Annotated in this window: 77 protein-coding genes, 1 tRNA gene, 1 pseudogene and 1 CRISPR repeat array; of the genes and pseudogenes, 31 read left to right on the top strand and 48 right to left on the bottom strand. The window is 64.0% G+C overall.

Annotated features, from left to right (window positions below):
- Positions 1-64: 64 nt before the first annotated feature.
- Positions 65-354: direct repeats of the CRISPR family, unit length 29 nt; unit sequence GTCTGAATTGCACCTATAGGTATTGAAAC.
- Positions 355-445: 91 nt separating this feature from the next.
- Together csm6 and AC1HIY_RS08325 are read left to right on the top strand one after the other, a co-directional pair.
- Complete coding sequence (gene csm6, locus AC1HIY_RS08330; RefSeq protein ID WP_479576262.1) at positions 446-1,651, top strand: CRISPR-associated ring nuclease Csm6; 1,206 nt, start codon at positions 446-448, stop codon at positions 1,649-1,651.
- Between the two features lie 578 nt (positions 1,652-2,229).
- Complete coding sequence (locus AC1HIY_RS08325; protein ID WP_479576261.1) at positions 2,230-3,384, top strand: universal stress protein; 1,155 nt, start codon at positions 2,230-2,232, stop codon at positions 3,382-3,384.
- A gap of 12 nt (positions 3,385-3,396) precedes the next feature.
- On the opposite strand, the gene hpt is transcribed toward AC1HIY_RS08325, so the two are convergent.
- From hpt to AC1HIY_RS08290, 7 genes are all read right to left on the bottom strand, one after another.
- Positions 3,397-3,963, bottom strand: coding sequence for a hypoxanthine phosphoribosyltransferase (gene hpt / locus AC1HIY_RS08320; protein ID WP_479576260.1), 567 nt, complete (start codon positions 3,961-3,963; stop codon positions 3,397-3,399).
- Positions 3,964-4,113: 150 nt separating this feature from the next.
- The gene (tilS, locus tag AC1HIY_RS08315; protein WP_479576259.1) at positions 4,114-5,508 is read right to left on the bottom strand and encodes a tRNA lysidine(34) synthetase TilS; all 1,395 of its coding nucleotides are present in this window, start codon (positions 5,506-5,508) and stop codon (positions 4,114-4,116) included.
- Between the two features lie 41 nt (positions 5,509-5,549).
- A complete protein-coding gene (mutL, locus tag AC1HIY_RS08310) occupies positions 5,550-7,451 on the bottom strand; it encodes a DNA mismatch repair endonuclease MutL (RefSeq protein ID WP_479576258.1) in 1,902 nt (633 codons plus the stop codon).
- A gap of 464 nt (positions 7,452-7,915) precedes the next feature.
- The gene (locus tag AC1HIY_RS08305) at positions 7,916-8,737 is read right to left on the bottom strand and encodes a phosphatidate cytidylyltransferase (RefSeq protein WP_479576257.1); all 822 of its coding nucleotides are present in this window, start codon (positions 8,735-8,737) and stop codon (positions 7,916-7,918) included.
- Positions 8,738-8,803: 66 nt separating this feature from the next.
- Complete coding sequence (locus tag AC1HIY_RS08300; RefSeq protein WP_479576256.1) at positions 8,804-9,184, bottom strand: putative signal transducing protein; 381 nt, start codon at positions 9,182-9,184, stop codon at positions 8,804-8,806.
- Positions 9,185-9,202: 18 nt separating this feature from the next.
- A complete protein-coding gene (locus AC1HIY_RS08295) occupies positions 9,203-10,222 on the bottom strand; it encodes a CPBP family glutamic-type intramembrane protease (RefSeq protein WP_479576255.1) in 1,020 nt (339 codons plus the stop codon).
- Between the two features lie 102 nt (positions 10,223-10,324).
- A complete protein-coding gene (locus AC1HIY_RS08290) occupies positions 10,325-11,116 on the bottom strand; it encodes a sigma factor (RefSeq protein WP_479576254.1) in 792 nt (263 codons plus the stop codon).
- Between the two features lie 207 nt (positions 11,117-11,323).
- Here AC1HIY_RS08290 and AC1HIY_RS08285 point away from each other — a divergent pair.
- Positions 11,324-11,397 (top strand) — tRNA-Arg (locus AC1HIY_RS08285).
- A gap of 502 nt (positions 11,398-11,899) precedes the next feature.
- Here the strand turns inward: AC1HIY_RS08285 and AC1HIY_RS08280 are convergent.
- From AC1HIY_RS08280 to porU, 8 genes are all read right to left on the bottom strand, one after another.
- Complete coding sequence (locus tag AC1HIY_RS08280; protein WP_479576253.1) at positions 11,900-13,243, bottom strand: dicarboxylate/amino acid:cation symporter; 1,344 nt, start codon at positions 13,241-13,243, stop codon at positions 11,900-11,902.
- Between the two features lie 87 nt (positions 13,244-13,330).
- Positions 13,331-14,188 carry a DUF92 domain-containing protein gene (locus AC1HIY_RS08275; protein ID WP_479576252.1) on the bottom strand — a complete coding sequence of 286 codons (858 nt, stop codon included), beginning with the start codon at positions 14,186-14,188 and terminating at the stop codon, positions 13,331-13,333.
- A 5-nt stretch (positions 14,189-14,193) separates the two neighbouring features.
- A complete protein-coding gene (locus AC1HIY_RS08270; RefSeq protein WP_479576251.1) occupies positions 14,194-15,213 on the bottom strand; it encodes a DUF5683 domain-containing protein in 1,020 nt (339 codons plus the stop codon).
- 65 nt (positions 15,214-15,278) lie between these two features.
- Complete coding sequence (locus AC1HIY_RS08265; RefSeq protein ID WP_479576250.1) at positions 15,279-15,941, bottom strand: TlpA family protein disulfide reductase; 663 nt, start codon at positions 15,939-15,941, stop codon at positions 15,279-15,281.
- 51 nt (positions 15,942-15,992) lie between these two features.
- Complete coding sequence (locus tag AC1HIY_RS08260; RefSeq protein WP_479576249.1) at positions 15,993-19,448, bottom strand: TolB family protein; 3,456 nt, start codon at positions 19,446-19,448, stop codon at positions 15,993-15,995.
- Between the two features lie 42 nt (positions 19,449-19,490).
- Positions 19,491-22,712 (bottom strand): hypothetical protein, encoded by a 3,222-nt coding sequence (locus tag AC1HIY_RS08255; protein WP_479576248.1) that lies wholly within the window; start codon positions 22,710-22,712, stop codon positions 19,491-19,493.
- 132 nt (positions 22,713-22,844) lie between these two features.
- The gene (porV, locus tag AC1HIY_RS08250) at positions 22,845-24,017 is read right to left on the bottom strand and encodes a type IX secretion system outer membrane channel protein PorV (RefSeq protein ID WP_479576247.1); all 1,173 of its coding nucleotides are present in this window, start codon (positions 24,015-24,017) and stop codon (positions 22,845-22,847) included.
- A 132-nt stretch (positions 24,018-24,149) separates the two neighbouring features.
- Entirely contained in the window at positions 24,150-28,166 is a 4,017-nt protein-coding gene (porU, locus tag AC1HIY_RS08245) for a type IX secretion system sortase PorU (RefSeq protein ID WP_479576246.1), read from the bottom strand.
- Positions 28,167-28,208: 42 nt separating this feature from the next.
- Here porU and AC1HIY_RS08240 point away from each other — a divergent pair, with 42 nt between their 5' ends.
- A complete protein-coding gene (locus tag AC1HIY_RS08240; protein ID WP_479576245.1) occupies positions 28,209-28,331 on the top strand; it encodes a hypothetical protein in 123 nt (40 codons plus the stop codon).
- Positions 28,332-28,473: 142 nt separating this feature from the next.
- Here AC1HIY_RS08240 and AC1HIY_RS08235 read toward each other — a convergent pair whose 3' ends face one another.
- The 4 genes from AC1HIY_RS08235 to AC1HIY_RS08220 form a co-directional block, all read right to left on the bottom strand.
- Positions 28,474-28,785 (bottom strand): hypothetical protein, encoded by a 312-nt coding sequence (locus tag AC1HIY_RS08235; RefSeq protein WP_479576244.1) that lies wholly within the window; start codon positions 28,783-28,785, stop codon positions 28,474-28,476.
- Positions 28,786-28,997: 212 nt separating this feature from the next.
- The gene (locus AC1HIY_RS08230) at positions 28,998-29,852 is read right to left on the bottom strand and encodes an MBL fold metallo-hydrolase (protein ID WP_479576243.1); all 855 of its coding nucleotides are present in this window, start codon (positions 29,850-29,852) and stop codon (positions 28,998-29,000) included.
- 67 nt (positions 29,853-29,919) lie between these two features.
- Positions 29,920-30,546, bottom strand: coding sequence for an LON peptidase substrate-binding domain-containing protein (locus AC1HIY_RS08225; RefSeq protein ID WP_479576242.1), 627 nt, complete (start codon positions 30,544-30,546; stop codon positions 29,920-29,922).
- 149 nt (positions 30,547-30,695) lie between these two features.
- On the bottom strand, positions 30,696-32,486 hold the full coding sequence (locus tag AC1HIY_RS08220; protein ID WP_479576241.1) for a sodium:solute symporter family protein: 1,791 nt from the start codon (positions 32,484-32,486) through the stop codon (positions 30,696-30,698).
- A gap of 143 nt (positions 32,487-32,629) precedes the next feature.
- On the opposite strand from AC1HIY_RS08220, the gene AC1HIY_RS08215 reads away from it, so the two are divergent.
- The gene (locus AC1HIY_RS08215; RefSeq protein ID WP_479576240.1) at positions 32,630-33,994 is read left to right on the top strand and encodes a hypothetical protein; all 1,365 of its coding nucleotides are present in this window, start codon (positions 32,630-32,632) and stop codon (positions 33,992-33,994) included.
- A gap of 111 nt (positions 33,995-34,105) precedes the next feature.
- On the opposite strand, the gene nadA is transcribed toward AC1HIY_RS08215, so the two are convergent.
- From nadA to AC1HIY_RS08195, 4 genes are all read right to left on the bottom strand, one after another.
- Positions 34,106-35,098, bottom strand: coding sequence for a quinolinate synthase NadA (nadA, locus tag AC1HIY_RS08210; protein WP_479576239.1), 993 nt, complete (start codon positions 35,096-35,098; stop codon positions 34,106-34,108).
- A 93-nt stretch (positions 35,099-35,191) separates the two neighbouring features.
- Positions 35,192-35,902, bottom strand: coding sequence for an ABC transporter ATP-binding protein (locus AC1HIY_RS08205; RefSeq protein ID WP_479576238.1), 711 nt, complete (start codon positions 35,900-35,902; stop codon positions 35,192-35,194).
- Between the two features lie 66 nt (positions 35,903-35,968).
- Complete coding sequence (locus AC1HIY_RS08200; RefSeq protein ID WP_479576237.1) at positions 35,969-37,357, bottom strand: sigma-54-dependent transcriptional regulator; 1,389 nt, start codon at positions 37,355-37,357, stop codon at positions 35,969-35,971.
- Between the two features lie 50 nt (positions 37,358-37,407).
- The gene (locus tag AC1HIY_RS08195) at positions 37,408-38,121 is read right to left on the bottom strand and encodes a tetratricopeptide repeat protein (protein WP_479576236.1); all 714 of its coding nucleotides are present in this window, start codon (positions 38,119-38,121) and stop codon (positions 37,408-37,410) included.
- Positions 38,122-38,493: 372 nt separating this feature from the next.
- On the opposite strand from AC1HIY_RS08195, the gene gap reads away from it, so the two are divergent.
- From gap to AC1HIY_RS08145, 10 genes are all read left to right on the top strand, one after another.
- Positions 38,494-39,510 (top strand): type I glyceraldehyde-3-phosphate dehydrogenase, encoded by a 1,017-nt coding sequence (gene gap / locus AC1HIY_RS08190; RefSeq protein WP_479576235.1) that lies wholly within the window; start codon positions 38,494-38,496, stop codon positions 39,508-39,510.
- 201 nt (positions 39,511-39,711) lie between these two features.
- Complete coding sequence (locus AC1HIY_RS08185; protein WP_479576234.1) at positions 39,712-40,908, top strand: phosphoglycerate kinase; 1,197 nt, start codon at positions 39,712-39,714, stop codon at positions 40,906-40,908.
- 38 nt (positions 40,909-40,946) lie between these two features.
- On the top strand, positions 40,947-41,993 hold the full coding sequence (locus tag AC1HIY_RS08180) for a mechanosensitive ion channel family protein (RefSeq protein WP_479576233.1): 1,047 nt from the start codon (positions 40,947-40,949) through the stop codon (positions 41,991-41,993).
- A 78-nt stretch (positions 41,994-42,071) separates the two neighbouring features.
- Positions 42,072-43,016 (top strand): ABC transporter ATP-binding protein, encoded by a 945-nt coding sequence (locus AC1HIY_RS08175; RefSeq protein WP_479576232.1) that lies wholly within the window; start codon positions 42,072-42,074, stop codon positions 43,014-43,016.
- Positions 43,017-43,052: 36 nt separating this feature from the next.
- Entirely contained in the window at positions 43,053-43,916 is an 864-nt protein-coding gene (locus AC1HIY_RS08170) for an ABC transporter permease (RefSeq protein WP_479576231.1), read from the top strand.
- A gap of 39 nt (positions 43,917-43,955) precedes the next feature.
- Positions 43,956-44,930, top strand: coding sequence for a hypothetical protein (locus AC1HIY_RS08165; protein WP_479576230.1), 975 nt, complete (start codon positions 43,956-43,958; stop codon positions 44,928-44,930).
- A gap of 152 nt (positions 44,931-45,082) precedes the next feature.
- Positions 45,083-45,970: a dimethylarginine dimethylaminohydrolase family protein gene (locus AC1HIY_RS08160; RefSeq protein ID WP_479576229.1), complete on the top strand. Its 888-nt coding sequence runs from the start codon at positions 45,083-45,085 to the stop codon at positions 45,968-45,970.
- 52 nt (positions 45,971-46,022) lie between these two features.
- A complete protein-coding gene (locus AC1HIY_RS08155) occupies positions 46,023-46,706 on the top strand; it encodes a TIGR04283 family arsenosugar biosynthesis glycosyltransferase (protein ID WP_479576228.1) in 684 nt (227 codons plus the stop codon).
- A 510-nt stretch (positions 46,707-47,216) separates the two neighbouring features.
- Positions 47,217-50,012 (top strand): TonB-dependent receptor, encoded by a 2,796-nt coding sequence (locus AC1HIY_RS08150; protein WP_479576227.1) that lies wholly within the window; start codon positions 47,217-47,219, stop codon positions 50,010-50,012.
- Between the two features lie 126 nt (positions 50,013-50,138).
- Positions 50,139-51,428, top strand: coding sequence for a pyridoxal phosphate-dependent aminotransferase (locus AC1HIY_RS08145; RefSeq protein ID WP_479576226.1), 1,290 nt, complete (start codon positions 50,139-50,141; stop codon positions 51,426-51,428).
- A 3-nt stretch (positions 51,429-51,431) separates the two neighbouring features.
- Here the strand turns inward: AC1HIY_RS08145 and guaB are convergent, their stop codons facing one another.
- From guaB to amaB, 19 genes are all read right to left on the bottom strand, one after another.
- Positions 51,432-52,943, bottom strand: coding sequence for an IMP dehydrogenase (gene guaB / locus AC1HIY_RS08140; RefSeq protein ID WP_479576225.1), 1,512 nt, complete (start codon positions 52,941-52,943; stop codon positions 51,432-51,434).
- A 70-nt stretch (positions 52,944-53,013) separates the two neighbouring features.
- A complete protein-coding gene (locus tag AC1HIY_RS08135) occupies positions 53,014-53,844 on the bottom strand; it encodes a pseudouridine synthase (RefSeq protein WP_479576224.1) in 831 nt (276 codons plus the stop codon).
- 41 nt (positions 53,845-53,885) lie between these two features.
- Positions 53,886-54,584, bottom strand: a complete 699-nt coding sequence (gene scpB, locus AC1HIY_RS08130; protein WP_479576223.1) for an SMC-Scp complex subunit ScpB — start codon at positions 54,582-54,584, stop codon at positions 53,886-53,888.
- A 13-nt stretch (positions 54,585-54,597) separates the two neighbouring features.
- Entirely contained in the window at positions 54,598-55,350 is a 753-nt protein-coding gene (locus AC1HIY_RS08125) for a segregation and condensation protein A (protein ID WP_479576222.1), read from the bottom strand.
- Between the two features lie 41 nt (positions 55,351-55,391).
- Entirely contained in the window at positions 55,392-56,324 is a 933-nt protein-coding gene (locus AC1HIY_RS08120) for an NAD-dependent epimerase/dehydratase family protein (protein ID WP_479576221.1), read from the bottom strand.
- A 52-nt stretch (positions 56,325-56,376) separates the two neighbouring features.
- Entirely contained in the window at positions 56,377-57,636 is a 1,260-nt protein-coding gene (locus AC1HIY_RS08115) for a M16 family metallopeptidase (RefSeq protein WP_479576220.1), read from the bottom strand.
- 151 nt (positions 57,637-57,787) lie between these two features.
- Complete coding sequence (pnp, locus tag AC1HIY_RS08110) at positions 57,788-60,064, bottom strand: polyribonucleotide nucleotidyltransferase (RefSeq protein ID WP_479576219.1); 2,277 nt, start codon at positions 60,062-60,064, stop codon at positions 57,788-57,790.
- Positions 60,065-60,321: 257 nt separating this feature from the next.
- On the bottom strand, positions 60,322-60,588 hold the full coding sequence (rpsO, locus tag AC1HIY_RS08105; RefSeq protein ID WP_479576218.1) for a 30S ribosomal protein S15: 267 nt from the start codon (positions 60,586-60,588) through the stop codon (positions 60,322-60,324).
- Between the two features lie 100 nt (positions 60,589-60,688).
- Positions 60,689-61,627 carry a bifunctional riboflavin kinase/FAD synthetase gene (locus tag AC1HIY_RS08100; RefSeq protein WP_479576217.1) on the bottom strand — a complete coding sequence of 313 codons (939 nt, stop codon included), beginning with the start codon at positions 61,625-61,627 and terminating at the stop codon, positions 60,689-60,691.
- 43 nt (positions 61,628-61,670) lie between these two features.
- Positions 61,671-62,375 (bottom strand): tRNA pseudouridine(55) synthase TruB, encoded by a 705-nt coding sequence (truB, locus tag AC1HIY_RS08095; RefSeq protein ID WP_479576216.1) that lies wholly within the window; start codon positions 62,373-62,375, stop codon positions 61,671-61,673.
- Between the two features lie 109 nt (positions 62,376-62,484).
- Positions 62,485-62,859: a 30S ribosome-binding factor RbfA gene (gene rbfA / locus AC1HIY_RS08090; RefSeq protein WP_479576215.1), complete on the bottom strand. Its 375-nt coding sequence runs from the start codon at positions 62,857-62,859 to the stop codon at positions 62,485-62,487.
- 68 nt (positions 62,860-62,927) lie between these two features.
- Positions 62,928-65,825 (bottom strand): translation initiation factor IF-2, encoded by a 2,898-nt coding sequence (gene infB / locus AC1HIY_RS08085; protein ID WP_479576214.1) that lies wholly within the window; start codon positions 65,823-65,825, stop codon positions 62,928-62,930.
- A 58-nt stretch (positions 65,826-65,883) separates the two neighbouring features.
- Entirely contained in the window at positions 65,884-67,155 is a 1,272-nt protein-coding gene (gene nusA, locus AC1HIY_RS08080) for a transcription termination factor NusA (protein ID WP_479576213.1), read from the bottom strand.
- A gap of 68 nt (positions 67,156-67,223) precedes the next feature.
- Positions 67,224-67,682, bottom strand: coding sequence for a ribosome maturation factor RimP (locus tag AC1HIY_RS08075; RefSeq protein ID WP_479576212.1), 459 nt, complete (start codon positions 67,680-67,682; stop codon positions 67,224-67,226).
- 259 nt (positions 67,683-67,941) lie between these two features.
- The gene (nadB, locus tag AC1HIY_RS08070) at positions 67,942-69,525 is read right to left on the bottom strand and encodes an L-aspartate oxidase (protein WP_479576211.1); all 1,584 of its coding nucleotides are present in this window, start codon (positions 69,523-69,525) and stop codon (positions 67,942-67,944) included.
- Positions 69,526-69,547: 22 nt separating this feature from the next.
- Positions 69,548-70,670 (bottom strand): peptide chain release factor 2 gene (gene prfB, locus AC1HIY_RS08065; RefSeq protein WP_479576210.1). Its coding sequence is split into 2 segments (ribosomal slippage): positions 69,548-70,603 and positions 70,605-70,670, totalling 1,122 coding nucleotides; the frame shifts between segments, so codons are not numbered across the junction.
- A gap of 78 nt (positions 70,671-70,748) precedes the next feature.
- Positions 70,749-71,090, bottom strand: a complete 342-nt coding sequence (locus AC1HIY_RS08060) for a hypothetical protein (RefSeq protein ID WP_479576209.1) — start codon at positions 71,088-71,090, stop codon at positions 70,749-70,751.
- A gap of 92 nt (positions 71,091-71,182) precedes the next feature.
- On the bottom strand, positions 71,183-72,397 hold the full coding sequence (locus AC1HIY_RS08055) for an aminotransferase class I/II-fold pyridoxal phosphate-dependent enzyme (protein WP_479576208.1): 1,215 nt from the start codon (positions 72,395-72,397) through the stop codon (positions 71,183-71,185).
- Positions 72,398-72,458: 61 nt separating this feature from the next.
- Positions 72,459-73,991, bottom strand: coding sequence for an L-piperidine-6-carboxylate dehydrogenase (gene amaB, locus AC1HIY_RS08050; protein WP_479576263.1), 1,533 nt, complete (start codon positions 73,989-73,991; stop codon positions 72,459-72,461).
- A 536-nt stretch (positions 73,992-74,527) separates the two neighbouring features.
- Between amaB and AC1HIY_RS08045 the strand changes: the two genes are divergently transcribed.
- The 6 genes from AC1HIY_RS08045 (at position 74,528) to AC1HIY_RS08020 (ending at position 82,104) form a co-directional block, all read left to right on the top strand.
- Positions 74,528-75,886 carry a S8 family serine peptidase gene (locus AC1HIY_RS08045; protein WP_479576207.1) on the top strand — a complete coding sequence of 453 codons (1,359 nt, stop codon included), beginning with the start codon at positions 74,528-74,530 and terminating at the stop codon, positions 75,884-75,886.
- Positions 75,887-76,246: 360 nt separating this feature from the next.
- Complete coding sequence (locus tag AC1HIY_RS08040) at positions 76,247-77,677, top strand: S8 family serine peptidase (protein WP_479576206.1); 1,431 nt, start codon at positions 76,247-76,249, stop codon at positions 77,675-77,677.
- A gap of 261 nt (positions 77,678-77,938) precedes the next feature.
- A complete protein-coding gene (locus AC1HIY_RS08035; RefSeq protein WP_479576205.1) occupies positions 77,939-78,895 on the top strand; it encodes an ATP-binding cassette domain-containing protein in 957 nt (318 codons plus the stop codon).
- A gap of 35 nt (positions 78,896-78,930) precedes the next feature.
- Complete coding sequence (locus AC1HIY_RS08030; RefSeq protein ID WP_479576204.1) at positions 78,931-79,638, top strand: ABC transporter permease; 708 nt, start codon at positions 78,931-78,933, stop codon at positions 79,636-79,638.
- A gap of 3 nt (positions 79,639-79,641) precedes the next feature.
- Positions 79,642-81,159: a GldG family protein gene (locus tag AC1HIY_RS08025; RefSeq protein WP_479576203.1), complete on the top strand. Its 1,518-nt coding sequence runs from the start codon at positions 79,642-79,644 to the stop codon at positions 81,157-81,159.
- Between the two features lie 42 nt (positions 81,160-81,201).
- Positions 81,202-82,104, top strand: a complete 903-nt coding sequence (locus AC1HIY_RS08020) for a DUF4340 domain-containing protein (protein ID WP_479576202.1) — start codon at positions 81,202-81,204, stop codon at positions 82,102-82,104.
- Positions 82,105-82,124: 20 nt separating this feature from the next.
- On the opposite strand, the gene AC1HIY_RS08015 is transcribed toward AC1HIY_RS08020, so the two are convergent.
- The 3 genes from AC1HIY_RS08015 to AC1HIY_RS08005 all read right to left on the bottom strand — a co-directional run bounded on the left by AC1HIY_RS08015 (position 82,125) and on the right by AC1HIY_RS08005 (position 85,847).
- Positions 82,125-83,855, bottom strand: a complete 1,731-nt coding sequence (locus tag AC1HIY_RS08015) for a Na/Pi cotransporter family protein (protein WP_479576201.1) — start codon at positions 83,853-83,855, stop codon at positions 82,125-82,127.
- A 38-nt stretch (positions 83,856-83,893) separates the two neighbouring features.
- Positions 83,894-84,709: a polyphosphate kinase 2 gene (gene ppk2 / locus AC1HIY_RS08010; RefSeq protein ID WP_479576200.1), complete on the bottom strand. Its 816-nt coding sequence runs from the start codon at positions 84,707-84,709 to the stop codon at positions 83,894-83,896.
- Between the two features lie 148 nt (positions 84,710-84,857).
- Positions 84,858-85,847, bottom strand: coding sequence for a helix-turn-helix domain-containing protein (locus AC1HIY_RS08005; RefSeq protein ID WP_479576199.1), 990 nt, complete (start codon positions 85,845-85,847; stop codon positions 84,858-84,860).
- Positions 85,848-86,090: 243 nt separating this feature from the next.
- Here AC1HIY_RS08005 and AC1HIY_RS08000 point away from each other — a divergent pair, with 243 nt between their 5' ends.
- The 9 genes from AC1HIY_RS08000 to AC1HIY_RS07960 all read left to right on the top strand — a co-directional run bounded on the left by AC1HIY_RS08000 (position 86,091) and on the right by AC1HIY_RS07960 (position 94,133).
- On the top strand, positions 86,091-87,128 hold the full coding sequence (locus tag AC1HIY_RS08000; RefSeq protein ID WP_479576198.1) for a porin: 1,038 nt from the start codon (positions 86,091-86,093) through the stop codon (positions 87,126-87,128).
- A gap of 33 nt (positions 87,129-87,161) precedes the next feature.
- Positions 87,162-87,818 carry a PhoU domain-containing protein gene (locus AC1HIY_RS07995; RefSeq protein WP_479576197.1) on the top strand — a complete coding sequence of 219 codons (657 nt, stop codon included), beginning with the start codon at positions 87,162-87,164 and terminating at the stop codon, positions 87,816-87,818.
- A 68-nt stretch (positions 87,819-87,886) separates the two neighbouring features.
- A complete protein-coding gene (locus AC1HIY_RS07990; protein ID WP_479576196.1) occupies positions 87,887-88,798 on the top strand; it encodes a phosphate ABC transporter substrate-binding protein in 912 nt (303 codons plus the stop codon).
- A 145-nt stretch (positions 88,799-88,943) separates the two neighbouring features.
- The gene (gene phoU / locus AC1HIY_RS07985) at positions 88,944-90,023 is read left to right on the top strand and encodes a phosphate signaling complex protein PhoU (protein WP_479576195.1); all 1,080 of its coding nucleotides are present in this window, start codon (positions 88,944-88,946) and stop codon (positions 90,021-90,023) included.
- 1 nt (position 90,024) lies between these two features.
- Complete coding sequence (gene pstC, locus AC1HIY_RS07980; protein ID WP_479576194.1) at positions 90,025-90,957, top strand: phosphate ABC transporter permease subunit PstC; 933 nt, start codon at positions 90,025-90,027, stop codon at positions 90,955-90,957.
- A 46-nt stretch (positions 90,958-91,003) separates the two neighbouring features.
- Positions 91,004-91,873, top strand: coding sequence for a phosphate ABC transporter permease PstA (gene pstA, locus AC1HIY_RS07975; RefSeq protein ID WP_479576193.1), 870 nt, complete (start codon positions 91,004-91,006; stop codon positions 91,871-91,873).
- On the top strand, positions 91,873-92,673 hold the full coding sequence (locus tag AC1HIY_RS07970) for a phosphate ABC transporter ATP-binding protein (protein ID WP_479576192.1): 801 nt from the start codon (positions 91,873-91,875) through the stop codon (positions 92,671-92,673). The genes pstA and AC1HIY_RS07970 overlap by 1 nt, the downstream gene beginning before the upstream one ends.
- Positions 92,674-92,693: 20 nt before the next feature.
- Positions 92,694-93,509, top strand: a complete 816-nt coding sequence (locus tag AC1HIY_RS07965; protein WP_479576191.1) for a phosphate ABC transporter ATP-binding protein — start codon at positions 92,694-92,696, stop codon at positions 93,507-93,509.
- A 147-nt stretch (positions 93,510-93,656) separates the two neighbouring features.
- Positions 93,657-94,133, top strand: coding sequence for a CYTH domain-containing protein (locus tag AC1HIY_RS07960; protein WP_479576190.1), 477 nt, complete (start codon positions 93,657-93,659; stop codon positions 94,131-94,133).
- A gap of 58 nt (positions 94,134-94,191) precedes the next feature.
- On the opposite strand, the gene AC1HIY_RS07955 is transcribed toward AC1HIY_RS07960, so the two are convergent.
- The 3 genes from AC1HIY_RS07955 to AC1HIY_RS07945 all read right to left on the bottom strand — a co-directional run bounded on the left by AC1HIY_RS07955 (position 94,192) and on the right by AC1HIY_RS07945 (position 97,302).
- Positions 94,192-94,545 (bottom strand): hypothetical protein, encoded by a 354-nt coding sequence (locus tag AC1HIY_RS07955; protein WP_479576189.1) that lies wholly within the window; start codon positions 94,543-94,545, stop codon positions 94,192-94,194.
- 184 nt (positions 94,546-94,729) lie between these two features.
- Positions 94,730-95,998 (bottom strand): 2,3-bisphosphoglycerate-independent phosphoglycerate mutase, encoded by a 1,269-nt coding sequence (apgM, locus tag AC1HIY_RS07950; RefSeq protein WP_479576188.1) that lies wholly within the window; start codon positions 95,996-95,998, stop codon positions 94,730-94,732.
- Positions 95,999-96,042: 44 nt separating this feature from the next.
- Entirely contained in the window at positions 96,043-97,302 is a 1,260-nt protein-coding gene (locus tag AC1HIY_RS07945; protein WP_479576187.1) for a hypothetical protein, read from the bottom strand.
- Between the two features lie 250 nt (positions 97,303-97,552).
- On the opposite strand from AC1HIY_RS07945, the pseudogene AC1HIY_RS07940 reads away from it, so the two are divergent.
- Positions 97,553-97,961 (top strand): annotated as a pseudogene (locus tag AC1HIY_RS07940) (bifunctional Delta(1)-pyrroline-2-carboxylate/Delta(1)-piperideine-2-carboxylate reductase); the annotation flags it as partial.

Genomic DNA, 97,961 nt, shown 5'->3' with positions numbered 1-97,961 from the left:
GAATTGCACCTATAGGTATTGAAACTTAACGTAAGAGAGAATAATGGACGTTTGTATAGTGAACGTCTGAATTGCACCTATAGGTATTGAAACTCCACGTACTTCACAGCTCGACCTGTTGGGCCGTTAGTCTGAATTGCACCTATAGGTATTGAAACATGATAACCTCCAAAAATTAAAGTGAATTCAGAGCAGTCTGAATTGCACCTATAGGTATTGAAACGTTCCGGGTGCCAATGCAATCGGTCGCTCTCCCGTGAAGTCTGAATTGCACCTCTAGGTATTGAAACCCTATGTAGACAATGCCAATCACATCGTCTGTAACGTCTGAATTGCACCTATAGGTATTGGAGGGAAAAGGAGGCGTTTTTTCGGGAGGTAGCGAAAAAGCAGGAGCCGGTGCGTATTTTGGCAAGGTTTCGTGCTGCTCCGTCCCTCCTCCGACATGTCGTCCACCTCACCGCAGGATTATCACCTCATCATCGTCATGGGCGCTTCGCCGGCGGTGCTCACCGAGACGGTGTGGTCTCTGGCGCGGCAGCATGATCCGCCCCTGCATCCCTCCGCCGTCGATGTGATCACCACAGAAGTCGGGCGGGCCGTCATGGAGGCCTGCTTGTTCGGTCGCGCGCGGCACCATCCGGTGGAGGGCATGCCGTTGCAGGCCGAAGACCGATGGCGCCCCTTCTGCGAGAGCGTGCTCGGGGGCCGTCGCCCACCGGTGCGCTTCCACGTCCCCACCCGCTCCGACGGCGCGCCCCTGCCCGACATCCGGCACGCAGAAGACGACGCCCGCTTCGCCGAACGCTGTTACCGCGTCGTGGGCGAACGCGTGGCGCAGGACCTGCCCGTCGTCGGCTCCATTGCCGGCGGTCGCAAAACGATGAGCGCCCACCTGATGAGCGCCTTCACGGTCCTGGCCCGCCCCACGGACCGCCTCGTCCACATCCTCGTTTCCCCTCCGGCTCTCGAACGCGATCCTGACTTCTTCTACCCCACCCCCACCCGTTCCGGCTTCGTGCGTCTCGATCGGGTGGATCTGCGCTTTCCCCGGCTGCGCCAGTTGCTGAAGGAGCGCTTCCCCGTCGCCGGAAAGCCGCCGGACCCGGAACGCATTCTGCGGATGATGACTCCGGCGCAGAGCCCCGAGCGCCGACCGGCCCGGGTGGTCTGCCGCCTCGGCAACCGGAGCGTCGGCGGTTGCCGGGTGGACCTCTACGACCCCGACGGTCAGCCGATGGCCGGGGTGCGCCTTTCTCCGGGAGAAGCCGCCACGCTTCTGACCCTGGCCGAAGCGATCGCGCAAGCCGAAGGCTCGGTCGCCAATACGAGGCTCACGGGCAATCCCCGTGTGGAATGCCTTCGAGCCTCCGTACGCCAACACACGGCCCGGTACAACTCCCTCGCGCCCTGGGAAACGACCGCCGACGTGAGCAAACACGTCAGTGCGCTTAACAAAAAACTCAGGCAAAACCCGCTCACGGCCCACTTCCTGACGATCCACGCCACACCCACCGCCGAGGCTACGTATTACGGTCGGCCCGTGGCGCTCCCTCCGATCGAGGTCGTGCCGCTCCTCTCCGGCGATGACGCGCTCCCCTGGCCCTTCGAGCACCTCCCTCGCCTTCCCTGTCCTCCCGACGCGCACTGACCCGCCGCATTCCCATCCTCGGCACGGCCGCCGGCTCGCATATTTATTTTCAAACGTCCGTATTTCTCGTCCGTCTTCCGGAACGGGCGCGTGACAAGTGGAGGGTTGCGCGGTAAAGCCGGAGACGATCCCTGCAGGTCCTGGAGATCCTCCCCTTATGAAGAGGAGGTGGCCCCGAAGGGGTCGGAGGGGTCAGAGGGGTACATTTTGTTTGCGTTTTCGTTCACTATCGACGCTTGCCGGGGTCTTGCACCCACCCGGTCCGGAAGATTTGTGCCTGTTGACGTGCGTCCTCCAGAACCATGAGCACATCTCCTTGTTAAACAAAAATGAGCGCCCGCATGGCGCGGGGTATTCCCCCACAAGTTCTCTTCAGAATTCCCCACGCTGCATGGGGCGGCTCCACTGTCTTTGTCCCCGAGACGATTCCGTATCCTCTTAGCATTGACACGCTCCTTGCTCATGCTCACCCCTTTCCGCCGACCTCGGCAACGCGACGGGAGCGCCCGCAACCCGCGGCGAGCGTCCCACCGGTGCGACTCCGGGTAAGGCGGCCGCCCAGACCCTCCATCCGTGCCATGCTGCTTCTCAAAAAGATTCTCGTTCCCACCGATCTCGACGACCCGACCGCGGTCCTTCGCGCGCTCGCGCTCGCGCGCCCGTACCGGGCCGAGGTCTTCGTGCTCCACCTCACGGACCATCCCGTGCATGCTCCCGAATGGGATCTCGAACGCTTCCGCCGTTGGCTCGGCGCGGGCGCCACGAAGTGCTCCTACCCCATCGACGCATGGATGGAGCACCTCCGCTTCGAAAGCCTGCCGCTGGGCGAGCAGAGCCCCGCTGAGGTCACGATCGAGTTCGCGGAGCGGTATCGGTTCGACCTCATCATGATGGGCACGCACGCGAGAAAGGGCCTTGCCCGGGTGCTCGGCGGGAGCGTCACCGAAGAGATCGTGCGACGCGCGCCGTGCCCGGTCCTCAGCTTTCACCTCGACGAACCGGTGGAAAAACGCCCCTGCAACCCCCGGCATCTGCTCGTCCCGACCGACCTTTCGGATTGCTCCCAACATGCCCTCATGCATGCGAAGGAACTCGCCGCCATGTTCGAGGGCCGGATCACCTTGCTCCACGTGGTCCATCACCGCAGCCTCATCCCCAACCTCGACGACCCGATCTACCAGCGTCTGGTCAAGGAAATGATGCGGCCCGGCTTCTTCGACGAACACCTGCGCGCGCTCGACGAGGCCGTGCCGGGACCGGACGTGGAGGTCTCCTACCGGATCGCGCACGGAAACGTGGCCGAGCGCATCGCTGCCTTCGCCGACGAAGAAGACGTGGACCTCATCGTCCTGGCGACCCACGGACTGACGGGCATCCGGCATTTCCTCATGGGCAGCGTCGCCGAAAAGGTGGTGCGCACGGCGAAGAAGCCGGTCTTCACGGTGAAGTCGTTCGGACGCTCGCTCGTCACGGCCACGCCGGCCTCGTTCAAACAGCCGGAGACGACCAGCATCTTCCACATGCTCCGCTATCCCCTCGAAGAGCTTCCCGGTGAGCAGCCGTCCGTTCCGAGCGTCCGCACTATGGAAGTGCCGCTCGCCTCGTTTGCCCCGCCGATCCTCTCGCGCACACCCGTTCCGGTGGAATCGGTGACCTCCACCGCCGAGCAACCTCCGACGCCCCGTCCCAAAGAACCGCCGGTGAACCGCCCGCCCGTCTCTCACGCCGGGTGATCCCTCCCGCGCTCAGTCTTCGTCGAGGATGTAGATCTCCGGCAAATTGCGCCCGAGCTGGCCGTAGTCGAGGCCGTAGCCGATGACGAAGAGGTTTTCGATGCGGAAGCCCACGTAGTCGAGTTCGACCTCCACGCGGGTGGCCTCGTACTTGTGCAGCAGCGTAGCCGTACGCACCGACGCAGGGTGATACTCCTGCATCTTCTCGATGATGAACTGCATCGAGAGGCCGGTATCGACGATGTCCTCGACGACGATGACGTGCCGCCCCTCGATCGGCGCGTCGATCTTTTTGAGCTCGTGCACGACGCCGCTCGAGATCTTCTGAGCGCCGTACGAGGAGAGCTTCAGAAAGTCGACCTCGCAGTCGATGTCGATGGCGCGCATGAGGTCGGCGAGGAAAATGAAAGCGCCGTTGAGCACGCCGATCAGAATCGGGCGTTTGCCTTCGTATGCACGGCTGATCTCGCGTCCGATCTCCTCGACCCTTCGTTGAATGGTTTCTTTGTCGAGATAGAGGCGGAAGCGCTCTCCCCGGCACATGACGGTTTTTTTCACGTCAGGAATGTTTAGAGACATAAAGAAACGCCCGGTATGGATGGTTTCAGGTGGATTACGACGTCCTCGGGGGTCGACATCCGGAATCCCGGGAAAACTACGCCACGTCGCCTTCGGATGGAAGCGCTCGTGCGTGGGCGACGGTTCTCTTCACCGGGAATGAACACGCCGTCACGCGGCATGCCCGTCCCGGGGAGAGAATTGCAGGCGAACGCACCGGGTGGAGCCGGGACGGAGGCGGACCTCGTCCGAGAGGCGAAGCCCGACCACCCACACGATCTTCTCCCGGTCGGCGAGCACGTAGACGCCGGACCGCTCGTGTGCCGGGATCTTCACGTCCGTGAGAAAGTCGCTCACTTTTTTGTGATGGCGCATGCCGAGGGGGCGGAAGCGATCGCCGGTGCGCCAGGGACGCGCGAGGAGCGGCGGCGCGATCCGGTCCGCATCGGCGTATTCGACGAGCGGCGCACCGGCTCCGGGCGAAGTCACACACGGGACTTCTTCGACGAGGAGCACGCCGCCGGGGAGCGACACGGGCGTGCCCGGCTCCACCGGCGCCTCCGCCCCGCCCTTGCCGCCGCCGTCCGGCACGAAGGCGAGTCCCTCCCGCTCGCGCCACACGCTCCCCTGATCGAACGTCACGCGGCGGCCCGTCTGCGCGCCGAGGAGCCGCTCGACGGTCTCCGCCGTCGTCTCGCTCACGGGCGCGCCGGGGAGCCACCGGCGGAGCGCTTCGAGGATCAACCGGCGACGCCATACGGTCGGCTGCGCTTCGAGCGCCCCGGCGGAGAGCATCCCCCCGCCGCCCGGCAGCTCCTCCGCGCTCGTTGCGAAGCGACGCGTCAGCTCCGGGCGGATCGTGTCCGCCACGTACGCGCGCACGAGCGCCGCCGAACGCGCGATGTTATCCACGGCGGCCGGACCGAAGTGCTCGACGATGTGCGGGAGGATGGCTTCCCGGATCGCGCCGCGCCGGTACCGGAAGCCCGCGTTCGAGGCATCCTCCCGCCATGCGAGCCCTTCCGCAGCCGCGAACGCCTCGATCTCGGACCGCCGGACGTCGAGGAACGGGCGCACGAGCGTGATCGCGCTCCCGCGTGTGAGCGGTCGCCGGACCGGCATGCCCGCGAGCCCCTCCACCCCGCTGCCCCGGAAGAGGTGGAGCAACACCGTCTCCGCCTGATCGTCGTGGTGGTGGGCGACGGCGACGTGCGAGAGGCCCTCGGCGACGGCGAGACGCTCGAAGAAAGCGTATCGGAGGTCCCGCGCCGCGGCCTGCATCGACTGCCCGTGTGCGCGCGCGTGGGCCTTCGTGGCCGGGCGGTCGACGTGCAGCGGAACGCCGAGACGCCGGCAGAGCGCGCGCACGAGCGCCTCGTCCGCCTCCGACGCCGCGCCCCGGAGCCCGTAGTTCACGTGCGCCGCCCGCATCGCATACCCGAGCCGGTGAAGCACGGTCAGGAGCGCGACCGAATCGACACCGCCGCTGACGCCCACGAGCACCCGCGCCCCCGGTCCGAGGAGCCGGTGACGGTCGATGAACGCGCGGACGGATTCGATCAGCATGGGACGTGCGGGAGCGCCTTCGGGAACGGGGCGCGAGACGGCTATGCCCCGCGCCCGAACCGCTTGTTCAGTTCGTCGATGGTGATCTTGACCATCGTCGGGCGGCCGTGCGGGCAGGCGTACGGCATCTCGCAAAGAAAAAGCTGATCGATAAGCCCGCGCATCTCCTTCACCGAAAGCTGCTCCCCCGGTTTGATGGCGCTCCGCCGGGCCAGACTACGGGCGAGCCGCTCGCGCTTCTTCACCTGCGGCGCATCGCCGTACGACTTGTACTGCGCCAGGATGTCCTCGATCATGGAACGCTCGTCGCCGGCGCGGATCTCTGCCGGCACGCCGCGCACGACCACCGAACGCCCGCCGAAAAACTCGATGTCGAACCCGAGCGAGCGGAGATCCGGCAAGAGTTCCTTGAGGATCTCGTAGTCGGCCGGCGAGAAGTCGAGGGTGTGGGGAAAGAGCAACTGCTGCGAGAGGTCGAAGCCGTTTTCGAGGCTGAGGAGCGCCCGTTCATAGAGGATGCGCTCGTGCGCCGCGTTCTGATCGACGACCATCAGGCCCGAACGGATCTGCGTGAGGATGTACGTGTGGTGGAGTTGCCACAGGAGCGTCTCGGGGCGGTCCGTTTCTTCGGCCTCAGCCTCCGTCGTCGCGCCCGAAGCGATGTGCCGCCCGGCAGTGTGCACCTCCGGCGCGGCATAGAAGCGTTCGGAGAGCGCGCCGAGATCCTCGGTCTTCCCCGCAGGGCCCGTGCCCGGCTCGGAAGGCGCGCGCCGAGACGGAGCGCCGACGACCGGCGCTTCCGGAGGACGCACCGGCGAGAAAGCAACCGGCGACGCGTCGGTGCGCGCGGCCGGGAAGGTGATCGACGAGCCGATGGCGCGATCCGGATCGTTCCCGAGCTGCGGGGTCAACTCGGAAACGCCGAGCGCCTTCTTCACCACCGCCCGGAGGAAGCCGTACACCCCGCGCTCGTCGTCGAACTTGACCTCGGCCTTCGTCGGATGCACGTTCACGTCCACATGGCTCGGGTCGAGGTTCAGGAAAAGGGCGAAGAACGGATGCGAGCCTTCGGGCAGCGCGTCGCCATAGGCCGAGGCGACGGCGTGTTCGAGGCGGCGATGTTTGACGAATCGGCCGTTGACGAAGAGGAACTGCTCGCCCCGGCTTCGCCGCCGAAGGCTCGGATGCCCCACGAAGCCATACACCGAAAGGTAGCTCGTCGATTCCTCCGCGGGGATGAGCTTGTGCTCGTACGCTTTTCCGAAGATGCCCGTGATCCGGCCCCGGAGCGCTTCGTACACATCGTCGTCGTCCACGCGGTCGAGCCGATGGACCTCGTTGCCGTCGTGGTGGAGCGTGAAGCCGACGCGCGGATTCGAGAGGGCCAGAAACTGGAACGTCTCGACGAGGTGCTTGAATTCCGTGGCCGGGGACTTCAGGAAGTTGCGGCGCGCCGGCACGTTATAGAAGAGGTTGCGGACCGCGATGGAGGTGCCGTCGGGCGTGGCGCACGGTTCGGTCGATTGGTGGATGCCGCCCTCGACGCGGACGCACACGCCGGCTTCGTCGCGGACGCGCTTCGTGCGGAGCTCGACCTGAGACACGGCGGCGATGGAGGCGAGCGCTTCCCCGCGAAAACCAAGCGTGAGGATGCGTTCGAGATCGTCGATGGAGCGGACCTTGCTCGTGGCGTGGCGCTGGAAACAGGCGACGGCGTCCTCCGGTCCCATCCCGCAGCCGTTGTCGATCACCTGCACGAGTTCGCGCCCGGCGGACTTGAGCACCACCTGCACCTGATCGGCGCCCGCGTCGAGCGCGTTCTCGATCAACTCTTTCGCCGCCGATGCCGGACGCTGCACGACCTCGCCCGCCGCGATCTTGTTGGCGAGCGTCTCGGGCATCACCCGAATGATACTTTCCGGAACGATCGAGACCTCGGACACGCGATACTCCTCCTGTTTACGACCTTTCCGCCCGTTGTCAACCAAGCTTCAGAAACACATAGACGATCAGGGCGAGCATCACGAGGAAATACACGATGCCCGCCGGACTCCGACGCCGGGTGCGCGACATGCTTTTGACGCGCATCCGATGCTTCAGCCTTTGCTCCTTCTCAGGGTTGTAGAACCGCGGCTCATAGGAAAACCGCCGGTGCCGCGTCCGGCGATTGCTTGGAATAAAGATACCCATGCTCTTCGTGGTCTGTGTGTGGCACGAGCACCCGAACGGCCCCCGCGGAGATCTCGTCCAACGCTCGAAGCTCAAAAAACCCGTGCACTTATGCGCGTTATACAGGCCCCCGATGCCGGCGTTCCGTCGCCACGAGTGGACTTCCACGGGGGTTAACCTATGAAAAAGAGGCGTTTCAGGGTAGAAAAGTTGCTCACCATTTATCCACGGCGCCCGGTCAGTCGAAGAGCCGGGCGACGTAGGCGAGGTAGAGATACACCAGCGGGGCGGCAAGGATGAGCGCGTCGAGGCGGTCGAGGAGGCCGCCGTGCCCCGGGAGGATCGCCCCGGAGTCCTTCACATCCACGGCGCGTTTCATCTTGCTCTCGGCCAGGTCGCCGAGTTGACTGACGACACCGCAGAGGAAAGCCACCACCACGAGGTGGAGCCACGGCAGGAAGGCGAGCACGGTCAGTTTGAGCGCCACGGCCACAGCCAACGCGCCCAGCGCGCCGCCGATGGAGCCCTCCCACGTCTTCTTCGGCGAGACCCCGGGCGCGAGCGGATGCCGCCCCACGGCCTTGCCGGTGTAATAGGCAAACGTGTCCGTCGCCCAGATGAGGACCACCGTGGCAAGCGTCAGGTAGAACGCCTCGAGGTCGCCGACGCCGGGCCCGCGCGCGAGGCGGAGTTTCACCAGAAAAGCCAGGAACAGGGTGGGATAGATCGCGCCGGAGACGGTGGCGGCGAAGGACGCGAGGGGCGATTGCAGCGCCGTCCGCATCGGGCTTACCGCCAGCCACAGGAGCGCCGCCGCCAGCGCCAGCGCGCCCGCTTCCGGCACGAACACCCAGCCGGCCGTCAGCGCCCCGATAGCCAGCCCGGCGCGTCTGTCCGGCGCAAGCCCGCCCGCTTCCATCAGCTGATACGCTTCCAGTTGCGCGACGAGGGCCGCCGCCAGCATGAGGCCGCCGAACCATCCCCCCCCGAGGTAGGCGGCAAGCACCACCACGGGAATGCCGATGACGGCCGTGAGCAGACGGAGCAGAGCGTTGGACACGGGGCGGGAGATTCCGTGAGCGAAAGAGTCGCGGGCGGGGCGTTGACGACGACGTGGACGGGCGGGTTATGCGTTCTCTTCCCCGGCTTCTTCGTCCGAAACACTGAGATTGATTTTTTCGATGCCGGAGTCGAGCATGGCCTCTTCCGCGGGCGTGTGGGCCGCGGGAGCATCCGGGTCGGCAGCGAGCGCGGCGGCTTCGAGTTCTTCGTCGGAGAAAGGCTCGCTCTCGAGGATGAGGCGCGCCGCTTCCACCTGATCTTTCGGCACCATCACGTGCACCTGCGCAAACCCGTCCACCAGCGTCAGGTTAAAGGCGTGGTCACGCTGCGTCAGAACGACGGCGGGAATGCCGGCATCGTCGAGCCGGTCGCGCACGAGATCGGCCTCATAGTCGGTGCCGCTTCGAAAGATCGAGACCCACCCTTCATAGGTTGACTCAGGCATGGCGTCGTACTGGTGTGTTCATGGAAGGTGATCCGGCGGGTGATCCGCCGTGGCACGCCGCTCCAGGGCAGCGTGGGCCGTCTGATGAATAGCATACACGAACATAAGGAAAAACACCAGCGCCGAGAGGAGAATAAACCAGGGCACCTCCATTTTTTCGAGGTCGGCGGCTTCGAGGTCGGGGCGTTTCGCCACGTATGCGCCGAGGAAGACGGCGAAGGCATTGTTGGCGAAGTGCACGGCGACCGACGTCCACAGGCTGCCGCTGCGCCAGGCGACGTAGGCGAGGTAGATGCCGAGCGCCATGAGCGGCAAGGCCTGCGTCAACCGGAGGTGATACAGCCCGAAGACGATGCCGGTGAGCGCTATGCCCCAGAACACGCCCAGTCCCCGTTCGGCCTGACGCTGAAAATAGCCGCGAAAAAGCAGCTCTTCGCAGAAAGCCGGCGTGACGGCAAGCATGAGAAGCGTGGGAAAGAGGCCGATTTGCCGGTCGAGCACCTTCTCGATGAGTTCGAGTTGCGCCTGCTCGAACTGCCGGATGGCGTCGGGCCACGGCAGCGCGTCGCTGACTTGCCCGAGCCACTGCACCACCGGCACGAGGGCCACGAGCCCGAGGAGTGCGAGGAGGAGGAGCGTCCAATCCGGCTTGCGCAACCGAAGAAAAGCCCACGGGCGTGAGGAATGCATCCGTGCGAAAAAGTATGCCGGAAGCGCGATTCCGAACACCTGCCCGACCGTATTCGCCACCATCAACACGCCCGGCTGCTCATCGACCATGTTCATCAGCGCAGTGATCATCTCGCCGGGCGGCGTCCCGTTCATCAGAAGAAGCGCCACCACCACCAGCGGCGCAATCACGACCTGGAACAGGATGAACACGAGCACGAGGCCGAGCAGAGCCGTCAGCAACGGCGGGTACTTGTTCCGCTCGAGCATGCCGTCGAGCGGGATGGGACGTCGGGGCTCCCAGGCATCGATCAGGGCGGGTTTCGTCTCGGCGGCCGGCTGAACGTCGAAGGGGTAGGTCTGCTCCATAAACGAAAGGGAGCGTGCGCCCCCTGCCTCGTGCAATCGATAAGTGATCCCGTGGGGGGATGCCAACCGTCGAGCGAAAGCCGGTGTTCCCCCACGGCGTGCTCAGGCGCCCGTCATCTCCCGCCGGAGCCGGTTGACGATGGTGCGCAGGCGTGTGTACACGTATTTGTGGTTCTCGTACCGCATCACCCGGGCGATTTGCTGGGCGCGCATGCCGTGTTCATAGCGAAGGAGCACCAGCAATTGATCCTCCTCGTCGAGCTTCGCAATCGCCGCGTTGAGCCGACTGATCTGCTCCCGCTCTCCCAGCCCGGCTTCCAGACTTCCGTACGAATCGGACGAAGGCTGAAACCCCACCTCACGCAGGTCTTCGATCGAAAGAAAGTTCCGGTTCATGTTGAGCGCCGTGAGCAGGTGCCACCGCTTGTTGACCGTCAGCAGGTCGTTGATCTTTTCGATGGCGCGCTGGACGTCGAGCCGGGTGCAGGGCATGCCATGCTTGCCGCTGATCAGCTCGGCGATGTCTCCGTAGGGTAGATTATCCTGATAATAATACTTGAAGACGAGTTTCTCTTGATCATCGAGCTTCGCGAGCACCGACTGCGGAGCGGACACCATGCGTTGCTTGCGAAAACGGTCCCGGCAGGCGTTTGCCACCACCACACTGAGCCACGGCGCGAGTTCACTGTTGATACGAAAACGTCGGAGCGCCTGAAAATTGTTCGCGCGGAGGCGCTCGGCGATCGATGTGTACACCTCCATCACGTCGTCCGGGTCCTTCATGAAACGGCGAATCATCCGCAGAAGGATCGGTGAATAGTGCTCCAGCAACTCGGCGTAAGCCCCTTCCGGATCCTGTTTGAATCGCTCGATGATGGCGGCATCTCGGCTCATATGCTCATTACCCTGGGGAAGAAAGGACGCCTGATCCGCATCAACCGTTTGCTTTTCCATAATGCATCACGCAGCGGCGACAGACGAAGAGAGCTCACATTCGGTGCGCCCTGGAACCACAATCACCGTCTTTGCATAAACTTTGCCGTGCGCCGGGTGTGCGCCTCTTGACCACCCTGTGCAGCCGTCGGTATATTGCGGTTTCATGCGCTTGTAGCTCAGTTGGATAGAGCGTTGGATTCCGGTTCCAAAGGTCGGGGGTTCGAATCCTCCCAAGCGCGCATCGCCCCGGAGTGTCTCACACGCTTCGGGGCGTTTTTTATCCCTTCTGCCGTGCGACGATTTCCCGCCAACCCCTGTGAGAGCCAACGTCTGACGAACCCTTTCACGAAGATGATGCCAATTCCATTGCAAGGGCTTCGAAACGGTCTTTCCGGCCTCAAAGGACCACTTTTTTCTTCCCGACGAACCCGCGAGAGGGCTCGGAATGAGTCAGCAGTTTTGAAATGAGACCCGGACGGATCTCACGCCGCTCCGGGTCTCTTCTGAAGAAAGGGGGATCAACCGGGTCTGACGAACCGGGAGAAGCGCGAGACCGCAGGGCTCCGGCATCGACGGGAGCCGCGAGAAGATGCCGGATGCGTGTGCGGGTGGGGGTCGCGCCTCGGCTCCTTTGATACGAATACCGCCACTGATAGTCAATAACGGGCGGCCCGCGTCGGGAACGGGACATCCAAATTTAATTTTCGCCGCACCGCGCGTTCACCGAACCGCTCCTCTCCCTCATCCGAGCGCCTTTTCCAGTTCGAGCGGCACTGCGTCCAGACCTTCGCCGGACGGCGGGACGTGCAGCTGCCCCTCGCTTGCGGCTACCACGGTCGACACGGCCAGGTCGCCGGTGACGTTGGTGACCGTTCGCATCATGTCGAGGATGCGATCGACGCCGAGGATGAGCGCGATGCCGGACGAGGGCACCCCGACGGATTCGAGGATGATGACAAGCATGATGATGCCGGCGCTCGGAACCGCCGCCGTGCCGATGGAGGCCAGCACGGCCGTCAGGATGATGGTGATCTGCGCCCCGAGGTCGAGACCCATCCCGAGGGTCTGCGCGATGAACACCGCCGCCACCGCCTGATACAGCGCCGTCCCATCCATGTTGATCGTCGCGCCGAGCGGGAGGGCAAACGAAGAGACCTCCTCCGAGACGCCGAGGTTTTTCTCCGCCACCTCCATCGTCACCGGCAGCGTCGCCCCGCTCGACGAGGTGGAGAACGCCACGAGCTGCGCCGGGCTGATGCTCGAATAGAAGCGCTTGAGCGAGAGCGGCGTGAAGAATTTGATGAGCGAGGAGTAGGTGATCCCCATGTGGAGGATGAGTCCGAGCACGACCGCGATGCAATAATATCCGAGCGCCGCCAGGAGCTCGCCGATCTGCGCCAGATTGTCCCCGGCGATGGAAGTGATCGTGTCCGCCATCAGCGCGAAGACCCCGATCGGCGCCATCAACATGATGATCTCCACCATCTTGATGACGAGTTCGTTCAGACTATCGAAAAACCGGACGAGCGGCCGGGCTTTCTCTGCGGGCACCATCAGGAGCGCGACGCCCGCGAAGATGGCGAAGAAGACCACCTGAAGCATGTTCCGGTTGTCGGAGGCGGAGTCGAACAGGTTCGACGGCACCATGTCCACGATCGGCTGGAGCGGCCCGCGTTCCTTCGCGGCTTCGGCCTGCCGGGCGCGGCTGGCGGCGTCGCTGCCATAGGTCTCCTCCAGCTTCTGCTTCATGTCCTCGGGCACATGCGCCCCCGGCTGCATGAGGTTGACCACCGCCAGCCCGATGATGAGCGCCACCACCGTCGTGCCAATGTAGATGGCAATGGTCTTTCCACCGATGCGCGAGAGTTTCTTCAGGTCGGAGAGCGAAGCCACACCCGTGATGAGCGACGCCAGTATGAGCGGCACCGCGATCAGCTTCAGCAGATTGATGAAGATGTCGCCGAAAGGCGCGATCCAGAAGTCCGTGAACCGGCCCCATCCGGACGCCGCCGCGACGATCCCGTAGATTAGTCCCAGCACCAGACCGAGGATGATCTGCCAGTGAAGCTTCTTATACCAGGGCATTGCGCAATTTCTTTTGGTGGAACAACGGGAACGGCCGCCTCCCCGTGAAGAGAGCCGGAGCCCCCGGGACGCAGCGCGGATCGCCCCTTAAGAACCTAATCCCGCCGCTCGAAAGCAAGCCATCGCGAGGAGCGCTCCCAAAAAGGCGCCCCAGAGATTGACCCCGTCGTTGTCGATCCACGGAAGTCCGTGGACGAGGGGGAACCCCTCTCCCCGCCGCTCGGTCACCGCGCCGGTGGCGGGATCGCGGTAGCGAGCCTGAACGGCGGCCCCCGCGAGGCTGTCGCCGAAGGAGGCGACCACGCCCGAGCCCGTAAGGAAGAGGATTGTAAAGCCCGGGCCGAACCGCCCGAAGAATGCCGGCGCAAAGGGCCACGCACTGATCGCGACCGAGGCCGCGCCGAGCGCCGCGCCGAGCGTCCCGAGCGCCGAGACCGCCCCCGACGTGCCCGGCGGCGCTTCCCGCCACGTGGTGACGAGCCTCGGACGCGACCGACCGAGCGTGCCGATCTCCGTGGCCCACGTATCGGCGGCAGCGGCGGCGAGCGCGCCGAGAAACCCCGCATACCACAGACTCCCGGGCGCGACGGCGTGCCCGAGCAGAAGCGCCCACGCCACACCGCCGTTGGCGAACACCTGTCGCGCGTCGCGCACGCTTCCCTTCTCGCTCAGAACCAGAGCCGCCGCCTTCCGCCCGCGCCCCAGCTTCGAGAGCAGACTCGACAAAAAGAAGAACGCAAACCCCGGCGCCGCCCACGCCCACCCGCCGATCCCGACGAGCGAGGCCGCAAACAACCCGCCTGCCACGGCGCCCGAAGCATCGAGAAAACGGAGCCGGAGAGCAAAATAGCCGAAGGCCGCGCCAACTCCGACGGCGAGCAACGGGCGCACCCACCCCTCGGGGAGGACATCCGGGAAGAAGAGCGTCTCGAGCGCCACGATCACGACGCTCAGAAGGAGTAGCGGATCGAGGCCGCCGGCTGCGGCGCGCCGTTCGGGTTATACGTGAGCCCGAAGCTCGTGTTGATCCGCTCGTTGTGGAGCTTCGAGGAGATGGCGGCGTCGATGCCCGCCACGAGGTGATTGACGATGAAAAGGAGCGACAATCGGGAAGCCCTCCGAAGCAGATCATTGGCGTGCGCCGTGTCCTCGGCATACGCGAAGAACGTCTCCGAGACGTTCGGCTTCTCCCCGTTGGGGCCCGTCATCTCCGGATCGATGGCGACCGTGAAATTGCCCTCCGCATCGACCCAGACGGGATAGTCCCGCCAGCCGGGTGCGAACTGAAAATACTTGCCGATGAGTTCGTAGTATTGCTGATCGCCGAAGTTGGGAAGCTGGTGCGAGAACGCAGCGCCCGTCTCCGGATGGAAGACGCGCCGCTCGACGCTTCGGATCTGTGAGAAGAACGCATCGACCACCTGCCGATCCGCCGAACTCCACGCGCCCGGATTTGTGAAGTCGATGCCCGAGGGGATGGAGATGTCGACCGTATTGATTCCGGCATTGAACTGCTGATTGAGGAAGACCTGATAGTCATTCAGCCAGGAGGCGTACCGAGCCGGGTCCCACTGCGCGTTTGCGAACGCCTGATAGGCGCGTTCCTCGTCGAGCCCCTGCCTCCGCCACACGGTGTACCCCGTGATCAGCGCCGCTTCGACGCTGATGCCGACGAGCGCTTTCACCCACTGCCGGTTGTACGCCTGCCCCGCGCCCGGAACCAGCGCCGAGAGGGCGAACGCGAGCGGCACACTCCGGCGTCCGGGCGCTCGCCGAACCAGCCCTTTCGGCTGTGTCGTTTGCCCCGCGTACAAAATCGCCATCCGGAGATCGGCCTGCGTATACGTCTGCGTGTGGTCCGGCTTGTCGCGTCCCTCCACGTCGTCGCCCGCACGGGCGGGGCCGGCCGCTGCCAGGGTGAGCACGGCGCACACGGCGCACAAATGGCGGAAAGAGGTAAAACGTGTCATAGATCTGCAGGGTTGGTCCACTCGCGGCCGGGGAAAACCGCCGGGCATGCACACACAAAAAGCCGCTACAAGTACGGCATGACGGCGCGCTTGAAAAAGTCATAATCGCGTGCGCCGAGGAGGTAGCGTCGCACGATGCCTTCCCGGTCGATGACATACGTCGTCGGGCGCACGTCGAAGCCGCTCCGGAAGACCTCCGGCATCGTCTCGGGCGCATCGACGTATCCGCTGACGGTCCGAAGCGGAAGGTTCTCGTGGAAGTCGAGGAGCACCTGTCGGGGCTCGTCGGAGATCGAGAGGATTACCAGCCCCTCATCGGAAAGATCTCCGGAGAGACGGTTGAGTTCGGGGATTTCGGCGAGGCACGGCGGGCACCACGTCGCCCAGACGTTGAGCAGAATGACCTTACCCTCGAACTCCTCGAACGCGTGCGGGGAGTCATCGGAGACGAGGCGAAAGGAGAAGTTTTCCGCCGGAACTTCGAGGGGCACGTCCTCGAAGGCCGAGCGATCCGCGAAGTTGACGACGCGCGCTTCCGGCTCCGAACGCATCGCGAGGATCAACAGGGCGCTCGCGCTGAGGATGAGCAGCACCGAGAGCGTGGATCCGAGCCACTCGACGGCGTTTTGCGGGCGCTTCCGCTCGTGCCCGCCGATAAGGGCATACAGAAATCCGATACCGACGACAATCATCACCACGGAGGTGACGTAGATCAGCGTGAGGTTCATTGTTTCGTCTTCGTCTTCGTGGGTGGGGAGCCTGCGGTTCCGGCTTCGCGCTCATAGTTGGTCAAACCCGAAAATGACGCCGAAGTGCCAGAGGACATCGCGGCCATAACGAACGGTGTCGCTGCCGTCGGGCGTCACGAAACCGTCGTCGAGCTTGAAATCGAACGCATCGAGGCCATAGGTGGCGCTGAGGAAGACGGCGGTCGGCAAGAGGTAGAAGGAGCCGATGCCGAGCCGGAGTTCCGCGCCCACGTCCTTGCGGGCCTGTCCGAGGCCGGGCCATGCGCCGTTCCACGCCATCGCGGCGTCGGCGTAGATCCGCGTATAGATCTTGTCGAAATACACGAAGCCGATTTGCTTTCGGAGACGCGGCAACAGCGGCAGCGTGTACGAGAGCTGCCCCCACACCGTCTCATTCCCGCCGAGCGCATAGAACGGATACCCGCGCGCGCCGATGAGGCCGCCCACATAGTCGTCGAAGAAATCGTCCACCGGACCGCCGAGGATCGAGCTGGCCCGGAGGCGAACTCCAAACCCGTGCGCTCCGCCCAGAGGGTTTCTCCGGAGCCGGGCGCCGTACCGCACGTCGAGCGTGACGCGGTGGTTGCGGAAACGCTCGTAGACCGGCTTCAGGAACCCGTTTTCCACGTCGAAGCGGTCGAGCAGGCGACTCGGCTCGTACTCATAGCTCGCCGTCACGCGCAGCCCCTCGGGAACCATGTCGGCGTCGCGATACGGGTGGAACGCCTCGTAATAAGCCGCCAGCCGGAACGCCCGCCCGACGAAATACCGCGCGGAGGAAGCGTCGATGCTCTGATTGAATTCTTTCGAGAAAAACCGCTCCGTCGTGACGCGGTACGGGCTGATCCGGAAGCTTGCTTCGAGGAGAAGCGAGCGACTGACCTTGCTCCGCGCCGCGAGGTTGAGTTCCCAGATGTTGTATGAGAGGTCGGCCAGGGTGGTATCGGGGAAGCACGCCGTACACGGGAATTCCTCGATGGCCAGGCCATTTTCGACGTTGCGCCGGATGTTGAACAGAGAGACGGAGAGTTGCGGGGACCACCGGTGCGGGAGGAGTCCGAACCCTTTCTTGTAGTCGAACTGAAGGAAGATGTCGCGTTCGAGCTTGAGAAGGTTCGACGGGGAGAAGTAGTCGCCGGCGGAGACGCCTTCCCGGGAGCCGGGTCCGACGAGGATGCCGCCGAAGAACGTGAGCCCGTCGAGCACTTCACGGGAGCTCATATAGACGCCGACCTTTGTGTTTCGCCAGAGCGTCTCGCCGCGCGTCCGATCCTTGAGGCGCACCTCGGCGCGGCTGCGCTGCCGGGAGACGTACTGATCGAGGCGGAGCGCCGGGAAGAAGCTGAAAGAGGTGAACGTGCTTTTGTACTTCGTCACCTGAAGCGCGTCCTCGGCCGGAGCTTCGCCGGCGTCGCCCCCGGCGCCGAGCGGCAGCGGGAGCCGCCCTTCGGTCCGCACGGCCGTGACGGCGTCGACGGCGAGCGGACGCACGTCGGTGTCGTCGAAGGCGTTGAGCTCGGCTCCGGCGTCGGCCAGCACGGGCGGGCGCGGCTTCTCGAGGACCTCGGGCGAGACGTACGTCACACGAGCCGCCTCGGGCACGGGCCTCGGCGCTTCGATCATCGCGATCTTGTAGCCATCCCACTGATACTGCGCGAACGCGAGCCGTCCGTCGGCGGCGACCTCCGGCATGAACGCCCCGCCCAGGACGTTCGTGAGGCGCTCGACCCGGCGCTCGTCCGGCGGCGCGCTCGTCTGCGTCCCCTCCTCCGCCGAAGCGGTCACCGGCATCCGGTACAGGTTGTAGATCCCCGAGGCGTCCGAGGCAAAATACAGATACCGTCCCTCGCGATCGAAGGCGGGCGAGCGCTCGTCGGCCGACGTGGCGCGGACGGCTTCGAGGTCGCGCCCGTCCGGACGCATGCGGTAGAGGTCGCGCCCCTCGCCGGTCATCCGCCCGAAATAGATCCACGCGCCGGAGGGATGCCAGCGCGGCTCGGTGGTCTGCGCACCGTCGGCATGATGCGTGAGCTGCGTCACCGCCTTCGTGGCAAGGTCGAGCACGTAGAGGTTCGTCGAGCCGTCGGCCTGACCGATGAAGGCGACCTTCTTGCCGTCGGGCGAAACGTCCGGCGCGGCGGCGCGGAGACCGTGTGTGAGGCGGGTTTCCTCCTTCGTTTCGAGGTCGAGTTCGTAGAGGTCGGAGACGAGGTGACCTTCCTTCGTATCGCGGATGCGGGCATAGAGGAGCGCCTTCCCGTCGGGCCGCCACGCGAACGCCCCGCTCGTGCCCGAGGTGACGCGGTGCCCGAAGGAGCACGTGTACGCCTCCCCCGCTCCCGTCGTCAGCCCGTCCACATCGTAGGCCGTCGTCACGCCGCTCCCGAGGTCGCGGACGTAGAGGCTCATCCGGTTGAAATCCTCTCCCCGATTCGAGAGATAGGCGAGGCGCGTCCCGTCCGGAGAGAAGCGCGGGTAGAAATTGCTGAAGCCGTCCGGTTCGATGAGCGCGCCCTCGACGAGCGCCGCGCGGATCGGAGCCGTGTTCCGTTCATAGGCCACCCGGAGCGCCGTCATCCAGTCCGCATACAGCTTTTGCCCGGACACGCCGAGCGCATCCTTCGCGGCGCGCTCGAAGTTCCAGTTCTTCCACTTCCCGAGGCTTGCGCTGATCTCCCGAAGCGCCTCCTCGCCGTACGTCCGGGCGATGTACCGGGTGAAAGCATAGCCGTGGTTGTACACGCCCTCACGGAGGAGGCTCGTGTGCGAATAGAAGCTGCCCATGTCCGTGAGCGACATCTCCTTGCCCGCCAGCACCCGCGTGCGGAGGAGCATGTCCCGGTGGGTGTCCCAGCGGTCGTAATCGAGGTATTCGCGCTGGTACTGCGCCGTGCCCTCGGCCAGCCACGCCGGGTTGTTGAGCACCGGCACGGGATACGTGACGATGACGTTCGGATACCCGTAAAGCACGTCGGGACGGCGCACGTCCTCGTAGTCGAGCAGCTGAAAATAGAGGAACGGCATCCGCCGGTTGGCCTTCATCGTCTTCTGCACCTGCACCATGTGGGTGAACTCGTGCGTGATGACGTTCCGGAGCCAGTTGTGATCGCCGCGCAGGGGAGAATCGAGCGCGGGAGCCCATATCTCGATCATGTTGTCGAAGAAGTACGCCGCGCCGTTCGAATAGTCCTCATAGTCCTTGAGGATGAAGGAGACCTTCGTGTCGGGTTCGTGCCGGTAAAGCGACGTGATCGGGCCATAGATGTCTTCGGCGATGCGGGCCACCACCTGCGCCGTCCGACTGCTCCCCCGCCCCTGCTCGTCGGCGTGAAAATGCACCTTGAAATGCTCCGTCTCGATGGTGTACCAGTCGAGATCGCGGCGGACGTAGTCGAAGAACGCGGGGCGGACCTGCGCCTGCGCCGCGAGCGCAACGAGTCCCCACGCGAGGAGGATCCACCAGACTTTTCGTGCGCGCACATGCATAGGAAAGAGGGTCGAGGGTTCCGGTCGTCGAACCGGAGACGTTTACCGGATGATTGCCATTTTGACCATACGGGACTGGGTCTCGCCGTCGTCGGCGACGGCGGTGATGCGCGCGAAATAGAGGCCGCTCGGGGCATCGGTCGTCCAGGCATACTCCGAGGGGACGCCCGCCGGCACGCCGTCCAGAGAGATCTCGTCGATGAGCGCGCCCGCCGCGTCGATGATGGTGATCCGGATGCGGCACGGCTTCGCAGGTTTGAACCGGAGGTGGGTGAGGCCGTCGCGGATCGGGTTGGGCCAGTTGTACGTCTCGCGCGCGTCGAGCAGCGCCGTGTCCGCGGCCCCCGGTCCCGGCTCTGTAACCAGTTCGACGTAGCTGTGGTTTTGTGCGTTCGTGTAACGTTGTCCCCACCACACGGCCCCGAGCTGGTCGAGCGCCCACGACCGAAGCGCGCCCTCGCGGGAGACCACGAAGAGTTTTTTGTCATGCAATAACGGCGTTCCCTCGACGCTCAGCCCGACGGCCAGCGGGAAGCCCGCCACCGGGTCGCCTCCCCGCCCGAGGTCATACGCATACACGTAGCCGTCCGTCGCGGCGACCACGACCGAGGCCGCGCCGCTATCGCTCAACTCAGCCACGAGCGGCTGAGCCGCCGACGGCGCGGACAGCCGGATCGGGAACCCCTCGACGACGGCGCCGGACTGCGTGAAGGCGATAAGCGTGCGCCCGACGCTGGTCAACACATCGAGCCGCTCATCTCCGTCGAGATCGGCGAGGATCGGATACGTCGACGGCGTCCCCGGCTCGCCTGCCTGCGCGGCCGCATCCACGCGCACCAGACCCGTGCGGAGAACGAGCCGTTCTTCGTCGTTGGCCTCGTGGAGAAGGAGCAGCTCATCCCCGACCGGTACGACACCGACGCGCCCGCCCGCATCGCGCCCGAAGGCCGGTGCGCCCGGTTCCGGTCCTGCGGTGTCAAAGCTCCATCTTTGCTCCCCGTTGCCGTCGACAACGCCGCGCGTTCCCGTCACGAGCACGCCGGCCGCACCGTCGGCGGCAAGCCCCACGCCGCGCCCGATCCCTTCGACCGTCCGAAGCGAGAGCGGACCGACCGGCGGCAGGCGCACGAGCGTCCCGCCATCCGGCGCGGGGAGCAGCACATACACCACGCCTCCCTCCGTCACCACGGGTTCGGGGATCCTGCCGGGAGCCTCCGGCTCCGGAAGCGTGAAGGTCGAAGTCTCGAGCGCGCCCGAAGGCCCCCATCGCCGGACCACCCACGCGAGCGCGCCTCCTTCGTCCAAGCCGACGAACCCGTACGCATTGCCCCCGAGCACGACCGGTCCCGACCGGACCTCTACCGGTGGATCCACGACGGCGAGGCTGTCCCCGGCGATGAGCAGGGCGATCAGCTTACCACCCGCATCCGGAGTATAGGCGAGCGCCTGCCGCATCCCTTCCCGTCCCGCGACCCCTTCGAGGTCGAAGCCGGTAAGCGAGGCCCCTTCCGGAAAGGTCACTTCGGGCGCCTCTTCGACGAGGGAGACGCCGGAAAGAAGCGGGCTGATGCCTGCCTCCCCGGCCCGCCGGTACGTGAAGCTCATCTCGAGGCCGGGCGCGGAGAAGTCCTCGATCGTGATGAAACTCGGCCCGCCCTCGTTCGAGCGGCTGTCCGGGTAGGTGTCCGGACCGAAGCGGTTTTCGTAGAGCCGGACCTCACGGCCCGTCTGCGTCACGACGACCACGGGGTTGTCGCGAAAGAAGAAGTCGAAAGGGGTGCCGAGGTCGAAGGCGGGGCCGAAAGAGCCGGGATTCGGGAAGCCGATGTCCTGCGCGCCGTCGGCTTCTTCCACGTCCACGGCCCGGCGTCCGGGGTCGGCATTGACGCGGTTTGCGGGCATCCCCTCGGCCAGTCGCCGCTCGTCGACGTGCCAGATGAGCGCGCCGCCGTTGAGCTCGTTCCCGTTCTCATCGACGCCGCCGGGCACGGCGAAGTCATAGTCGTCCACGCCCACGACCACGCCGCCTTCGAAGCCGCTCGTATCGAGGCGGTTGAAGTTTTCGTCGCCGTTCGCCGCGCGCACCTCGCGGACGGCGCCGTCGCGCCACACACGCATGACGAGGCCGTCGCCTTCGGGATCGCGGTGGCGGTTCTCGACGAGGAAATATTCGCCGCCCGAGATCCACGCGCGCGCCACGTCAGCGCCGGAGGGATCGGACGTATGCCGAAGCGCGACCGTCTCCGGCCCGTCGCCGCGAAGCTCCTCGGCGCTCGTCCATCCGAGGAAGAGTTTCGTCCAGGCGCTCGGTTCCGGGGGAAACAGTCCGTTGAAGGCGAAGATGCCGAGCGGGTCCATGAGCCCGAAGGGACCAATGGCGCTCTCTCCGGTCGTCGTATTGAACAGATCGGGCACGCCGAGGGCGTTGAAAAAGCTCGAGGCGAGCAGACCGTTGATGGTGAACTCGGCGAGAAACGGCGCGTCCCGGATGAAATCGAAGCCGGAGCGTGTCTCGGTGCGCGGGAGCAGGAGCGTGCGCGTGACCGGCATGCCGTTGAAGGTGATCGTAACCGGTCCGAGAAGCCGCCGGAGGGCGGCCTCGTCGAAGAAGAGCGAAGGCAGATCCTGCGGCGTCTTGTCGAGCGTGGTGCCGATGAGCTCGACGTCGCGTCCGACGCCGGCGTGGAAGAGGACGAAAACGGTCGTTTCCGGATCGAAGGCCGAGAGGTCGAAGGTGCTGACGGCGTCGGCGCGGGTCCACGCCTCCTCGACGAGCCCCGCGAGTTTGGCGAGCGCTTCGTCGGAGTCCGAATCCGGGCCGGTGGGGCTGTATGCGCCCATCTCCCGGGAGACCTGAACGATCTCGGGCACGAGGTGGGTGGTCACGGTCGTCCGCCCGTCCGAGACGCGGGCGACGTAATCTTCGAGGAAGGCGAGGTGCGCCTCGAAGTATGCGGCGTCATGCGGATACGGATCCATCGCCGGGACGAGGCCTTCGGGGTAAAGCGTGTCGTCGAAGGTCCCGTCGCCGGTGGTGAAGCGGGTGGTGTCCGGTTGAAAAGCGACCCGGAGCGCCACCACGTCATAGTGCGGGGCGGCGGGACGCCGGACGGGCGCGCGCCCCCTCGTGCGGACGGCCTGCCGGAGCGCGAGCGCCTCCGCGGCAAAGCGGGGGGTCTCCTGCCCACGCACGGCTCCCGGCATGGACAGGAAAAGCAACAACAGGCCGCACCAGGCATGCCCCCATTGGAAGAGCGTTCGCATCCCTTCCCTTGCAGAACCCGTCATATGCGGCCCGTTCCCTTTGGCTTGACGCTCCGGAGCGAAGTTCCTCTTTCCGCCCGGACTCCTCCCGATCCCGGCAGGAGTCCGGCCCGTCGAGGACCTCCCCGAACCTTAATTCCGTCCGAAGTTGAGCAGAAGCGAGAACCGCATCGTATTCGCGAGCGGTGAGTTCTCTTCGAGCGCGTAAATGTACGAGAAATCCACTCCGATGATGTTGTACCGCAGGCCGGCGCCCAGCGTGAGGAATTTCCGGTTGCCGTTGAGCGGGTTCTCGTAAAAATAGCCGGTCCGAAGCGCGAAAAGGTTGTTGTACCAGTATTCGAGGCCGGTGCCGATGGTGAGCTGGTCGATGACGCTCAGTTTCTCGAGCTTGCTCGGGTCCTCGAGACAGTCGTTGATCGAGCTCGAACACACGTCGATAGATTGCCAGGACGAGAAGATCGCCTTATAGAACGGATCCACGTCGTTGCCGAGCGAATCGACGCGCACACGGATGAGGTCTTTGTTGAAATCGTTGACGATGGTGAGTTTGTTAAACTCATCGAACTCGAACGTGAAGGCATACCCGAAGCGGAGGTTGGTGGGAATGGGGTCGGCCTGCGCGTTGTCCGAGTATTGAATCGTCGGTCCCATGTTGGCGAGGTTGAAGCCCGCCGAGAAGGTCGTCTGCATCCCGCCGAGGGAGAACTTCGAGGTGCGATAGAGCGCCGACAGATCGAAAGCAGCCGTCACGCCGGCCTTGGTGCGCTGTGCCCCGACGGTCTGCCCCGGCGCGAGGCTCGAATAGATGAACCGGAGGCTCGTGCCGAGTCCCAGGTGTTCGGAGACCTTAAAACCGTAAGACCCGCCGAGGGCGAGGTCAAACGAGCGAAACGTCCCCGTTGGATTGTTCTGGGCGTCGCGACCTTCGTGCTCGCCGAGGAAAAGGTACGTCAGGTGCGCCCCGAACGTGCCCCAGCCCGGCACGTGATGTTTGGCCACGAAGTACTCGTAGAAGAGGCCGGCATTGAACTCGGGAAGCCAGTTCGAGTGCGTCAGCCCCAGTTCGGTGCCTTTCTGAAACGCCAGCCCGGCCGGGTTCCAGAACATCGCCGAGGCATTGTCGGCGAGCGCGACCCCGGCATTGCCCATGCCGGAAGCGCGGCTGTCCGGTTCGATCTTGAGGAAGACGACGGCGGCCCCGCCCACCTGTGCGGCTGCGGTCTGATAGAAGCCGGCCGCTAAGACCAGCATGAACAGAAAGCCCGTCAGTCGTTTGACCGGGCCAGGAAAAAATGCACGCATGTGGCTTGTTTCGGTAGGTTGAGGGGAGTCGTACGCGGTGGCGTTTTGGCTCGTTTGCATAGACATTTTATAATGCTTGAATCGGTTAAAGGTTGCCTTTCCTAAAAACATGATCTTCACCTCATCGGACTATTATCGAATGACGGCCAGTTTCTCGATCCGTTCGACCACGTCGCGCTCGCCCTCTTCTCGGGCGACTTCGACGCGGACCTTATAGAGGTAGATGCCCGTGGCGACGCGGTCGCCGTCTTGGTCGCGCCCGTCCCAGGGGATCTGCACGGGGCCGCCCGAGAGGACGCCGCCGAAGAGCGCCTCGTCGCCTTCGAGTGTTCGGATGGGACGCCCGTTGAGCGTGTAGATGCGCACCTGTATGCGCGCCTCCGTGCCCGGCGGCTGATTGTGCTCGAAGACGAAGCGTGTGAACCGGCTCATGGGGTTGGGGTAATTGAAAACGTTCCTCAGTTCGAGCGTCTCGTCCTCGGCCACGTAAAACGCCAGCTCGGCCTCACCCGAGTTGTTCAGCACGTCCCAGGCGCGCACCGAAAGCGTGTGGAAGCCCGGTTCCAGGCGGGGCAACGCCCGACGCACTTCGCCCCGCTGAAAGGAGTTCTCGGCGCTTCGGAAACCGTCGCTGATGTCAATCGCATCGCCCTCGTTTCCGTCGATGATCAGGAGCATCTCGTGGCCCACCCCCGCGCCGACGGTGTTGAGGCCGCTCTCGTCGAAAAACTTGACGATGAGTTCCGGCTCGGGCGTGGTCATGCTTCCGGAGACGAACGTGGTGTCGTTCAGGAAAAGCGCGATCTCCGGTCCGACGGCGTCTATCGGAGGGGTCGGCGAGGTGCCGCCCACGATGAAATTTTCCGTGAAGCCCATGGCCTGCGCCGCATCCGAGAAAGCATAGACCGAGACCCGCCCGGATTCATTGCTGTACGAGATGTCTTTCGGCACGACGAACGTGGCGGTAAAGCGCCCGTCGTTGGCCTGCACGTCGCCGCGCCAGATGAGGTCCTCGCGCACGGTGTAATATGGCGTCGGCATGTAGACCTGCTCGATGAGCGAGACCCGCCGGACGGCGTCGAAGACCGTCACGTCCACCTGACCGTCAAAGCCCTCGTCCACGCGGCCGTCGGGCGTTCGGATCGTGCCGGCAAGGGTGATCTGGTCGAGGGCGCGCATCTGAGCGCTCTCTGCCGCCACCTCGACGCCGTTGATCGTCTCCACCGACGCCGTGCGTTCGGGCATCCCGAGCCGCATCGAGGGATCGCCGAGGAGATTGAACTTCCGGCTGTTGCCTTGCAGGCCTACGCTGGTGTTCTTCGTGAGCCGCATCACGTCGCCGAGCCGGCGCGGGCGCCCGTTCTCGTCGGGTGTGAGGAGATGCTGATTCAGCGCGCGGTTGAGCCCGGCGTTGAGCGAAGTGGTGTCGCCCGAGGTATAGACCAGGCGCACGGTGGTCAGAAGCGCCACCACGCCGCCGTTGGGATTGAGCAGGAGCACCTCCGCCCCGCTCTGTTCATCCTCGATGTCCCACCATCCGAACGAGCACGTCGCCGTCACGAAGATGCCCTGCCGGTCCTTGTTCGTGAGCGCCGCCGCATCTTCCTTCGTGAACAACTCTTCCTGCGCCAGTCCTTCCGGACCTCCATGACCGCTGTAATTGAAAAGCAACGTCCCTTCATTCAGCGCCGCGATGATTTCACGCCTGGCTTCAGGAATGCGGAAACCATTCAGAAACACGCGTTCGAATGACTCCGCATATATCTTCTTCACGTTCAACGAGGGACTCAGCGACGTGCGGATCAGTTCGGCCACCTGATCGACGTTCTGCATATGCAGGTCGTAGTCGTTCTGCGTACCGGCGAGTCCCGTGGGACCGTCATCGGCGACGAAGGTGTAGAGGCTGCGCCACGGTCCGAAGGTGGAAGGGTCCTCGTACTTCTTGATCTTGTCCACCAGGAGTTGCGCCTCTTCGACGGTCTGCACAGGGAACCGCCCGATGCCAATGTCTACCCGCTCGGTGCTTATGGCGCGAAAGTTTCTGTAGAACCACTCCCCTTCATCGTCGTCGAGCAGGCCGAAATAGTCGTCACTCGTGAAAGATTTGTCGGGGACAAACGATTCCTCGGTCTCGTACGGAAAAATCAGGTTGCTGAGTTCGTTTTCTTCGGCTGCGAGGCCCCGGAAGTCATAATGCCCGTCGCCGAAGAAGAGGACGTATCGGAGCATCGTGTCCTCGCTCGTGGCCCGGTCATAATAGAACTTGAAGAAATCGCGCGTGGCCCGCATATCGGGCAGGCCGCCGGAGAACTCGTTATAGATCTCGTCGATGACGGCCACGAGCACGTTCAGCCCGTCCTGACGCCGGTACTCGGCCAGTTCGTTGGCCTGTTCGAGGAAGACGTTGGGGGTGACGATGATGAAATCGGGGAAGCTCTTGTCGCCGTGGAGGTTTTGATTCGGCGTGACGGCGACGGTCTCAGCATCGAGGGCCAGGGCCGAAGCTTCGGCGAAAGCGATGAATTCGCGAGGGCGGCCCGGGTCGTCGGCCAGGACGCGGATGCGATACGCATTGCCGTCGGGTTGGACCCCGAGGCGCCGGATCGCTCCGGGTTCGGTCACGTCCCACACCTGCGGCTCCGCGCCGAAGCCCTGCAGGACGAACTCGAACCATCCGGTCTCGCCGCCGGGTGTGGCCATCCGCACGAGGCCGCCTTCGGCCCGGAGCGCTTTCGGATAAAAGATGCGCACCCAGTCCACCGCCGCCTGCGGCTCGTTGGCCTGATCGAGCAGTCGCATCGTCAGGCTGAGGCTCGCCCCCGCGCTCACGCCATGCGTGAAGGTCCCTTCGACGGGCGCCGCAGTCGGATCTTCGGCGCCGCGCCCCACCGGGCGGGTCGCGCGCAGTCGGCCGATCTCCGCGCCGTTCGCCGTAAAAGAGAGCGTGGCCACGGGATTGGACCCGATCGCCGCTCGTATCCGGTACGTCACTTCACCGGCTTCCAGACCGGGGAGCGAGAGGTCGGTGAAGATGTCGCGGGAGCCGCCGGAGCGGATCTGATTGCTCACCCACGTGTGTCCCGAGCCATGCTCCTTGCTCCACACGATCTCGTCGATGTCAACGACGTGCCGCCCCGTCACCTGTGTGAGCACCGTCGCACCCGAGATTTCCGGGAAGCCTTCCTGCCCCACGCGAAGCCCCGGCGAGGTCCCCACCTTGAGAAAGTAGTAGTTGGCATTCGAGAAGGGGTGGGTGTAATGCGTCCACGTCTCGCTTTCGAGGTCGTACCGCCATCCCTGCGGGGCGGCGCCGTAGAAAAGGAGCACGTCCCCTTCGTCGAAGGAGCCGTCGCCGCCGCCGCGCACGAAGACGGGGTTTTCGGCGAGGTCGGGGATGCGGTCGTCGGCGTTCCGGGCCGGCAGCGGCGCGCCGCCGTTGCCGAAGACCTGCAGGTTGTTCGGCTCGATGTCGTCCGGCGAGAGCCCCACCGCCGCGCCGACGGCAGACAGGAAGGCCCGGTCGATGCGATAGATGCCTTCTTCCGTGACGGGGATCTTGAAGAGGATGCCGTCGGCGAGGACGCTTCGTTCGACGGCGAGGTGCGGGTTTCGGAACGTTTTGGCCGCCCGGGCCGCCTCGCCGCTTCCGAACGTCACGCCGATGCGGAGCCGCCGGTACCGCCGGAGCGCGCCTCGCCCGGCGTCATACCCGTAGAGCCGCGCCTGCACCGTGATGACCGGGCGCTTCCGAAGCATGCCCAGCCCCACCCCCGCCACGGGCTCGGTGAGCAGCTCCTCCATGAGCGCCCCACGCGGACCGCTCAGCGGCATATCCACCTCGTCGAAGTCCGAGGCAAGCACCGTGACGACCGGCTCCGAGAGCGAAGGCAGGAAGACGTTCTCCGAGAGCGTCCACAGACCCTGCGAAAGACTCAGGAGATAAGCTTCGTCGATGGCCGAGACCCGCGCCGAGTCGAGCGCCGCGCGGAGCGGCAGGGACCAGTCCACCGACACTTCGAGCACCACGCCGCGCGCCGTCGTCTCCACGGTGCGCATGGTCGCGCGCTGAGCCGACGCATCGAGGCTCGGACGCAGCGCAAAGGCGGCGAAACACACGAGGAAGATCAGAAAATGGGACTGACTGCGCATGGGAACGGACCGTTTCGGGTACGACAAAGGTCTTCGCGACAGGTGCGCGCGGGCTTCCAGGAAGCGCCGGAGACCTCCGGCATCGTCACGAACGAGCGCCTGAGCACGAGGCTCGACCCACAGGCCGCCACCCGGCGGCTCCGGGGTTGTTCGTTCGAATGGTAACCGTTCCTTCGATAGGCTGTTGAGAAGTGTCAGAGGGGGCGTGCCGGGGTAAAGATACCTTACACTATGGTGCCGTTCAAGGGTAGTATCGGATGCGCCGACGAATCCTAAAGATCTTTACCGGATCCGCGGCCGACTCCGGCTATTGCTTTTCTCCTTTCTGATGACGCGAGATCATTTCCCGAAGCACGATGAGCTTGTGCATCGAATCGGCCATCTGCTGGCTGGCAAGCTCGATGTCTTTCAACGGCTGAATGATGTCGTCCCCGAGTTCCATCAACTGCGCCAGCGTGATCAGAAGCTCCGCGTTCCCACAGATGATCGAGAGCGGATTGCTCAGCTCGTGATGCACCTTCGAGATGTTCGTACGGATGGCGGCCAGAAGCTCGGTGATCTCACCGTCGGGTATCGACTCTTTCGAGTTCGTAGCTTCTACTTCGGTGGACCGTGTCATGAATCTTCTTCAAACTATTACTGGGAATCGACGCGGCGGCGGTCGCTTTTTCGGCCGTCGGAATCAGACCTCTGAAAACACCAAACCCCGGCTTGGTTCCCTCCTTTCCGAAAAAGGGCGCGGCCGGGAGATCCTCTGAAACGTTCTCCGGACAGGGGACGGCTCACCTCCGGAGGGTTCAGCTCGGAGCCCCCCGGACCCGCTCCCGATCCTCAGAGCTCCGACAGCGGTCGCCCTTCGGTCGCCGCCACGCCTCGCGCTGTTCGCCGCAGCCCCGCAACCGCCGTCTCGGGGTCGTGCTCGAAGAAAAGGAGCCACCCTCCTTCCACTGCCGCTTCGAGGAAGGCCTCCTTCTCGGACAGGGTCACGAGTGGTCGCACGTCGTACGCCATGATCCACGGGAGCCCGAGGTGGGCCGTCGTGGGCAGGAGGTCGGCCGCAAAGACGAGCGTCTGCTCGGCGTCGGACACCTTGACGAGTTGTTGCGCCTCGGTGTGGCCGTTGACCGTGAGCACCTCGACGCCGGGGAAAAGCTCAGCGTCGCCGTCGAGGAGGTGCAGTTGTCCGGAGGCGGCGAGCGGTTCGAGGTTTTCCTTCAGAAAGGAAGCGCGCTCGCGCGCGTTCGGATGCATGGCCCATTCCCAGTGCTTCCGCTGCACATGGTGCCGGGCGTTCTCGAACGTCACCTTCAGCCGGTCGCCTTCCCGACGGGTGCTGCCTCCGGCATGGTCGAAGTGCAGGTGGGTGAGGATCACGTCGGTCACGTCCGAGGCGTCGAAACCGGCGGCTTGCAGGGAGCGGTGCAGCTCCATCTCCGAGTAGTCGACCGCATAGATGTCCGCGAACTTGTCGTCGTACTTGTCTCCGAGGCCGTCGTCGATGAGGATCACGCGTCCGTCGCCTTCGAGCAGAAGGCAGCGCATGTTCAGCGGGATGCGGTTCCGGGCGTCGGGTGCGATGCGTCGTTCCCACAGCGGCTTCGGAATGATGCCGAACATCGCGCCGCCGTCGAGACCGAAGCGCCCGGTTTCAATGGTATGGAGGGTATAGGGTCCGATGCGGGGCATGGTCGTCCGTTTGAGCGAAAGGGTGCGGGCGGAAGGTAACGGGCGCCGACGCAAAGATCAACGGGACTCACCCTTCTGCGGCGGGGGGCGGGAAATCCCGGATGTGCCCGTTCGAGCGCACCTTCCGCCGGAACGACTCCACCTTCTCGACGCGGGGCAGAAAGGCCGAGAGGTGACGCACGAGAAAGGCGATGCGTTCGTTCTCCGTATTGAGCTTGAGCACCTCCAACTTCTGTTCGAGGCTGAGCCCGGCGTTGTGGGCGATCAGGAACGAGACGCGACGAACGCTTTGATACTGCGTCGGACGGACTACGCGGCCCGCCAGTTCGAGCAGCTTGAGGTGCTGCGTGATGAGCCGCTCGCGGAGGTTTTTCGCCACGCGCACGTCCGAATCGTCGAACGTCTCGACGTCGGCGGTGAGGTAAGGGCGGTCCCGGTGAATCTCGGCAATGCGAAACCGGCGCCCCCCCTCGACTTCGATGTCCATGCGCCCGTCTTCATACCGTTTGAGCACGCGGGTGATGCGCGCCTCACAGCCTACGTCGGCCATTTCCCCTTCTCGGAACAGCACGATGCCGAACGTCAGCCCGGACTCGAGGCAGACGTTGATCATCTCCTTGTATCGGGCCTCGAAGATGTGCAGCGGAAGCTTTTCCTCGGGGAAGAATACCACTTCGAGTGGAAACAGCGGCATGGAAGGGATGCGAGGCATAGGGTGTCGGCGTCCGATGCGGTCTTCGATCCTGAGAACATTCCCTGCGGGTGAGAGGCGTCATCTTTCCAATGAACACGGGCGGGGCGGGTTTCCCGGAAACGCATGAGAGATTCGCGAAGAAAGCCGGTTTACGACGGCCCGTTGACGCGGAGCCGGTACAACCAGAGTGCGCCGGCGGCTGCCGTGAGCGCCATCGCGCCCGCGACGTCCCATCGGAGCAGCAGTGCGCCCCCGAGGCCGAACATTAGCCCGAAGAGCAGAGGCAACGCCGCCAGCACGCGAAGGAGGTCGTGCTTGAGCGACTGTGCCGGCGGCACCCCCGTAGCCGCACGCTGCGCCCGCCATCCCGGTCCCCCCGGCCGCACCTTCCGGTAGAAAGCCGCCAGCGTCTCCGGCGTCTCCGGCTTCGTCAGGGACATCACCGTCACCCAGATCACCGAGGTGATGACGGTGATGACGAAGAGGCGCATGCCGAAGTCGGTAATGGTGAGCACGGGCACGACGGTGGTGAACAGCCCGACGAGGAAGCCCGCGATCATGGCTGAGAGTTCGGCCCACGCGTTGATCCGCCACCAGAACCACCGGAGGATGAGCACCACGCCCGGCCCGGTTCCGATGGCAATGACGAGGCGGAAGACGGTCGCCACGTCGCGGGCGAAGAAGGCGGCCACGGCTCCGAGCGCCGTGATGAGCACCGAAGCATACCGCCCCACCCGGATCAGCTCGCGCTGCGTCGCCGAGGGATGGATGAAGCGGCGGTAGAGGTCGTTCGTAAGGTAGGAAGCGCCCCAGTTGATCTGCGTGGAGACGGTGCTCATGAACGCCGCGATGAGCGAGGCCACGACGAGCCCGAGGACGCCCGGCGGGAGGTAGTCGAGCATGAGCTTCGGATAGCCGAGTTCTCGGTCTTCGAGCGAGGGATAGATCACGAGCGCGGCCAGCGCCACGAGCACCCACGGCCACGTGCGCACCACATAGTGCATGAGGTTGAAGAACCACGCCGCTTTCTCCGCCTCGGCTTCGTCCTTAGAGGCGGCCAGACGCTGGATGAACTCACCGCCGCCGTCGGATCGGCGGAACGTCCACCACTGCAACAGCACGTACCCGAAGAACGTGCCGGCCGAGATGCCCGCGAAGGCACTCCACCCGACGCTCCACCAATTCCCCGAAGCGCCGAGGGTGAACGGGATGAACGCGAGCACGTCGAAGTCGGTGACGGCCTGGGCCTTTTCCACGAGGATCGCGAGGCTGCCGATCTCCGGGCTTCGGACGGCGAAGAAGGCCACGAGAATCGCCCCGAAGAGCGCGAGGAAGAACTGGAAAAAGTCGGTGGTGACAACGCCCCAGAGTCCCGAAAAACCGGCATAGGCCAGCACGAGCGCCGAGATGCCGGCTACCGTGAGGAGCTTGGGGTCGAGGCCGAGCACCCGCTCGTCGGGCGCATACCCGAGGCCCTGCCAGATGCCGAGCGCCCCGACGACCTTCACGGCCGCGAGCATGATGTATCCGATGGCGATGCAGTTGATCGGCACGGCGAAGAGGAACGCCTTCGCGCCCCGGAGCACCGCGGCGGGCCGCCCCCCGTACCGAAGTTCGATCACCTCGGCGTCGGTCACGATCTCGCTCCGCCGCCACAGCCGCGCGAAAACATAGATGAGCACCACGTGGCCCATCGCAAAGGCCCACCATTCCCAGTTGCCCGCGATGCCCCGGTTGCCCACCACCCCCGCGATGTACAGCGGCGTGTCGATGGAAAACGTCGTTGCCGCCATGGAAGCGCCCGCCAGCCACCACGGCAGCGATCGCCCGGAGACGAAATATTCCTCGATGGACGATGACGCCCGTCGCCCGAGATACACGCCGATGCCGAGCGTGGCCGCCATGTACGAAAAAACGATGAGCCAGTCTATTGCTTGCACGAAGAAACGAGAGAGATCGTAAAAGAGAACAGGCAGAGCCGAACAAATCTCGGCGGCGCCCCACGTCCGCCCTTCGGAACGGGCGCGCCATCGCCGCCGTTGGAAAGCCGACGCAACATAACCACCCGCCCGGAAAGTGTACAGTGGGACGCAAGTTTGGTGTCGGTTCGGCGTACCTCTTCGCGCTCCTCGCGGCAGCGGCAATGCTTTCCGGCACTGCGCGGGCACAAACGCCCGTGTTCTTCGGCTCCTCGGACGACCCGCGCGAGCAAGAACAGCGGTTCTGGTGGGAAAGGAATCAGGTCCTCGACGTGATGGGCGGGTTCTCGCTCATCGGGGCGCAGTGGCGGACGGCCGTCGGCCTTACGGTAAACCTCGCCACGCGCCCGCTCACGGCCCGGCTCAGCGGTGCTTTCCGCGCCGGCATCTACGGCACGTATCGCCCCGACATCGACGAGGCCTACGATGCGCTCCGCCTGCTCGAGTTCGCCCGCCTCCCGCTCCAACCCCGGTCGCGCTTCTACCTCCGCGCCGGGCCTATCGAGCGGATGCGTCTCGGCGCCGGGCACGTCGTCGACTTCTTCAACTCGCGGGTGGCATGGGATGAACGCACCGTGGGCGTGGAAGCGATGTGGCGCACCCGCCCCCTCGAAGTGGCCGCCTTCACGGACAACGTCCTCCTCGACGGCGTGACGGGCGCGCGAGCAGCGCTCTCCCCGCTGTTCTTCGCGAAAAACTACCGCGCCCGTTCGCTTCAACTGGGCTTCAACTACACGACCGACCTCGCCCCCCGCCCGCCCGGCGTGCCCCGGCTGACCGCATTCAACCTCGATGCCCGCCTCGACGTGTTTCGATCCGGCGCGCTCACGTTCTCCCCCTTCGTCAGCGTGGCGTGGTTCGACGGGTTCGGAAACGGTCTCTTCTTCGGCGCAGACCTCCATTCCGAAAACTTCATCGACCTCGCCCGATTCCGCTTCCGACTCGCCCTTCACTATAACAGCAAGCGGTTCATCCCCTCCTATTTCGACGCCTTCTATACCGTCAACAACCTCCATGCCCGCATCCTCCGCACCGAAGGCTCGGGCAGCGATGACGGAGCGTCCTTCGCCGGCGTCGCCCTCGAAGATGCCGCCGGAGGCAACGACCTCGTGACCGAGTTCCGGCTGTATCTCTTCAGCGGCTTCGAGTTCTGGTACGCCTTCCGCCGCCATTACGGCTCGCAGGCCCTCAGCACCTACCACTTTCGCCTCTACCTCCGCGCCCGCAGGTTCAGCCTGTACATCGGGCAGGATCGCGGCGGCCTCCGGAGCTTCTTCTCACTCCTCAACGACCTCGGCGATCAATCGGCCCTCGTCTTTCGAACCGACTACCGCTTCTTCCGGCATTTCCGTGTCTACGTCCGGGCGCGCTACACGTACGAGCGCGTCGGCGATGCCGCGGACGGAACCGAGCGCTACCTCGTTCAGCGCCGGTTCGAACCGATGACCGGCATCCGCCTGACGTTTTGAGTCCGGGCCCATATCCCTGCTCCTCGGAGAAGCGATTCTTCCACCAACCGGTCTCTTGTTTTTACCCATCCTGCTTGACTTTAAGCGTTACATTCACGGGGCCCCCGGTCCTCACCGGATGGCGGCGCTCATCTCGAGCATGCGCTCGATAGGGCGCAGCGCCTGCACGCGAAGTGCCTCGTCCATCGTGATCTCCGGCTGCTCGTGCTTGAGACAGAGGTATAGCTTCTCGAGCGTATTCAGCCGCATGTGCGGACACTGATTGCAACTGCATCCGCTCTCCGGCGGCGCGGGAATGAATGTCTTCTCCGGATTGTCCTTCTGCATCTGATGGAGGATGCCCTCCTCCGTCGCGACGATGAAGGTGTCGTGGGCGTCCTCGCTCGCGAAACGACGGATCATGCTCGTGGACCCGATGAAGTCGGCATGGCGCAGGACGGCCTCCTCGCATTCGGGATGCGCGAGCACCGGCGCGTCCGGGAACCGCACTTTCAGCCCGATGAGCTTACGTTCGCTAAACGTCTCGTGTACGATGCACACGCCGTCCCACAGCACCATGTCCCGGCCCGTCTGTTTCATCAGAAAGCGTCCGAGGTTCTGGTCCGGAGCGAAGATGATCGGTTGGTCCTCGGGGATCTGACGGATGATGTGCTCGGCGTTCGACGAGGTGCAAATGATGTCGCTCAACGCCTTCGTGGCGGCGGAGCAGTTGATGTATGAAATCACGACATGTCCGGGATGGCGGGCCTTGAACGCCGCGAAATCGTCCGCCGGGCACGAGTCGGCGAGAGAGCACCCGGCGTTGAGGTCCGGGAGGAGCACCTTTTTCGAGGGGTTGAGGATCTTCGCCGTCTCCGCCATGAAATGCACGCCCGCGAAGACGATCAGGTCGGCGTCGGTCTCGGCCGCCTGACGCGAGAGACCGAGCGAATCCCCGATGTAGTCGGCGATGTCCTGGATGTCGGGCTCCTGATAATAATGCGCCAGAAGCACGGCGTTCTTCTCTCGTTTGAGCCGTTCGATCTCCTCGAAGAGGTCGAGCGTCGGATCGAGGGCTTCATCGACGAAACCGATGGCGGGGTCGAGCACAGGCGTATCGATCATGATCATGGACGGATGGATGGCAGATCGCGTGGTACCGGGTCGCTTGTACGCGGCGTTCGCGCGCGCGTTCTCCGCAGATAGAGGGGCCGCCGATCAGGGTAGCCAGGAAGCGGTGAGGGCGGCATCGACGGGGTGGAGACGCCCCTGTTCGAGCCGGAACACGCGGTCGGTCATGGCCGCGAAGGCGAGGTTGTGGGTGACGATAACGAACGCCTGATGATAGGTCCGGCTCAGCCGCATGATCTCCCGGTGAAGCGTGTCGGCGGTCTTCGTGTCGAGGTTGCCGGTGGGCTCGTCGGCGAGGACGAGGGCCGGTCGGTTCATGAGTGCCCGCGCGATGGCGACGCGCTGTTTCTCGCCGCCGGAGAGCTGTGAGGGCCGGTGGTCGGCGCGCGCTTCGAGGCCGAGCACCCGCAGCAGTTCGAGCGCCCGCCCTCTTGCCTCTCCGAGCCGCTGACGCCGGATGAGGGCCGGCATTGCCACGTTCTCGAGCGCCGTAAACTCGGGCAGCAGGTGATGAAACTGGAAGACGAATCCGATCGAACGGTTGCGGAACGAGGCCAGCTCTTCTTCCCCTTTCTCGAAAATATTCTCTCCCTCGAAGAGCACCGTTCCGGCGTCGGGACGATCGAGCGCTCCGATGAGATGAAGCAACGTGCTCTTGCCCGTGCCGCTCTCTCCCACCACGGCGATCACCGTCCCGGCCTCCACGTCCAGATCCACACCGTCGAGCACCACCAGACGGTCGCCCGCGCCGGTCGGATAGCTTTTCTTCAGGTCCCGAACGACGAGCATGGGATTCATGGCGCCTGACCGTACAGGTTCGGAGAAAGCGTTCGTTTGCCGGTGGGTGCGCGGCTCCCGTGCGCGTTACCGGTCTTCCCGCTCGATCTCGTACTTGTTCATCTTGTTGTAGAGGTGCGAGCGCTGGATGCCGATGGCCTCGGCGGTGCGGCTGATGTTCCAGTCGTGCTGCCGCAGTTTTTGTTCGATGAACAGCTTCTCGGCCTGATCGCGGAACGCGCTGAACTCTTCGTACTGGTCGATCAGGTTCTCGACGGGGTTGCCGGCCGCATGGCCCGACTGCGCGAAGCGATCCACGTCGCGGGCGGTGACCTCATCGCCCTCACTGAGGATGAGCAGTCGCTCGACGACGTTGTGGAGTTCGCGCACGTTGCCGCGCCATTCGAGCCGCATCAGCCGTTCCAGCGCCTCCTCGGTGAAGTGCTTCTCGCCCAGCCCGTTCCGCCGCGCGATGTGCACGGAGAAATGCCGGGCGATGAGCGGGATGTCCTCACGGCGCTCGCGCAGCGGGGGCACGTGGATGAGGATGACGCTCAGCCGGTGATAGAGGTCCTCGCGGAACCGGCCCTCGCCGATCTCCTTGAGCAGATCCTTGTTCGTCGCCGCAAGGACGCGCACGTCCACCGGAATGGCGCGGTCGCCGCCGACGCGGCTGATCTTGTTCTCCTGAAGCGCCCGCAGCACCTTTGCCTGCGCCGAGAGGCTCATGTCGCCGATCTCGTCGAGGAAGAGCGTGCCCTCGTGCGCCTGTTCGAACTTTCCGATGCGCTGTTTCGTCGCGCCGGTGAACGAGCCTTTTTCGTGCCCGAAGAGTTCGCTCTCGATGAGTTCGCCGGGGATGGCGGCGCAGTTGACCTCCACCATGGGGCCACGGCTCCGGTTCGAAAGGTGGTGGATCCACTTGGCGACGAGCTCCTTCCCGGTGCCGGGCTCGCCGGTGATGAGCACCCGCGCCTCCGTCGGCGCGACCCGTTCGATGGTCGACTTGATCCGCTGGATCGCCGGGCTCTCCCCGAGGATGGGGATCAGCTCACGGTCGTGCTTCTCGGCGATGGTCTGCCGCATGCGGCGGTTCTCCGCTTCGAGGTGTCCCCGATCGAGGGCGTTGCGGATCGTGAGCAAGAGCCGGTTGAGGTCCGGCGGCTTCTCGATGAAGTCGAAGGCGCCGAGCTTCGTCGCCTCGACGGCCGTCTCGATGGTGCCGTGCCCGGAGATCATGACCACCGGCTGATCGGGCATCTTCTCCGAGATGGTTTGGAGCACCTCCATCCCATCCATCCCCGGCATCTTGACGTCGAGCAGGACGAGGTCGTACGGCGAGGCGGTGAGTTTTTCGAGGGCCTCCTTGCCGTTCTCCGCCTCATCCACGGCAAAGCCTTCGTATTCGAGGATCTCCCGCAGGGTCCGGCGGATGCTGCCTTCGTCATCGACGACCAGAATCGAGGGAACAGCCATACGGGTCAACGTTCGATGATGGGAAAGGCTTTCGGGAGCGCGGGGAACGACTACTCGGAGGCGGCCTTTTCGAGCGCCTCGAGGCGGGCCAGATACAGGTCGATCTTCTGCGCGGCGGGCGCGTCGGGATAGCGGTCTTTGATCTCCTCGTATGCCTCGCGGGCCCTGCGGTAGTCGCCGGCCTCCTCGTATGCGCGGGCGGCGTCGAGCAAGTACTGCGCAGAGATCAGGTCCGTGTCGACCATCTCGGCGGCGCGGCGATAGAGGTCGCCGGCGCGTTTGTGTTCCCCCTTATGTTCGTAAATGGCCGCCTCGCCCGCCACGGCGCTCGCCCCGAGGATGTTGTCCGGCTTGTCAAATTCCTTGAAATACTTGAGCGCTTCGTCGTATTCACCGAGGCGAAAAAGGGCGTCCGCCGCATAGAACCGGGCCAGATTGCCGGCGTCGGTGCTGCCGTAATCGTCAATGATGGCGAGCAGCCCGACGAAATCCGCCGTGCCGTCGAGGGCTTCGCGATAATTCCCCTGCTCATAGGCCTGCACGGCGCCGGCCATCTTCTCGAGGGCCTCCGACTGCCGGGCATTCTGATAAAAAGCATAGCCGATGAGCGCTACGATCACCACCGCAATTCCGGCGAGAATGCCGTAGACCAGCTTCCGGTTCTGGTCGAAGAACTGCCAGACGCGGGCGTAAAACGTGACGACGGTATCCTTGCGAAGCTCCTGACGCCGGGAAATCTTCTTGGTGGGATTCAGAGTAGACATGGAACGAAAAGCGGATTAGGTTCGGCAGGATCCCTCACGGGAGTGTGCATTTTTGGACAGAAAAGCAAAATATCGCTTTTCCCGTGGCTCCGCAATGAGCGCGACTCCCGTGCGGCGCACTTGCGCAAAATTTCGTTTATCGAAACGAAGGCCCCGCTTTTACGCGCCATCGATGGTTCGTTTCCCCCGGAGTCTTCATTCATCCGAAATACGATTTTTCAAATACTTTCATAACTTTCCCGGAACGCGTCATCGCGAGCGTGGGTATCGAAATTCGATTATCTTATCCCTGCGCCTGCATTCCTTCGGGAGCGCTTGAATCCCCTACCGAGCATTCCCCCCGATCACCTTTTAAGACTTGGAGAACCCGACATGGCGATCAAACTCGGCATCAACGGCTTTGGACGTATTGGACGTCTCGTCTTCCGCGCCATCCTCGAACGTGGTTCGAAGGATTTCGACATCGTAGCCGTCAACGACATCACGGACGCCAGGACGCTGGCGCACCTGTTCAAGTACGATTCCGTTCACGGCGTCTACCCCGGTGAAGTGTCCATCGAGGGCGACGAACTCGTCGTGGACGGCGACCGCTTCCGGGTGCTGAGTGAGCGCGACCCGAAGAACCTTCCCTGGGGGGAGCTGGGCGTGGACGTGGTCATCGAATCGACCGGCTTCTTCCGCACACGCGAGGCGGCGGCCCAACACCTGGCCGGCGGCGCAAAGAAAGTCGTCATCTCCGCACCGGCCCGCGGCGAGGTCGACGCCACCGTCGTGCTCGGCGTCAACGACCACATCCTCACCGGCTCCGAAGAGGTGATCTCGAACGCGAGCTGCACCACGAACTGCCTCGCGCCCATGGTGAAGGTGCTCGACGACGCCTTCGGCCTCGAACGTGGGTTCATGACGACGGTGCACGCCTACACGTCGGATCAGCGTCTGCAGGATGCCCCGCACAAGGACCTCCGCCGCGCCCGCGCCGCCGCCGTCTCCATCATCCCGACCACCACCGGCGCCGCCATCGCCGTCGGCAAGGTGCTCCCCCACCTCAACGGCAAGCTCGACGGCTTCGCGCTCCGCGTGCCCGTGCCCGACGGCTCGATCACCGATCTGACGGCGATCCTCACTCGCGAGGTGACCGCAGAGGAGGTCAACGCGGCCTTCCGGGCGGCTTCCGGCGAAGGGCTCCGGGGCATCCTCCAGTACACCGAAGACCCGATCGTCTCGACCGACATCATCCACAACCCCCATTCGTGCATCTTCGACGCCCTCTCGACGATGGCCGCCGGCACGATGGTGAAAGTCGTCGGCTGGTATGACAACGAGTGGGGCTACTCCAACCGCACCGTTGACGTGGTGGAGAAACTCATGACGGTGGCCGAGACGGCCTGACCGGTTGCATCTTTGACCAAAAGGGAGGGCGACGCAGGACATCGCTCTCCCTTTTTCGTACTCTTTCACCGGACTCCGGCGGGCGCGCTTCGCGAAAGAGGCCACCGCGCACCGCACGAACGACCCCGTCGTATCAAGGAACCGGGTGGGCTCCGTCCGGGATGCCGGCCTCCCCCACCCTTCTCAACCCCTCGATTCACAATGGCCAAACTGACCCTCGACGACCTCGACCTTCGCGGCAAGCGCGTGCTTATCCGCGTCGACTTCAACGTCCCGCTCAAAGAGAACGAAGACGGTACCCGCGAGGTGGCCGACGACACCCGCATCCGCGCCGCGCTTCCGACCATCCGGGCCGTCCTCGAGCGGGGCGGGAAAGCGATCCTGATGAGCCATCTCGGCCGTCCGAAGGGCAAGCCCGACCCCAGGCTCAGCCTCGCGCCGGTGGCGAAGCACCTCGAACGCCTCCTCGGCCGGCCGGTCGTCTTCGTTCCGGAGACCGTGGGCGAGCGCGCGCGCGCGGCGGTGGCGCGCCTGCCCGAAGGCGGCGTCGTGTTGCTCGAAAACACCCGTTTCAACCCCGGCGAGAAGGCCAATGACCCCGACTTCGCCCGGGCGCTCGCATCACTCGGCGACGTGTACGTGAACGACGCCTTCGGCACGGCCCATCGCGCACATGCTTCCACGGAGGGCATCACCCACTTCGTCCGGCAGGCGGCGATGGGCTACCTCCTTCAGCGCGAGGTCGAATACCTCAGCCGCGTGCTCGAGAGCCCCGACCCACCCTTTACGGCCGTGCTCGGGGGCGCGAAGGTGTCCGACAAGATCGGAGTCATCGAGAACCTGCTCGACCGCGTCGCGCATCTCCTTGTCGGCGGAGCCATGAGTTATACGTTTCTCAAGGCGCTCGGGCGCCACGTGGGCGCTTCCCGCGTGGAGGAAGACAAGCTCGACGTAGCCCGCGCGCTCTTCGAGAAGGCCGGCGGCAAGATCAAGCTCCCGTTCGATCACGTGGCGGCGACGGCCTTCGACAACGACGCCCCCCACCACGTCGTCACCGGCGACATCCCCGACGGAGAGATGGGGCTCGACATCGGACCGGCCACCGTGGAGACGTACCGGAGCATCCTCCTCAAATCCAGGACCATCGTGTGGAACGGGCCGATGGGCGTCTTCGAGATGCCGAACTATGCGCGCGGCACGTTCGCCGTCGCCGAAGCCCTCGCCGAAGCGACGAAGCATGGCGCGCTCACCATCGTCGGCGGCGGCGACTCGGTGGCGGCCATCAACCAGTCGGGCTATGAAAAAGCCGTCAGCCACGTATCGACGGGCGGCGGCGCAATGCTCGAGTTCCTCGAAGGAAAAACCCTTCCCGGCATTGCCGCTCTCACCGACGTCTGACCCGACACGAGGTGATCCACATGAACTTTTCTGCCCCTATGACGCAGGTTCTTGGGGCCGGGCAACGGTTGCTGCAGGAAGTGCAGGTCATGCCCGACACCACCGGCGGAACGTCCGGTGACGCCGAGCCGGCCCTCACCTCGCTCGTCGGGGAGGCTCGCGTTCCGACCCTCCTCCGCGAGATGGAGGCCGGCCTTTTTGATTCCGGACTCTGGCTCGACGTCCTCGCGCGCGGGCTGAGCATTCTCCTGATCCTCTTTCTGACGTGGTTCACCATCCGCCTCATCGAGCGAATGACGGCGGGATGGATGGGGCGTTTCGAGCGCCTGCCGGTCATACACCCGCGCCGGCAACGGGCCTTCACCATCGGCAACCTGATCAACTCGTCGGCTCGATACGTGCTCTGGCCCATCGCCGCCATCATGATCCTGAGCGAACTCAACGTGGACGTAGGCGCGCTCATCGCCACGGCAGGGATCGCGGGGCTCGCCATCGGCTTCGGCGCGCAGACGCTCGTCAAAGACGTGATCGGCGGCATCTTCCTCCTCTTCGACGACACGATCCACGTGGGCGATTACGTGAAGATCGGCGAGGAAGCCGGAACGGTCGAGCACATCGGCGTGCGGATGATCAAAGTGCGAAAGTTCGACGGCGAACTCCTCATGGTGCCCGCCGGGGAACTGCGCATCTTCGGCAACCGGAGCATCGACTATGCCCGCGTGATCGTGGACGTGGGGGTGGCGTACGAACAGGATCTGGACGCCATCCTCCCGATGGTCGAACGGGTGGCCGAGACGTGGGCCGCCGAACGCCGGGCGATCCTGCGCGACGACCGTCCCACCGTGCAGGCCATCACGAGCTTCGGCGACTCGTCGGTGAACCTCCGCGTCGTCGCGCGCGTGACGCCGGGAGAACAGTGGCAGGCCGAACGCGACCTCCGCCTCGCCCTCAAACGCGCCTTTGACGAAGCGGGCATCGAGATCCCTTTCCCGCGCCGGACGGTGTACATGCGCACGGAGAACGTGCTCCCGCCGCGCACCCCGACCCTCCCGGATGCGCCGGAGCCGGAGCCGCCGGTGGATTGACGCTCGTTCCCGCCCGAACGCAACCGCGCGCCGAAGGCCGACGTAGCCCCGGCCCCACCATCTGCTCCCGACCTGACCATGCCCGAGACCCCGGCGATCCACGCACAAGGCCTGACGAAGACGTATGCGAGCCCCTTCGGGCGAAAGCGCGTGCGAGCGCTCGTCGATTGCACCCTCGAAGTTCACGCGGGAGAGATTTTCGGCCTCCTCGGCCCCAACGGCGCCGGGAAGACGACGCTCGTCAAGATGCTTCTCGGCATCGCGCGGCCCACGGCGGGGGCTGCCACGCTCTTCGGCGTCTCGGTGCGTACCCCGAAGGCGCGCGCCCGCGTCGGTTTCCTGCCCGAGAGCCATCGCTTCCCCGACTTCCTCACCGCCGACGAAGCCCTCGAACTTTATGCCCGGCTCGCCAACGTTCCGGCTGCGCTTCGCAAACAACGGATCCCCGAACTCCTCGACCTCGTCCGCATGACCCCGTGGCGGTACACGAAGATCCGGAAATTCTCAAAGGGGATGATGCAGCGTCTCGGCCTCGCACAGGCCCTCCTGAACGCCCCCGACCTCCTCGTGCTCGACGAGCCGACCGACGGCGTGGACCCTATCGGTCGACGCGAGATCCGCGACCTCATCGTGCGGCTTCGCGACGCGGGCACGACGATCTTTCTGAACTCCCACCTTCTTTCCGAGGTCGAACAGGTTTGCACGAGGGTCGCCATCTTGAACAAAGGGCATCTCGTGCGGGAAGGCACGGTGGCCGAGTTGACGGCGGTCGAACGGGTGTATGAACTCACGGCCGGCCCCGTCCCCGACGCGGTGATCCGGGCCCTTGGCGGGCTCCTCAGCCGCACCGATGACACCGCCGACGGTTCGCTGCACCGCTACCGGCTCTCCGCGCACGACCGGGCGCATCTCAATGAGATCATCGATGCCCTTCGCGGGGCGGGCGTCGAGATCGAAGCCATCACCCCGGTCCGTCGCTCGCTCGAAGAGTACTTCATCGACGTCATCGAGTCCGACGGCTGAGGCCTTCGCTCCGCCCTCCTCTTTCCGCTTCCGCGTATGCAAACGACCGGCATTCTTCTCCTGACGTTTCGGGAACTGTGGGCCAAGAAAATCACCCTCGGTCTCTTTCTCGTAAGCACCCTGGCGTGGCTCATGCTCATGTTCGCGCTCAATCTCGACGTGGTGGAGGGCACGCTCGCCGGCATCCGCATCTTCGGTAAAGAGGCCACCCCCACCGAAGCGGCGCGCGATCCGGCCACCGGCGAGGTCGTCCGCTCGATCGTCACCCTCGAGGGCTTCGTCATCGGGGTTCAGACCTTCGTGGGCGGGGCGGCGTACCTCCTCGGCACGCTCCTGGGCCTTTTCGCCACGGCCCCGCTCATCGCCGGGCTGCTCGAACGCGGGCGCATCGACCTCCTGCTTTCGAAGCCCATCAGCCGCACGCGCATCTTCACCGGACACCTCCTCGGCGTCTGGCTGACGGCCGCCGTGCTCGCCACGTACCTCATCGGCGCGGTGTGGCTCGTGATGTCGCTCAAATCCGGTGTGTGGAACGTGAGCTTCCTCCGGGCCATCCCGATCATCGTCGTGATGTTCGGCGTCATGTACGGCGTGATGGTCCTGCTCGGCGTGGTCACCCAGAGCACCGCGCTTTCGCTCATCACCGCATACGGGCTGATCTTCGTCTCGGCGATCTTCACCGCCCGCGACACGCTTCTCACGCAGATCAATCCGCCGTGGCGGCAGGTCTATGAGGCGAGCTATCACCTCCTGCCGAACTTCATCGAGGTCACGGGGATCGTGGCGAAACTAGCCGGTTCCGAGCCCGTAGCCTCGTGGCATCCGCTCTGGTCCTCGATGCTCTTCGGCGCAGTCGTGTATCTCGGCGCCGCCCTGTGGTTCAACCATCGGGACTTCTGAGCCTGTTCGCCGTCCCTCGTCACGATCCCGTGTCCACGCATGCAAAAGAGCGCTCTTTTCCCCCTCTTCCCGGTCCTGATCCTCGCGATCGCGCTGACGGGTTGTGAGACTGACATGAGCGCCCCCGAGGCGCTTTCCCTGCAGACGAAAAACGCCGTCGAAGTGCTTCCGGCGGATGCGCGCTTCGTGGGCATGGTCAACGTCCGGAATCTCCGCGCCGAGGTCCTCGGAGATCAAGCCCTGGCCTTCGACGAGATGAACGGCGAAGTGGCCGCCCGCATCCGTGAGTTCATCGAGACCACCGGCTTCGACCCCGCAAACGACCTCCACGAGATATACGTCGCCGCCGACCCCGGCGAAAGCGACCGTTTCGACCTCGTCGTGTACGCCGACTATGATCGCGACCGCCTCGAAGCGTTTGTGAGCGAGCGCCTCCCCGAGGAGATCGACCGCACGTCGTACGAGGGCGTTACGATCTATCGCGCCGGGGACGTGGACCGTCACGTGTACTTCGCCCTCGCCAACGACGACATGATCGTCGCTTCCTCCCGCGAGACCCGGGTGCACGCCATGCTCGACCGGCTCTCGGGGAAACGCTCCGCGTTGAAGGACAACGCCGAGACGATGCGGCTCATCCGGCAGTCCGCCACCGGCGATGCGTGGTTCGTGGCGTGCGACGTGGGCCGCGAAGCATGGTCCAAACAGGGGGAGCGGTTCGGCCATGAGATGGCGCAGGTCGCGCAGACCATCCGGGACGTTTCCCTCTCCGTGACCCTGACCGATGACGGCCTGACGAGCACCTTCACGCTCGTCCCGAAGGAAAACGTCTCGGCGGACGACCTCGCTTCGCTCACCCGGGGGCTGCTCTCCGCCGTCAAAGCCGCGCCCGAGGTGGACGACGAAGCCCTCCGCGCACTCGACGCCGTGGAGATCCACACCGAGGACGGCCTCGTCCGCATCACGGCCGACGTGGATCGGGAGATGATCGAAAAGCTAAAGAACAGGAAAACCTGAGATGGGTTGACCTTTGGAACGAGGCCTCTCGCGGACGCAAGCGGGAGGCCTTTTTTCTTCGCTCGCGCTCGGGCGAACCCGTTTGCGGAAGCTCACCCGCCCGGCTATCTTTCCGTTAAGCGTCTCGTCCCTCTCCTTCGATCCGTTCGCGGATGGTCTATTCTCGCGTCTCCGCTCTCGACTTCACCCTCGGCGAATGTCCGAAGCTTCCGCCTCCGAAGCGCGTGCTCATGACCACGCCGGAGCATTTCGAGGTAGCGTACGTCATCAACCCCCACATGGAGGGCCACGTCGGCGCGGTGGACCCGGACGAAGCGCGTCGCCAATGGACGGCGCTCCGCGAGACGTATCTCGCGCTCGGCTTCGACGTGCAGGTGCTGGAAGGGCGCCCGGGGCTGCCGGACATGGTCTTTTGCGCCAATCAGACCCTGCCCTACCGCGACGCAGACGGACGCCGCGGCGTGGTGCTTAGCCGTATGCACGCCCCACAGCGCCGGGACGAGGTTGCTCATTTTGCGACGTTTTTCCACGACCTCGGCTATGACACACAGCCGCTCCCCGGGCACGTCCGCGCGTTCGAGGGCATGGGCGACGCGCTCTGGCATCCCGGTCGGGCCCTGCTCTGGGGTGGATACGGCTTCCGGACGGACCCTCAAGCCTACGAGGCCCTCACCGCCCGGCTCGGCGTCCCCGTCCTCGCGCTCCGCCTCGAAGACCCCGACTTTTATCACCTCGACACGTGCCTGTGCGTCCTCGACGAAACGACGGCGCTGATCTATCCGGGCGCTTTCGACGCGGACGGGCTCCGGCTGCTCGCGCACTTCTTCCCGAGGCTCCTCGAAGCGCCTGAGGACGAGGCGAGGCGAAGGCTCGCGTGCAACGCGCACAGCCCGGACGGTCGGCGCGTAATCATTCAGCGCGGCAACGCACATACCTGTCGCATGCTCTCCGAAGCGGGCTTCACGCCCCTCGAAGTCGAGACCTCCGAATTTCTGAAGGCGGGCGGTTCCGTCTTCTGCATGAAGTTGATGTTCTGGTAAGGCTTCCCCGCCGGACCCTTCTGCGCTCCTTCCATCTTAGCCGTCGTTCCGAGTGAAAGTCTCCGTCGTCATCCCCGCCCTGAACGAGGCTTCACGGATCGAGGGAACGCTTGCGGCCGTCACGGCGCTTTCGGGACCGAAAGAGGTCCTCGTGGTCGACGGAGGCTCGGTGGACGAGACGGTGGCGAGGGCGGCGCGGACCGCGCGCGTGCTCTGCTCCGAGCCGGGCCGAGCCGCTCAGATGAATACGGGAGCGGCGGCAGCCACGGGGGACGCGCTCTTCTTCCTCCACGCCGACACCATCCCGCCTCCCGACACCCTCGACGCCATCCGAAGCGCCCTCGCCGACCCCTCCGTCGAAGCCGGAGCGTTCCGTCTCGCGTTCGACAAGTGGACGCCGTTGCTCCGGTTCTACAGTTTTTGCACCCGTTTCCAGCGTCCGAGTCTGTGCTTCGGAGATCGCGGACTCTTCGTCCGCCGGAGCGTCTTTGAAACCCTCGGCGGCTTTGCCCCGATCCCGATCTTTGAGGATCTCGAACTGGTCCGGCGGCTTCACCGGCGGGGCGGCTTCCGATTTCTACCCGGCTACGTGGTCACGGCCGCGCGTCGCTTCGAGCGCAACGGCCCGCTCCGCCAACAGATGCGCAACCTCTACCTCTGGCTCCATTTCATGCGCGGCTCCGACCCGGAACGTCTGGCCCACCTCTACCGGTACTCAAGCGATGAGCGAGGATGATCGACAGCCGAAAACTCATCCCGGGTTTTCAGACGGGTGAATGCATGACAGGCGGATACCGGGGGTCACTTCGACAAGTGCAGTGCAGCGATTGTCATCCAGGGCCGCGCTTGTGATTCAGGGCTGCGCTCCCGGACCGAATCCTCGATCGGAGTCGGGGAGAATTTTTTTCGAAAGGTATCTGCACTCTTTAAAAAAATAACGGGAGGTCGCCCCCCGCACGAATGAACTAATTTTTTAACACATCTATTTTGTTATTTTTATTAATGTTGACTTGTTATATTTTTCCTTTATCGGGTAATAATATTATTTTCTACCTTGTCCTTTTTTGCACAACGAATAATCCCCGGCACTTGCATTAATGTGAGGAAGGCTTTTTTTTGGAAAAAACATGCTCTTCACCTGCATGACGGAATCACCTGCTTTTCCGAAAAGAGTACGGATCCGGAAGCACGGAGCATCCCCATCGATCCGGCAGACCCACCTTCGTTCACCTTCCCGAGTCATACGATGCGTTCCTATTCGATACGAATCCTGACCAAAAGCTTCGTCCCCGCCCTCGTCGCAGTTATTCTTTCCGGGGGTTCCTTCATCAGCGCACACGCCCAGTCCACGGGCGTCGTCACCGGCGTCGTCATGACGAGAGACGCCGCGCCTCTCCCCGGCGCGAACGTGGGGATCGTCAACACGCTCATCGGCTCAACGACCGACGCAGACGGGCGGTATCGTCTGGAGCTTGCCCCCGGCACGTACCGCATACGGGCCAGCTTCATCGGGTTCTCGACGGAGACGAAGGACGTCACCGTGGCGGCCGGTCAGACGGTGACGGTCGACTTCGTGCTTCAGGAGAGCATTGCCGCCTTCGGTGAGGACGTCGTCGTGCTCGGTTCGCGCACGAACCGCACCGCCGTCGACACGCCGGTGCCGGTGGACGTCATCCCCGCCGAGGCGCTCGAACAGCAGGGCGTCACGGAGTTGAACCAGGCCCTCAGCGTCATTGCGCCTTCGTTCAACGCCTCGCATCAGACCATCTCCGACGGCACCGACCACATCAACCCGGCCAGCCTCCGAGGCCTCGGACCGGACCAGGTGCTCGTGCTCGTCAACGGCAAGCGCCGCCATCCGAGCTCGCTCGTTCACGTCAACGGCACGTTCGGGCGCGGAACCGTGGGCGTGGACCTCAACGCCATCCCCTCTTCGGCCATCGAGCGCATCGAGGTGCTCCGCGACGGCGCCTCCGCCCAGTACGGCTCCGACGCCATCGCCGGCGCGATCAACATCGTGCTCAAAGAACAAACGGACAACCTCCTCGTCGACGTAGGCGGCGGCGTCACCGGCGAAGGCGACGGCGAGCAGTTCCAGATCTCGGCGGACTACGGATTCAAGATCGGCGAGAACGGCTTCTTCAACGTCAACGGCTACTTCCTCGACCGCAACCGCACGGACCGCTCCGACCCCTGGCTCGGCGACATCTTCCCCGGCATCTCGGGTCGAGAAGCCACCGACGCCGAACTCCGGCGACGCGGGCTCACCCGCCGCGACTTCTCTATGAAGACGGGGCAAGGCTATGCCAACATGGGATCGGCGTTCTTCAATATGGCCGTTCCGCTCAAGGGCAACGCCGAGTTTTATGCCTTCGGCGGCATCTCTCACCGGAAGGGCGAGGCGACCGGCTTCTATCGGCTGCCGAACTCGGAGGCGCGCGTCAACCTGAATGTCTACCCGAACGGCTTCCTCCCGGAGATTCATACCGAGATCGGCGACCGTTCGATCACCGCCGGCCTCAAGGGAGACATCCACGACTGGCTCGCCGACCTGAGCGTCACGACGGGGGGCAACTTCTTCCAGTTCAACATTGAAAACTCGATCAACGCCTCCATCGGCGAGTCCAGCCCCACCTCGTTCGACGCGGGCAGGCTGAACTTCAACCAGACGACGGGCAACCTCGACCTGCTCCGGAGCATCGACACCAACGGCGCTCTCGACGCGCTTTCGCTGGCGCTCGGCTCGGAGTTCCGACTCGAGAACTACCGGATCGACGCCGGACAGTTCGAGTCCTACTCCCTCGGCAACGGCGGCGACCGTCCCGGCATCGACTTCGACACGACGTCCACGGGCGCGCCGAAAAACCCGGGCTCGCAGGTCTTCCCCGGCTTTCAGCCCTCGAACGAGGTGGATCGCTACCGGTACAGCTTCAGCGTCTATGCCGACCTCGAAGCCGACGTTTCCAAGCAACTCCTGGTAGACCTGGCCGGTCGTTTCGAGACGTTCAGCGACTTCGGAGAAACCCTCAACGGCAAGCTGGCCGCCCGGTATAAAATCACCGACAAGTTCGCCCTTCGCGGCGCGGTCTCGACGGGTTTTCGCGCGCCGTCGCTCCATCAGATCTGGTTCAACAACGTCAGCATCCAGTTCGTCCTCGATGAGAACAACCAGCTCGTGCCGGCCCGCGTCCTGAGCGCGAACAACCTCGACCCGGTGACAAAGGCCTTCGGCGTGCCCAGGCTGAAGGAAGAGACGTCCGTGAACGTCAGCGCCGGCTTCACCGCCCGCCCGACGCCGAACCTCTCCGTCACCGCCGACTTCTACAACATCACCATCAACGACCGCATCGTGCTTTCGAGCCGGTTCACTTCGTCGAACCCCATCGTGGCGAACATCCTCTCGCCCTTCGAGAAGCTCGGTGTCAGCCAGGCGCAGTTTTTCCTCAACGCGGTGGACACCCAGACGCGCGGGCTCGACGTCGTCGTCGCCTACACGACGAACCTGAGCCGGGGCAAGGTCACGTTCACCGGCTCGGCGAACCTGACGAAAACGGAGGTGCAGGACACGAACATCCCGCAGCGGATGGCGAACATCTTCGCGGGCGGCGACCTTGAAGGCGTACGGGAGACGATCTTCAACCGGGAGGAAAGGAACCGGCTGGAGACGGCCCTCCCCCGCGAGAAGGGCAACGTCTCGGTGGCCTATTCGGAGCGTCGTTTCAGCTTCGTTGCGCGGGCGAACTTCTACGGCGAGATCAAGTATCTGCCCACGAACCCCGCCAACGACGAGACGTTCGGTGCGAAAACGCTCTTCGACCTGAGCGCGTCGTACCACTTCATGCCGGGCGCCACGTTGACCGTCGGCGCCAACAACGTGTTCAATACCTTCCCGGACAAGCATTGCAACAACCAGGCCGGGCCGGGACCGAACGACGTGCAGTGTGCGAACTACAGCAACGGGCGGTTCCCCTACAGCCGCCGCGTGACGCAGTTCGGCATGAACGGCGGGTTCTATTACGCCAGGCTGGGGCTGAAGCTCTGACGGGATCGGGTCGCGGTCGGAGCCTGAACTTCGGCCCTTCTTCCATGCAACGAACCCTATACACCCACGCGAGGACGCCGGATCGTTCGACCCGGCGTCCTCGCGGCTATTGATCCGTTTCTGACCATGAGCGCCTCGAAACCCGGGCCGGCGGTGCATCTGAACCTGAACGTGCGGGGGTTGCCGCTCTCGGCCACGCTCGCCATCAACGAACACAGCGAAGCCCTCCGCCGCCAGGGCCGCCATGTGTACAAACTCGGTCTCGGACAATCGCCGTTCCCGGTGCCGGAACCCGTGGTGGAAGCCCTGCGCGAGCACGCGCCTCAGAAGGACTATCTTCCCGTCCGAGGTCTTCCCGCCCTGCGCGAAGCCGTGGCGACCTACCACCATCGCGCCGACGGATTGCCCTGGAAGGCCGATGACATCCTGATCGGCCCCGGTTCGAAGGAGCTCATGTTCCTGCTCCAGCTCGTCTATTACGGCAACCTCGTCATCCCCACGCCGAGCTGGGTCTCGTACGCCCCACAGGCCAGGATCGCCGGGCGTCACGTACGCTGGCTGCCCACGCGCGCCGAGGACGGCTGGCGGCTCACCCCGGAGCAACTCGAACGCCTCGGCGAAGAAGACCCCGACCACCCGCGCCTGATCATCCTCAACTATCCGTCGAACCCCACCGGTCAGACCTTCACGGAAGACCAACTCCGGGCGCTGGCCGAAGTCGCCCGGAAATACCGCATGATCCTCCTTTCCGACGAAATCTACGGGGAGCTTCACCACGAGGGTGAACACCTTTCCATCGCCCGGTTCTATCCCGAGGGCGTCATCGTCAGTGCGGGACTGAGTAAATGGTGCGGGGCGGGCGGGTGGCGGCTCGGCACGTTTGCGTTTCCCCGCTCACTCCGCTGGCTCCTCGACGCCATGTCGGCGGCGGCGAGCGAGACGTACACCTCCACGAGCGCGCCGATCCAGTTCGCCGCCATACGCGCCTTCGAAGGCGGGCCGGAGATCGACGCCTACCGCCGTCACTCCCGGCGCATCCTCAAAGCGATTGGCCGGCACATCGCCGGGCGGCTTCGGGAAGCCGATGTGTCGGTGGATCTCCCGCAGGGCGCCTTTTACCTCTTCCCGGATTTCTCTCCCTTGCGCGAGAAGCTGCGCGCGCGGGGGATCGAGACGAGCATCGATTTTTGCGAGCGTCTCCTCGAAGAGACCAACGTGGCCATGCTTCCCGGCGTCTCTTTCGGGTGCGCGCCGGAGACGCTCACCGCGCGCCTGGCATACGTCAACTTTGATGGCGAGCAAGCGCTCGAAGCTGCCGCAGCCCTCGAAGATCCCCTCGACGCATCGTTCGTCGAGACGTATGCCGCGCCCGTGGTCGAAGCCATCGAGCGGCTGTGCGAATGGATCCACGCATGAGCGTCAATCCCAGGGCTTCGAACTGTAATTCGGCGACTCCTTGGTGATGTGCACATTGTGGGGATGGCTCTCGCGGACGCCCGAGTGTGTGACGCGGACGAACTGGGCTTTCACAAAAAGGTCGTCGATGGAGCCGCATCCGCAGTAGCCCATGGCCGCGCGGAGCCCGCCGAGCATTTGATAGACGACCTCGTGGAGGGTGCCGCCATAAGGCACGCGCCCCTCGATGCCCTCCGGCACCAGCTTTTTGATGTCGTCCTCCACGTCCTGGAAGTAGCGATCCTTGCTCCCGGCCTGCATCGCGCCGAGCGAGCCCATGCCGCGATAGCTCTTGTATTTTCGCCCTTCGTAGAGGATCGTCTCACCCGGGCTCTCCTCCACCCGCGCAAAGAGCCCGCCGATCATCACGCTGCTTGCGCCGGCCGCGAGGGCCTTCGGGATGTCGCCGGTGTGTTTGATGCCGCCGTCGGCGATGATGGGCACGCCGTGGGCGCGGGCGGCGCGGGCGCACTCCATAACGGCGGTGAGCTGCGGCACCCCGACGCCCGCCACCACGCGCGTCGTGCAGATCGAGCCGGGACCGATGCCAACCTTCACGGCGTCCACTCCGGCGGCGATCAGGTCTTCCGTCCCTTCCGCCGTCGCCACGTTGCCCGCAATGATGTCGAGCGTGGGGAAATGGCTGCGCACGCGCTCGACGGTCCGGAGGACGCCTTCCGAGTGGCCGTGCGCCGTATCGATGACGACGAAGTCGACGCCTGCCGCCACGAGCGCCTCGACGCGGTCGAGGACGTCGGCAGTGACCCCGACGGCTGCGCCCACGCGCAAGCGCCCGTGCTCGTCTTTGCACGCCAGGGGAAACTGTTTCTTTTTCTGGATGTCCTTGAACGTGATCAATCCCCGGAGATGGCCCTCTTCATCCACGACGGGCAGTTTCTCGATCTTGTGTTCCTGAAGCAGCGCCTCGGCCTCTTCGAGGGTGGTTCCGATCGGGGCCGTCACGAGGCGATCCTTCGTCATGATGTCGCGGAGCCGCGCCCGACCGTCGGTCTGGAAACGAAGATCGCGGTTGGTGACGATGCCCACGAGCCGCCGCTCGCCGTCGACGATGGGGATGCCGCCGATCGAATACCGCGCCATGAGCGCCCGCGCGTCCTGTACGGTATCCTCGGAGGTGAGGGTGATCGGGTCGAGGATCATGCCGCTCTCACTGCGCTTGACGCGCTTGACCTCGGCCGCCTGTTGCTCGATGGTCATGTTCTTGTGCAAGACCCCGACGCCGCCCTCACGCGCCATCGCGATCGCCATACGCGCCTCCGTGACGGTGTCCATCGCGGCGGAAATGAGTGGAGCGTTCAGGTGGATGTGGCGCGTCAACAGGGTCCGCGTCGATACCTCGCGCGGCATGATCGAGGACCGCGCCGGCACCAGCAACACGTCGTCGTACGTGAGCCCCTCGCCCCGAAGCTTGTCCGTGACGGTCCCAGGTTCCAGATACTCGGTCGGCGTTTGCATCGTAATGTCCGGGTTTGCGCGTTTCGTTTATTTTGTGGGGGGACGGGGAGCGCATCCGCGAGAGACGGCGCTACCCTTTGAGTTTCACCAGCCGTCGGAGGCGGCGGATCTCTCTCGTATCGAGCCGGCGCCATTTGCCCCGCCGGATGCCTGCGGTGGTCAACCCCGCGTAATGGACCCGTTCGAGGCTGACGACCCGGTGCCCGAGCGCTTCGAGCATGCGGCGGACCTGCCGGTTGCGCCCTTCATGGAGCTCGATGCCGATCTCCCGGCGCTCGTTCGCCGAGACGTACACGGCCTGATCGGCCCGTGCGACACCGTCTTCGAGGGGGATGCCTTCGCGGAGCCGGTCCAGTTCGTCCGGCTTCACCGGGTCTTCCGTCCGCACCCGGTACCGCTTCACGATTTCATAGCTCGGATGCATGAGCCGGTGCGCGAGTTCGCCGTCGTTCGTGAGCACGAGCGCCCCGGTCGTGTTCCGGTCGAGGCGACCGACGGGAAAGAGTCCGGCCTTCTCCTCTTCCGGGAGGTCGAGCAGATCCATCACCGTGGTTCGATCCCGCTCGTCGTCGGTCGTCGTGATCGTGTCCTTCGGCTTGTTCATGAGCACATAGAGATACGGCTGCGGCGTGATGCGCTCGCCGCCGACCTCAACCACGTCGCCTTCGGAGACGCGTCGTCCCATTTCCGTGATCACCTCGCCGTTGATCTTCACGCGGCCCGCCTTGATGAGTTCGTCGGCTTTTCGGCGCGCGCATACGCCCGCCTGCGAGATGTACCGGTTCAGACGCATTCCTTCGGGAGGCAGCGGCGGCGGCGCAGCGCCCTTCTCCGGCGCGGAGGAGGACGGCCCGGAGGTGCGGCGCGGGTGCTTTCTCCGGCTTTTCCGGTGGGGGGCCATGATGCAATCGGTCGAATGGGTATATATGAAGAAACCCCGGCTCAATCGTCCGAGGCTTCCGCCGGCGTGTCCGCCGTCGCGCCGGGAGCGCCGCCCGAGGTGAGTCCCCTCTCCATGAGCAGGCGCGCCCGTTCGCGGTTAAAAGCGGGGTCGTTCAATAACTCCTCAACCTCGCGGAGGTTCGGCAGATCACCGAGGGTGTGGAGGCCGAACTGTTCGAGGAAACGTCTCGTGGTGCCGTAGAGCAACGGCCGTCCGACGGAGTCGCTTCGCCCGATGACATCGATGAGGCCGAGTTCGAGAAGGCGGCGGAGCCCATAGTCCGAATCGACGCCGCGCACATGGTCGACCTCGGGCTTGGTGGCCGGCTGCCGATAGGCGATGACGGCCAGCGTCTCCATGAGCGAACGCGAGAGCTTGCGCTTGCGGGCTTCGTGGAAGAGCGCTTTCACGTACGGCGCCACCGAGGGGACCGTCGCCATGCGGAAGCCTCCCCCCCATGCGTGGATGCGAAACGCCCGCTCGGCGGCCTCATACGCCTCGTTGAGGCGCGCCACGGCGTCCTCCACCTCCGCCTCCGACGGCGGCGGCTCCCCGCTCACCTCGCCGAAAACGTCGGCGATGCGGCGGGCCGTCACAGGCTCGTCGGCGGCAAAGATGAGCGCCTCGGCGACGCGTTCGAGCGCGCGCGACGCCGGCCCGTTCTCGGCTTCCGTTGCAGGGGTGACGTTCGTTTCCATCAATGCTTCCCGTTCATACGGCGAGGTCCTGACCCGGAACGCCGTCGCCAGAGGATTCCGGCAGGGTGCGTTCCACGTAAAAATCTTCCGAGGCGACGACGTAGAGGGCCACTTCCCCCTGACGCGCCAGTTCGAGCACGGCGAGGAACGTCGCGATGATGAACGGCTTCGTCCGTCCGCGCACCAGCCCGACGAACGATTGCCGCGCCCCGACCAGAAGACGGCCGAGCACGTATTCGGACTGTTCCTCCACCGTATATTCCTCCGGCGCCACGGTGTGCACCGGCTCCTCCGACGCCTCCGTGAGCACACGGCGAAGCGCCGAGATCAGGTCGAAGACCGAGTGCTCGAACCGTGCGTCAGGCTCCGGAGCCTCGTCGGGATGCTCGGACGAGGCATGCCCCCTTGTGAAGCGGTCGAGGCGATCCTCGAAGCGTGTCGTGAGTGCCTGTGAGGCCTCCTTGAACCGGACATACTCCAACAGGCGCTCGACGAGTTCCCGGCGCGGATCGATGGGCTCCCCTTCCTCATCCACCTCCTGCGAGGGCAAGAGCATCCGCGCCTTGATATGGATCAGAAGCGCCGCCATGTACAAAAAATCGCCGACGCCGTCGAGGTCGATCTGCTCGAGCACGCGCACGTACGCCAGAAACTCATCGGTGATCTGAGCGATGGGGATGTCGTACACGTCCAGCTCATCCCTTCGGATGAAGAACAAGAGCAGGTCCAGCGGACCCTCGAACTGTTGAAGGTGGACGCGATACATCTGCCGGGGGCGTGGTCGAGCAAAGGGGGTGGATGGAGGCCTTATGCGCCGGCGCGGGCGCGGAACCACGCGACGGTCCGTCGGAGCCCTTCCTCCAGGCTGACCGTGGGCGACCATCCGAGGACGCGCTGCGCGAGGTCGTAGCCGAGCACGCTGCGGCGCTGTTCCCCCGGCTTGCCCGGCGCGTGCTCCTCGGGAATCTCCGGGTCGATCAGGCCGCGGATCGCCCGGAAAAGCTCGACGACGTTCGTTTCGATCCCCGTCCCGACGTTAATGATGCCGGAGGCGTCGTAGTCGAGCGCGGCCAGGTTGGCTCGCACGACGTCGCCGACGTACACGTAGTCGCGCGTCTGCAGGCCGTCGCCGTTGATGAAGGGCTGCCGCCCCTGCAGCATCCGCTCGGTGAAGATGGCCACGACGCCGGCCTCACCGTGCGGGTTTTGCCGGGGTCCGTACACGTTCGCATACCGGAGCGCGACGTAGTCGATGCCGTACTGTTCGTGATAATAAAAGAGGTATTTCTCAGTGCACAGCTTCGTGATGCCGTAGGGCGAGAGCGGACGCAGCGGGTGAAGTTCATCCTGCGGCGTATAGTCGGGCTCGCCATAGATGGCCCCTCCCGTCGAGGAAAAGAGGACTTTTGCGAGCCCGTTTTCGCGACCGGCTTCCATGAGGTTGAGGAAGCCGAGGATATTCACCTGCGCGTCGAAGGCCGGGTCGGCCACGGAGCGCCGGACGTCCATTTGCGCGGCGTGGTGACAGAGCACATCGAAGCGCTCCCGCGCCATGACGGCCGCCGCCTCGTCCGAGCGGATGTCCATCCGATGCACTTTCGCGCCTTCCGGCACGTTTTCCTCCCGGCCGCTCGAAAAGTCATCCATCACATGGACGTCATGCCCCGCCGCGCGAAACGCATCGGCCACGTGCGAGCCGATGAACCCCGCCCCTCCGGTCACGAGAATCTTCTTCTTCAATCGATCTTCCTCCTTTTTAAACGAATGGTCCGCCCGGTGATCGGCGACCGTTTCATAGCCGGGGCATCAAGACGACGCTCGAGAAGCGCTCCGGGACGAAAAGCTCCCGCGCCACATCGAGCACCTCCTCCTGCGTGACGGCCTCCACCTGTCCGAGGATCTCGTCGAGCGTGAAGAAGCGCTCGAAGTGGAGTTCCTGCCTTCCGAGGCGCATCATCCGGCTGCCCATGCTTTCGAGCCCGAGCATGATCGACCCCTTCACCTGACTGATCGCCTGCGAGAGCATGCGACGGCTGACCGGCTTTTGCGTCAGTTTGTCGAGTTCTCGGAAGATCAGCTTCTTCGCCCGATCGACCTTCGAGGGGTCCGTGCCCATATAGACGCCGAAGTCGCCGGTGTCCGAGTGGAGGTTAAGGAACGAGTAGATATTATAGCAATAGCCGTACTTCTCCCGGATGTTCTGGTTGAGCCGGCTCGACATGCCTCCGCCGACGATGGTGTTGAGCACCGAGAGGGCCACGCGGCGCGGGTGATGCACGTCGTAGGCTCGCGCGCCGACGACGAGGTGGGCCTGCTGCGTGGGCCGCTGTTCGAGGAGGTGACGGGGCGCATAGCCGTTGACCGGCGACCGACGCCGGAGAGCGGGCCGCCGCGTCGAACGGGTAAACGCTTTCTCGGCCAGCCGCACGAGCCGCTCATGGTCGACGTTGCCCGCCACCGCCAGGACCATCCGGTCGGGGGTGTACTGAGTGTCGAGGAAATCGAGGAGTTGCGCACGGGAGAAGGACGCCACCGTCTCGGGATAGCCGATGACGGGCCGCCCCATCGCATGGTCCCCGTAGAGCGCCGACTCGAACCGGTCGAAGATGAGATCTTCGGGATTGTCCTCATACATCTTCATCTCTTCGAGGACCACATCTTTCTCCTTCTCCACCTCCTTCTCAGGGATGACCGGATCGAGGACGAGGTCGCACACGGTGTCCACCGCACGGGCGAGGTGTTCGTCGAGGGCACGGGCGTAGTAGCACGTGTATTCTTTGCCGGTGAAGGCGTTGAGGTAGCCGCCCACCGACTCCATCCGCCGGGCGATCTGATGCATCCGGCGACGCGAGGTGCCCTTGAACACCATGTGTTCGATGAAGTGGCTGATGCCGCTCTCCGGCGGCGCCTCGTCGCGGCTGCCGGTGTGTACCCAGATGCCGACCGACACCGAGCGCACCGACGGGATCGATTCGCTGACCACGCGGACGCCGTTCGAGAGCGTCGTCTTTTTCAGGCGCTCACGTGCGTCCGTGGCGTGTTGATTCATCATACCGGAACGTAAGGATAAAAAGAACCGGCGGAGACGAACGCGCCCCCGCCGGTTTTTTCAAGATTCATACGGGGGACGGGGACGGATCGGCCGGGCGCTAGTCCCTGACGGCCCTTTTACCCCGACCCGCGCGACGGGTTCGAGCGAACCGCTATCGACGGTCGCCGCCGCGTCCGCCGCGACCGCCGTCCCGTCCGCCGCGATGTCCGCCGCTGCGTCCGCCGCGACCGCCGTCACGGGAGCGCTCGCGGCTGCGGTTCTCGCGAGACTCGTCGTAGCCTTCCGGCTTGGGGAGGAACGGCTTGCGGCTAAAGCGCAACTTGCCGTCGTCGCGCACCTCGATGAGCTGGACCTTCACCTTGTCGCCCACTTGCAGGTAATCCTCCACGCGGTCGACGTAGCCGTAGTCGAGCTCCGAGACGTGGAGCAGGCCTTCCTTGCCCGGCAGGATCTCGATGATCGCGCCGAAGGACTCGACCTTGCGCACGGTGCCCGTGTACTCCTCGCCCGGCTCGGGGACCGTCACGATGGCCTTGATGATTTCCAGGGCGGCGCGTGCGTCCTCTTCGTTCGTGGCGGCCACGGTCACAATGCCGACGCCGTCCTCTTCGGAGATGTCGATGCTCGTGTTCGTGTCGCGCTGGATGCCCTGGATGATCTTGCCGCCGGGGCCGATGATCGCGCCGATGAAGCTCGCGTCGATGGTGATCTGCGTCAGGCGCGGGGCATAGGGCGAGAGATCCGGGCGCGGCTCGGCGATGGTTTCGGCCATCTTGTCGAGGATGTAATCCCGTCCGGCGCGCGCCTGTTCGAGCGCCTGAAGGAGCACCTCCCGCGAGAGGCCGCTGATCTTGATGTCCATCTGACAGGCCGTGATGCCGTCCCGCGTGCCGGTGACCTTGAAGTCCATGTCGCCGAGGTGATCCTCGGTGCCGAGGATGTCGCTGAGCACGGCGGTGCGCCGACCGTCGCTGATGAGTCCCATCGCGATGCCCGCAACGGGTTTCTTCAACGGGACGCCCGCATCCATGAGGGCCATCGAACCGGAGCACACACTCGCCATCGAAGAAGAGCCGTTGGACTCGAGCACGTCGGCGTTGATGCGAATGGTGTACGGAAAGTCTTCCTCGTTCGGGAGCACCGGCAGCAAGGCGCGCTCGGCCAACATGCCGTGCCCAATCTCACGGCGGGACGCGCCCCGGAGGAATTTTGCCTCACCCGTGCAGAACGGCGGGAAGTTGTAATGGAGATAGAAGCGCCGGTCGGTCGTGTCGAAGATCTGATCGACGGGCTGCACGTCTTTCTTCGTGCCGAGCGTCACCGAGGCAAGCACCTGCGTCTCGCCGCGCGTGAAGATGGCCGAGCCGTGCACGCGGGGCAGGTAGCCCACCTCCGTCCAGATCGGGCGGATCTCGTCGAAGCGGCGTCCGTCGATGCGGCGCTGTTCGCTGAGGATCATCTCGCGCATCACTTCTTTCTCGACCTTCGCGACGGCCTGTTTGATCTGCGAAGCCGTCCAGCCTTCTTCGGTCTCGGCGGCCTGCTTCTCGCCCGTCTCGGGGTCGTTTTTGCCCAGCAAGGCTTCGATGGTGTCCTTCTTGATCTCGTCGATGCCGCCGTAGAAGGACGACTTCTCGTACGATGCGCGGACGTGCGCTTCCATACGTTCGAGGATCATGCCCCGGACCTTCTCGACGAGGGCGTCGGGGACTACGAGAGGCTCAAACTCAAACGGCTCGGCCGCGCCATGCTCTTCCACCAGTTCGATCTGGCCCCGGCACAGCTTGCGGATGGCTTCGTGCGCCACGTCGAGCGCCTCGACCATCTCCTCTTCGCTGACTTCCTTCATCTCGCCTTCCACCATCACGATGGCGTCTTCCTTCCCGGCGACGATGAGGTTGATGTCGGCTTCTTCGAGTTCTTGAATGGTGGGGTTGATGACGAGCTCACCGTTGATGCGGCCCACCCGCACCTCGGCGATGGGACCGTCGAAAGGCGCATTGGCCAGCATGAGCGCCGCCGAGGCGCCGACGCCCGCCAGCACATCGGCGTCGTTTTCGCTGTCGGCCGAGAGCACGTAGATGATGACCTGCACCTCGTTGAAAAGCCCCTCGGCGAAGAGAGGCCGTAAGGCGCGGTCTACGAGGCGTGAGGTCAACACTTCCTTGTCGGTCGGACGACCCTCGCGCTTGATGAAGCCGCCGGGGATCTTGCCTCCGGCAGAAAATTTCTCACGATAATCCACCGTGAGCGGGAAAAAGCTCTGGCCTTCCCGCGGCGTGTCGGCGAGGACGGCGGTGGCAAGCACCATGGTGTCGCCGAGGCGCGCAACGACGGAGCCGTTCGCTTGCTTGGCGAGACGTCCCGTCTCGATTGTGATGGTTTTTCCGGGCGCGAACTCAATTTCGCGGATGGTTGTTTTGGACATCTTCCTTCCTTCCAATCGTCTGGTTGGTTTTTCCTTTCTCCTACGCAAAGCTATGCCGGCGTGGACGTGTGTGCGGGTTCAGGGTGAAGGTTTGCACGTGCGAAGCGCGCGAAGCTCATCGCTTCCGGCCTCTTCCGTTTCAGACTTCCACCCCTCGCGGCCGGGGCGCTGCACACTCCATGGGGAGCCGGCGTCTCGTGCCTGGTACGAAGAACGGCACCCCTCCCGCGAGAGATGCCGTCCGATCGGCCTTCCATTTATTTTCGGATGCCGAGTTTCTTGATGATGGCGCGATACCGTTCGATGTCGCGATCCACCAGGTAATTCAACAGACGGCGTCGCTTACCGACCATCTTGAGCAGTCCTCGGCGCGTCGAATGATCTTTGGGGTGTTTCTTGAGGTGCTCGGTCAATTCTTTGATCCGGTGGCTGAAGATGGCGATTTGAACCTCGGCCGCGCCGGTGTCCTGGCCATCTTTGCCGTACTCCTCAATGAGCTTTTGTTTCTCTTCTTTCGAGATCATGGTTGAGTGCTCCTCTTTAGATTGATGCCATGCTAAAGAAGAATCCGGACTGATCCTGAGACGCGCCCGGACGCTACCGCCCGAAATGGGCAAAGGCTGGTTAATGTAAGGTTTTTACCGCTGCCATACAACGCTCCCGATCCCGGGAAAGTTGCTCGACGAGCGCATCCACGGAGTCGAATTTCCGCTCATCCCGCAGTCTTTCAACGAATTCTATGCGAAGCCGCCGTCCGTACAGATCGCCCTCGAAATCGAGCAAATGCACTTCGAGATGGAGGCCGGTGTTTTCGAAGGTGGGCCGCCGTCCGATGTTCATCATGCCGCCGAGCGTGGTCACGCCGTCGTCGAGGGTGGCGAGCACGGCATAGACCCCGACCTTCGGGATCACCTTGCGGGGGTGGTCCACTTCGAGGTTTGCCGTGGGGAAGCCGATGGAGCGTCCCCGACGCGCGCCCTCGACCACCGTGCCGCCGAGGGCGTACGGGCGTCCGAGCAGCCGCGCCGCCTCGCGCACGTCGCCTTCGTCGAGGAGCAAGGCGCGGATCTCCGTCGAGGAGACGACGTGTTCCTCGACCACCTGCGGCGGGATCACATCGACCGTGAAGCCGAGCTTCTCCCCGAGCGTTTCGAGGAGCGCCGCATCCCCCCCGCGTCCGCGCCCGAACCCGTGGTCGTAGCCGATCACGATCTCTTTGAGCCCGATCCGCCCGACAAGGATGCGCTCGACGAAGTCTTCGGCGTTCAGACGAGCAAAGGCCGGAGTGAACGGGATGACGATGAACCGGTCGAGGCCCAGCGCTTCGAGCAATTCCGCCCGTTCCTCGATGGTGGTCAGCAGCGGCACCGGCTCGCCCCGGACCACCTCGCGCGGGTGCGGATCGAACGTGACGACCACGCTGTTGCCGCCGTTGGCGCGCGCGCGCCGGACGAGGTACCGCAGGATCGCCTGATGGCCGAGATGCACGCCGTCGAAAGTGCCGACGGTCACGATGGACCGGTCGTCGTGCACCACCTGTTCCAATCCGTATTCGCGTTTCATGCCGTATGCTCGTTGCGCGCCGTCGGTCCCCGGTTCGGGCGCCTCAGGGCTGTTTCAAAGCTTGCTCTAACGCATCGAGCGTCCATGCGTTCTCCACGGAATACGGGCCGATGGCCGTCCGCCGGAGCGCCGTCAAATGCGCGCCGCATCCGAGCCGTTCCCCGAAGTCATGGGCCAGGCTCCGGACGTACGTCCCCTTCGAACATTGCATCCTGAAGGACACATCCGGGCCTTCTCGTCCGGTCAGCTCGAAGCTGTAGACGTGAACCGTGCGGGGGGGACGCACGATCTGCTCGCCCCGTCGCGCCTTCTTGTAGAGCCGCTCACCGCCCACTTTCACGGCGGAATACATGGGCGGGACCTGCGTGATTGCGCCGAGGAAATGCTGCCGGGCCGCTTCCAGATCGGCGTCGGTGAGGTGCTCCCAGGCGCGTTGCACGGTCGGCTCGGTCTCGGCGTCGTACGAAGGCGTGGTCTCGCCGAGGCGGAGCGTGCCTTCATACCGTTTCGGCAGGCCCATAAACGTCTCCATGAGCTTCGTCGCGCGCCCGACGAGACAGATCAGGAGACCGGTGGCCATGGGATCGAGCGTGCCGGCATGTCCGATCTTACGCACGCCGAGGATGCGCCGGAGCCGCCGGATCACGTCGAAAGAGCTCCAGCCCTTCGGCTTGTCGATCAGAAGGGCCGCGCGTTCGAGCGAAGGGGGACCATCGGGCGCGCCATAGACCTCCGGCAACGGGGGCACAGACCGCGATCCGGACGCATCATCCCGTGAAGACTTCGGTTCCAGACCCATTTCCGTGCGTTCCGGCTTTGCCATCGTACCTCGATCTTCCCCCCGTCCTCGGGCAGCCTCATGCATCGGGGTCCCGGCGTTCGCGTTCCTCGCGGATGCGGGCAAGGAGCGCCTCCATGTGCCGGGCCTGTTCGAGCGTGTCGTCGAGGAAGAACTTGATCTCGGGGATCTTCCGCACCTGATGCCGGATGCGCCGGGCCAGTGCGGCCCGGATCTGCGGCGTCAACTCCTTGAGGTGTTGGAAGGCCGCCTGACGCATCTCGTCGGTCTCGCCGAGAAAACTGACATACACGTACGCGATGGAGAGATCCTTCGTCACACGGGCGCCGGTGACGGTCGCCATGGGCTGCACCTGCTCGGCAAACTCGGTGTTGAGCAAATCGGCGATGTCCCGTTGTATCAGACGCGCGACGCGTTCGGTTCGTATGCTCATGAGATGATCCGGCTTGCGACGCGCGGCGGCCCCGCGCACGAGCGCGCGGTCCCGCCGCACCCTTCCGATTAAACCTCCAGCTTCCGTTTCGTCTCGACGATTTCGAAGGCTTCGATTTGATCGCCGACCTTGATGTCGTTGAAGTTTTCAATGCTGATGCCGCACTCGTAACCGCTCGTCACTTCGCGCACGTCATCCTTAAAGCGCCGGAGCGAGCTGAGGTTGCCCTCGTAGATGACGATGCCGTCGCGGATGAGCCGGATCCGATCGCTGCGTCGGATCTTGCCTTCGGAGACATAGCACCCGGCCACCATCCCGGCTTTGGGGACCTTGAACGTCTCGCGCACTTCGGCCACACCCGTGACGATCTCCGACTTCTCGGGCGAGAGCAAGCCTTCGAGTGCGTCGCGGACCTCCTCGATGGCCGTATAGATGATCGAGTAGAGACGGATGTCGATCTCCTCCCGTTCGGCGAGCGCACGCGCACTCGGCATCGGGCGCACCTGGAAGCCCAGGATGACGGCGTCCGAAGCGGAAGCGAGCATGACGTCGCTCTCGGTGATGGCTCCCACACCGCTGTGGATGATGTTCACCTTCACCTCTTCGGTCGAAAGCTTCAACAACGCATCGGACAGGGCTTCGACGGAACCGCCCACGTCGCCCTTGACGATGAGGTTGAGTTCCCTGAAGTCGCCGAGGGCGAGCCGGCGACCGATCTCGTCGAGGGTGATGTGTTTGCGCTGGCGGAGGCTCTGTTCCCGGTAGATTTGCTGCCGTTTCTGAGCAATGGCGCGGGCTTCCCGTTCGTCATCGAGGACGACGAACTGATCGCCCACCTCGGGCGCGCCGTCGAGGCCGAGCACGAGGCCCGGACGCGAAGGTCCCACCTCTTCCACCCGACGCTCGCGCTCGTCGAAGAGCGCGCGGACGCGCCCGCTGTAGATGCCGACGACGAACGTATCGCCGACGTGGAGCGTGCCGTTCTGCACGAGCACCGTGGCCACGTTGCCGCGCCCTTTGTCGAGTCGGGCTTCGATCACCGTCCCGACCGCGTTCCGGTTGGGGTTGGCCTTGAGGTCGAGCAGTTCCGCTTCGAGCAAAACCTTGTCGAGGAGATCCTGAATCCCCTCGCCGGTTTTCGCCGAGACGAGGGCGCACTGGACCTTGCCGCCATACTGTTCGACGAGCACCCCTTCGTCGGCAAGCTGTTGCATGACCCGCTGGGGGTTGGCGTTGGGCTTGTCGATCTTGTTGATCGCCACGACGATGGGCACTTCGGCGGCACGGGCGTGGTTGATGGCCTCGACGGTCTGCGGCATCACCGAGTCGTCTGCCGCGACGACGAGGATGACTACGTCGGTCACCTGAGCGCCGCGCGCACGCATGGCCGTGAAAGCCTCGTGTCCCGGCGTGTCGAGGAAGGTGATCTCTTTCTGGTTCTTCAGTTCGACGTGGTACGCGCCGATGTGCTGCGTAATGCCTCCCGCCTCTCCGGCCACGATGTTCTCGCTCCGGATGTAGTCGAGCAGCGAGGTCTTACCGTGGTCCACGTGTCCCATGACCGTGACCACCGGGGCGCGCGGCACGAGGTCCTCGGGCCGATCCTCTTCGATCAAAATGTCTTCAATGCCGAGATCGGTGATGAACTCGACGTCATACCCGTATTCCTCGGCAACGATGGAGATGGTGTCGGCATCGAGGCGCTGGTTGATCGATACGATCATGCCGAGGTTGAAGAGCGTGCCGATGACTTCGTTGACCGGCACGTCCATCAGGTTCGCCAGTTCACCCGTCGAGATGAACTCGGTGACGCGGAGCACCTTTTCCGTCTCCTCCTCCGCTTCCATCTGACGCCTGCGCACGGCAGCGCGTTCGTCCCGGCGCTGGCGACGGCGGCGTTGCCGCACGCGGCTCGCGCCCTGTTCGAGCTCGCGCAACGTATCCTGAAGCGTCTGCTCGACGTCGGCCTCGTCCACGTGGGGTCCGCGCTTCCTCGACTTCTTCTTCCGTGTCGTTTCCTTCTCTTTGGCCGCGGGTTTGGCCGGCACGGGCCCGGCCGTGCCGTCGCTCGGTTTGGCCGTCGTCTTCCGCTTGCGACGCCGCTTGCGTTTCGGCTCGGAATCTTCGACGGCGCCCAGATCGATCTTGCCCAGAATCTTGGTTCCGGCAAGTTTATACCGATCCGCGCCGATGACATTTTCCTCCTCGGCCTGTTTGTCTTCGGGCGTTCCGGCGACCAGTTCGCCCGCCTCGGACACGGCGGCTCCCGTCTCGGCCACCGGCTCCGGCGCTTCGGCCACAGGTTCGGCGGCGGCAGCCTCCTCGGCAACCGGCTCCACCGGCTCCGGCGCTTCGGCCACAGGCTCGGCCACGGCAGCCTCCTCGGCCACCGGCTCCGGCGCTTCGGCCACAGCCTCGGCCGCGACAGCCTCCTCGGCAACCGGCTCCACAGGCTCCGGCGCTTCGGCCACAGCCTCGGCCGCGACAGCCTCCTCGGCAACCGGCTCCACAGGCTCCGGCGCTTCGGCCACAGCCTCGGGAGCGGCAGCCTCCTCGGCCACCGGCTCCGGCGCTTCGGCCACAGGCTCGGCCGCGGCAGCCTCCTCGGCAACCGGCTCCGGCGCTTCGGCCACAGGCTCGGCCGCGGCAGCCACCGCTTCCGTTTCTTCTTGCACCGGCTCCGCAGCCGCCTGCGCCAGGGCTTGTCGTTCACTCTCCAACTCGGCCATCCGGCGCGCACGCTTCTCTTTCACGCGTGCAGCCGTCGCCTTGTCGGCAGCGAACTCTTCCAACAACTCATAGTACGCCTCTTCGTCCGTAATAGACGCGTTGACGCCTTTGCCGCTCAAGGCATCCTTGAACCCGGAGGCCTTCAGATGCTCGACCAGCGTATCGACGGCAATATTGAGCTCTTTCGATACCTTGAAGAGTCGAACTTTCTTAAATTTTTTCGTCTGCGTCGCCATTCAAAAACTTTGATGTTAAACATGCACCACATGGTGCGCAAGGAGCCGCCGAAGCGGATCATCCTTCCAATTGCTGCTGCTCCTCCTCATCCTCAAACTCAGCCCTGATGATGGCCAGCACGCGCTGAGCCACGTCAGGTTCTAACCCGGCCCTGCGCATCAGTTCCTCCGGAGAAAGCTCCAGAACCTGCTTGGCCGTGTCACAGCCGATGTCTCGGAGTTTTTTGAGCGTGTCCGGATCGAGCTCGTCGGCAAACTCCTCGATCTCCACGTCTTCCTCTTCGTCGAGGATTTCGCGGTACACGTCGATCTCGTACCCGGTCAGGGCCGAGGCAAGACGGATGTTGATCCCTCCCCGCCCGATCGCCTGGCTCACCTCATCGGCTCGCACCACCACCTTTGCGCGGGGCGGGTCGAGCTCGTCGTTGAGCGTCACCGCAACGGGCTTGGCGGGCGAGAGCGCCCGCTTGATCAACTCGTGCGGGTCGTCGGACCACTGAAGCACGTCGATGTTCTCATTGCCGAGCTCCCGAACGACGGCGTGAATCCGCGCCCCTTTCATGCCCACGCATGCGCCCACCGGGTCGATGCGCTCGTCATGGCTGATCACGGCCACTTTGGCGCGGTCACCCGGCTCGCGTACGATCTTTTTGATCTCGACGATGCCCTCATCGATCTCCGGCACTTCGAGCTCGAAGAGCCGCTCCATGAACATCGGGTCGGCGCGGCTGATGATGACCTGCGGGTTCGATCCCGCGTCCCTGCGCACCTCCTTGACCACGGCCCGGAGCATGTCGCCCTTGCGGTACCGGTCCCGGTAGATCTGCTCCTCGCGCGGGAGGACGAGTTCCACCTTGTTATGGATGACCAGCACCTCGCGTCGACGCACCTGATATACCTCGCCGACGACGACTTCGCCGATCAGCTCCGAATACCACTGGAATACGTTCTCTTTCTCGATGTCGCGGATCCGCTGGCTGAAGGTCTGCCGGGCCGTCAACACGGCGCGGCGTCCGAAATCTTTGATATTCTGTTCTTCGGCCACTTCGTCCCCGACATCGAAGTCAGCGTCGATGCGGCGGGCATCCGAGAGTTCTATTTGTGTCACCGGATCTTCGAGGTCCCAGTCTGCCACCACCTCGCGGATGTGCAGAATCTGGATGTCCCCGTGATCGGGGTTGAGAATGATTTCGAAGGCTTCGTCGGAACCGTATCTTTTGCGGATCATGGCGCGAAACACATCTTCAATGATCAATTGAAGCATGTCGCGCTCGATGCCCTTCTCACGAGCGATTTCCGCAAAGGAAGAAACCAAATCTGTACTTTGCATGTCGCGTAGCCTTTCGTTTCGCGTCACCCTCACTACGAGGGCAATGTTCAAGGGTTATAATGTACGTCTTACCAGGGTAATTCTACTTTCGCCTGGACTATGTCCGTAAAGGGAATCCGAAGTTCCTGTTTCCCGGCGGCCATCACGACGCCGTCTTCTCCGGTCTTCAGGAGTTTACCTTTGACCACGCGTTCGTTCTCGCCGTCCCGGAAACGGACCTTCAGGGTGCGTCCCACGTGTTTCGGATACTGACGCGGCAAGGTGAGCGGACGGTCGAGGCCGGGCGAGGAGACGTTCAGGTGATATTTCCCGTCGATCACTTCTTCGACCTCGATCAGGAAGCCGATTTCTCGGCTCACCCGCGCGAGCGTCTCGATGCTCAGCGGCTCGTCGCCGTCGAGGAACACCTCGACTACGCGCGATCCCTTCCGTCCCCGCACGATGACCTCGACGACGAACATCGATTCGTCGATCACCTCTTCCACGAGGGTGCGGACCCGCTCTTCCGGGGTTGCCGCTATTTTCACCGACTCGGTCATGTCAGGTTGGTGCCTATTGCAAAAAACGCCCGATCCGCTGGGAACGGGCGCCACTCAGGAGGTACGCCAACTAAAAAAGGGCGGCTGCAAACCGGCCCCTCTCTTCCTCGCAGCACTCAATATACACCCAACGGAGGCTGCTTCGCAAACCTTTGCTGCAGGGTTTGAAAACGCGGCCGGCCTATAATTGTTTCCTTGATTTTTAAAGCGTTGTGAGACCGTTTCCCCCGAACCGGGGCGTCTCGGTTCAGACGATCGTGGGACGGCGCTCGTCTTCGACCGGTTCCGGATAATCGAGCATATAGTGCAAGCCCCGGCTCTCGCGACGCATCTGAGCGCTTCGGATGATCAGATACGCCACGGCGATCATGTTTCGAAGTTCGCACAACCCCGGAGAGACGCGCGAGCGACGGTAGAAATCTTCCGTTTCTTCATAGAGCATCCGCGTCCGCCGGAGGGCGCGTTCGAGCCGGAGATTCGACCGCACGATACCGACGTAGTCCCACATGACACGACGGAGTTCGTCGCGGTTGTGGGAGATGAGCACCCACTCATTCGGGCGCACGGTGCCGCCGGCGTCCCACGGCGGGACGTCTTCGCGCCAGGCAACTTCACGGGCATATGCGATGGACGGAGCGATGGCTCGGTGACTAAAGACGAGCGCTTCGAGCAACGAATTGCTGGCAAGCCGGTTGGCGCCGTGAAGGCCCGTGCACGTCACCTCACCGCAGGCAAAGAGGCCTGCCAGGGAGGTCCGCCCGAAGAGATCGGTCTGCACCCCGCCGCACTGGTAGTGCGCGGCGGGCACGACCGGTATCGGCTCTCGGGTGATGTCGATGCCATGGCCGAGGCAGGTCTCGTAGATGGTCGGGAAATGTTCACGGATACGGTCCGCGGGGCGGTGCGAGACGTCGAGCCAGACGTGCGGGTCGCCGGTCTGTTTGAGTTGATCGTCGATGGCGCGGGCGACGATGTCGCGGGGGGCCAGTTCGGCGCGGGGGTCGTACTTCGGCATGAAGCGCTCGCCCGCCCGGTTGAGGAGCAAGCCGCCCTCCCCTCGCACGGCCTCGGAGATCAGAAACGATGCGGCTTCGGGATGAAACAGCGTGGTCGGATGGAACTGCACGAACTCCATGTTGGCGATGCGCGCCTTGGCCCGATACGCCATGGCCGTCCCGTCCCCCGTGGCGATGGCAGGGTTGGTCGTGTGGAGATACACCTGCCCCGATCCGCCCGTGGCCAGGAGGGTCGAGCGGGCCAGGAAGGTCTTCACGCGATCGGCCTTTTCGTCGAGGACGTACGCGCCGAAACAGTGCATGTCGGGCCGGAGGCGGCTCACGTGTTGCCCGAGGTGGTGTTCCGTGATGAGTTCGAGCGCGAAGTGGAACTCGAAGATGTGAATGTTCGGATGGGCGCGCACCTTTGCCAGCAACGCCCGTTCGACCTCACGGCCCGTGGCGTCGGCGGCATGCACGATGCGGTGCGCCGAGTGCCCGCCCTCGCGCCCGAGGTGCAAGTGCCCGTTTTCCCGGGTGAACCGCGCCCCGAAGTCCATCAGTTCCCGAATCCGCCGGGGTCCCTCCCGGACCACCACCTCGACGGCTTCGCGGTCGCACAGGCCCGCCCCGGCCGTGAGTGTGTCCTCGATGTGACTCTGATACGAGTCCTCATCGTCCATCACTCCCGCAATGCCGCCCTGCGCGTAGTTCGTGTTCGACTCCGCGGACTCCTTCTTCGTCACAATGGCGACCGTGCCGTGCCGGGCCACTCGAAGGGCGTACGAGAGTCCCGCCACGCCGCTCCCGAGCACGAGAAAATCGAATCGTTCCATACCCATACCTCGGCCGGCGGGACTACGACGACGCCCCGGATTCCTGGAGCAGATAGGCCTTGATGAAGGGTTCGAGGTCGCCGTCCATGACCGCCTGCACGTCGGTGACTTTCGTCTCCGTCCGATGATCGTTGACCATCGTATACGGCTGGAAGACGTACGACCGGATCTGACTTCCCCACTCGATCTTTTTCTTCTTCCCTTCCACCGCATTTTTGGCGGCTTCCTGGATCTCACGCTCGAGCTTATAGATGCGGCTCTTGAGCATGTTCATGGCGCGTTCGCGGTTCTGCAGCTGGCTCCGCTCCTCCGTGCATTCGGCCACCACGCGCGCCTTCTCTCCGTTCGAGAGCTCGCCGGTCCAGATCATGCGCACGCCGGTTTCGACCTTGTTGACGTTCTGCCCCCCCTTGCCGCCGGAGCGGAAGGTTTGCATCTCGAGCTGATCCGGACGAAGGTCAATGTGGATCGTATCGTCGATCTCCGGATAGACGAAGACGCTGGCAAACGAGGTGTGCCGCCGCCCGCTCGAGTCAAAAGGTGAGATGCGCACGAGGCGATGCACACCCGACTCGGACTTGAGATAGCCGTACGCCATGTTTCCCTCGAACCGGAGCGTGGCGCTTTTGATGCCCGCCACGTCGCCCGGCTGGTATTCGAGCAGGGTCACCTTGTACCCGTTCCGCTCCCCCCACCGGGTGTACATGCGCATGAGCATTTCGGCCCAGTCCTGGCTCTCGGTCCCTCCCGCGCCCGAGTTGATCGTGAGGATCGCGTTCCGGTGGTCGTCGGGGCCGCTGAGCATGCTCCGGAGTTCGAGCGCCTCCACCGCTTTGCTCAACTTCCTGACTTCCCCCTCGATCTCCTGGTCGAGGTCGGCGTCTTCCTCGTCGGCGAGTTCGAGGAGCGTCTCCACGTCCTCGGACCGGCGCTTGATCTTCTCCCACTCGTCGAGCCACGACCGCTCCACCGAGAGCGCCTGCTCGACTTTCTTCGCCACCTCGGGGTTGTTCCAGAATTGCGGATCGAGCCGTTTCTGCTCCAGTTCCTCGGCTCTCTTCTTTCGACCTTCTACGTCAAAGATAGCCTCCGAGCGCGTGTACACGCTCTAAGAGGCTTTTGATTTCATCTTTCTGAAGGGACATGCTCTTTGGTCTTCGCTTATGAATTTTATGCCGGAACGGGGTGGCATCGTCTCGATGGTGCGAACGCCGGGCGTACGGTCAGGATTGGCCCTTCACGAGCGCGGCCGCCTGTGTGCCTACGGCGCCCCCGAGCGCGCCGAGCACGAGCCCGATGACCAGCGTCAGGACAACGACGACGAGGGCCGGGAGGTTTCCCATGAGCGCCCCCATCACGCGCGTCATTTCATTCACCGCGTCGGCGGCGACGAGGTAATCGTACCCGACGAAGGCCAGCCACCCGAGCCCGACGCCGAGCGCGCCGACGCGCCACCCCCCGCGGCCTTTCCACACGCCTGCGGCCACTCCCGCGAGGATGGTCCACGGCCAACCGAGGAGCAAGTGAAGGACGACCGCGAGCGCGAAGGTGACAAACAACGACATGGGCGGGACGGGTTGCACGGGAGAAAAGGACGCCGGACGCGTCCGGGGACGTGCGAATCTAAGAAAGAAATGCGACCGGCCCAAGGCGCGCCTCACCCGCCGCTGGTGCGTTCCTGATATTTCCGGGCGAAACGGGTGATCCGAACGACGGCTTCTTCGACCTTGTCGAGGGCAGTGGCGTACGAGCACCGCACGTACCCCGCACCGCTCGGCCCGAAGGCATCGCCCGGCACCACGGCCACGCGCTCCTCCTCCAGCAGCTTCTGCGCGAAGTCCTCCGACGTCAGACCGGTCGAGCGAATGTCGGGGAAGCAATAGAACGCCCCTTCCGGCTCGAACGTGGGCAGCCCGGCCGCCCGCATGCCGTCGACGATGATCCGGCGGCGTTCGTCATACGCTTGCCGCATCCGCTCCACCTCGTCCTGACAGTCGCGAATCCCCGCGAGCGCGCCGTATTGCGCCATCGTGGGCGCGCTCATGATGATATACTGGTGCAGTTTGTACATGGCGCGATAGATCGGCGCGGGCGCGCACGCATAGCCGATGCGCCATCCCGTCATCGCATAGCCCTTCGAGAAGCCGCCGAGCAGCACCGTCCGGTCTCGAAGCGCCTCGATGGACGGCAAACACGTGTGCCCGTGCGCATACGCCTCCCCATACACCAGTCGGTCGTAAATCTCGTCGGAGAGCACGAGGAGGTCGTGTTCGACCACCACTTCGGCGATGGCTTCGAGCACCTCGCGACGCAGCACGGCGCCGGTCGGGTTGTTCGGATACGAGAGGAAAACCACCTTCGTCCTCGGCGTGATGCGCGAGGCGATGTCTTCGGCCGTCACCTGGAAATCGTTCTCGGCGTATGTGGGCACGTAGACCACCTTGCCGCCCGCGAAGATGGCCGTGGGGCCGTACGAGACGAAGCACGGTTCCGGGATGAGGATCTCATCGCCGGGATCGAGGAGCGCAAGCATGGCCAGTTGAAGCGCCTCGCTCACGCCCACCGTCGCCAGGATCTCCGAAGCGGGATCGTACGTGACGCCGTAGAGCCGCTCGATCTCCTCGGCGATGGCCTCCCGGAGTTCGAGAATCCCGGCATTCGACGTGTAGCCGGTCTTGCCCTCCCGAAGCGCGGCGATGCCCGCTTCGATGATCGGCCGGGGAGAGACGAAGTCCGGCTCGCCGATGCCGAGCGAGATGACGCCCTCCATCGTGGCGGCGATGTCGAAGAAGCGACGGATGCCGCTCGGGGGAACGGTTTTCACCCGAGCGGAGAGACGGCTTTCAAGGTCGAGGGAGGAAGCGATGGGCATGGCGCGTGCGGGATGGGATCAAGGAATATCGGGAAGATACGAACGCGAAAGGCCGGTCGCGTCATACGTTGAATTCGATGCCCTGCGCGAGCGGAAGGGCTTCGCCGTAGTTGACCGTGTTCGTCTGGCGGCGCATGTAGTTTCGCCAGGCGTCGGAGCCGCTCTCGCGCCCGCCGCCGGTCTCCTTCTCGCCGCCGAAGGCCCCCCCGATCTCCGCGCCGCTCGTGCCGATGTTGACGTTGGCGATGCCGCAGTCGCTTCCGACAGGGCTGCAAAAACGTTCGGCTTCGAGGAGGTTGTTCGTGAAGATGGCGCTCGAAAGCCCCTGAGGCACTTCGTTATTGATGGCGATGGCCTCTTCGAAGTCGGTGTATTCGAGCACATACAGGATCGGCGCAAAGGTCTCGGTATGGACCACCTCGGCGTCGTGGGCGATCTCGACGATGGCGGGCCGCACGTACACGCCGCCCTCGGGCACACCTTCGGTGACGCGTTCGCCGCCCCAGGTGCGGCCGCCCTCTTCCCGGGCGCGCGCAAGCGCCTGCTCCATCATCTCCCCCGCGTTCGGGTCGATCATCGGGCCAAGGAGCACCCCCTCCTCACGCGGGTCGCCGATCTTGATCGAGGCAAACACTTTCTTGAGAGAAGCGACGAGCTCGTCTTTCACGTCCCGGTGCACGATCAACCGTCGGAGCGAGGTGCATCGCTGCCCCGTCGTGCCTACGGCGGAGAAGGTGATGGCGCGGATGGCGAGGTCGAGGTTGGCGCTCGGCGTGACGATCATGGCGTTGTTGCCGCCGAGTTCGAGGAGCGAGCGTCCGAGACGGGCGGCCACGGTCTGCCCCACCACACGCCCCATTGGAATGGAACCGGTAGCCGAGACGAGCGGAAGCTTTTTCGAGGCCGCCACGGCGTGCCCCACCTGACGCCCGCCGTTGACGAGGACCGTCAGGCCGTCCGGCGCGGGATCATAGCCGTCGATGACTTCCTGGAGGAGGTGATGGCACGCGAGGGCCGAGAGCGGAGCCTTTTCCGAGGGCTTCCACACCACCGGGTCACCGCACACGAGGGCGAGCGCCGCATTCCAGGCCCACACCGCCACGGGAAAGTTGAAGGCGCTGATCACGCCGACCGGGCCGAGCGGGTGCCACTGCTCGGCGAGCCGGTGTTCGGGACGCTCACTCTGGATCGTCAGCCCGTACAGCTGACGACTGAGGCCCACCGCAAAGTCGCAGATGTCGATCATCTCCTGCACTTCTCCCTCGGCTTCGGCGCGGATCTTCCCGACTTCGAGGGTGACGAGCGCGCCAAGGTCCTTCTTGTGCTCGCGGAGCTTGAGTCCGTATCGCCGCACGAGTTCCCCGCGAACGGGCGCCGGCACGAGGCGCCATTGCCTGAAGGCTTGCGCCGCCGCATCGATGGCGGCGTTCACTTCGTCCACACTCGCCGTCCCGACCTCCCGGATCGGTTGGCCGTCGATCGGGCTGACGGTGGTGATGCGCGGGCCGGAGCCTTCCTCATACCGCCCACTGACGGCATAGCCGCAAGGCTTATCCGCAAGGCCCAGGCGTTCAAGGATTTCCCGGGCCGTCATCATCATGGGGTTCGCTATGGTCATGGGTCTTGAAGTTTTTTCCTGTGGATGCATTGCCCCGGAGCCTTGAGCGACGAGGACGGGAACTGCCGCATGTTACACAATGGAGGCGGACCATTCAAGGCTCAGGAAAGATCCGCGAGGGGCATGAAAATCGCGCAGAGATACGCGCCCGGACGTTCTGGACCCTTCCGTGTATGGATTGAACCGGCGGCCCTATCCTTTCGTGCATGGCCGCTACGGTTCCACCGGACCGGGGCGACGCGGAAGTAAAACTCTGATCCCTCGGATGCCCCGCCGGCTCCGCTAGCTTCCGTCTTTCCGCAAACGACGCTCCAACCCCATTCATCGTTTCTTCATATTCAAATCCTTAAAACGATCCTCCGGCTGCCGATAACCCAGGAGCCGTTTATTGCCGTTCTGAGAAATCCTATCAGACCGCATTCTCGACAGCTTCGAGGGAACTGTTTTACGATCCTCGATCGTGTGATTTTCGGCAACTCATTATTATTCCCGGATCTTATCTGAGCCTTATTATGAAAAGCCTCGTGCACGCTTCCCCGCTCAAGCTCTTCCTGCTCCTGGTTGGGATGGTCATCTTCGCCGGCTGTTCCGACACGTTTACCGGCGGTGAAGAAGCCACGCCCGAATCGACACTGCGCCAGAGCAAATTGCGCCATCCCTATCTGATGGACCAGGCGTATTCGTCGAAGGGCTCGGGCAAATTCGGCAATGAGTCCTCTCTTAATCTCATTCTCTCGATCAATAAGCAGAGCACCATCGAACGGTACAATGTTCTGGAGCGATACACGACGCTCGAACGGTACAATGTGCTCGAACGATATGAATACATCAATGTCTTCGGCGGGTATGCCATTACGGTCGAGGACTCCCTCGGATTGAGTGAATACAATGCATTTTTGAACGAACTCGAAAACGACCCGGACATCATCTGGTACGAGCCGGACTTTACGGTCGATCTCCCCGAAGCCGCCGCCGCCACCGGTCAAACGGGGCAGTTGATTCCGTGGAGCGTGGCTGCCATCGGTGGGGAAGAGTCATGGACGGTATCGGGCAACGGTTACGGGGTGGTCAACGTGGATGTCTTCATCCTCGATACCGGAGTAGCCCGTGCCCTGAGAAACGACCCCGATGACGACCTCTATCTCTATGCTTCGGAAGACATCCGGGAAGGACTTAGCGACCCCGCCGACCACGACGGACACGGGACGCACATCGCCGGCATCATCGGGGCCATCGACGACCAGGACAACCTCGTGGGCATCGCTCCGGGGGCGCGCATCCACAACCTGAAGGTCCTCAACGACAACGGCACAACGGACGTCTCGGTGGTGGTGGCTGCCATGGAAGAGGTCATTGCCTGGAAGCAGGCGCATCCGAGCAAGCCTGCCGTGGTGAACCTGAGCATCGGGGAGAACATCGGAACGAGCGCCTATACCTCCCTCGACGAAGCGGTCGAAGCCGCCCTCGACGCCGGGATCGTGGTGGTCGCTGCCGCCGGCAACTATGGCGCCGACGCCATCCACGTGACCCCGGCCCACGTGGAAGGCGCCATCACCGTAGGCTCGTACGACGTCAACGGAGTCTTCTCCTCGTTCTCAAACTATGGTTCGATGGTGGACCTTCTCGCGCCGGGCGAAGCGGTGATCTCCCTGGGCATCAACCAGGAAGGGCCGAAGTCGATGTCCGGCACCTCGATGGCCGCGGCCCACGTGACCGGAGCGGCGGCGCTCTATGTGGCGCAGCATCCGCTGGCCTCCCCGCTCGAGGTGCGCACCGCCCTCCTCGACGCGGCCCGGGATTTCGTCGTGGGTGAGCCGAGCGGGACGACGGACAAGAGTGTCTGGGTCGGCCCCGTGGAGCCCCAAGAATGATCCCTACGGCCATAGAGGAAAGACCGGGAACCACAGGACTGATCGCACGCTTTGCCCAGTAATGGCCCCAAAAAAATTGCCTCATCCCCTGATCCTGCTCCTACGCGTTGAGGCAACAACCCGGCTCGCCCTACCGGCGAGTCGGGTTTTTTCGGTTTCGGGGTTTACCTGCCCCTACGCTTTCATAGTATCTTCTAATTCCAATACTTAAAAATCTCCTCCTTCAGCCGATACCCCCTTCGCACTCATTTGGCTCTTTCGGAAATCGCCTCTTTCAGGGATGTATTCCGGTCTGAAAGGTAGACTCTTCCAAAACCGATCTCTTAAGTATCGCCGCCTACCGGATCCAGGTACGACCCCATGAAGCATCAGACCATCACTTCCGTTCTGTTCTCGGCCATTGTTTTTATGACCACTCTGACGGGCTGTACGGACAACTTCACGGGGGAGGACACACGGACCGAACTGCGAGAAGAATATGCTACCTCCGGCACGTCGAACTTGCCGAAGAAAATGCGCCACGCGCAACTCTTCGATGCCGCCGTGCTAGACCCGGCTTCGGCGGCGTCCGGTCTGACGCCTGCCAAAGGCGCCGTGACGGCCTACGGAACCCTCGAGCGCTATGAAGAGCTTCTCACCGCGACGGAGTTCATCGTCGGGGTGTACGATTCGCTCCTTTCAGCGACCGGAACCCTCGAACGGTACCTGGACGAACCAGGGGTTCGGATCAAACGCGCCTTCAAGAGAAACTTCGTCGGCTTCTCGATGCATGTCAATCCCGACCAGGTGAGCCGCATCCTCGGGATGATCGACCTGGACGACGACATTGAATGGATAGAGCCCGACGCCAGGCTCAAGCTACCCGCGTCCGGAAAGATCAGAGACCTTTCCCCGAGCCAGCAACTCGTCTCCAGCCTCACCTTTGCCGACGCTCAACTCTCTTCGACCCATCCCGGCGACGGCAAGGGGAGCGTGGACATTGACCTTTACATCCTCGATACGGGCATCGACCACCCGGATCTGAACGTCGTGGAGCGTGTCGATTTCACCGCGATGGGGAATGACATAGACATGACCAGCACGCTCGAGCGATACGCGACCCTCGAGCGCTATGAGGCCTCCGACGTTGTGGGACATGGTACGCATGTGGCCGGCATCGCCGCCGCGATCGACGACGCCGATGCGCTCGTCGGCACAGCTCCGGGCGCGATGCTCCATGACTTCAAGGTGCTCGACGACACCGGCTCCGGCGAGATGTCCGGCGTGATCGCCGCGCTCGATGTGATCACCGCCCGCAAATTGCTCGAACCCTCGGTTCCCGTCATCGTCAACATGAGCTTCGGGGCCGACATTGGCGTCACCGAGTTCAACGCTCTCGACGCTTCGGTGCAGGCCGCCGTGAAGGCAGGCGTAGTGGTGGTCGTGGCTGCCGGCAACGACGCCATCGATGCCCGGACGGTGACCCCGGCACACGTGCCCGAAGCCATCACGGTGGGTGCAGTGAGCGCAAAAACGTATGAGAGCTACTCCAACTACGGCGCCGTCGTGGACCTCTTCGCCCACGGCAATGCGGTCCGGTCCCTCTCACCGGAGACAACCGTCAGCGTCGAGATGACCGGCACATCCATGGCGGCTCCGCTGGTCAGTGGAGCGGCGGCGCTGATCCTCTCGGCCAACCCGGCGGCCTCCCCCAAAGACGTACGCGCACTCTTACTCGAGTATGCGAATACGGGCATCTCCAGATTACCTCCCAACACTGCGAACAAAATTCTCAGCGCAAAGCATTTCTGAGCCCTGCCTCTCACTTTCTGAACCGGGAGCCCCGGTCGGCCCGAGCGCTGACCGGGGCTCCTTTTGGATGAAAGGATCCGGGAACAAAACCGGCTCTTTCTCGAATGAAAGCCCCGGTTGTTTCCCTGCAGGGTTCGAGCCGCATACGAATCGGACCGGCTGCGTCGTTATGGGAGACGGCGCCCCTTCCCTGCCGGGCGTTCGCATCGGCGGAGCCCGGTTTTTTGACAAACAGTCCCACCGGAACGCCCCTCTCGGACGATGATTGAAGTGCGCGGATTGACGAAACGCTATGGCGCGGAAAAGGCCGTGGACGGGATCTCTTTCGATGTTGCACATGGTGAGATTCTCGGCTTCCTCGGCCCCAATGGCGCGGGAAAGACGACCACGATGAAGGTCATCACCTGCTACCTCCCTCCCACCGAAGGCTCCGTCCTCGTCGACGGCCTCGACGTAACCCGGGACGCGCTCGCCGTTCGCCGGCGCATCGGGTATCTCCCCGAGCACACGCCCCTCTACGGCGAGATGACCGTCTTCGACTACCTGGCCTTCGTGGCCGATGTGCGGGGCATCCCCGGACCGGAAATTCCGCGACGCATCGGCGTCATGGCGGAGGTTTGCGGCCTCGGAGAGGTGCTCGCCAAACGCATCGAGACGCTCTCGAAGGGCTATCGGCAGCGTGTGGGTATCGCCCAGGCGATCATCCACGATCCCCCCATCCTCATCCTCGACGAGCCCACCTCCGGCCTCGACCCGAACCAGATCGCCGAGATCCGCGACCTGATCCGGTCGCTCGGAAAGGAAAAGACGGTCATCCTATCGACCCACATCCTCTCCGAAGTCGAGGCGTCGTGCGACCGGGTGCTCATCATCAACCGGGGACGCCTCGTGGCCGACGGCGCCCCGTCCGAACTGCAGGCGCACGCCGTCGGCGGTCAACGCATCCGCTTCGGCGTGCAGGCGGCCAACGGCGCCGTTCTCGACGGCGCCGTCGAGGAGGCCCTCGCGCGATGGGGACGGGCCCAGATCCTCGACCGGGAAACCGACGGCGACGGCTCGGTCCTCTTCGACCTCCTCTCTGAGACCTCGGACGACCTCCGGCCCGAACTTTTCCGTCTCGCCGTCGATCAGGGCTGGGTGCTGACCGAACTTCACCGCCGGCAGATCGACCTCGAAGACGTCTTCCGCCGCCTCACGACCGAAACCGCCCCTGCCTGAACCGGCTTTTCCTTCACCGCTTTCCCAATCGACCCATGAAAACCACGTGGACCCTGGCGAAACGCGAGTTGAACGCCGCTTTCGACAGCCCCACGGCATACGTCGTGCTCATCGCTTTTCTGCTCATCGTGGGCTGGTTTTTTTCGAACACGCTCTTTCTCTCGAACGTCGCTTCGCTTCGCACGGTGTTCGATCTCGCGCCGCTCATTTTCATGTTCTTCGTCCCCGCCGTGACCATGGCCACGTTCGCCGAAGAGCGAAGAGCGGGCACGCTCGAACTGCTCCTGACGATGCCCGTACGGGACCGACACGTCATCCTAGGCAAGCTGATGGCCGTGACGATGCTCCTGTGGAGCGCCATCGGGTTGACGGTCATCTATGCGCTCACGCTCGCCGTGCTCGGCGACCCGGACTCCGGAGCCGTCGCCGGCGGCTATTTCGGCTTGATGCTCCTGGCCCTCTCCTACGGCGCCATCGGCATCTTCGCCTCCAGCCTGACGCGCAACCAGATCGTCGCCTTCATCCTGGGCTTCGCCATCATCTTCACCCTCTTCATGATGGACAAGGTCACCGAGTTCCTCCCCGGAAGCCTGGCAGGCATCCTCGAATACCTGAGCATCGACTACCACTACCGCAACCTGCTCCGCGGCGTGATCGACTCGCGCGACGTGCTCTATTACCTCTCCGTGACCCTGTTCGCGGGGCTGCTCACCGCCTATAACCTCGCCAGAAGACCCGAATAAGCCATGAAGCGCGACTGGACCTCCCGAACGTCTCTCGTGCTGGTCGGGCTGATCCTCCTGCTCGTCAACCTGATCGGCGTGACCCTCTTCTTCCGCCTCGACCTGACCGACGACCAGGTGTATTCCCTCTCGGATGCGTCGATCCGGCTGGTGGAAAATCTCGACGACCCGGTCACGTTCAAAGCGTTCTTCACCCCGGACCTTCCCGCCCCGTACAGCAGCAACCTCCGCTTCCTTCGTGACAAACTCGACGATTATCGGGCCTACGGCGGGCGGATGGTGCAATACGAGTTCGTCGATCCGGGCTCGGACGAGGAGCTTCGCAAAGAGGCCGAGCGCTACGGCATTCCGCCCGTGCAGATCCAGGTGGTCGAGAACGACAATCTTCAGATCAAGAATGCGTACATGGGGCTGTCGATCCGGTACGGAGAGAACACCGAGGTCATCCCCGTGGTGCAGGACCTCTCGACGCTCGAATACGACATCACGAGCGCGCTTCGCAAGCTGACCCGCGACCGCGCGCCCGTCGTCGGCTTCCTCGAAGGGCACGGCGAGCCTGCTCCCGAGCGCGACATGCCCGGACTCTGGCACAGCCTTCAGCGGAACTATGACGTCCGCACCGTCGCCGTCGCCGACAGCGCGCTCGCCGTGAAGCCGGACGTGCTGCTCATCGTCGCCCCGACCGACTCGATCCCGGAAGCGCACCTGCGCGCCATCGACGACTTCCTCATGAACGGCGGCAAACTCGGCGTGCTTCTCAACCGCGTCGACGCCAACCTCCAGACGGCGCAGGCCCGCGAGTTGACGACCGGACTCGAATCCGTGCTCGAGGCGTACGGAGCGGTGGTCTCGCCCAACCTCGTCATGGACCAACAGAGTTCGAGCGTCAGCGTGCAACGCAACCTCGGCGGTTTTCTGATCCATCAGGCCGTCGAGTATCCGTTCTTTCCCATCGCCACCCGGTTCAATCCCGAGCATCAGATGGTCAACCGGCTTCGGGAGATGGCCTTCTTCTACGTGAGCGCCATCGACACATCTGCGGCGTTGCCCGAGGGCGTCAGGCGCGAACCGCTGGTGTTCTCCTCACCCCGGAGCGCCACGCAGGAGGGGTTCTTTTTCATTCAGCCCATGCCGCAGCGCGCGCCGCTCACCGGAGGTCCGTACGTGCTCGCCGCTGCCTTCTCCGGCTCCTTCCCGAGCGCCTTCGACGCCAGCCGCACCGGCCTCCCCGCCCGACTCGTCGTCGCGGGCGACGGTGATCTCGTCAATGCTTCCGTGATGGGTCAGGAAGTGCCGGGCAACGTCGCCTTTGCGCTGAACATGGTGGACTGGCTCGCGCAGGACGATGCGCTGCTCGCCATCCGGTCGAAGACCATCGCGCCGCGTCAGTTGGAGTTCGTCAGCGAAAAGGCGCGTCCATTCATCAAGTACGCGAACCTGCTTACGCCGCCGCTGCTCGTGCTGCTTTTCGGTCTGATCCGGTGGCGGATGAGAAAGAACCGCCGGATCGTCCTGACGTGACCTTTCCTCATTTTATACGTTGGATTTCATGCCCCGAATGTCATGAAGAAAAATACGCTTTTCGCGCTCACCGGCGGCGTCGTGTTTCTCCTGATCGTCGCTTTCGTCGCCGGCGTTTTCGACCGTCATCCTTCGACCATCGACACGCCGGAGTTCCATTTCAAGGCAGACGCCATCACCCGTCTCGACGTCGAGACGCCCCGGCTCTCGCTCACGGTTGAGCGTGACGGAGACGCCTGGCGCGTGACCCGCCCGCTCGTCGACCGGGCCGAGGCGAACACGATGCGCGGCCTCCTCTCCGCGCTCGAGGCGCTCACGCCGGAGGCCGTCGTCTCCACCAACCCGGAGCGCTACGCCCGGTACGGCGTCGACTCGACCGGCAAAGCGCTGACCGTCCACGCGGACGGCGACGAGACCCACCTCGTCATCGGCAAGCTCACGCCCGACGCAGAGTCCGTCTACCTTCGATATGAAGACGATCCCCGTGTCTTCGTGGCGCGGGGCCGCCCGATGCTCTCCTCCGACCTCAAAGCCTGGCGGGACAAGTCGGTCCTCGACTTCGGCTCGCCGTCCGTCGTGCGCCGGGTGCTCGTGGAGAAAGAAGACAAGACGTATGAAGTGGCGCTCGAGGACGGCGCGTGGAGGCTGCACGTCGACGGCGAGACCGCGCCTGCCGACTCCGTAGCCGTGGTGCGGTGGATCTCCCGTTTCATCCCGCTCCGCGCCGACGGTTTCTTCGACGACCTCAACGCCGACGACGTGCGCGCGAACGCCCTCGAACACCTTGCCTTCACACTCGAAGACGGCTCGACCCGCAACCTGTGGACGAGGATCGAGGGGAAATACCTCTCCGGCGTCACCGATGATTCGGACGTGGTGTACCGCCTCTACGGGCACACCCGCGTCATGATCTACCCGTCCTCAGGGAGCCTCCGGAAGAAATGACGTCCGAAGCGCCCGGAGGCTCATCTCCCGGCGAATGCAGACTCCTCGACGTCGTCGTGGGACGCGTCCTCCCCGCCGCGCTCGACCTCCTGCACCGATTTGGCGATGCGCTTGGCAAAATAATAGACTCGCTTGAGGTATTCGATCAGTTCCGATTCGATCCGGAAGAGCGTCACCCGATCTTCGCCTTCGGCGGCCAGTCTCCCGGCCAGATACCGCTCCGCCTCCTCCACGAGGCGGTTGACCTCCCCTTTCGCCTGAATGACGCGCTCCGCCATATGTTCGTCAGAGGCATCGAGCGCCTCCAGGGCGAGCTGCACGGCCCAGGTCACCCTGTCGTGCAGCCCCCGCAGGACCTGCCGGGTGCCCTCACTGACGTGCACCTGCCTGCGCACACGCTCCATCCCCGCCCCCACAATGTTGGTCTCGATGAGGTCGCCGATGTTCTCGATGTTGTTCGCCGCACTGATGTAGTGGTTCAGGAGCCGGGACTGTGACTCCGTAAGGTTCTGCTGAGAGAGCCGCCCCAGATACTGGATGACGGCGCTGTGAAGAACGTCTACCTCATCGTCCATCTCCGCCAGTTTTTCGAGGTCTTCCTTCTCCCCTTGAATGGCCACGGGGAGCGCTCTTTGCACCATCTCAAGGGCTCGTTCTCCGATGCGGCGCAACTCCATCCGCACCCGGTCGAGCGCCAGCACGGGGGTTTCCAGGAGGATATCATCGAGATATTTGGGCTGGACGGCCCCGGGGCCGGTCGGCGGGCGCTCGGGGATGAGCCTGCGCATGAGGCGCGCCAGCGGGCCGGTAAACCAGATGAAGAGGAACGTGTTGGCGACGTTGAAAAGCGTGTGGGCGTTGGCCACTTGCCGGGGGGTCTCCGCCGCCAGTCGCGCCGTGCCCGACAACTCCGGATGCGCCGGCGAGATCCACCGCACGATTTCCGCCAGCTGTTCGATGAACCCGAACCAGATGACCACCCCGACGACTTTGAAGAAGATGTGCGCAAAGGCGGCCCGCACGGCCTCACGCGGCTTCCCGATCGCGGCCAGCAGCGCCGTCACACACGTGCCGATGTTCGCACCGAAGACCAGCGCAATGCCGGCTTCGAGGGAGATGAATCCCTGGCTTGCCATCACGATCACGACGCCCATCATCGCCGACGAACTCTGAATGATTCCCGTGAAGAGGGTCCCGATGAGCGTCCCCACGAGCGGATTGTCCATTTTCCGCATCAGGTCGATGAACGGCTCGTAGGTGCGCAGCGGATGCGTGGCCTGGCTCATCATCTCCATTCCGAAGAAGACCAGCCCCAGCCCGAGCGTCATGATGCCGTATTGCCGGATCTTCTCCTTCTTCGCGACGAACTGCATCAGAAAGCCGATTGTGACCAGCACGAGCGCGTATTTCGTCACTTTGAACGCCACGATCTGCGCCGTCACCGTCGTCCCGATGTCCGCCCCGAGAATGATGCCGATGGACTGCGAGAGCGTCATCAGCCCGGCGGAGATGAAGCCGACCACCAGCACCGTGGTCACCGAAGAGGACTGGATGATAGAGGTGACGAGCGCGCCGGCGAAGACCGCCTTGAATCGGTTGGTGGTCAACCGGGCGAGCAGCTTTTTCATCCCCTCTCCCGCCACCGTCTTCATCGCGTCGGTCATCTGCTCCATCCCATAGAGGAACAGTGCGAGCCCGCCGACGAGGCCGATCAGGATGGCGCTGATTTCCAGCGAGTTGGGACTTTCCATCAGGAAGAGAGGAAAGAGAACGGGCGTGGAGGGCGCCCTCAGTACACTTCGGGCACGAATGTTTGCTCATCCAGCGGGGGACGCACGTACCCGTGCTCGGAGGGGCGCGGCGGGAGCGCGAGCGGCTCAGGCTCGATCTCCTCGTACGGAATCAGGCTCAGCAGATGATGGATACAGTTGAGGCGCGCCCGCTTTTTGTTGTCCGCATTGACGACGAACCAGGGGGCCTGCTTGATGTCGGTATAAGCGAACATGCGATCCTTCGCCTGCGAATACTCGACCCATCGCAGCCGCGACTCCAGGTCGATGGGGCTCAGCTTCCACCGCTTCGTGGGGTCCTTGAGCCGGGCCTGGAACCGGCGTTCCTGTTCTTCCGAGCTGACGGAGAACCAGTACTTGATGAGGATGATTCCCGACCGCACGAGCATCCGCTCGAACTCCGGGCAGGAGCGCAAAAACTCCACATATTCCTCCTCCGTACAGAAGCCCATCACCCATTCCACGCCCGCCCGGTTGTACCAACTCCGATCGAAGAGCACCATCTCGCCCGCCGCCGGGAGATGCGTCACATATCGCTGGAAATACCACTGCGTCCGCTCCCGCTCGGTAGGCTTGTTCAGCGCGACCACCCGGCAGATGCGGGGGTTCAGGCATTCGGTGATGCGCTTGATCGTGCCGCCCTTGCCCGCGGCGTCCCGTCCCTCGAAGACGACCACCACCCTTTGCCCCGTCACGCGAATCCATCGTTGGAGCTTGGCCAGTTCCACCTGAAGCTTGGCCAGTTCGCGCTCGTATACCTTCCGGGGAATCTTCTTGACCGGCAATTTGATGTCGGGCGGCAACAATTCCGGCATCGGACCCGGTCCTTCTGCGTTCCTCGCTTTCTTCCCGCCCTTCTCTCTCTCTTTCAACTTCCCCTTCTTTTCAGACATTTTTCAGGTCCAGAGGCAAACATGGAACATCCCTTTTCCAGACGCCGATGGGCAAGATCGGCTCACTGGATCAATCTTCCAGTTTCTGAAGCAACTTCTCGGCTCTGGCAATCTGTGCTTCCAGTTCCTTGAGTTGACTGCGCAAAAACTTGATCTGCTTTTTCTTCAGGCCCCTGGTGTCCAGCTGTTTCATGAGCTTTTTCCGTTGCTTCTGCACGTACGCCACGAACTCCTGGAAGCTTTCCTGCGAAGTGAGGGCGTCGAGCTGCCGGATCGCCTTCTTCCCGAGCACCCCCGCAACGCCTACCACCACCTTCTCCGCTTTTTTCAACACCCCCCCCGACAACGGAGCGGCCTTCGGACGTTCGACCTTCTTGGCTTTGGCGGCTTTCGATTTGGCAGCCTTCGGCTTCGCGGCTTTCGATTTTGCGGCTTTCGGCTTCGCGGCCTTCGATTTGGCAGCCTTTGGCTTCGCGGCTTTCGATTTTGCGGCCTTCGGCTTCGCGGCTTTCGGCTTCGCGGCCTTCGGCTTCGCGTCTTTCGGCTTCGCGGCTTTCGATTTTGCGGCTTTCGATTTTGCGGCTTTCGGGGAAGCAGTCTTCATTTCTTTCGGGGCTTCGGTAACTGGAGAGGACGTCGGGGCAGCAGGCACGGAGGGCGTCTCATCGACGGAGGGCGCCTCATCGACGGAGGGCGCCTCATCGACGGAGGGCGTCTCATCGACGGAGGGCGCCTCATCGACGGAGGGGAAAATACTCATGCCGCGCTTGAGGAACTCCCGGCGCCAGTAGGCCACTCGACCGGTCGAGAGTCCTACCGCCTCGGCTATTTCACGCGTGGTTTTCCCCGCGTGGTACATCAAAAGAATCCTCGCGCGACGGCGCTCATGCTCGGTCGGACCGTTCGCGGCCAGCTCCTCCAACATAGCGACCTGCGCTTCTTGCAACAGGGTATCCATGGCGTGGTCTCGTTTTGCCGGACGCGTATGCCCAATCCATACGCCCCGTATGATCAATTCGTTAAGTTTGCGCGTCCGGAATATAACGCCTTTCGTACCCACATTCCCGGTAGGCAGCTCCTTTCATAGCGTGTAGGGGGATGCACCTTTTCGGCGTCGGGTATTTCCCTACGGGCAGCGCGGCTCACCGTGCGCGCCTTCCCAAGCCAGACGCATCACGCCTCGCATGACGTCCCGGAGGCCCGCCCCAGGTGTTAACAGTTTGGTAACACGATCCTGACGACTCTTTCAATAACGCTATCGTAATATGGCCGCAACATTGACAACATCAAGCGCCCCTACCTTATGAGCCTTCCATCCCGCCGGTTGCGCACCGCGCTGTCCATCCTTTTCGCCTGCCTCATGCTCACCGTCTCGAAGCCGGCCCGCGGCCAGTCGGCCTCCTTCAAAGGTCTTGTCTTCGGAGACGCTTACTGGGTGGCCGGAAGCGACGACTCGGCGTTGAAAAACCAGAACGGGTTCTGGTTTCGCCGCATCTATCTGACGTTCGACTTCGCCATCAGCGAGACGTGGACCGCGCGCCTGCGCACCGAGATGAACTCCAAAGGGGATTTTTCCAGCAAAGCCAAACTCGAACCATCCGCAAAGGACGTATACGTACGCTGGAAAGGAGGTCGTCACCAGCTGACGTTCGGCCTCTCCGGCACCCCCACCTGGAGCGTCATCGAAAGATTCTGGGGCTACCGTTCCGTGGAAAAGACGCTTTTGGACCTGCAGAAGATGGGGGCTTCCCGCGACATCGGGGTGGCCGCCAAAGGGAGCCTCGACGCCGAGAAAAAGATTCGGTACAACGTGATGCTTGCCAACGGCAACGGCACGAGTTCGGAAACGAACAAGGGAAAGAAAGGATTGCTCGCCCTGACGTTTTACCCCACGCCGTCGGTGGTCTTCGAAGTCTACGGCGATTACGACGACCGCCCGGGCAGGTCGGACCGGGTCACCGTGCAGGGGTTTGTGGGGGTGAAAGGGACAACCGGGCGTCTCGGCATTCAGTATGCTTACCAGCGGCGGGACGTGGCGGGCGGCGGAAGCGTGAACCTCAACGCGCTCTCCGTCTTTGGCGCGACGCCGCTCTCGAAGCAGGTGACCGGCTTCGCTCGCTTCGACCGGATGTTCGACCCCAACCCGGATGCCGGCAAGATCAGTTACGTGCCCTTTGCGGACAATGCCCGTTCGAGCCTGGCGCTCGTCGGCGTCGACATCGCGGCGCACCCGCAGGTCCACTTCATGCCGAACGTAGAAGCCGTCTTCTTCGACGGCGTGGACGGCGACGCTCCCGATCCGACCATCATGCCCCGCCTCACGTTTTTCTATACCTTTTAGATATCTTCCACCTTCAACGAACGCCGCGACCACGTGCTCTTCTTCGATCGCTTCCGCCAATCCCGCCCGCCGCTCATCCGGCAAGCCTTCGACGACGTGTGTCTGATGCTGAACGTTTCGCATCGGATGTACGTCGAAGCGACGGCGGCGCTGCTCGAGAACGAGATCCTTCAGATCGATCTCGAGGCCGAGGATGAGATCGTCAACCGGAAGGAACGGGAGATCCGGCGGGCGATCTACGAGCACCTGTCCCGGCGCCCGCAGGAGGAGCTGGAACTGAGTCTGACGCTGCTGTGCATCATCCAGGATGCGGAACGGATCGGGGACATGGCGAAATCCTTCGCGGAGACGTCCGAGCTGGCCCACAAGACCCGCATCAGCCCGCAGGTCTTGCCGCTCCGCACCTTCCGCGACCGCATCGGAGAGATGTTTTCGTGGACGCGTGAGAGCTTCGCCCGGAAGGACGAGCTCGAGGCGCGCCGGGCGATGGAGGCCCATACCGGCGTCAAGCGGGGCCTGAGCGTCTACGTCTCCGACCTTGCCGACCGGCGAGACCTCGATCCTAACGAGGCGGTGGTGCTCACGCTGGCCGCGCGGCTCCTGAGCCGCACCTCCTCGCATCTGTCGAACATCGCCTCTTCGGTGGCGCTCCCGTTCGATCACCTGCGATGCTCCCCCACCTGGACCTGACGGCGGCGGCGCTTTCTCCACCGACACCAAACGAAACTCGATTACCCCACAACAGGAGGACCCACACCATGAAAATCATTCGCTTATTTCTCACGCTCACGGTAGCGCTCACGCTGACGAGCTGCGGCCGTTCGGGAGAAACCGGGCATTCCAGTTCCCGCAAGGTCATTCAGAATAAGGGCTCGGACACGCTGGTCAACGTAGCGCAGGCCTGGGCCGAAGCCTACCGGAAGATCAACCCGAACGTGGCGGTGGCGGTCTCGGGCGGCGGCTCGGGCACGGGCATTGCAGCGCTGATCAACGGCACCGTGGACATCGCCAACGCGAGCCGAGAGATCAAACCCTCGGAGATGGAGCAGGCGCGCGCCAACGGGCATACCCCCGTCGAGCACATCGTGGGCTATGATGCGCTGGCGGTCTACGTCCACAAGGACAACCCGCTCGACGGCATCTCGCTCGATCAGCTGGCGGAGATCTACGGAGAGGGCGGAACCCTCGAGAAGTGGACGCAGCTCGGCGTCGAGGTGCCGGGGTGCGAGAAGCAGGAGATCATCCGCGTGAGCCGGCAGAACAACTCGGGCACCTACGTCTATTTCCGCGAGGCCGTCCTCGGGAAAAACCGCGACTACAAACTCGGCTCGCGGGACATGCACGGCTCGAAGGACGTCGTCGACCTGGTGCAGCATACGCCGTGCGCCATCGGCTACAGCGGGCTGGCCTATGCCACGCCGGAAGTCAAGATGCTCTGCATCGAGGATGGGCAGGGCAACTGTGTGGCGCCTTCCGAAAAAACGGCCTTCGACGGAACCTACCCCATCGCCCGCCCGCTGTTCATGTACACCGACGGCGAGCCGACGGGAGCGGTCAAGGCTTATCTCGACTGGATCCTGAGCGACGAGGGCCAGTGCATCATCAAGGAGAAAGGCTATGCGCCGGTGCGTGAGGTTGTATGCGAAGGCGACGCGCAGACCGGTGAATGAGCCCCGCACCGACGCCCGGAGCGTACGGGAGTTATCCGTGAACATTTCCGGGACGCCTTTACGTTTTGCGCGATGCGCGTTAGGTTGACGAAACGATCCCACGCCGCCCGGCGGCCCTCCCCGTGCATCAACCCTCAGGTTCCGTATGAGCCATTTTGAAGAACGTCTGGAGCGCGACCTGGAGAACATACGCGGCGAGGTCGCAGCCGTGGCCGCGAAGGTCGAGACGGCAGTCCGAAACGCGCGAGAAGCCCTGCTCACGCTCGACAGGCCGCTGGCGAACGAGACCATCCTCGGCGACCTGCCGATCAACCGCGCCATTCGCCGCATCGACCGGCTTTGTTACCGCTTCATCGCGCTCTACCTGCCCAGCGCCGGCCACCTGCGGTTCATCTCCACGGTGCTCCGGCTCAACATCGCCCTGGAGCGCGTCGGCGACTATGCCGTCACCATTTGCCGTGAGGTGAACCAGTTGACGCGCCCCCCCACCGGCGTCATGCGGCGGGAGATCGAACGGCTGGCCGACGAAGCCCTGGAGATGTATCGTCAGGCCATGCGCGCCTTCAACGAGCAAAACGCCGACCTCGCCCGCGCCACGATCCCGCTGGCCGCGCAGGCCCGTCGGTCCTTCGGCGTCGCCTATGCCGACCTCGTCGAAGAGGGCAATCGACACGCCTACGAGTGCGACGAGATGCTCATGATCCTGATCATCCTCAACCGCATTTCGCGGATCAACGATCAGGCGAAGAACATCTGCGAGGACACGGTCTTTGCCGTCACCGGCGAGAGCAAACAGCCGAAGGTGTATCGCATTGCCTTCCTCGAAGACGACGACCGTTTCCTCAGCCAGATGGCCGTGGCCATCGCCCGGAAGTCGTTCCCGGGCAGCGGAAGATACACGAGCGCGGGGCGGCATCCGGCTCCGGCCCTCGACCCCGACTTCATCGCCTGGATGGAGGCGCGCGGATATGACATGACCGATGCCCGCCCGTCGCCCATCGACTGGCCGCCCGAAGACTGGGAGACGTTCCACGTGGTGATCAGCCTCGACGGGCCCGTCGCCCGCTACCTCGATCCGCCGCCCTTCAATACCGCCGTACTCGAATGGCAGATCGACACGAGCGGGGCCGCCGACCCGCAGGAACGCTTCGAGCGGGCGCACCGGCAGATCGCCTCGCGCGTGAGCGCCCTCATGGAAACGATGCGCGGGGAGGACGCCGACTGACATGACCGAAAAGACTTCGAGCAGACCGGGACGCGCCCCCGCCGCCGATCGCCGAACCGCCGCATGGCACATCGACAAGGCCATGCAGGGGATCATGTACCTCGGCGGCATCTCGGCCATCATCTTCATCATCGGCATCTTCGTGTTCATCACGAAGGAGGGGCTGCCCTTCCTCTTCGGCGCGTTCGACCTGAAGGAGTTCTTCACCTCGCCGCGCTGGATCCCGACCTCGGAAAACAACCCGACCTACGGTGCGCTCGCGCTGATCCTGGGCACGGCGAGCGTCACCGGCATGGCCATGATCGTGGCGATCCCCTTCTCCCTCGGCGCGGCCATCTTCATCGGGGAGTTCGCCACGGGCAAGACGCGCGAGACGCTCAAGATCCTGATCGAACTGCTGGCGGCGATCCCCTCGGTGGTCTGGGGCTTCATCGGCCTGACGATCATGAACGGCCTCATCATCAAGCTGTTCAATGTCCCCATCGGTCTGAACGTGCTCAATGCCGGCATCATCCTCGGGCTGATGGCGGCCCCGATCATGACCACCATCGCCGAGGATTCGCTCAAGGCCGTCCCGGACAAGTATCGCGAAGCGGCCGAAGCGATGGGCGCGACCCGGTGGCAGGTGATCCGGCGGGTCGTACTCCCCGCCGCCAAGAACGGCCTCGTCTCGGCGGTGCTCCTGGGCGTCGGACGCGGCTTCGGCGAGACGATGGCCGTGCTCATGGCCAGCGGCCACTCCATCAACATCCCGCACAGCGTGTTCGATTCCGTGCGCGCGCTCACGGCTACCATCGCCGCCGAACTCGGAGAAACGGCCGTCGGGTCGTCTCATTACGGCGCGCTCTTCACGCTCGGCATCTTCCTGTTCATCATCACCTTCCTCATCAACCTGACCGCCGACCTGGTGGTGCGGGGCATTCGGAAAAAATAGACCCGTTCGATCCCGCCGGTCCGAACGACGATCGACCTTCCGACCTATGTTCAAGGCTACCGAACTCAACCTCCGGAACGAGAAGAAAGAGAAGCGCTGGCGTCTTCTGTTTCTTCTGATGGCGCTCCTGCTGATCCTTCCGGTGCTCATCATTTTGATCCTGCTCGTGTATCGGGGCGGCCCGGTCATCTCGTGGTCGTTCCTCTTCGAGTTCCCCAGGAACGGGATGACCGAGGGAGGCATCTTTCCGGCGCTCCTCGGCACGATCTTCCTCGTGGTGGTGGCGCTCGTCTTCTCCGTGCCGCTCGGCGTGGCGGCGGCGATCTATCTGAGCGAATACGCCCCCGACAACTGGCTCACCCGCACGATCAACTTGGCGATCATCAACCTGGCGGGCGTGCCCTCCATCGTGCACGCGCTCTTCGGGGTGGGCGCGTTCGTGCTCTTCTTCGAGTTCGGCACGAGCATCCTGGCCGCCAGCCTGACGCTCGGCATCATGACCTTGCCCGTGGTCATCGTGGCCACCCGGGAGTCGCTCCAGGCCGTCCCGCATGCCTTCCGGGAGGCGTGCTGGGCGCTCGGCGCGACACGGTGGCAGACGATCCGACGCATCGTGTTGCCGAACGCCGTCAGCGGCATCCTCACCGGCATCATCCTCGAAGTCTCGCGCACGGCGGGCGAGACCGCCCCGATCATGTTCACCGGCGCGGCGTTCTTCGTCCCGTTCCTCCCCGAGAGCGTGTACGATCAGACGATGGCGCTCTCGCTCCACCTGTACACGATCTCGACGCAGGTGACCGGCGTGCCGGAGGACCTCCCCTTCGGCGTGGCGCTCGTGCTCATCGGCATCGTGCTCTCGATGAACGCCCTCTCGATCGCCTTCCGGGTCTATCTCCGCAACAAAAAGAAATGGTAATGCCTCAGGCTCCCCCCGACGCCGACGCGCCTTCGACGCAGCCGGCGCCGCCCGTGCTCGAAGTCGAAAACCTGTCGATCCGGTACGGCGACGTCTCCGCCCTCCGGAACGTCAGCCTGTCGGTGCACGAACATGAGATCTTCGGCATCATCGGCCCTGCCAATAGCGGGAAGACGTCTTTTCTGAAGACGCTCAATCGCATGAACCTGTTCGAGTCGCACATGCGTGTCGACGGTCACATCCGTTTTCTCGGGCGGGACGTGCGGGCGTGGCGCAACGTGTATGCGCTCCGCCAACACATCGGCGTCGTCTTCCCGCTGCCGGTGGGGCTGCCGCTCTCGATCTATGACAACGTCGCGCTCTCGCCCCGGCTGCGCGGCATCACCGACCGGCGCGAACTCGACGTGATCGTCGAACGGTGCCTGACGCGCGCGGCGCTGTGGGACGAGGTGAAGGACCGGCTCGACTCGCTCGGCAGCCTGCTCTCGGGCGGGCAACAACAGCGCCTCACCATCGCCCGCGCCCTCTCCCAGGATCCCGTCCTCCTCCTCCTCGACGAGTTCTCCATCGCTGTCGACCCCGTCACGACCATGCGCATCGAGGACGTGCTCAAGGAACTCAGGAAAGAGATGACCATCATCATGGTCACCAACCTCGTGCAACAGGCTCGTCGGCTCGCCGACCGAACCGCCTTCTTCCTCACCGGCGACTGCGTCGAGATCGGACGGACGGACGACCTGTTCGAGGGCAAGGTGAAAGACCCGAGGACCTACGATTACATTCTCGGCCGCTTCGGCTGAACGCTTTTTCCCGGAGACGCATGGAAACACCGCCCCTCACGCCCGACGCACCCGACGTCCTCGCGAACACCGAGATCGCCGTGTGCGTGAAGGACTTCAGCCTCTGGTACGGCACGTTCCAGGCCCTCTTCGCCGTGGACTTCAACGTGAAGCAGGGCATCATCACGTCGCTCATCGGCCCTTCCGGCTGCGGCAAATCGACGCTCCTCCGTTCCATCAACCGGATCAACGACCGGCTCGGCTACGTGCGCACCGAAGGCGTGATCGAGGTGCTCGGGAAGAACGTCCTCGATCCGGACGTGGCCCTGCCGCAGTTGCGAAAACAGGTCGGGATGGTCTTTCAGCGCCCGAACCCGCTGCCCCTCTCGATCCGCGAAAACATTCTCTTCTCGTATAATCTCCACACGCCGGATGCGCGCAAGCGCACGAAGGCGGAGAAAGACCAGATCGTCGAAGAGGCGCTCCGGGAGGTGCTCCTGTGGGATACGGTCAAGGATCGGCTGGATCGTTCGGCGACGGCCCTCTCGCTCGAACAACAGCAGAAGCTGTGTATTGCCCGGTTGCTCCCGGTCAAGCCGCGCGTGCTCCTCATGGACGAGCCGTGCTCCGCCCTCGACCCCGAGGCAACCGCCGCCGTGGAAGAACTCATCTGGCAGCTTCGGGGCGAGTACACCATCCTCATGGTCACGCACAACATGGCGCAGGCGCGAAGAGCAAGCGACGAGTGCGCCTTCATGCTCATGGGCAAACTCGTCGAACATGCGGACACCGCCGAGATGTTCGTCACGCCCCGGCACAAGGAAACCGCCGACTATATCGAAGGGCGGTACGGGTAATGCCGATCCCCTGCGTACGGATCCGTTTCACGTAGGCGTATCCCGGCGGCGCCTCCCCGGCAAGACGGCGTACACGCGACGAACGAACCCCGCCCCGGCATCGTTTCACCAGACCGGGACCCCGATCCACAATTTCCCCCCGACCCCATGTCGCAAACCCTCGAAATCGAGCGCAAGTTCATCATCGACACGCCGCCGCCAGACCTCGAAGACTTTCCCCACAAGGAGATCTGGCAGGGCTACGTGGCCGCCGACCCGAACGGGACGGTGGTGCGGCTCCGGCGAAAAGGGGAGGAGTTTTTCGAAACGGTGAAGAGCGCCGGGTTGCGGGCGCGCCTGGAAATCGAGGTCGCGTTGACACGGGCGCAGTTCGACGCGCTCTGGCCCGCCACGGAGGGTCGACGCCTGCGCAAGATTCGGTACGAGATCCCCGACCGCGCCTATACCATCGAACTCGACGCCTATCTCGGCCCGCTCGACGGCTTTTTCACCGCCGAGGTGGAGTTTCCCTCGCACGAGGAAGCGGCCGCGTACGTGCCCCCTCCATGGTTCGGACGGGAAGTCACGATGGACCCGCGATACAAGAACCTGAGCCTCGCCGCCCACGGGCTGCCGGAGGCGTGAACCGGCCGGAACATCCCCGAAGCGGCTCACTCCTTCGCTTCTGTCGGCGGCGCGACTTCTATTCTATCGGAGCCGCCACCCGGAGACGCCGACTCCGGCTCCATGCGCCCTTTCGTTCGAAGCGGTCGATGGCGCGCACCCGCCAGGTATAATCCCCCGCCACTCCCAGCCGAAAGACGTAACCGGCGACGCCCGTTTTCCCGGCCGTCACCGGATCGGCTTGCGCATCGAGAATCTCGATCTCATATCCGACGGCGGCTTCCACCGGGGTCCACGAGAAGACAATCTCCTCGTCGACCGACATCCGAACGTCGTTCACGGGCGCGACCAGACGAGGAACCTCAAGAGAAGCCTCACCGAGACGGTCGGGATCGATGGCGCTGTCGCATCCGAAGAGGAGGAAAAGGATCAAAGCCCAGAGAACAGGGGGAGAAAAGAATCGGAGGGATCGCATACTTCGCTCTTTTTCGTGAGAATCGAAACACGTGTCAAGCGTATGAAGCGTCCGTATCCTTTCGATGAACCCATAAAAAAATTTCCGTAACCCCCGGATTAAGGGTTTGTTACCGACGCCAAAGTCCGCAAGCGTCCTCCTTTTAATAATAGAAGGCTTCGTGGGCGCGGAGGATGTGGGTCCGATCCATGAGATCGAGGAGCACCGAGAGGAAGGCCGTGGCCGAGATTGCGCCGAGGCCGCCCCGCATACAGTCCGACTCCGAGAAGGCGCGCACGGCGTCCACACGGCTATTCGGTGCGGCCACGAGCGAGGGCACGGGATCGCCGGTGTGCCGGCCGAGCCGCGAGTCGGTGGTGTGATCCCCCGTGACGGCGAGGGCGAGCCCCTGGTCGAGCAGAGGAGCGAGCGCGGCATCGATCCGTTCGATGAAGGCTTTTTTTCCCACCGGATCGTGGTCGTGCGCGCACGTGTCGGCGCCCTTGACGTGGATGAAGACGAGGTCGTGATCGTCGAGTGCGTGGCGTCCGGCGGCGATCTTGGCGTCGAGGTCGGTGTCGGTCAGCGCGGTGAAGCGCGGGTCGCGGATCATGTCGAAGCCGAAGAGGCGGCTCAGGCCGACGACCGCGCCGTCCCCGCCAACGACGGCGGTTCGGAGGCCGAGACGCCGGACGAAGTTTCGCAGGGGCCGGTACTTCCCCGCGCCCCGCGTGAGCACGCCATTGGCCGGGGGCAGTCCCTTCGCCGCTCGCGCCACGTTGACCGGATGGTTTTGGAGGATCTCGTGGCTCCGAAAGAAGAAGGTGTTGACGGCCTGCGCGGTGCGTTCCGCCTCCGGGTCCGTCGCATCGCGGGGGAGACACGCGAGCCGACCGCGTGCCCGTTCGCCCGCGCCGGGGTCGGTGTCCGTGACGGCCTCCGAGAGGTGCTCCCCTTCAAGCATGAGGACGGCCCGATGCTGCGTCGATGGGCGGAAGCGCGCCACGATGCCCTCGCCGAGGTCCATCCCATCCAGCGCTTCGGCCAGCGTCTCGGCGCCCTCCCGGATGCGCCCGGCCCGCCGGTCTTCGATGGCGAACCCCTGTCCGTTGGGCGACACCGTAGCGAGGTTGCATCGGAACGTCACGTTGCCGTCGCTGAGGTTCAGCCCCACGCCCGCCGCCTCCACAGGCCCGCGGGTGAGCCTGGGCACGTCGGCGCGGGCCAGCCCGAAGAGCAAGCCGACGCCCATCTGCGTACCGACGGGGACGCCCGGCGCAATGGGGTGCATCATGCCGCAGAGCCCCGAAGCCGCCATCCGGTCGAGGTTCGGCGTCGCGGCGGCTTCGAGCGGAGTCCGCCCGTCCAAGGCCTCGACGGGACGATCGCCGAGTCCGTCGAGAATGATCATGATGCCTTTCGGATGCGCCATCGTTCGGTCGTCGTTGGTCCTGCGTTCTTCCGGCTTCGGGACCGTCACTCTTTCACCCCGGTGTCGGCCAGTTTCCGGAAGACTTTTTTCGGATCTCCCTCATACTCCAGGAGCAACGCTGCAGAGATCGTCTCCATCATCGAGCGAATGGTTTCCTCCTTCTCATCGTTCGTGATGATGGGCACCTGCAGCCGGTCCGCTTCGGAAAGGATGAACGTCTGTAGTTGCCAGATGGAGTCGAAGTTCTCGGTATACCGTTGGACCGTGCGCGCCGGGACTTTCTGGCTTCGCCCCAGCAGCCGATTGCGGAGGTTCTTTTTCTTGAGCACCGCCAGGATGACCGGCACCACGAGCGCCGAGGTTGCATCGCCGAGCCGCTTCTGGAGCCGGGGATGGACATGAACGCCTTCGAGGATGAGCGAGACCTGTTCCCGCTCGGCGCGCTTCATCACCCCTTCGATGCCGACACCGACCTGTTCGGCCTGGGTCAGGTAACCGTCGATCATGTTTCGCTCGAACGGAACCCCTTCCGCGCCGTGTGTGGGCAGCACTTTCCACGCATTGTACGACGACGTGTGAAGCGTCGGGAGGAGACGGCGCGGCACCATGAGCCGCATCACCTCGCGCAGCATATCCGTGGACTGGGTTCGGACAATGTTGAGCCGGTGCGCCACTTCGGAACTGATGGTGCTTTTCCCACACCCGGTCGTTCCCCCCACGAGGAGGATGAGGGGCCGCCCGCTGTGCGCAAATTCGATCCAGACGAGATACCGGTGCGCCGCTTCTTTCCCTTCCTGTTCGAGCAGGTACCGGTACGTCAACTCGGTCATCTCGGAACTCGTCAGGCGGGTGCATCCCGTGTCGATGAGTTCCCGTTCGATCTGAGAGGTGATGGCATAACTGCGCTCGGGCGGCAACGCGCACGTCTCGAGCGTCTGGGCCAGCAGCGCCTTCGAATACGGATGCGGGTTCCCCTCCGTATCCACCACCTGAATGACGATGGGCGCGTGCTTCGAACGCAGGTATCGCTCCCGGACCGTATCGGCCCCCACCTTGGCGAGATGATCCGCCACCACTCTTTTCAACTCGTCGGCGCTGATGTCGGCCTCGTTCTCCCGAAGCGTGATCTCCGCATCGCTCCAGAGCCGCTCTCTCACCTCGTTCGCAATCTTATATGCCTCTTCGAAAGGCATGCCGGCCCCCTGCAGCGAGCGCGTGAGGATCCCACGTAAATACGGGACCCGGCTCTCCTCCGCGGGATCGATGACGTACAATTTGGGCGGTTTACCGTCTGTTTTCAACATCTTTCAGACCCTCTCACTGGCAGTGATCTCCGGGGCGTCCCAGACGAAGCATCCCTCTCCTTTCGTCGCCACGCTCCGGTCGTTGCACATTACGGTCTCCGAGAGGCTTACGCAACACGTGCCTCCGCCCCCATACGGATTACTCCTTTTTTTGATCTCGGGCGGCTATCTTTCCGCCCAACCCCTGCTCTCCCTCTCCCGAGCCGTGCACGCCCGGCGAGCGCCGGCTCAAACCCATCGTGTGCATCCGATGACCAGTCTGTCCATGCTCTCCGCGGAAACGGTGGCGCAAGCCCTTCCGGACCGCCTCCTGATCGAGCGGCTGCGGGAGGCCTTTCGGGAGGGCGTCGCGTCCCCTCTGCGACATCACCACACGCTGCCCACCTCCGGCGCCGACGCCGCGCTCCTGCTCATGCCGGCGTGGCGCAAAGACCGGGAAGCCGGCGTGAAGGTGGTCACCGTCTTCCCCGACAATGCCGCGCGCGGGTTGCCTTCGGTCTTCGGCGTCTACCTCCTGCTCGACGGGCGCACCGGCGCGCCGCTCGCGCTCATGGACGGCAAGGCGCTCACCCGTCGGCGTACGGCGGCGGCCTCGGCGCTGGCGGCCTCGTACCTCGCGCGCGCCGACAGCCGCCGCCTCGTGATGGCGGGCGCGGGAT

The organism is Rhodocaloribacter sp., assembly GCF_056451265.1.
The sequence above is the reverse complement of the archived record's forward strand: the minus strand, read 5'-3'. Positions and strand labels throughout refer to the sequence as shown.

Bases quoted from the DNA above. Each gene is read 5' to 3' on its own strand.
- csm6 (WP_479576262.1), top strand. From the start codon at position 446: ATGTCGTCCACCTCACCGCAGGATTATCACCTCATCATCGTCATGGGC.
- AC1HIY_RS08325 (WP_479576261.1), top strand. From the start codon at position 2,230: ATGCTGCTTCTCAAAAAGATTCTCGTTCCCACCGATCTCGACGACCCG.
- hpt (WP_479576260.1), bottom strand. From the start codon at position 3,963: ATGTCTCTAAACATTCCTGACGTGAAAAAAACCGTCATGTGCCGGGGA.
- tilS (WP_479576259.1), bottom strand. From the start codon at position 5,508: ATGCTGATCGAATCCGTCCGCGCGTTCATCGACCGTCACCGGCTCCTC.
- AC1HIY_RS08300 (WP_479576256.1), bottom strand. From the start codon at position 9,184: ATGCCTGAGTCAACCTATGAAGGGTGGGTCTCGATCTTTCGAAGCGGC.
- AC1HIY_RS08295 (WP_479576255.1), bottom strand. From the start codon at position 10,222: ATGGAGCAGACCTACCCCTTCGACGTTCAGCCGGCCGCCGAGACGAAA.
- AC1HIY_RS08290 (WP_479576254.1), bottom strand. From the start codon at position 11,116: ATGAGCCGAGATGCCGCCATCATCGAGCGATTCAAACAGGATCCGGAA.
- AC1HIY_RS08280 (WP_479576253.1), bottom strand. From the start codon at position 13,243: ATGCCCTGGTATAAGAAGCTTCACTGGCAGATCATCCTCGGTCTGGTG.
- AC1HIY_RS08270 (WP_479576251.1), bottom strand. From the start codon at position 15,213: ATGACACGTTTTACCTCTTTCCGCCATTTGTGCGCCGTGTGCGCCGTG.
- AC1HIY_RS08265 (WP_479576250.1), bottom strand. From the start codon at position 15,941: ATGAACCTCACGCTGATCTACGTCACCTCCGTGGTGATGATTGTCGTC.
- AC1HIY_RS08260 (WP_479576249.1), bottom strand. From the start codon at position 19,448: ATGCATGTGCGCGCACGAAAAGTCTGGTGGATCCTCCTCGCGTGGGGA.
- AC1HIY_RS08255 (WP_479576248.1), bottom strand. From the start codon at position 22,712: ATGCGAACGCTCTTCCAATGGGGGCATGCCTGGTGCGGCCTGTTGTTG.
- porV (WP_479576247.1), bottom strand. From the start codon at position 24,017: ATGCGTGCATTTTTTCCTGGCCCGGTCAAACGACTGACGGGCTTTCTG.
- porU (WP_479576246.1), bottom strand. From the start codon at position 28,166: ATGCGCAGTCAGTCCCATTTTCTGATCTTCCTCGTGTGTTTCGCCGCC.
- AC1HIY_RS08235 (WP_479576244.1), bottom strand. From the start codon at position 28,785: ATGACACGGTCCACCGAAGTAGAAGCTACGAACTCGAAAGAGTCGATA.
- AC1HIY_RS08230 (WP_479576243.1), bottom strand. From the start codon at position 29,852: ATGCCCCGCATCGGACCCTATACCCTCCATACCATTGAAACCGGGCGC.
- AC1HIY_RS08225 (WP_479576242.1), bottom strand. From the start codon at position 30,546: ATGCCGCTGTTTCCACTCGAAGTGGTATTCTTCCCCGAGGAAAAGCTT.
- nadA (WP_479576239.1), bottom strand. From the start codon at position 35,098: ATGATCGATACGCCTGTGCTCGACCCCGCCATCGGTTTCGTCGATGAA.
- AC1HIY_RS08205 (WP_479576238.1), bottom strand. From the start codon at position 35,902: ATGAATCCCATGCTCGTCGTTCGGGACCTGAAGAAAAGCTATCCGACC.
- AC1HIY_RS08200 (WP_479576237.1), bottom strand. From the start codon at position 37,357: ATGGCTGTTCCCTCGATTCTGGTCGTCGATGACGAAGGCAGCATCCGC.
- AC1HIY_RS08195 (WP_479576236.1), bottom strand. From the start codon at position 38,121: ATGTCTACTCTGAATCCCACCAAGAAGATTTCCCGGCGTCAGGAGCTT.
- gap (WP_479576235.1), top strand. From the start codon at position 38,494: ATGGCGATCAAACTCGGCATCAACGGCTTTGGACGTATTGGACGTCTC.
- AC1HIY_RS08185 (WP_479576234.1), top strand. From the start codon at position 39,712: ATGGCCAAACTGACCCTCGACGACCTCGACCTTCGCGGCAAGCGCGTG.
- AC1HIY_RS08180 (WP_479576233.1), top strand. From the start codon at position 40,947: ATGACGCAGGTTCTTGGGGCCGGGCAACGGTTGCTGCAGGAAGTGCAG.
- AC1HIY_RS08175 (WP_479576232.1), top strand. From the start codon at position 42,072: ATGCCCGAGACCCCGGCGATCCACGCACAAGGCCTGACGAAGACGTAT.
- AC1HIY_RS08170 (WP_479576231.1), top strand. From the start codon at position 43,053: ATGCAAACGACCGGCATTCTTCTCCTGACGTTTCGGGAACTGTGGGCC.
- AC1HIY_RS08165 (WP_479576230.1), top strand. From the start codon at position 43,956: ATGCAAAAGAGCGCTCTTTTCCCCCTCTTCCCGGTCCTGATCCTCGCG.
- AC1HIY_RS08160 (WP_479576229.1), top strand. From the start codon at position 45,083: ATGGTCTATTCTCGCGTCTCCGCTCTCGACTTCACCCTCGGCGAATGT.
- AC1HIY_RS08150 (WP_479576227.1), top strand. From the start codon at position 47,217: ATGCGTTCCTATTCGATACGAATCCTGACCAAAAGCTTCGTCCCCGCC.
- AC1HIY_RS08145 (WP_479576226.1), top strand. From the start codon at position 50,139: ATGAGCGCCTCGAAACCCGGGCCGGCGGTGCATCTGAACCTGAACGTG.
- guaB (WP_479576225.1), bottom strand. From the start codon at position 52,943: ATGCAAACGCCGACCGAGTATCTGGAACCTGGGACCGTCACGGACAAG.
- AC1HIY_RS08135 (WP_479576224.1), bottom strand. From the start codon at position 53,844: ATGGCCCCCCACCGGAAAAGCCGGAGAAAGCACCCGCGCCGCACCTCC.
- scpB (WP_479576223.1), bottom strand. From the start codon at position 54,584: ATGGAAACGAACGTCACCCCTGCAACGGAAGCCGAGAACGGGCCGGCG.
- AC1HIY_RS08125 (WP_479576222.1), bottom strand. From the start codon at position 55,350: ATGTATCGCGTCCACCTTCAACAGTTCGAGGGTCCGCTGGACCTGCTC.
- AC1HIY_RS08115 (WP_479576220.1), bottom strand. From the start codon at position 57,636: ATGATGAATCAACACGCCACGGACGCACGTGAGCGCCTGAAAAAGACG.
- pnp (WP_479576219.1), bottom strand. From the start codon at position 60,064: ATGTCCAAAACAACCATCCGCGAAATTGAGTTCGCGCCCGGAAAAACC.
- rpsO (WP_479576218.1), bottom strand. From the start codon at position 60,588: ATGATCTCGAAAGAAGAGAAACAAAAGCTCATTGAGGAGTACGGCAAA.
- AC1HIY_RS08100 (WP_479576217.1), bottom strand. From the start codon at position 61,627: ATGAAACGCGAATACGGATTGGAACAGGTGGTGCACGACGACCGGTCC.
- rbfA (WP_479576215.1), bottom strand. From the start codon at position 62,859: ATGAGCATACGAACCGAACGCGTCGCGCGTCTGATACAACGGGACATC.
- infB (WP_479576214.1), bottom strand. From the start codon at position 65,825: ATGGCGACGCAGACGAAAAAATTTAAGAAAGTTCGACTCTTCAAGGTA.
- nusA (WP_479576213.1), bottom strand. From the start codon at position 67,155: ATGCAAAGTACAGATTTGGTTTCTTCCTTTGCGGAAATCGCTCGTGAG.
- nadB (WP_479576211.1), bottom strand. From the start codon at position 69,525: ATGGAACGATTCGATTTTCTCGTGCTCGGGAGCGGCGTGGCGGGACTC.
- AC1HIY_RS08060 (WP_479576209.1), bottom strand. From the start codon at position 71,090: ATGTCGTTGTTTGTCACCTTCGCGCTCGCGGTCGTCCTTCACTTGCTC.
- AC1HIY_RS08055 (WP_479576208.1), bottom strand. From the start codon at position 72,397: ATGCCCATCGCTTCCTCCCTCGACCTTGAAAGCCGTCTCTCCGCTCGG.
- amaB (WP_479576263.1), bottom strand. From the start codon at position 73,991: ATGACGGCCCGGGAAATCCTTGAACGCCTGGGCCTTGCGGATAAGCCT.
- AC1HIY_RS08045 (WP_479576207.1), top strand. From the start codon at position 74,528: ATGAAAAGCCTCGTGCACGCTTCCCCGCTCAAGCTCTTCCTGCTCCTG.
- AC1HIY_RS08040 (WP_479576206.1), top strand. From the start codon at position 76,247: ATGAAGCATCAGACCATCACTTCCGTTCTGTTCTCGGCCATTGTTTTT.
- AC1HIY_RS08035 (WP_479576205.1), top strand. From the start codon at position 77,939: ATGATTGAAGTGCGCGGATTGACGAAACGCTATGGCGCGGAAAAGGCC.
- AC1HIY_RS08030 (WP_479576204.1), top strand. From the start codon at position 78,931: ATGAAAACCACGTGGACCCTGGCGAAACGCGAGTTGAACGCCGCTTTC.
- AC1HIY_RS08025 (WP_479576203.1), top strand. From the start codon at position 79,642: ATGAAGCGCGACTGGACCTCCCGAACGTCTCTCGTGCTGGTCGGGCTG.
- AC1HIY_RS08020 (WP_479576202.1), top strand. From the start codon at position 81,202: ATGAAGAAAAATACGCTTTTCGCGCTCACCGGCGGCGTCGTGTTTCTC.
- AC1HIY_RS08015 (WP_479576201.1), bottom strand. From the start codon at position 83,855: ATGGAAAGTCCCAACTCGCTGGAAATCAGCGCCATCCTGATCGGCCTC.
- ppk2 (WP_479576200.1), bottom strand. From the start codon at position 84,709: ATGCCGGAATTGTTGCCGCCCGACATCAAATTGCCGGTCAAGAAGATT.
- AC1HIY_RS08000 (WP_479576198.1), top strand. From the start codon at position 86,091: ATGAGCCTTCCATCCCGCCGGTTGCGCACCGCGCTGTCCATCCTTTTC.
- AC1HIY_RS07990 (WP_479576196.1), top strand. From the start codon at position 87,887: ATGAAAATCATTCGCTTATTTCTCACGCTCACGGTAGCGCTCACGCTG.
- phoU (WP_479576195.1), top strand. From the start codon at position 88,944: ATGAGCCATTTTGAAGAACGTCTGGAGCGCGACCTGGAGAACATACGC.
- pstC (WP_479576194.1), top strand. From the start codon at position 90,025: ATGACCGAAAAGACTTCGAGCAGACCGGGACGCGCCCCCGCCGCCGAT.
- pstA (WP_479576193.1), top strand. From the start codon at position 91,004: ATGTTCAAGGCTACCGAACTCAACCTCCGGAACGAGAAGAAAGAGAAG.
- AC1HIY_RS07970 (WP_479576192.1), top strand. From the start codon at position 91,873: ATGCCTCAGGCTCCCCCCGACGCCGACGCGCCTTCGACGCAGCCGGCG.
- AC1HIY_RS07965 (WP_479576191.1), top strand. From the start codon at position 92,694: ATGGAAACACCGCCCCTCACGCCCGACGCACCCGACGTCCTCGCGAAC.
- AC1HIY_RS07960 (WP_479576190.1), top strand. From the start codon at position 93,657: ATGTCGCAAACCCTCGAAATCGAGCGCAAGTTCATCATCGACACGCCG.
- apgM (WP_479576188.1), bottom strand. From the start codon at position 95,998: ATGGCGCATCCGAAAGGCATCATGATCATTCTCGACGGACTCGGCGAT.
- AC1HIY_RS07945 (WP_479576187.1), bottom strand. From the start codon at position 97,302: ATGTTGAAAACAGACGGTAAACCGCCCAAATTGTACGTCATCGATCCC.